This window comes from Sphingobium cupriresistens LL01, assembly GCF_001046645.1.
GTDB classification, from domain to species: Bacteria; Pseudomonadota; Alphaproteobacteria; order Sphingomonadales; family Sphingomonadaceae; genus Sphingobium; species Sphingobium cupriresistens.
Map to the genome: position 1 here is coordinate 231,776 of NZ_KQ130436.1, position 114,945 is coordinate 346,720.

Annotated in this window: 101 protein-coding genes, 1 pseudogene and 2 riboswitches (2 of these 104 only partly in view); of the genes and pseudogenes, 37 read left to right on the forward strand and 65 right to left on the reverse strand. The window is 63.5% G+C overall.

Annotated features, from left to right (window positions below; all coding sequences use genetic code 11):
• The 18 genes from xdhB to V473_RS17740 form a co-directional block, all read right to left on the reverse strand.
• Nucleotides 1-1,900 carry the 5' portion of a xanthine dehydrogenase molybdopterin binding subunit gene (xdhB, locus tag V473_RS17655; protein WP_066608087.1) on the reverse strand. 410 nt of this gene lie to the left of the window's left edge, so 1,900 of the gene's 2,310 nt are visible here — the first part of the coding sequence; its start codon is at nt 1,898-1,900; its stop codon lies beyond the left edge, outside the window.
• On the reverse strand, nt 1,893-3,323 hold the full coding sequence (xdhA, locus tag V473_RS17660; RefSeq protein WP_066608090.1) for a xanthine dehydrogenase small subunit: 1,431 nt from the start codon (nt 3,321-3,323) through the stop codon (nt 1,893-1,895). Before xdhA ends, xdhB begins: the two co-directional genes overlap by 8 nt.
• Before the next feature lies 1 nt (nt 3,324).
• On the reverse strand, nt 3,325-3,654 hold the full coding sequence (gene uraH, locus V473_RS17665; protein ID WP_066608750.1) for a hydroxyisourate hydrolase: 330 nt from the start codon (nt 3,652-3,654) through the stop codon (nt 3,325-3,327).
• Entirely contained in the window at nt 3,651-5,069 is a 1,419-nt protein-coding gene (locus V473_RS17670) for an FAD/NAD(P)-binding protein (RefSeq protein WP_066608094.1), read from the reverse strand. Before V473_RS17670 ends, uraH begins: the two co-directional genes overlap by 4 nt.
• Nucleotides 5,066-5,521: a 2-oxo-4-hydroxy-4-carboxy-5-ureidoimidazoline decarboxylase gene (gene uraD, locus V473_RS17675; RefSeq protein ID WP_066608097.1), complete on the reverse strand. Its 456-nt coding sequence runs from the start codon at nt 5,519-5,521 to the stop codon at nt 5,066-5,068. Before uraD ends, V473_RS17670 begins: the two co-directional genes overlap by 4 nt.
• A complete protein-coding gene (gene hpxZ, locus V473_RS17680) occupies nt 5,518-5,910 on the reverse strand; it encodes an oxalurate catabolism protein HpxZ (RefSeq protein ID WP_066608100.1) in 393 nt (130 codons plus the stop codon). The genes uraD and hpxZ overlap by 4 nt, the downstream gene beginning before the upstream one ends.
• A complete protein-coding gene (puuE, locus tag V473_RS17685) occupies nt 5,907-6,782 on the reverse strand; it encodes an allantoinase PuuE (protein WP_066608103.1) in 876 nt (291 codons plus the stop codon). The genes hpxZ and puuE overlap by 4 nt, the downstream gene beginning before the upstream one ends.
• Nucleotides 6,779-8,029, reverse strand: coding sequence for a pyridoxal-phosphate-dependent aminotransferase family protein (locus V473_RS17690; protein ID WP_066608106.1), 1,251 nt, complete (start codon nt 8,027-8,029; stop codon nt 6,779-6,781). Before V473_RS17690 ends, puuE begins: the two co-directional genes overlap by 4 nt.
• Entirely contained in the window at nt 8,016-9,251 is a 1,236-nt protein-coding gene (locus tag V473_RS17695; RefSeq protein ID WP_066608109.1) for an allantoate amidohydrolase, read from the reverse strand. Before V473_RS17695 ends, V473_RS17690 begins: the two co-directional genes overlap by 14 nt.
• Nucleotides 9,245-10,822: a gamma-glutamyltransferase family protein gene (locus tag V473_RS17700; RefSeq protein WP_066608112.1), complete on the reverse strand. Its 1,578-nt coding sequence runs from the start codon at nt 10,820-10,822 to the stop codon at nt 9,245-9,247. The genes V473_RS17695 and V473_RS17700 overlap by 7 nt, the downstream gene beginning before the upstream one ends.
• The gene (locus tag V473_RS17705) at nt 10,822-11,739 is read right to left on the reverse strand and encodes a 5'-methylthioadenosine/S-adenosylhomocysteine nucleosidase (RefSeq protein WP_082679225.1); all 918 of its coding nucleotides are present in this window, start codon (nt 11,737-11,739) and stop codon (nt 10,822-10,824) included. Before V473_RS17705 ends, V473_RS17700 begins: the two co-directional genes overlap by 1 nt.
• Nucleotides 11,736-13,103 (reverse strand): NCS2 family permease, encoded by a 1,368-nt coding sequence (locus V473_RS17710; RefSeq protein ID WP_066608118.1) that lies wholly within the window; start codon nt 13,101-13,103, stop codon nt 11,736-11,738. Before V473_RS17710 ends, V473_RS17705 begins: the two co-directional genes overlap by 4 nt.
• Nucleotides 13,100-14,440 carry an AtzE family amidohydrolase gene (locus tag V473_RS17715; RefSeq protein ID WP_066608121.1) on the reverse strand — a complete coding sequence of 447 codons (1,341 nt, stop codon included), beginning with the start codon at nt 14,438-14,440 and terminating at the stop codon, nt 13,100-13,102. The genes V473_RS17710 and V473_RS17715 overlap by 4 nt, the downstream gene beginning before the upstream one ends.
• On the reverse strand, nt 14,437-15,591 hold the full coding sequence (locus V473_RS17720) for a bile acid:sodium symporter (protein ID WP_066608123.1): 1,155 nt from the start codon (nt 15,589-15,591) through the stop codon (nt 14,437-14,439). Before V473_RS17720 ends, V473_RS17715 begins: the two co-directional genes overlap by 4 nt.
• A 146-nt stretch (nt 15,592-15,737) precedes the next feature.
• The gene (locus tag V473_RS17725) at nt 15,738-17,948 is read right to left on the reverse strand and encodes an amylo-alpha-1,6-glucosidase (RefSeq protein ID WP_066608125.1); all 2,211 of its coding nucleotides are present in this window, start codon (nt 17,946-17,948) and stop codon (nt 15,738-15,740) included.
• Nucleotides 17,949-17,956: 8 nt separating this feature from the next.
• Complete coding sequence (locus V473_RS17730; RefSeq protein WP_066608127.1) at nt 17,957-19,051, reverse strand: glycosyltransferase family 4 protein; 1,095 nt, start codon at nt 19,049-19,051, stop codon at nt 17,957-17,959.
• A gap of 263 nt (nt 19,052-19,314) precedes the next feature.
• The gene (locus tag V473_RS17735; protein ID WP_066608129.1) at nt 19,315-20,997 is read right to left on the reverse strand and encodes a PQQ-dependent sugar dehydrogenase; all 1,683 of its coding nucleotides are present in this window, start codon (nt 20,995-20,997) and stop codon (nt 19,315-19,317) included.
• 91 nt (nt 20,998-21,088) lie between these two features.
• Nucleotides 21,089-21,817, reverse strand: coding sequence for a FadR/GntR family transcriptional regulator (locus tag V473_RS17740; protein WP_066608751.1), 729 nt, complete (start codon nt 21,815-21,817; stop codon nt 21,089-21,091).
• Between the two features lie 185 nt (nt 21,818-22,002).
• Here V473_RS17740 and V473_RS17745 point away from each other — a divergent pair, with 185 nt between their 5' ends.
• The 6 genes from V473_RS17745 to V473_RS17770 all read left to right on the forward strand — a co-directional run bounded on the left by V473_RS17745 (nt 22,003) and on the right by V473_RS17770 (nt 31,363).
• Nucleotides 22,003-24,687, forward strand: a complete 2,685-nt coding sequence (locus V473_RS17745; protein ID WP_066608132.1) for a TonB-dependent receptor — start codon at nt 22,003-22,005, stop codon at nt 24,685-24,687.
• A 23-nt stretch (nt 24,688-24,710) separates the two neighbouring features.
• The gene (locus tag V473_RS17750; RefSeq protein ID WP_066608135.1) at nt 24,711-26,390 is read left to right on the forward strand and encodes a GH39 family glycosyl hydrolase; all 1,680 of its coding nucleotides are present in this window, start codon (nt 24,711-24,713) and stop codon (nt 26,388-26,390) included.
• Nucleotides 26,391-26,408: 18 nt separating this feature from the next.
• Nucleotides 26,409-27,674: an MFS transporter gene (locus V473_RS17755; RefSeq protein WP_242495948.1), complete on the forward strand. Its 1,266-nt coding sequence runs from the start codon at nt 26,409-26,411 to the stop codon at nt 27,672-27,674.
• Entirely contained in the window at nt 27,671-28,849 is a 1,179-nt protein-coding gene (locus V473_RS17760) for an L-rhamnonate dehydratase (protein ID WP_066608138.1), read from the forward strand. Before V473_RS17755 ends, V473_RS17760 begins: the two co-directional genes overlap by 4 nt.
• On the forward strand, nt 28,846-29,718 hold the full coding sequence (locus tag V473_RS17765) for an NAD(P)-dependent oxidoreductase (RefSeq protein WP_082679195.1): 873 nt from the start codon (nt 28,846-28,848) through the stop codon (nt 29,716-29,718). The genes V473_RS17760 and V473_RS17765 overlap by 4 nt, the downstream gene beginning before the upstream one ends.
• Before the next feature lie 169 nt (nt 29,719-29,887).
• Nucleotides 29,888-31,363 carry an MFS transporter gene (locus V473_RS17770; RefSeq protein WP_066608759.1) on the forward strand — a complete coding sequence of 492 codons (1,476 nt, stop codon included), beginning with the start codon at nt 29,888-29,890 and terminating at the stop codon, nt 31,361-31,363.
• Nucleotides 31,364-31,564: 201 nt separating this feature from the next.
• Here V473_RS17770 and V473_RS17775 read toward each other — a convergent pair whose 3' ends face one another.
• Complete coding sequence (locus V473_RS17775) at nt 31,565-31,915, reverse strand: hypothetical protein (protein ID WP_148648439.1); 351 nt, start codon at nt 31,913-31,915, stop codon at nt 31,565-31,567.
• Nucleotides 31,916-31,948: 33 nt separating this feature from the next.
• Between V473_RS17775 and V473_RS17780 the strand changes: the two genes are divergently transcribed.
• Nucleotides 31,949-32,641, forward strand: coding sequence for a CDP-alcohol phosphatidyltransferase family protein (locus V473_RS17780; RefSeq protein WP_066608140.1), 693 nt, complete (start codon nt 31,949-31,951; stop codon nt 32,639-32,641).
• Between the two features lie 312 nt (nt 32,642-32,953).
• Here V473_RS17780 and V473_RS17785 read toward each other — a convergent pair whose 3' ends face one another.
• Genes V473_RS17785 through V473_RS17795 form a run of 3 tightly spaced genes read right to left on the reverse strand, consistent with a single transcriptional unit; the run spans nt 32,954 to nt 38,611 of the window.
• Nucleotides 32,954-34,321, reverse strand: a complete 1,368-nt coding sequence (locus V473_RS17785; protein ID WP_066608148.1) for an efflux transporter outer membrane subunit — start codon at nt 34,319-34,321, stop codon at nt 32,954-32,956.
• Complete coding sequence (locus tag V473_RS17790) at nt 34,318-37,467, reverse strand: efflux RND transporter permease subunit (RefSeq protein WP_066608151.1); 3,150 nt, start codon at nt 37,465-37,467, stop codon at nt 34,318-34,320. The genes V473_RS17785 and V473_RS17790 overlap by 4 nt, the downstream gene beginning before the upstream one ends.
• Before the next feature lie 10 nt (nt 37,468-37,477).
• A complete protein-coding gene (locus V473_RS17795; protein WP_277986011.1) occupies nt 37,478-38,611 on the reverse strand; it encodes an efflux RND transporter periplasmic adaptor subunit in 1,134 nt (377 codons plus the stop codon).
• A gap of 358 nt (nt 38,612-38,969) precedes the next feature.
• Here V473_RS17795 and V473_RS17800 point away from each other — a divergent pair, with 358 nt between their 5' ends.
• Entirely contained in the window at nt 38,970-39,698 is a 729-nt protein-coding gene (locus V473_RS17800) for a response regulator (protein WP_066608153.1), read from the forward strand.
• Nucleotides 39,695-41,062 carry an ATP-binding protein gene (locus V473_RS17805; protein WP_066608154.1) on the forward strand — a complete coding sequence of 456 codons (1,368 nt, stop codon included), beginning with the start codon at nt 39,695-39,697 and terminating at the stop codon, nt 41,060-41,062. Before V473_RS17800 ends, V473_RS17805 begins: the two co-directional genes overlap by 4 nt.
• Here V473_RS17805 and V473_RS17810 read toward each other — a convergent pair.
• Genes V473_RS17810 through V473_RS17820 form a run of 3 tightly spaced genes read right to left on the reverse strand, consistent with a single transcriptional unit; the run spans nt 41,059 to nt 43,186 of the window.
• Nucleotides 41,059-41,379: a DUF3325 family protein gene (locus tag V473_RS17810; protein ID WP_066608156.1), complete on the reverse strand. Its 321-nt coding sequence runs from the start codon at nt 41,377-41,379 to the stop codon at nt 41,059-41,061. The two genes, V473_RS17805 and V473_RS17810, sit on opposite strands and share 4 nt — an antisense overlap.
• Complete coding sequence (locus V473_RS17815) at nt 41,376-42,884, reverse strand: PepSY-associated TM helix domain-containing protein (protein ID WP_066608162.1); 1,509 nt, start codon at nt 42,882-42,884, stop codon at nt 41,376-41,378. The genes V473_RS17810 and V473_RS17815 overlap by 4 nt, the downstream gene beginning before the upstream one ends.
• Nucleotides 42,881-43,186, reverse strand: a complete 306-nt coding sequence (locus V473_RS17820) for a ketohydroxyglutarate aldolase (protein WP_066608165.1) — start codon at nt 43,184-43,186, stop codon at nt 42,881-42,883. Before V473_RS17820 ends, V473_RS17815 begins: the two co-directional genes overlap by 4 nt.
• A gap of 155 nt (nt 43,187-43,341) precedes the next feature.
• On the opposite strand from V473_RS17820, the gene V473_RS24170 reads away from it, so the two are divergent.
• A complete protein-coding gene (locus tag V473_RS24170) occupies nt 43,342-43,506 on the forward strand; it encodes a hypothetical protein (RefSeq protein ID WP_165363566.1) in 165 nt (54 codons plus the stop codon).
• A gap of 12 nt (nt 43,507-43,518) precedes the next feature.
• Here the strand turns inward: V473_RS24170 and V473_RS17825 are convergent, their stop codons facing one another.
• Together V473_RS17825 and V473_RS17830 are read right to left on the reverse strand one after the other, a co-directional pair.
• Complete coding sequence (locus tag V473_RS17825; RefSeq protein WP_066608168.1) at nt 43,519-44,241, reverse strand: CbtA family protein; 723 nt, start codon at nt 44,239-44,241, stop codon at nt 43,519-43,521.
• A 9-nt stretch (nt 44,242-44,250) separates the two neighbouring features.
• A complete protein-coding gene (locus V473_RS17830) occupies nt 44,251-44,478 on the reverse strand; it encodes a CbtB domain-containing protein (RefSeq protein ID WP_148648440.1) in 228 nt (75 codons plus the stop codon).
• Nucleotides 44,479-44,526: 48 nt separating this feature from the next.
• A riboswitch (adenosylcobalamin (AdoCbl) riboswitch) is annotated at nt 44,527-44,611 on the reverse strand.
• 24 nt (nt 44,612-44,635) lie between these two features.
• Between V473_RS17830 and V473_RS23060 the strand changes: the two genes are divergently transcribed.
• A complete protein-coding gene (locus tag V473_RS23060; RefSeq protein WP_148648441.1) occupies nt 44,636-45,334 on the forward strand; it encodes a histidine phosphatase family protein in 699 nt (232 codons plus the stop codon).
• A riboswitch (cobalamin riboswitch) is annotated at nt 45,296-45,548 on the forward strand. It overlaps the preceding gene by 39 nt.
• A 212-nt stretch (nt 45,549-45,760) precedes the next feature.
• Here V473_RS23060 and V473_RS17840 read toward each other — a convergent pair.
• On the reverse strand, nt 45,761-46,321 hold the full coding sequence (locus V473_RS17840) for a recombinase family protein (protein ID WP_011950653.1): 561 nt from the start codon (nt 46,319-46,321) through the stop codon (nt 45,761-45,763).
• Nucleotides 46,322-46,452: 131 nt separating this feature from the next.
• Here V473_RS17840 and V473_RS17845 point away from each other — a divergent pair, with 131 nt between their 5' ends.
• From V473_RS17845 to cobO, 4 genes and pseudogenes are all read left to right on the forward strand, one after another.
• Nucleotides 46,453-49,467 (forward strand): Tn3 family transposase, encoded by a 3,015-nt coding sequence (locus V473_RS17845; RefSeq protein WP_037555775.1) that lies wholly within the window; start codon nt 46,453-46,455, stop codon nt 49,465-49,467.
• A gap of 56 nt (nt 49,468-49,523) precedes the next feature.
• Nucleotides 49,524-49,739, forward strand: a pseudogene (locus V473_RS17850) (GTP-binding protein); the annotation flags it as partial.
• Nucleotides 49,739-53,458 carry a cobaltochelatase subunit CobN gene (gene cobN / locus V473_RS17855; protein WP_066608181.1) on the forward strand — a complete coding sequence of 1,240 codons (3,720 nt, stop codon included), beginning with the start codon at nt 49,739-49,741 and terminating at the stop codon, nt 53,456-53,458. The pseudogene V473_RS17850 and the gene cobN, both read left to right, overlap by 1 nt.
• Nucleotides 53,459-53,460: 2 nt before the next feature.
• On the forward strand, nt 53,461-54,069 hold the full coding sequence (cobO, locus tag V473_RS17860) for a cob(I)yrinic acid a,c-diamide adenosyltransferase (protein WP_066608184.1): 609 nt from the start codon (nt 53,461-53,463) through the stop codon (nt 54,067-54,069).
• Here cobO and V473_RS17865 read toward each other — a convergent pair.
• Nucleotides 54,066-54,929, reverse strand: coding sequence for an ABC transporter substrate-binding protein (locus tag V473_RS17865; protein ID WP_066608186.1), 864 nt, complete (start codon nt 54,927-54,929; stop codon nt 54,066-54,068). The two genes, cobO and V473_RS17865, sit on opposite strands and share 4 nt — an antisense overlap.
• A 77-nt stretch (nt 54,930-55,006) precedes the next feature.
• Here V473_RS17865 and V473_RS17870 point away from each other — a divergent pair, with 77 nt between their 5' ends.
• Nucleotides 55,007-56,011, forward strand: a complete 1,005-nt coding sequence (locus V473_RS17870) for a FecCD family ABC transporter permease (RefSeq protein WP_066608189.1) — start codon at nt 55,007-55,009, stop codon at nt 56,009-56,011.
• 271 nt (nt 56,012-56,282) lie between these two features.
• On the opposite strand, the gene V473_RS17875 is transcribed toward V473_RS17870, so the two are convergent.
• Nucleotides 56,283-57,368, reverse strand: a complete 1,086-nt coding sequence (locus tag V473_RS17875) for a helix-turn-helix transcriptional regulator (protein ID WP_066608198.1) — start codon at nt 57,366-57,368, stop codon at nt 56,283-56,285.
• Between the two features lie 85 nt (nt 57,369-57,453).
• Between V473_RS17875 and cysD the strand changes: the two genes are divergently transcribed.
• The 3 genes from cysD (at nt 57,454) to V473_RS17890 (ending at nt 61,170) form a co-directional block, all read left to right on the forward strand.
• Nucleotides 57,454-58,365 carry a sulfate adenylyltransferase subunit CysD gene (gene cysD / locus V473_RS17880; RefSeq protein WP_066608201.1) on the forward strand — a complete coding sequence of 304 codons (912 nt, stop codon included), beginning with the start codon at nt 57,454-57,456 and terminating at the stop codon, nt 58,363-58,365.
• Nucleotides 58,366-58,492: 127 nt separating this feature from the next.
• On the forward strand, nt 58,493-60,394 hold the full coding sequence (gene cysN / locus V473_RS17885; protein WP_066608204.1) for a sulfate adenylyltransferase subunit CysN: 1,902 nt from the start codon (nt 58,493-58,495) through the stop codon (nt 60,392-60,394).
• Nucleotides 60,391-61,170 (forward strand): 3'(2'),5'-bisphosphate nucleotidase CysQ, encoded by a 780-nt coding sequence (locus V473_RS17890; RefSeq protein WP_242495949.1) that lies wholly within the window; start codon nt 60,391-60,393, stop codon nt 61,168-61,170. Before cysN ends, V473_RS17890 begins: the two co-directional genes overlap by 4 nt.
• Before the next feature lie 21 nt (nt 61,171-61,191).
• Here V473_RS17890 and V473_RS17895 read toward each other — a convergent pair whose 3' ends face one another.
• On the reverse strand, nt 61,192-62,076 hold the full coding sequence (locus V473_RS17895; RefSeq protein ID WP_066608207.1) for a LysR family transcriptional regulator: 885 nt from the start codon (nt 62,074-62,076) through the stop codon (nt 61,192-61,194).
• A gap of 100 nt (nt 62,077-62,176) precedes the next feature.
• Between V473_RS17895 and V473_RS17900 the strand changes: the two genes are divergently transcribed.
• Together V473_RS17900 and V473_RS17905 are read left to right on the forward strand one after the other, a co-directional pair.
• On the forward strand, nt 62,177-63,676 hold the full coding sequence (locus V473_RS17900) for a CoA-acylating methylmalonate-semialdehyde dehydrogenase (RefSeq protein WP_066608217.1): 1,500 nt from the start codon (nt 62,177-62,179) through the stop codon (nt 63,674-63,676).
• Nucleotides 63,677-64,078: 402 nt separating this feature from the next.
• Nucleotides 64,079-65,977: a bifunctional sugar phosphate isomerase/epimerase/4-hydroxyphenylpyruvate dioxygenase family protein gene (locus V473_RS17905; protein ID WP_066608227.1), complete on the forward strand. Its 1,899-nt coding sequence runs from the start codon at nt 64,079-64,081 to the stop codon at nt 65,975-65,977.
• Nucleotides 65,978-66,028: 51 nt separating this feature from the next.
• Here V473_RS17905 and V473_RS17910 read toward each other — a convergent pair whose 3' ends face one another.
• From V473_RS17910 to V473_RS17945, 8 genes are all read right to left on the reverse strand, one after another.
• Nucleotides 66,029-67,327, reverse strand: a complete 1,299-nt coding sequence (locus tag V473_RS17910; RefSeq protein ID WP_066608229.1) for a carbohydrate porin — start codon at nt 67,325-67,327, stop codon at nt 66,029-66,031.
• Nucleotides 67,324-68,220, reverse strand: coding sequence for a shikimate dehydrogenase (locus tag V473_RS17915; RefSeq protein ID WP_066608232.1), 897 nt, complete (start codon nt 68,218-68,220; stop codon nt 67,324-67,326). The genes V473_RS17910 and V473_RS17915 overlap by 4 nt, the downstream gene beginning before the upstream one ends.
• 25 nt (nt 68,221-68,245) lie before the next feature.
• Nucleotides 68,246-69,610 (reverse strand): MFS transporter, encoded by a 1,365-nt coding sequence (locus tag V473_RS17920; protein WP_066608774.1) that lies wholly within the window; start codon nt 69,608-69,610, stop codon nt 68,246-68,248.
• A gap of 156 nt (nt 69,611-69,766) precedes the next feature.
• On the reverse strand, nt 69,767-70,669 hold the full coding sequence (locus V473_RS17925; protein ID WP_066608235.1) for a LysR substrate-binding domain-containing protein: 903 nt from the start codon (nt 70,667-70,669) through the stop codon (nt 69,767-69,769).
• A gap of 78 nt (nt 70,670-70,747) precedes the next feature.
• Nucleotides 70,748-71,899 (reverse strand): hybrid sensor histidine kinase/response regulator, encoded by a 1,152-nt coding sequence (locus V473_RS17930; RefSeq protein ID WP_066608239.1) that lies wholly within the window; start codon nt 71,897-71,899, stop codon nt 70,748-70,750.
• On the reverse strand, nt 71,896-72,471 hold the full coding sequence (locus tag V473_RS17935; protein WP_066608243.1) for a chemotaxis protein CheB: 576 nt from the start codon (nt 72,469-72,471) through the stop codon (nt 71,896-71,898). The genes V473_RS17930 and V473_RS17935 overlap by 4 nt, the downstream gene beginning before the upstream one ends.
• A complete protein-coding gene (locus V473_RS17940) occupies nt 72,468-73,319 on the reverse strand; it encodes a CheR family methyltransferase (RefSeq protein ID WP_408021517.1) in 852 nt (283 codons plus the stop codon). The genes V473_RS17935 and V473_RS17940 overlap by 4 nt, the downstream gene beginning before the upstream one ends.
• The gene (locus V473_RS17945; protein WP_066608244.1) at nt 73,304-76,750 is read right to left on the reverse strand and encodes a response regulator; all 3,447 of its coding nucleotides are present in this window, start codon (nt 76,748-76,750) and stop codon (nt 73,304-73,306) included. The genes V473_RS17940 and V473_RS17945 overlap by 16 nt, the downstream gene beginning before the upstream one ends.
• A 349-nt stretch (nt 76,751-77,099) precedes the next feature.
• Between V473_RS17945 and V473_RS24445 the strand changes: the two genes are divergently transcribed.
• The 3 genes from V473_RS24445 to V473_RS17960 all read left to right on the forward strand — a co-directional run bounded on the left by V473_RS24445 (nt 77,100) and on the right by V473_RS17960 (nt 78,463).
• On the forward strand, nt 77,100-77,318 hold the full coding sequence (locus V473_RS24445) for a substrate-binding domain-containing protein (RefSeq protein WP_066608247.1): 219 nt from the start codon (nt 77,100-77,102) through the stop codon (nt 77,316-77,318).
• 239 nt (nt 77,319-77,557) lie between these two features.
• On the forward strand, nt 77,558-77,794 hold the full coding sequence (locus V473_RS17955; RefSeq protein ID WP_129925821.1) for a hypothetical protein: 237 nt from the start codon (nt 77,558-77,560) through the stop codon (nt 77,792-77,794).
• A 297-nt stretch (nt 77,795-78,091) separates the two neighbouring features.
• The gene (locus V473_RS17960) at nt 78,092-78,463 is read left to right on the forward strand and encodes a PilZ domain-containing protein (RefSeq protein WP_066608255.1); all 372 of its coding nucleotides are present in this window, start codon (nt 78,092-78,094) and stop codon (nt 78,461-78,463) included.
• Between the two features lie 59 nt (nt 78,464-78,522).
• Here V473_RS17960 and V473_RS17965 read toward each other — a convergent pair whose 3' ends face one another.
• On the reverse strand, nt 78,523-79,359 hold the full coding sequence (locus V473_RS17965; RefSeq protein WP_066608258.1) for a p-hydroxycinnamoyl CoA hydratase/lyase: 837 nt from the start codon (nt 79,357-79,359) through the stop codon (nt 78,523-78,525).
• 84 nt (nt 79,360-79,443) lie between these two features.
• On the opposite strand from V473_RS17965, the gene V473_RS17970 reads away from it, so the two are divergent.
• From V473_RS17970 to V473_RS17985, 6 genes are all read left to right on the forward strand, one after another.
• On the forward strand, nt 79,444-79,872 hold the full coding sequence (locus V473_RS17970) for a MarR family winged helix-turn-helix transcriptional regulator (protein ID WP_066608260.1): 429 nt from the start codon (nt 79,444-79,446) through the stop codon (nt 79,870-79,872).
• A gap of 866 nt (nt 79,873-80,738) precedes the next feature.
• On the forward strand, nt 80,739-80,945 hold the full coding sequence (locus V473_RS17975; protein ID WP_066608262.1) for a cold-shock protein: 207 nt from the start codon (nt 80,739-80,741) through the stop codon (nt 80,943-80,945).
• 74 nt (nt 80,946-81,019) lie between these two features.
• A complete protein-coding gene (locus V473_RS17980) occupies nt 81,020-81,349 on the forward strand; it encodes a DUF6481 family protein (protein WP_066608265.1) in 330 nt (109 codons plus the stop codon).
• Between the two features lie 130 nt (nt 81,350-81,479).
• Nucleotides 81,480-81,620, forward strand: a complete 141-nt coding sequence (locus V473_RS24175; RefSeq protein ID WP_165363663.1) for a hypothetical protein — start codon at nt 81,480-81,482, stop codon at nt 81,618-81,620.
• 59 nt (nt 81,621-81,679) lie between these two features.
• Nucleotides 81,680-81,889, forward strand: coding sequence for a hypothetical protein (locus V473_RS23070; RefSeq protein ID WP_082679199.1), 210 nt, complete (start codon nt 81,680-81,682; stop codon nt 81,887-81,889).
• A gap of 32 nt (nt 81,890-81,921) precedes the next feature.
• Nucleotides 81,922-82,617 carry a spermidine synthase family protein gene (locus V473_RS17985; protein ID WP_244884477.1) on the forward strand — a complete coding sequence of 232 codons (696 nt, stop codon included), beginning with the start codon at nt 81,922-81,924 and terminating at the stop codon, nt 82,615-82,617.
• Between the two features lie 173 nt (nt 82,618-82,790).
• Here the strand turns inward: V473_RS17985 and V473_RS17990 are convergent, their stop codons facing one another.
• The 3 genes from V473_RS17990 to alr are packed head-to-tail and all read right to left on the reverse strand — an operon-like array spanning nt 82,791 to nt 85,535.
• Entirely contained in the window at nt 82,791-83,135 is a 345-nt protein-coding gene (locus tag V473_RS17990; RefSeq protein WP_066608275.1) for a RidA family protein, read from the reverse strand.
• A gap of 16 nt (nt 83,136-83,151) precedes the next feature.
• Nucleotides 83,152-84,408 carry a D-amino acid dehydrogenase gene (locus tag V473_RS17995; protein WP_066608276.1) on the reverse strand — a complete coding sequence of 419 codons (1,257 nt, stop codon included), beginning with the start codon at nt 84,406-84,408 and terminating at the stop codon, nt 83,152-83,154.
• The gene (gene alr, locus V473_RS18000) at nt 84,405-85,535 is read right to left on the reverse strand and encodes an alanine racemase (RefSeq protein WP_066608776.1); all 1,131 of its coding nucleotides are present in this window, start codon (nt 85,533-85,535) and stop codon (nt 84,405-84,407) included. The genes V473_RS17995 and alr overlap by 4 nt, the downstream gene beginning before the upstream one ends.
• A gap of 119 nt (nt 85,536-85,654) precedes the next feature.
• Here alr and V473_RS18005 point away from each other — a divergent pair, with 119 nt between their 5' ends.
• Nucleotides 85,655-86,119 (forward strand): Lrp/AsnC family transcriptional regulator, encoded by a 465-nt coding sequence (locus V473_RS18005; protein ID WP_066608283.1) that lies wholly within the window; start codon nt 85,655-85,657, stop codon nt 86,117-86,119.
• A 616-nt stretch (nt 86,120-86,735) separates the two neighbouring features.
• On the opposite strand, the gene V473_RS18010 is transcribed toward V473_RS18005, so the two are convergent.
• The 4 genes from V473_RS18010 to V473_RS18025 all read right to left on the reverse strand — a co-directional run bounded on the left by V473_RS18010 (nt 86,736) and on the right by V473_RS18025 (nt 89,558).
• Entirely contained in the window at nt 86,736-86,984 is a 249-nt protein-coding gene (locus tag V473_RS18010) for a transposase (protein ID WP_148648442.1), read from the reverse strand.
• Nucleotides 86,985-87,210: 226 nt separating this feature from the next.
• Nucleotides 87,211-87,654, reverse strand: coding sequence for an acyl-CoA thioesterase (locus tag V473_RS18015; protein WP_066608285.1), 444 nt, complete (start codon nt 87,652-87,654; stop codon nt 87,211-87,213).
• Nucleotides 87,655-87,657: 3 nt separating this feature from the next.
• Nucleotides 87,658-88,503, reverse strand: a complete 846-nt coding sequence (locus tag V473_RS18020; RefSeq protein ID WP_066608287.1) for an NAD-dependent epimerase/dehydratase family protein — start codon at nt 88,501-88,503, stop codon at nt 87,658-87,660.
• Nucleotides 88,504-88,505: 2 nt separating this feature from the next.
• Nucleotides 88,506-89,558, reverse strand: coding sequence for an aldo/keto reductase (locus V473_RS18025; RefSeq protein WP_082679200.1), 1,053 nt, complete (start codon nt 89,556-89,558; stop codon nt 88,506-88,508).
• Between the two features lie 83 nt (nt 89,559-89,641).
• Here V473_RS18025 and V473_RS18030 point away from each other — a divergent pair, with 83 nt between their 5' ends.
• Nucleotides 89,642-90,235 (forward strand): TetR/AcrR family transcriptional regulator, encoded by a 594-nt coding sequence (locus V473_RS18030; protein WP_066608289.1) that lies wholly within the window; start codon nt 89,642-89,644, stop codon nt 90,233-90,235.
• A gap of 181 nt (nt 90,236-90,416) precedes the next feature.
• On the opposite strand, the gene V473_RS18035 is transcribed toward V473_RS18030, so the two are convergent.
• Entirely contained in the window at nt 90,417-91,010 is a 594-nt protein-coding gene (locus V473_RS18035) for a recombinase family protein (RefSeq protein ID WP_013039114.1), read from the reverse strand.
• A 139-nt stretch (nt 91,011-91,149) separates the two neighbouring features.
• Between V473_RS18035 and V473_RS18040 the strand changes: the two genes are divergently transcribed.
• Complete coding sequence (locus tag V473_RS18040; RefSeq protein ID WP_011627729.1) at nt 91,150-94,107, forward strand: Tn3 family transposase; 2,958 nt, start codon at nt 91,150-91,152, stop codon at nt 94,105-94,107.
• Nucleotides 94,108-94,157: 50 nt separating this feature from the next.
• On the opposite strand, the gene V473_RS18045 is transcribed toward V473_RS18040, so the two are convergent.
• The 4 genes from V473_RS18045 to V473_RS18060 all read right to left on the reverse strand — a co-directional run bounded on the left by V473_RS18045 (nt 94,158) and on the right by V473_RS18060 (nt 98,095).
• The gene (locus V473_RS18045; protein WP_082679201.1) at nt 94,158-94,910 is read right to left on the reverse strand and encodes a DMT family transporter; all 753 of its coding nucleotides are present in this window, start codon (nt 94,908-94,910) and stop codon (nt 94,158-94,160) included.
• Nucleotides 94,911-94,937: 27 nt separating this feature from the next.
• Nucleotides 94,938-96,149, reverse strand: coding sequence for an acyl-CoA dehydrogenase family protein (locus V473_RS18050; RefSeq protein WP_066608294.1), 1,212 nt, complete (start codon nt 96,147-96,149; stop codon nt 94,938-94,940).
• Nucleotides 96,146-97,243: an acyl-CoA dehydrogenase family protein gene (locus V473_RS18055; protein ID WP_066608296.1), complete on the reverse strand. Its 1,098-nt coding sequence runs from the start codon at nt 97,241-97,243 to the stop codon at nt 96,146-96,148. The genes V473_RS18050 and V473_RS18055 overlap by 4 nt, the downstream gene beginning before the upstream one ends.
• A gap of 63 nt (nt 97,244-97,306) precedes the next feature.
• Complete coding sequence (locus V473_RS18060) at nt 97,307-98,095, reverse strand: NUDIX hydrolase (RefSeq protein WP_082679226.1); 789 nt, start codon at nt 98,093-98,095, stop codon at nt 97,307-97,309.
• A gap of 133 nt (nt 98,096-98,228) precedes the next feature.
• Between V473_RS18060 and V473_RS18065 the strand changes: the two genes are divergently transcribed.
• Entirely contained in the window at nt 98,229-99,236 is a 1,008-nt protein-coding gene (locus tag V473_RS18065; RefSeq protein WP_066608303.1) for a zinc-dependent alcohol dehydrogenase family protein, read from the forward strand.
• 82 nt (nt 99,237-99,318) lie between these two features.
• On the opposite strand, the gene V473_RS18070 is transcribed toward V473_RS18065, so the two are convergent.
• Genes V473_RS18070 through V473_RS18080 form a run of 3 tightly spaced genes read right to left on the reverse strand, consistent with a single transcriptional unit; the run spans nt 99,319 to nt 101,654 of the window.
• Nucleotides 99,319-100,089 (reverse strand): enoyl-CoA hydratase/isomerase family protein, encoded by a 771-nt coding sequence (locus tag V473_RS18070; RefSeq protein WP_169793953.1) that lies wholly within the window; start codon nt 100,087-100,089, stop codon nt 99,319-99,321.
• A 7-nt stretch (nt 100,090-100,096) separates the two neighbouring features.
• Nucleotides 100,097-100,867, reverse strand: a complete 771-nt coding sequence (locus V473_RS18075; protein ID WP_066608307.1) for an SDR family NAD(P)-dependent oxidoreductase — start codon at nt 100,865-100,867, stop codon at nt 100,097-100,099.
• Nucleotides 100,868-100,871: 4 nt separating this feature from the next.
• Nucleotides 100,872-101,654: an enoyl-CoA hydratase-related protein gene (locus V473_RS18080; protein ID WP_066608309.1), complete on the reverse strand. Its 783-nt coding sequence runs from the start codon at nt 101,652-101,654 to the stop codon at nt 100,872-100,874.
• A 296-nt stretch (nt 101,655-101,950) separates the two neighbouring features.
• Here V473_RS18080 and V473_RS18085 point away from each other — a divergent pair, with 296 nt between their 5' ends.
• Entirely contained in the window at nt 101,951-102,331 is a 381-nt protein-coding gene (locus V473_RS18085) for an alpha/beta fold hydrolase (protein ID WP_066608310.1), read from the forward strand.
• Here the strand turns inward: V473_RS18085 and V473_RS18090 are convergent.
• The 7 genes from V473_RS18090 to V473_RS18120 all read right to left on the reverse strand — a co-directional run bounded on the left by V473_RS18090 (nt 102,321) and on the right by V473_RS18120 (nt 110,376).
• Complete coding sequence (locus tag V473_RS18090; protein WP_066608315.1) at nt 102,321-103,106, reverse strand: crotonase/enoyl-CoA hydratase family protein; 786 nt, start codon at nt 103,104-103,106, stop codon at nt 102,321-102,323. The two genes, V473_RS18085 and V473_RS18090, sit on opposite strands and share 11 nt — an antisense overlap.
• Before the next feature lie 15 nt (nt 103,107-103,121).
• The gene (locus V473_RS18095; RefSeq protein WP_066608318.1) at nt 103,122-104,264 is read right to left on the reverse strand and encodes an acyl-CoA dehydrogenase family protein; all 1,143 of its coding nucleotides are present in this window, start codon (nt 104,262-104,264) and stop codon (nt 103,122-103,124) included.
• 30 nt (nt 104,265-104,294) lie between these two features.
• Nucleotides 104,295-105,092: an enoyl-CoA hydratase/isomerase family protein gene (locus V473_RS18100; RefSeq protein WP_066608320.1), complete on the reverse strand. Its 798-nt coding sequence runs from the start codon at nt 105,090-105,092 to the stop codon at nt 104,295-104,297.
• A 1-nt stretch (nt 105,093) separates the two neighbouring features.
• Entirely contained in the window at nt 105,094-106,383 is a 1,290-nt protein-coding gene (locus V473_RS18105) for an FAS1-like dehydratase domain-containing protein (protein WP_066608324.1), read from the reverse strand.
• A 29-nt stretch (nt 106,384-106,412) separates the two neighbouring features.
• Nucleotides 106,413-107,933, reverse strand: a complete 1,521-nt coding sequence (locus V473_RS18110) for a class I adenylate-forming enzyme family protein (RefSeq protein ID WP_066608327.1) — start codon at nt 107,931-107,933, stop codon at nt 106,413-106,415.
• Nucleotides 107,934-108,052: 119 nt separating this feature from the next.
• Nucleotides 108,053-109,255 carry an acyl-CoA dehydrogenase family protein gene (locus tag V473_RS18115; protein WP_066608328.1) on the reverse strand — a complete coding sequence of 401 codons (1,203 nt, stop codon included), beginning with the start codon at nt 109,253-109,255 and terminating at the stop codon, nt 108,053-108,055.
• Nucleotides 109,255-110,376: an acyl-CoA dehydrogenase family protein gene (locus V473_RS18120; protein WP_066608329.1), complete on the reverse strand. Its 1,122-nt coding sequence runs from the start codon at nt 110,374-110,376 to the stop codon at nt 109,255-109,257. The genes V473_RS18115 and V473_RS18120 overlap by 1 nt, the downstream gene beginning before the upstream one ends.
• Before the next feature lie 261 nt (nt 110,377-110,637).
• On the opposite strand from V473_RS18120, the gene V473_RS18125 reads away from it, so the two are divergent.
• Nucleotides 110,638-111,183 (forward strand): hypothetical protein, encoded by a 546-nt coding sequence (locus V473_RS18125; protein ID WP_066608330.1) that lies wholly within the window; start codon nt 110,638-110,640, stop codon nt 111,181-111,183.
• A gap of 342 nt (nt 111,184-111,525) precedes the next feature.
• Here V473_RS18125 and V473_RS18130 read toward each other — a convergent pair whose 3' ends face one another.
• Nucleotides 111,526-112,152 (reverse strand): SDR family oxidoreductase, encoded by a 627-nt coding sequence (locus V473_RS18130; RefSeq protein WP_066608333.1) that lies wholly within the window; start codon nt 112,150-112,152, stop codon nt 111,526-111,528.
• Entirely contained in the window at nt 112,149-113,030 is an 882-nt protein-coding gene (locus tag V473_RS18135) for an SDR family oxidoreductase (protein WP_066608335.1), read from the reverse strand. The genes V473_RS18130 and V473_RS18135 overlap by 4 nt, the downstream gene beginning before the upstream one ends.
• A gap of 245 nt (nt 113,031-113,275) precedes the next feature.
• Between V473_RS18135 and V473_RS18140 the strand changes: the two genes are divergently transcribed.
• Nucleotides 113,276-113,563, forward strand: a complete 288-nt coding sequence (locus tag V473_RS18140) for an MFS transporter (protein WP_066608338.1) — start codon at nt 113,276-113,278, stop codon at nt 113,561-113,563.
• A 16-nt stretch (nt 113,564-113,579) separates the two neighbouring features.
• On the opposite strand, the gene V473_RS18145 is transcribed toward V473_RS18140, so the two are convergent.
• A protein-coding gene (locus V473_RS18145; protein WP_066608340.1) for an AMP-binding protein crosses the window boundary here: on the reverse strand, nt 113,580-114,945 show its 3' portion. It continues 191 nt past the right edge of the window; the window shows 1,366 of its 1,557 coding nt (coding positions 192-1,557); its start codon lies off the right edge, out of view; it ends in the stop codon at nt 113,580-113,582.

The following is a 114,945-nucleotide window of genomic DNA, read 5'->3' on the forward strand; positions in this document are numbered from 1 at the left end:
CCAGCACCCGATGCTCGCCGGTCAGCGTGTCGATCGCGACCTCCGCCACCGCCGCGCCATAGGCGAAATAATAAAAGGGACGGCCCTTATGCGCGGCGCGGTCATAGGCGATGTCGGGCGTGGCGTAATAGCCGGTGGAGGAGAGCGAGATGCGCCCCATATGCGCCTTGCGGCACAGATTGCCGAAACCCAGTCGCTCCGCGCCAATCTGGACGTCGCCGGCCACAAAGCGCACCTCTTCGTCTGCACAACCGAAACTGCGCGCGGCAAATTCGGTTAGCCGGTCGCGGATCGTCATCGCGGCGTTATAAGCTGCCATGCCGTTCAAATCCGCGCCCGATGACGCCGCCGTGGCGGAGGTATTGGGCACCTTGTCGGTCCGCGTCGCGGTGATCCGCACCTGCCCCACCGGCACGGCGAACACGTCGGCCACCACCTGCGCCACCTTGATATAGAGGCCCTGGCCCATCTCTGTGCCGCCATGATTGATCTGGATGCTGCCATCGGCATAGACATGGACCAGGGCGCCCGCCTGATTGAGGTGGGTGGTGGTGAAGCTGATCCCGAACTTGACCGGGGTCAGCGCGATCCCCTTCTTCAGCACCGGATTGCGTGCGTTAAACGCGGCGATCGCTTGCCGCCTTGCATCATAGCGGGCGTCCGCGCGCAGCCGGGCGATCAGTTGCGGCGCGATATTGTCCGTGAGCGGCATGTCATAGGGGGTGACGTCGCGGCCGGGGCCGTAAAGATTGGCGATCCGCACATCCAGCGGGTCGACGCCCAGATGTGCGGCGACATCGTCCATGATCCGCTCGATCGCCAGCATCCCCTGCGGCCCGCCAAAGCCGCGAAAGGCAGTAGCGGAGACTGTGTGGGTTTTCAGCCGCTCCGAAACGATCTCGATTGCGGGTAAATAATAGCAATTGTCGGCATGGAACATCGCACGGTCGTTGATCGCGGGGGAAAGGTCCACCGTCGCGCCGCAGCGCGAGGCAAGCCCAAGCTTGAGCGCGCGTATGCGCCCCTCCGCGTCGAAACCCGCCTCATAATCGACCCGAAAGTCATGGCGCTTGCCGGTCATCACCATGTCGTCGTCGCGGTCGCAGCGGAACTTGGCGGGGCGTCCCGTCTTGTCCGCGACCAGGGCGGCGGCGGCGGCGAAGAGGGCGGCTTGCGTCTCCTTCCCCCCGAACGCGCCGCCCATGCGTCGCACCTCGACCGTCACGTCGGCGGAACGGCGACAGAGCATATGGGCGACCAGATGCTGCACTTCGCTGGGATGCTGGGTGGAGGACAAGAGATGCATCTGCCCATCCTCGCCCGGCGTCGCGATCGCGACCTGCCCCTCCAGATAGAAATGATCCTGCCCGCCCATGTCGAAACCACCGGCCAGAAGATGGGGCGATTGCACCAGCGCTGCGGCGGCGTCGCCGCGCGCCATGCGCTGGGTCGGCTCGATCAGCGACGTAGCGGCACGGGCGTCCGCGATCGTCAGATGCGCGGGCAGCGGTTCGTAAGCGATCTCGCCCAACCGTGCCGCCTGCCGCGCCGCGCGCTGGCTGGTCGCAGCCACCAGGAAGATCGGCTGGCCGATGCAGATGACTTCGCCATCCGCCAGCAGCCGGTCGTCGCCCGCGACCGGGCTGACGTCATTGGCGCCGGGAATGTCGGCGGCGGTATAGACCGCGACCACGCCCGGCGCGGCGCGCACGGCGGTCAGGTCGATGGCCGTGATCCGCGCATGGGCCTCCTTGCTTTGACCGAAAGCCAGATGCAGCATCGCCGCCGGTTCCGGCAGATCGTCGGCATAGCGGGCGAGGCCGCTGACATGCAGCGCCGCGCTGTCATGCGGGTTGGATGGCTTCGCCAGCGCCGCCAAGCTGGGATCGCGCTCAGCCATGCTCCACCTCCAGCGCCAGCAGCGATACCGCCGCGCCCGACTCCCGATGCAACAGCCGCCACAACAGGCTGGCCGCAGCCTTGATCCGATAGGCGGCGCTGCCGCGCACATCGCTGAGCGGATCATAATCCCCACCCAGCGCGGCCACCGCCTCCGCGATCGTCGTCCGTGTCAAAGATTCGCCGGTTAGGGCCGCCTCGCAAGCCGCGGCGCGCCGCGGCGTCGCCGCCATGCCGCCAAAGGCGACCCGCGCCTCAATGATCCGCTCGCCTTCCATCCTTAGCCGGATCGCGCCGCACACCGCCGAAATATCGCTGTCGAACCGACGGGACAATTTGCCGATCAGGATGATGTCGGTCGGCGCGGGACGCGGCACATATATGCTCTCGACAAATTCGAACGGCCGCCGGTCCTGCTGCCCATAGGCCAGGAAATACTGCTCCAGCGCCATCGTGCGCCGTCCCACGGCGCTGCGCAGCGTCAGGCTGGCGCCCAGCGCGATCAGCGCCGGCGGCCCGTCGCCGATCGGCGATCCGTTGGCGATGTTGCCGCCCACGGTTCCCGCATTGCGCACCTGCAATCCGCCGATCCGACGCACCAGTTCGCCAAGGTCGGGGTGCAGCCGGGCGAAGGCGGCATGGGCGTCGGCATAGCGCACCCCCGCGCCGATGGTCAGCCCGTCCGGCCCTTCCGCGATCGTCTGCAATTCCGCAATGTCGCCGATGAAAATCAAAGTCTCCAGCGTTTGCAGCCCCTTCGTCACCCACAGGCCGACATCGGTCGCCCCCGCCACCAGCCGCGCGTCAGGATGGGCGGCCAGCAGCTCGGCCAGCGCTTGGGCGGTGCGGGGGATGAACCAGCGCCGCGCGCCATCGCCGCCCGCGATAGTCTGGTCCGATGCGATGGCCCGCAAAGCCGCAACCATGCCCGCATCCTCGCGCGGCAGCGTCGGCACGCTTTCCGCCGCGTCCAATATCGGCCCATAGCCTGTGCAGCGGCACAGATTGCCCGCCAGCACATCGGCGACCGGCAAGTCATGGCCCCGCGCGCCGATGCAGCGGCCATGCAGCGACATGACGAAGCCGGGCGTGCAGAAACCGCATTGCGAACTGCCGTTCGCCGCCATGCAGGTCTGCAACGGGGTGAGCGCGCTATCGTCACCCAGGCTCTCGACCGTCAGCAGCGCCTTGCCATGCAGCATCGGAAGGAAGAGGATGCAGCTGTTAAGCGCCCGCCACGCGATGCCGTCGCCATCCAGTTCGCCCACCAGCGCGGTGCAGGCGCCGCAATCGCCCTCGGCGCAGCCCTCCTTCGCGCCCGTCCGCCCAAGGCGATAGCGTAGATGATCGAGCAGGGTGGCGGTGGGATCAACCTGCGTGATCTCCACTACGACGCCGTCCAGCAGGAAGCGCACGCCGCTCATCTCAACTGCCCCGATAGGTCGAATAGCCATAGGGCGATACCAGCAACGGCACATGATAATGGCCATCGTCGGAGACACCGAACTGGACAGTTATAACGTCAAGGAAAGGCGGGTCGGACAATATGGTCCCGCGCGCTCGATAATAGGCCGCGACCGCGAATGTCAGCTGATATTGGCCGGGTTCGATCGGCGGCAGGCCGGGACAGCGGCCGTCGGCATTTGTCTTCCCTGCAAACAGCAGCGCGCCCTGCGCCGACAGCAGCCGGATCGCCACGCCTTCGGCCGGGCAGCCATAAGCAGTGTCGAGAACATGGGTGGACAGGCTGGTCATGCCGTCGCCTCCTGACGCGGCCATTGGCCGACAAATTCCGCTTCGTCATAGGCGATCAGGTCGGCGACCAGCGCATCCCCGTCGTCCAGGAACAGCTGGTCGGTGACGCCGCGCACCAGCCGGGGCAGGGCGGTCTGCAACCCGGACAGCGCCGAGGCGGAGAGGCCCAGGCTGACAAGCGCCGAATAGTTGAAGGCGAACAGGCCGTGTAGCGCCGCTGCGCCCGCCTCATCGCGCGGCAGCAGTTGGAAGCCGGGGCCGAGATAGGGATGCGCGTCGATCAGCGCATTGCCCTCGCCCGGCGGCGGGGTGAAGCGATCGGCCCATCGCGCGATATGCGGCGCCAGCCCAGCCAGTTCAGGGCGCAGGCCGGGATCGCTGATCAGGCCGGTCGATAGCACCACGAAATCGAACATCTGTTCGCCCTGCGGCGTACGCACGCAGACCTGTCCATCTTCTTGTCTCACATCCAGCCACGGCGCGCCCAGATGCAGCGCGAAACCGGGCCAGGCCGCCGCGCGATCGAATGTGTCGTTGGTGGGCGGCTGGTTATGGCCCAGGAAACTCGCCATCACCCGATATTTGGTCGCGTCGTCCAGTGCGGGATAGCGGCCGGTGAAGCCGACCCGCTCCATGAAGCGAATGGGGTTGATCCGCGGCAGGTTTTTCCGACGAATGAAGACATGTGCCGCCGCCACGCCCAGGCGCATCGCCGCATGGGCATTGTCGAAGGCCGACGCACCGCCGCCCAATATGCCGATCGACTTGCCCGCCAGCGCGGCATAGTCGATCGGCTCGCTGGTGTGGGCGTAGAGATGGCGGGGCAGGGCGTCGCGGATCATCGCCGGCGTGTGCCATTGCCCGCCGCCCTGGATCCCGGTCGCCAATATGACCTTGCGCGCCAGCAGAGGCGCTTGTCCGTCCAGATGCAGCCGGTGCAGTCCACCTGCCAGCGGCTCGATCAGCGTCAACCGCGTATCGTTGCGCACCGGCAGCGCCAGCACCCGTCGATACCAGCGCAGATAGGCCATCCAGTCGCCGCGCGCGATCTTGTCGACCGCGTCCCAGCCCGCCGCGCCATGCTGCGCCTCCCACCATGCGCGATAGGTCAGCGCAGGCACGCCGAAATCGATCGGGTTCAGCATCTTGGGCGTGCGCAGCGTGATCATCCGCGCATAGCTGTCCCATGGTCCCTCCAGCCCCGCCGGGCTTTCGTCGATGATCAGGATGTTGGACACGCGCTCGCGCAACAGGCCGAAGGCCGCGGCAAGCCCGCTCTGCCCCCCGCCCACGATCACCACGTCATGAACAGGACCATCGGGATGGCCGCGCGGCCGGGTCCAGTCCGCGCCGCCGAAACCGATCAGCGACAGTTGGCGGGCGAGGTCCGCTTCCAGGTCGGGCAGGCCGCTCATGCCGCCATATCCTTCAGGCGCAGGCGGACGATCTCGCCGATCTGGGCGATGGCGGTGGCGATCTCCTCGTCCCGCTCGTGGCGCAGACGCGCTTCCATGGCCGCCAATATACCCGCCTTGTCAGTCAGCCGCACGCAGATGATGAAGGGGAAACCAAAGCGCGCCCGGTAGGCGGCGTTGAGCGCATGGAAGCGCGCATAGTCTTGCGGCGTCAGCCGATCCAGCCCGGCCGACGCCTGTTCCGCCGCCGATGCGTCGGTCAGCGTCCGGTCGATCGCCGCCTTGCCCGCCAGTTCGGGATGCGCGCGAATCAGGGCCAGTTGCTCCTCGCCGCTGGCGCCGCGGACCACCGCCATCAGGTCCGCCCAGCGGTCGCCGGACGACGGGCGCGCGTCGGCCCGCGCCTCGATCCAGGGGCTATGTTCGAACAAGGCTTCTTTGGGGCCGGTCAATGCGTGTTCCCCTCCAGCGAGACGTGCGCCGACACGACTTTCCAGCCATCGGCGAACTTGACCCAGCTTTGCGTCTGGCGGCCGCGCCGGTCGCTATTCTCGCGGAAAAATTCAGCGTCGGCGGTGGCGAAGGCTCCGGTTTCATTGGCGCCATAGACGGTGATCGCGACCTTCCCCAGCTTGCGCTGCGGCGATCCGCCCCGCCCCTTGCGAAATGCCCGTATCTCTTCGATGCCGTACAGCACTTCGCCCACGCCATAGCGGTTGGTGGTCGGCGCATCGTGGAACAGCGCATCCATGGCGGGCACGTCATCCGCCATCAGCGCGCGCTCATATGCGGCGAAGGCGGCGGTGATTTCGGCCAGCAATATGGGATCGTCTATCGTCATGCGGGGTGAAGCTCCATCCAGTGGCGGGCGATATCGATGCGACGGGCGACCCAGGCGTCGCCAGATGCAATGACATGATCGAGGAAGCGGGCCAGCGCGCGCGCGCGGGCGGGGCGTCCGGCGATGCGGCCATGCAGGCCGACCGACATCATCCGCCCGCCTTCCTCCCGCAACTGATCGAACGTGTCGCGCAGATAACGGAAGAACTGCTCGCCCTCGGTAAAGCCGTTATAGGCGACCATCTTCATGTCGTTGGCGTCGAGCGTATAGGGGACGATCAACTGACCCCGATCATAATAGGGCAGGTCGTCGGCATAGCTGTCCGCATCATAGACGAAGCCGCCTTCCTCCCGCACCAGCCGGGCGGTGTTGGGCGATGTGCGACCCTGATACCAGCCCAGCGGGCGGCGGCCGGTCAGGCTGGTGTGCAGCGCGATCGCTTGCGTGATATGGGCGCGTTCGACATCTTCGGGCACAGTTTGATAGTCGATCCATTTCAGGCCGTGGCTGGCGATCTCCCAGTCGGCCGCCAGCATCGCGTCGACCGCGGCCGGGTTCATCGCCATCGCCTTCGCCACGCCAAAGACCGTGACGGGCAGGGCGCGCTGCGTGAAAATCCGGTGCAGCCGCCAGAAACCGGCGCGCGCGCCATATTCATACAGGCTTTCCATTGCCATCGCCCGATCGGCATGGCTTTGCGCGCCCACCATTTCGGACAGGAAGGCTTCGGAGCCCTTGTCGCCATTGAGGACGTTGTTTTCCGCGCCCTCCTCATAATTGACGACGAACTGCACCGCGACCTTCGCGCCACCGGGCCAGCGCGGATCGGGCGGGGACGCGCCATAGCCGATAAGGTCACGGGGCGAGGTCATGCGTCCCACGCCTCCATCGCCACGCGGACGGCTTCGCCAGCGGGCAGCGCAAACCCCTCCTGCCGCAGGCAGGCCTCCAGCGCGCCGAGCGTGATCAGAACCTTATGCTGCATCGCGTTATAGCCCATCGCGCCGATCCGCCAGATCCGGCCCTGGAGCGGACCAAAGGCGGTGCCGATTTCGATCTCGAACGCATTTCGCATCATCGTGCGGACGCGCTCGCCGTCCACGCCCTGCGGGATGAAGACGCCGGTCACATTGGTCATGCGATGCGCGTCGTCGCCAAAGATGGTCAGCCCCATGGCGCGCAGGCCTGCGGTCATCGCGCGCCCGGCGGCTTCATGCCGGGCATAGCGGGCCTCAAGCCCTTCCCCCAACATGATCCGCGCACATTCCCGCGCGGCATAGAGCATCGACGTCGCTTCGGTATGGTGGTTGAGGCGCTTGTCGCTCCAATAATCCATAATCATGGCGAGGTCGAAATAGTTGGAGCCGATGCGCGGGCCTGCGCCGTCGCTGATGTCGTCGCGACGGATGCCCGCCTCGACATGTTTGCGCCCCTGAATCAGCGCTGCCGCCGGATCGGAAATGGTGATCGGCGCCGAGCCGGAAGGTCCGCCCAGGCATTTCTGCAATCCGCCGGTGACGATGTCCGCGCCCCAGCGATCAGCGGCCAGCTCCATGCCGCCGATCGTCGCGGTCGCATCGACATAGAGCAGCGCGCCCGCCGCCGCGCACAGCGCGCCCAGGCCGTCAAGCGGCTGCGCCATGGTGGTGGAGGTGTCGCCATGGATGGTGGCGACGACGCTGGGCTGCACCCGTTCGATCGCGGCGGCGATGGCGTCCATCGGCACGACTTCGCCCCACGGCGCTTCGACCGTTTCGATCCGCGCGCCGATGCGCCCCAATATCTCCGTCAGCAGCAGGCCAAAGCGACCGAAATTGACCACCAGCACAGTGTCGCCCGGCGCGACCAGGCTGACCAGCGCCGCCTCGATTCCGGCGCGGGCGGTGCCGTCGATCAGCATCGTCCACGGGTTCTGCGTGCCGAAGATCGGGCGATAAAGCGCCATGACCTGATTCATGTAACCCGTCATTTCCGGATCAAACTGGCCCAGCAGATCGGCCGACATGGCGCGTAGCACGCGGGGATGGGCGTTGACCGGCCCCGGTCCCATCAACAGCCGCTGGGGCGGGTCGATCTCGCCGAAGAAGCCGGAAGCCAGAAGATCATCAAGCGGCGGCAATGGACTCTCCCAATTTATCTATGAAGCCCAGCATAGCCTGTAACGCGCGTTCCGCATCGGCCGGATCGACATGTTCGGCCGGATGGTGGCTGATCCCATGCCTGCAACGGATGAAGAGCATGGCGGTCGGGCACAGCGCCGCCATCACCATCGCGTCATGACCCGCGCCGGACACGAGGCGGAAGGCAGGCTGTCCCGTCCCCGCGATGGCGGCGTCCATCAGGGTCATCAGCAGGGGATCGCAGGGGCTGGCGGGCAGATCGTGGACCAGCGTCGTCGCCAAATCCAGCCCGCGCCGATCGGCGATGATGGTGATGGCGGCGATCATCGCCTCGGCCGCGCGATCGCGCCGCCCCGCATCGCCCGATCGCACATCCAACGTAAAGCGCACTTCGCCGGGGATGACATTGGGCGCGCCCGGCAGCGCCTCGATCCGCCCCACCGTGGCGACGAGGTCGGAGGCGGCATTGCGCGCTAGTGTCTCGATCGCCAGCATCGCCTCCGCCGCGCCCGCCAGCGCATCGCGGCGCAAGGGCATGGACGTCGTGCCGGCATGGCCAGCCATGCCCCGCAGCGTCAGTTGATAGCGCAGTTGCGCGGCGATGCCGGTGACGGCGCCGAGCGCCAGCCCCTGCGCCTCCAGCACCGGACCCTGTTCGATATGCGCTTCGAGATAGGCGAGGGTGGCGCCGGGCGCGCGCGCGGCGGAGAGATAGGCGCGGACATCGACGCCTGCGTCCGCCAAGGCAACGCCATCGCCATCGCGCAGGTCCAGCGCCTCGGTCGCCAGCGTGCCCGCCACCGCCCGGCTGGTCAGCATGGCGGCGGGAAAGCGCGATCCCTCCTCGTCGCCAAAGGCGATCACCTCGATCGGGAAGGGCAGGCGACGCCCGGCGCGGTGCAGCGCCGCGACCGCCTCCACGCCCAGCATGATGCCCAGCGGCCCGTCATAGCGCCCCGCATCCCTGACACTGTCGATATGGCTGCCGATCAGCAGCGCCGGGGCGGCCGGGTCCAGCCCTTCATAGCGGCCGATCAGGTTGGCGGCGGGGTCGCGCCGCACGGCCATGCCGGCCTCTTCCATCCACCCTGCCAGCGCCGCCTGCGCATGGGCATAGGCCGGTGTGAGATAGCCCCGATACAGGCCGTCCGCCATGTCGCTATAGGGCGCGACGCCCAGCGCATCGCATCGCGCGACGGCTCTCGCTCCGCCGCTCACCATGCCGCCACCGCGCCGTCGCTGCGCGGGTCGGTCGCGCCGTCCAGCCTGCCATCAGGATAGCGCACGATCGCCCCGGCATGGCCCATGGTCGCGGTGATTGGCCCGACTTGTTCGACGTCATGACCGGCCGCGATCAGTTCGGCATACAGCCCGTCGTCAAACCCGTCCTCCAGCTTGAGCGTGGTCGACTGGTCGCCCCAGGTGCGTCCCAGCAGCCAGCGCGGCGCGCTGATCGCCTCCTGCAAATCCATGCCATAGCGCGCATAACGGGTGAACAAGGCCGCCTGCGTCTGCGGCTGGCCTTCGCCGCCCATCGTGCCATAGGCCATGACCCGCCCGTCATCGAAACAGGCGAGCGCGGGATTGAGCGTGTGGAACGGCTTGCGGCCCGGCTTCAGCGCATTCCAGCCGCTTTCCGCCAATCGGAAGCTGCTGCCGCGATTCTGCCAGGTGATGCCGGTGCGCGGCAGCACCAGGCCCGATCCGAACTCGAAATAGGTGGACTGGATGCAGGATACGACCCGCCCATCGCCATCGGCCGCGGCGAACCAGCAAGTGTCGCCCCATTGCGGCGGCGGCGGCCAGGGCAGGGCGCGGGCCGGATCGATCTTCGCCGCCAGCGCGTCCAGCGCGGCGGGATCGTCCAACAGCCCTTGCCAGTGATAATCGTGGAAAGCCGGGTCGCCGACATGGGCGTCGCGGATCAGAAACGCCTGTTTGGTCGCTTCGACCAGCCCATGGACATGGTCGAACCCCTCGGCGCTCCCAGCGCACAGCCGATCGAACAGGGCGAGGATCAGCAGCGAGGCGAAGCCCTGCGTGGGGGGCGCGCTGTTATAGAGGGTCGCGCCGCTGATCCGTGTGTGCAACGGTGTCGATGTAAAGGCGTCGTGCGAGGCCAAATCTGCGGCGGTCAGTGGGCTGCCCAGCGCTTCCAGATCGGCGGCTATGTCAGCGGCCAGTGCCCCTGTGTAGAAGTTGTCCAGACCTTCCGTTGCCAGCCGTTCCAGCGTGTCGGCCAACAGGGGCTGGCGCAGCAGATCGCCTTCGCGCAGCGGACGGCTGTCAGCTTCGAAGACCGTCGCATAGGCGCCGGGCTGGCCGCGCAACTCGTCGCCCTTGGCCGCGGCGATGGCCGCGCCGCCCGCCGTGACGGCGACGCCCGCCCGCGCATGGCCGATCGCATCGCGCAGCAGTCGGGCCAGCGGCAGCGTGCCGCTCTCCAGCGCCGCCGCCCAGCCCGAAATCGTCCCCGCCACCGTGTTCGCCGCCAGCGGCCCGCGCGTCGGTACTGCTTCAAGTCCCGCATAGAGCGGCAGATCCGCCTTGGCCGCCGCGCCGCCGCAGCCATGGATGGCATAAACGCGCCCTTCCGGCTCCCGAATGACCCAAAAGCCATCGCCGCCGATGCCGGTCATGTGGGGATAGACCACCGCCAGCGCCGCCGCCACCGCGACGCAGGCCTCCACCGCATTGCCGCCGTCACGCAACACGCTGAGGCCCGCCGCGCTCGCCAGATGATGCGGCGCGGTCACCATGCCGTGTCGGCCAGATACGGTCGAAAGCGCCATCAGTCGGGCAGCGCCGCGACGAAGGCGCGCACGACATGAGCGCTGTTGACCGACGCCAGAGCCATGAAGGCGACCATCTGATTCTCGCCCGCATCACCTCCGGCCAAATCGGACAGGCTGCGGAACACGATGACCGGCACGCCATTGGCATAGGCGACTTGCGCCACCGCGGCGCTTTCCATGTCCAGCACGCGCGCCTTCCACGCCCTGCTCAGATAGTCGCGAAATTCGGCATTGTCAGCGAAGACGCCCGCCGAAACCCCGATGCCGCCGACCACGATCTTGGGATCATGCGGCAGGCAGGCCGGGGCCGCACCCTCATTCTGGACGCAGCGTTCCAGCTTGACGTCGCCCGCCACCTTCTGCGCCAGTCGCAGCAAGGCGGGATCGACGCCGAAGCTATAATGGCGCTTCACCGGCTCGTTCGCATTGCCGATGCGCACGCCGCGCGGGAACATCATGCCCCAATTGGCGGGCGCGTCCGCATCGACAGCTTCGGGCGTCTTCCAGCCATCGCCAGCTTTGCGCGCGAAGGACACTTCCAGATATTGCGCCCAGTCCTGCGGCACGATGACATCGCCGATCGACAGGCCGGGATCGACCCCGCCCGCTATCCCTGAAAAGACGATCCGCCGCACGGTGAAGCGGTCCAGCACCAGTTGCGTGTTCATCGCGGCGTTCACCATCGACACGCCGCTCTGCATCAGCAGCACCGGCTGGCCCGCCATCCGGCCGGTCAGAAAGGTCATGCCGTTGATCTGGTGCCGCTTGGGCTTGTCGACCGACTTTACCAGCGCATCCCATTCGGGGAGGAAGGCGGTCATGACCACGGTGCGCGGCGTGCTGTCCGCCTTGCGCGCCATGGCCGGGGTGGGGAGGGCGAGCGCCAGCAGCGCGAGGGCAAGGAAACGCATCAGGCTGCTCCCATCCAGACGAAGCGAATGACGAAAAGGCCGGCCAATATGAACAGGAACCAGTCCTTGCGCGTCGCCGTGCCGCGCAGGGCCTTGAGCGCTGCATGGGCGGTGATGCCGAAGGCCAGGCCATTGGCGATCGAGAAGGTGAGCGGGATCATCGCCACGGTGAGGAAGGCGGGGATGGCCGACATCGGGTCTTCCCATTCCACCTCGGTCAGCGGCACCAGCATCAGGCCGCCCACGATGATGAGGGCGGGCGCGGTCGCGGCCAGCGGCACCAGTTGCGCATAGGGGGCGACGAACATGGTGAGAAGGAAGAGGATGCCGGTGACGACCGCCGTCAGCCCGGTGCGCCCGCCCGCCTGCACGCCCGCCGCGCTCTCGACATAGGAGGTGACGGTGCTGGTGCCCGCCATCGACCCGACGATGGTGGCGACCGCGTCGGTCATCAATATGCGGTTGAGGCCGGGGATGCGCCCCGCCGCGTCCATCAGGCCCGCGCGCTTCGTCACCGCGACCAATGTGCCGATATTGTCGAACAGGTCGACGAACAGGAAAACGAACAGGATTTCCAGCAGGCCGAGGCCATGGCTGCCGGTCAGGCCGAACACGCCGGGCAGGTCGAGCTGAAAGGCGGTGCCGGTCAACGCCTCCAGGCTATAGGGTTCGGGCTTGACCGTCACCATGCCGGTCAGCCAGCCGACGATCGTGGTGGCGACGATGCCGATCAGCATCGCGCCGCGCACATTCCAGACACTGAGCGTGCCGATCACCAAAAGCCCCAGCAGCGCCAGCGCGGCGCCGGGGGCTTTCAGGTCGCCCAGCGCCACGAAGGTCGCCGGGTTCGCGCCCACGATCCCGGCATTTTTCAAACCGATAAAGCCGATGAACAGGCCGATGCCCCCCGCCACCGCCGCGAACAAATAGGTGGGGATGACCGCCACGATCAACTGCCGCACGCCGGTCAGCGTCAGGATCAGGAAGGCGACGCCGGACAGGAAGACGCAGCCCAGCGCGATTGGCCATGGTACGCCCATCTGCCCGACCACGGTGAAGGCGAAATAGGCGTTCAACCCCATGCCCGGCGCCAGCGCCAGCGGCACATTGGCGGTCAGGCCCATCAGGATCGAGGCGAAGGCGGCGGCGAAGCAGGTGGCCGCCGCGACCGAGGCGACGGGCATCCCGGTCGACCCCAGAATCGCCGGATTGACCAGCACGATATAGGCCATCGTCAGGAAGGTGGTCACCCCGGCCAGCACCTCCGTTCGCGCCGATGTGCCGCGCTGGCTGAGCGCGAAATAGCGGTCCAGCGCGCCTGTCGGCGCTTCTGGCGGATGGTGATCCGCGACCTGCGATGGCGTCATGCGATGTCCCCCGAATATGGATGTCCCGGCATGGCGACGCCGGTGATGCCCCGTTGCTCCAGCATGGCTGCCAGCCGGAACAAGGTCGGCTCGCCACCCGGCTTGCCGATCAGTTGCAGCCCCAATGGCAGCCGCCCCGGACGATAGAGCGGAATGCTGAACGAAGGGAAGCCCGTGAAACTGATCGGCTGGCTATGGATGCCCAGATCCGCGCGCGCCGGCGTCATCGCCCCGTCGATCAGGATGCGGGGATCGTCGATCGGCGGCGCGGTGCAGGGCGTCGCCGGTGCGATCAGCACGTCATAAGGCGCGATTAAGTCCAGCATGGTGGCGCGGAATCTGGCGCGGAACGCCTGCGCTTCCGCATACAGGCCATCGGGCAACAGCGCGCCGGCGATCAGCCGGTCGCGCACCTGCGGATCGAACGCCATGGCGTCGCGCGCCAGCGCCGCGCGGTGCAGTCGTCCGCCTTCGCTGGCCGTAATCAGAAAGGCGGCGGACCGCGCGCGGGCGATGTCTGGCACGGTAACGACCGGCGCATCCGGCGCAATGGCGTCGATCGCTGCGCTCTGGTCGGGATCGATATTCTCGGCGAAGCGGCCGCCCAACTGGGCGAGGCGGATCGGCGCGCCGTCATCCTGCGCGGATCGGCCGGCCAGTACTTCCCATATCGTCACCATGTCGGCCAGCGACGCGGTGAACGGGCCGATATCGTCGAAACTTTCGGCGAAGGGAAAGACGCCCGTCATCGGCAGGGCGCCATGGGTCGGTTTCAACCCATAAAGGCCGGTCAGGCTGGCCGGCACCCGGATCGACCCATTGGTGTCCGACCCCAGCGAAAAGGGCAACAGCCCGGCCGCGACCACCGCCGCCGACCCGCCCGACGACCCGCCGGCTAAGCGGGTCAGGTCATGCGGATTGCGGGTCGTGCCATGCAGCGCGTTGATCGTTGCAAAGCCATAGGCGAACTCGTCCATGTTGAGGCTGGCCACCAATATGGCGCCGGCCGCCTTCAGGCGACGGATCGCTTCGGCATCCTGCGTGGCTGGCGGCGCATCGGCATAGAGCCGTGATCCGGCGGTGGTGGGCAGGCCGGCGATGTCGAACAGATCCTTCACGCCAAAAGGCACGCCCGCCAGCGGCCCCGGATCGCGACCGGCGGCGACCAGCGCGTCGATCCTCGCCGCATCCCTGCGCGCCGGGCCGGCCATGATGCGGGTGACGGCGCAGAGCGGCGCTGCTTCCTTCGCCAGCGCCGTCAGGCACTGGTCGAGCAACTGCGTGGCGGATTGCTGACCGCTGCGCACGGACTGGGCGATCGCCATGGCTCCCGTCATGGCGCGGCGCCTTCATTCCGGTCCAGCAACAGGCCGGCATGATGATCGAGCAGCGCCATGTTCGCGACCACGCCGGGCATACAGGCGGCTGGGATCGGCAGGCCGATGGCGTCCGCGGCCCGATGAATGTCCGCTTCGCTGCGGGGCAGCGGGGGGGCAGGTGTCGAAATGAGGACAGAAGCCTGCCGCGCGAACCGCCCAGCCAGCGCCGCGCAAATAAGAAGTTGCAACTGGTGGAATATCATCAGCGGCAGGATCAGCAGGCCGACTTGCGCCGGGGGGAACAGCGCCCCGGCCATTGGAACGCCGGACACCAGGCTTTTCTTGGACCCGCAGAACAGCAGCACGATCGCATCCTGGCGCGCCAACCCGGCCAGCCGCGCAACGCCCATATTCACGCTCATGACGATAGCCAGAACGAGCGCGCTGAGGCCCAGCAGCAACATCAGGTCGCCTACGCCGACCTGCGTCCATATGCCGCCGGCGACGGCGGCGCTGAAAGCGGAATAGACCACCAGCAATATCGCGCCCCGGTCAACCGGCATCAAAAGCCCCTTACGCCGGTCGATAAAGCCGCCGATATAGGGGCGCAGAAAATGACCCGCGACGAAGGGGACCAACAGTTGCAGGGCGATATTCTGGACGGAATGGATCGTGGCCGTGCCGCCATGTCCCTCTACATTCAGGGTCAAGGTGACGAGCAGCGGCGTTAGCAGGATGCCGATCAGGTTGGACAGCGACGCGCTGCACAGGGCGGCGGCGACATTGCCGCCCGCCATCGCGGTAAAGGCGATCGACGACTGGACCGTGGAGGGCAACAGGGTCAGATAGAGCAGGCCCGACATGAGGACCGGATCGGCCCAGCCCCGCATCAGCGATGTCATCGCGATGCCGACGGCCGGGAACAACAGATAGGTCGATGCAAAGACCAGCAGATGCAACCGCCAGTTGCCCGCCCCCTGCAGAATCGCCGCGCGCGACAGTTTTGCGCCATGAAGGAAGAACAACAGCGCTATCGCGATATCGGCCAGTATATCGATCCAGCCCGCGGCCTGCCCCCTGGCCGGCCACAGCGACGCTGCGCCGACCGTCGCGACCAGCCACAAGAGAAACGGGTCAATCCGCAGGATAGCAAGGGTCGGGCGCGCCATGCCGGCCTTATGCTCGCCTTGCCCCTACCGATCCAATAGAATGACTTCAACGGATCGTTGCAAAAAACAGAGCGGCCCAGGCGTTGATAGCGCGCGTGCGCATTGCGGCCTGCTATCATTTCTATTCGTCACAATGGGCCTGGTGCTCAGGCGATCGTCACTATCTGCGCTCCGCTGTCATGCGGCATCGGCTTAACGACAACCTGATCGCCCATGCGATCGAATGCGATGTCGACTTTGGCCGCATCGATGCCCAGGCTGCTTATCGTCAGGCTCTGAAGGAAATGCGGCAAAGTAGGCTTGTGAAACGAAATCTGCTTTGCCGACACATCGAAACGCAGCCCCAGGCTGGATTGGATCAGCGCCAGTGGCGCGGCGGCCGACCAGGCCTGCGGGCTGCAGGCGACCGGATAGAAAGTAGGGCCTTGAGAGCGGCGCCGTGGGAAACCGCAGAATAGTTCCGGCAGCCGCATCATATCGACATAGGTCGCGGCGGCGAACAGGCCCTCGAATATTTGCGCTGCCTCGCGCTGATAGCCGTAGCGCGAAAAACCGCTTGCGATCAGCGCATTGTCGTGAGGCCAGATTGAACCGTTATGATAGCTCATGGGATTGTAGCGTTTTTCGGTCGAGGCGATCGTGCGCACCCCCCAACCGGAAAAGGACGCCGGCGCCATAAGGGTGCGGACGACTGCTTCGGCGCGCTCTTCCCGCGCCAGCCCGGTATAAAGGACGTGTCCGGCATTGGATGATCGCACCCGGCATGGCCTCTTGTCTCCATCGAGCGCCAGAACGTAGGTGCCCAGCGCGGCGTCGAAAAAGGCGGCGTCGAACCGATCGCGCAACTGACCTGCGCGATCCCGATAATCCGCCGCGCGAACATCGTCGCCGACCGCACGGAACAGCGCTGCCGCCGCACGCCACGCGCCATAGACATAGGCCTGGACCTCGGCCAGGGCGATCGGGCCGCGCGCAATGCTCCCATCGGCGTGGAAAATGGAATCATGGCTGTCTTTCCAGCCTTGATTTTGCAGGCCCTGATCGGTCAGGCGTCCATATTCGACGAAACCGTCGCCATCGCGGTCCCCATGCAGGTCGATCCAGGCGAGCGCCGCCTCAATATGGGGAAGGATCGTCTTTAGAAAAGCCATGTCGCCGGTGCGCTCGAGATAGGCGCCCGCCAGCATCACGAACAGCGGCGTGGAATCGATGCTGCCATAATAATGGCGGAATGGCACTTCGCCCAATTCGGCCATTTCGCCGTAGCGCACCTCATGCAATATCTTGCCCGGTTCGGCATCGGCCGCCGGATCGAAGCCGGTCGCCTGATGCGCGGCCAGATACCCCAGCACGCCCCGGCTGATCGCAGGGTCCATCCACAAGGTTTCGAGCGCGGTGATGATGGCGTCGCGCCCGAACACGGTGCTGAACCAGGGGATGCCGGCATAGGGATAGGGGCCAAATTCGGTATCGGTGGACAGCATGGAGATGTCTGCGACCGACCGCCGCGCCACTTCGTTGAACAGGTCGTTGGACGAATGCAGGGTCGCCCCGCGCTTACGTGCGGATCGCAACGCCTGCATCGCTTCGCGCAAGGACTTGAGGAATTGCTTGGGCAATCCGTCGCGCACATCGATCTTGCTGCAGGAGATGCGGGTGAACAGGGCGCAACGCGCGCCCGGCGGCACTGTGACATCGAAGCGCGCATGGCTGTCCGTCAATTCGGTTGGCATGGGATCGAAATGCAGGTGGGTCTGTCGTTCCTGATCGTCCCGTCCAAGATAACCGAGCAGGACGTCCGCCGCGCCGACCTGCGCCTCGCGCATCGCCCCGCGCCGCAAGCGGGTCATGCCGCGTATCTCGAACAGGTCGGCGAAGTCGGCGGCAAAGCTCAGGTCGACGCTGATCTGGCGCGTTTCCGTATCAAAATTGCGAAGGGTGATCCGCTCGTACAACGCATCTTTCCAGAGGAAACGGGTGCGGCGCAAATGAATAAGGTCATGCTCCACCGCCACCCGTCCATCGTCACCGAAAAAATCGGGATTGGCGAGGTCGCATGTCAGCATGGCGTTGTCGTCACGCAACGCCGAACTCAACAGGATCGGCCGCATGTCGTTGACAGTGAGATAGAGGTGCGAAAGATGTCGTGTGTCGCGATGATAGAGGCCTTCCGGGCTGCCGGGGCCGGATATCGCGTCACCGCTATGGTCGAACACGGCGAAACTGTCGCCATGTTTGAGCGTGCGCGGCCTGCGTTCATGCAGCGAGGCTGTCGCCGGGATGAAGAATTGAGTTTGCGCCTGAGACAGGGCCTGTCCTCCCGCGATGCCGGGCGTGTCTGGCTGGATCTGCGTCATGGCGTCTCCTATGCGACGATTTGCAATTCGGCGTCTTCGCCCCGCTGCCGGCGCAGTCGGGCGGCGTCCGTCCGCGCGCCGGGCAAATCATGGTATAGCGCGACATAGTCGGTCGCCATGCGCTGCGCCGTGAAGCGTGCGTCAAATGCGCCACGCACCCGGCGGCGGTCGAGATGCGGCAAGGCCGCAATGGCCGCCACAGCCTCATCTTCGCTCTCGACGATGAAGCCGGACACGCCGTGCTCGATCACTTCGGGCACCGATCCGCAGCGGAAAGCGATCACCGGCGTCGCACAGGCCATGGCCTCGATCATCACCAGGCCGAACGGCTCTGGCCAGTCGATGGGAAACAGCAGTGCGCTCGCCTGACCCAGAAACCGCGCCTTTTGCTGCTCATTGATCTCGCCGATATAATGGACATTGGGATAATGTTCGACGAGCGGGGCGATCTCGCTTTCCCAATAAGCGCGATCGACATTGTCGATCTTGGCCGCGATCTTCAGTTGCAGGCCCGATCGCGCCGCGATGCGGATCGCCCGGTCTGGCCGCTTTTCCGGCGATATGCGGCCCAGAAATGCAAGATAATCGTCGCCCGGTCCCAAACGTGGCGCCAGCAGATCGGCAGGCAGGCCGTGATATATGGTGCCGCCCCAATTAACCGGCGGCATGGGCAGTCGTTGATGGTCGGATATCGACACCAGACTATGATCGGGAAAGACGCGGTAAAAGGGCGGCAGGTCTGGCAGGTCGAGCCGACCGTGCAAGGTGGTGACGGTGCGTCCGATAAAGTCCTGAACCATCGGCAGGTGCAGCATGTCGATATGAAAGTGCAGCGCGTCGAATTCGTCGGCGCGGCGGCGGACCTGCTCCAGCATCATCATATGATAGGGAATGGTGTCGGACACGGCCGGATTAAGACGAAGCGCCATGTCGGTGATCGGCACCAGTTCGGCTTGTGTCTGAGAATCGCCGCTGGCGAACAGGGTGACATCATGCCCCTGGCGGACGAGTTCTTCGGTCAGGTAGGAAACGATACGTTCGGTGCCGCCATAGAATTTGGGTGGGACACTTTCGGCCAATGGGGCGATTTGCGCGATCTTCATGCAGGCATTCCTCTCTCACGAGTGGAGCCTCCGTTCCCCGACTTGCGGTAGGCTGTACCGCTACAAGCATTCAGGCACGGACTGGTTTCATGAACAAACGATGTTTCGTCTCCATCCCGGCCGCCAACCATGTCATGAAGATGCGCAATGAGCGCGCATGTGAACGCCTGCGCAATTCGCGCGTCGGTCGGCGCCCTTCAGGGGCGAGCGGAAGCTGGCTGGCATCCATGTCCGCTTTATGGGCTTCAACGATATCGTGGATCCTACTGCGCCAGCGAGACGATATAAGCGGCCATCGCATCGGCCTGATCGTTCGTCAGCGCTGCGCCACCGCCCGGCGGCATTGGCGCCGGGAATTGTTTGGGGCGGGGCACGCCTTTGAGGACGGTCGCGCGAATGTCGGCCACGCCACCATCGCCCCATAACCATTCCCGGTCGATCAGATTCGGACCTACGGGCGTACCTTCGCCTGCGGGACCATGGCATCCGGCGCAAGGCGCGCCGGCAATTTCCCCTGCATAAAGGCGTCGGCCAAGCGCGACCTTTGCGGAGTCGGCGTTCTTGGCCTGTCCGTCGCTCTCGCCTCCACTGACCGACAGCAGTCCACCGTCCGCCGCTTTGGCCGCGATCAGGGACGCAGCCTTGTCGCCGCGATAGCGGACCCGCCAGACACGACCCTGCCTGTCGTCCGATATATAGAGAGAGCCGTCCGGCCCGATGGCGAGGCCGGTCGGCCGATAGTCTGCCTTGCCGCTGGCGCGTTCAGGGCCGGCAAAGCCATCCGCGAACAATATGGGACCGCCTGACGCACGACCTTGCTTCATCGGCTGGAACAGGATGTTGAAGCCCTGTTGCGGCCCCGGCGCGCGATTCCAGGAGCCATGGAAGGCGATGAAGACGCCGTCCCGATAGGCCGTAGGGAACAGCGTCCCGGCATAGAATATCACCGCATTGGGCGCCCAATGAGCGGGAAACGTGGCGACCGGCCCGCGTCGCCCGGCGCAAGGGCCAATCGCCTTTCCGCCATCGCCGCCATATTCGGGGGCCAGCACCAGGCGCTTGGCACGGGGGTCGAAATAGCATTCCGGCCATCCATAGTCGGCGCCCGCCGCGACCTCGATCAGTTCTTCGGCCGGCGATTCCTGCCCCCGGATGGCCGAATAGAGATGACCCCAATTTTCATGCAACTGGTCGCGGCCATGCTGGGTCGCGAACACGCGCCCCTTACCATCCACGGTGAGGCCTACCGCGTTGCGGATGCCCGATGCGAAACGCGCGGCGGGCCCAAAGCGCTGTTCCTTGCCGGCCGCATCGAAACGCCAGATGCCCGCACGCAGCGTCTTTTCGGCACAGGGCGTCTGGCCCGGCGACCCGCTTTGTCGATTATCGATCTGGCAGGCATTGGTGGCGCTCCCGCTGTTGACGAACAGGCTGCCGTCCGCGCGCAGGGCGATGCTGTGGCTGTCATGATCGCCGGTGGCGGGCAATCCGACGACTACCCGCTCGACCGCATTCATGGGCCTGCGGGTGGCGCCGTCCAGCCGATAGCGTAGGATATGATCGCCATCCTCCAGGAACAGTCTGTCGCGGTCGATGGCTATGCCGGTGCCGCCGGTCTGGCCGGGGAAAGGGCGCTCGACATGATCGGCGCGGCCGTCGCCATCGCGGTCCTGCAACAGGATCAGGCCGGATGCGACCTGCCCGTCTTCGCGGTCGGGCGCGCTGTTGGCATAGACGGTTCCGTCCACCCCCACCACCAGGTGGCGCACATGGCCCAGCTTGTCGGCGAAAATCTCGGCACAAAAACCGGGCGGCAGCGTCAGGCCGCCCGACAATTCGGCGCAGCCTGCATCAGCCCGCTCAGGCGCGGCCAAATGATCGGAGCAACCGCCAAGGGCGGCAAGAGCGCATAGGATGGCGACAGGGAAAAGGCTTTTTAGCGTCATGCAAATCCTGTTTCGAAAAGCAGGGGCGATGGCGGTCTGCCGCCGCGTCTCTAAAAGCCATAATCTAGTATGAGAAATAGATCAATATCGCTTACAGCATTCCTGCGTCGGCCGATGCGTTGCGGATCAACGCCAGCATCTTCCGCCGGGCTTCTTCGCCTTCGCCGCGCATGATCGCGTCGAACACGGCGTCATGGTCCGGCATGGGATCGCGCGATTCCTTGCGCTCGTCACGGGCGAAGCGCGTGGTCCAGGCGACCACCGCCGTGACCGAGGTGGCCAAGGTGATGAGCGATTCATTGCGAGTGGCGAGCAGGATCAGGCGATGGAAACTCTGGTCGGCCGCGCGCCCCTCCGCGGTTTGCAGGCCGAAACGCCGCATTTCCTCCAGCGCGTGACCCATGCGCGAAATATCCTGCCCGTCACGGCGCAACGCCGCGAACTCCGCCGCCGCCGGCTCCACGACGATGCGCAACTCAAAGATATCGCGCAGAAATTCCGGCGTCGGCCCGGCCTCGAACATCCAGGCGAGGACATCCAGATCCAGCATGTTCCACCGCAACCTGTCGTTGATGCGTGTGCCGCTCTTGGTTCGGCTATACACCATGCCCTTGGCGGACAGGACGCGGACCGCTTCCCGATAGGCGGTACGCGACACGCCCTGTTCGGCGCTGTACCGCTCCTCGCCCGGCAGAATATCGCCCGGCTGATAGCGCCCGCCGACTATCGCGACGCCCAGATCATGGGCGATCCGGTCATGGACTGCGCGTTGCGCCGGACTTGAGGCGCGGGCCAGGGGATGGTCGTCTGCTTGCATCATGCAGCCTTCGTCAGCCCTATCAACATGGTCGTCAAGTCCGATCCAAGCCAGTCGGATCATTGGTCTGAGGAAAATAGTCAGCTTTTGGGCCTAATTCATTACTCCGTCAATTTATGGCTTGAATTGGTTTCAAACATTCGTAATCTAGTATGAGAAATAAAAAATGACTCGGAGGGGATGATGTCATGAAAAATAGCGTGCAACTGTCCATATCGCTGTTCGCCCTGCTGGCGGCGCAGTCCGCCTTGGCCCAGGCGGGCGAGGACCAGAGCGCCAAGTCGGTGAGCGATGGCGACATCTTCGTGACCGGTATGCGCGCCAGCCTTTCGTCGGCGCAAAATATCAAGCGCAACGCGCAGCAACTGGTCGATTCCGTGGTGGCCGAGGATATCGGCAAGCTGCCAGACAATAATGTGGTGGAAGCGCTCCAGCGCGTGCCAGGCATCCAGGTATCGCCTCGCGCCCGCGGCGAGTCCGCGACCGTGCTGATCCGCGGCCTTCCCGACGTGGTGACGCTGGTCAACGGCCGTAACATCTTCAGCACCACCGGCCGCTCGCTCTCGCTGGCGGACGTGCCCGCCGACCTCGTTGCCGGCGTGGACGTCTACAAATCGCGCTCCGCCGATCAGTTGGAAGGTGGCATCGCCGGCCTCATCAACGTCCGCACCCGCCGCCCCTTCGACTTCAAGGGCTTCGAATTCGCGCTGGCCGGTCGCGAAGTCTATAGCGAGCAGCCCGACAGGATCGATCCTTATGCCAGCGCGCTGATCAGCAACCGCTGGTCGACCGGCATCGGCGAAATCGGCGCGCTGGTCAGCCTGTCCTATCACAAGACCCGCTATCGCGACGAAACCATCTATAGCGGCGGCTATTTCGGCTATAATCTCGACAATAGCCGAGCGCCCTATACCCCCGGCGTTCCGCTCGATCCGCGCGGCGCCAGCCCGACCGATCCCAAGGTTTTCCGCACCGACGTCATCGGCGCTTTCGACCGCATCGGCACGCGCACCCGCCCGGCGATCAACGCCACGCTGCAATGGGCGCCCGACGACCGGCTGACCATCCACGCAGACGGGCTCTTTTACGGCTATCGTGAACGCGGCAACAGCAACCAGAACTTCACCTCGATGAACGGCGCTCTGCTGTCGCCGCTGGTTTTCGTGGGTGATACAAAACTGGTCCAGTCGCTCAGCATCGCCAATGGCCGCGTCGCCAATTTCGGCGGCGCGTACAAGAATAAGGCGGACCGCTGGCAGGGCGCGCTGGGCGCCGACTGGACCAGCGGCGACTGGAAGGCATCGACCGAGTTTTCCTATACCCGGTCGAAGGCGACCGACATCGGCAACAATCTGGACGTGGATTTCATCGCCTCGCGCACCGATGCGGTGTTCAACGACGGATCTGGCGCGCCCCGTTTCACCCTGCCCAATGACGATATGGCCGACCCGTCGCGCTATTATCTCTCGCGCCTGTCCACCACCCGCACGGTCGGCGATGGCAAGGAACTGGCCTGGCGCGGCGACCTGTCCTGGCGCGCGCCCTTCCTCATCTTCTCCGGCCTCGACGCCGGCATCCGTCTCAGCAAGCGCAACGCCAAATCCGACAGCTTCACCCAGACCATCAACTGCTCCGCGACCGGTGCGGTCCAATGCTACAGCATCAAGGCGGCCAGCTTGCCCGGCCTCATGACGGTCACGCCCGGCGACTTTTACACCGGCACGCGGGAATTCGTGCGCCAATGGGCAACGCCCACCACCGATTATCTGCTGAACAACATAGGCTCCTTACGCCAATTGTTCGGCCTTGCGCCGGGCGATCCGGCCTTTCAGGATACCCAACATTTCGACATCGAGGAAAAGAATTACGCCGGCTATGGCCAGGCCAATGTGGAAGTCGGCCGACTGGACGGCCAGATCGGCGTGCGCGTCATCCGCACCGACATCACGTCCAACGCCTTCCTGGTCCTGCGCGGCGCGACATCGCCCGTCACCATCCGCAACAAGAGCACCGACATTCTCCCCAGCCTGGCGCTGCGCTACAAGCTGAAGGATAATCTCTTCCTGCGCTTCGCCGCCAGCAAGACGATCACCCGCCCCAGCTTCGCCCAGCTCAATCCGGCGCTCACCCTGACCCCGCCGGTGCCGGGGCAGCAGCCCTTCGGCCGCGGCTCCAGCGGCAATGCCGACCTGAAGCCGGTGCGGTCGGACAATTACGACCTCTCGCTCGAATGGTATATCGATCGGTCCAGTTCGATCACCGCGACGATCTTCCGCCGCGACGTTAGCGGCTTCATCCAGTCGGTCACCAGCAATTTCGACATCGACTATCTGGGCGCGGACAATGGCGTCTATCAGATCACCCGGCCGGAAAATTCGGGGTCAGGCAAGTTGCAGGGGATAGAGGGCGGCTTTACTTTTTTCCCCAAGGGACTGCCGACCTGGCTGGACGGCATCGGCATCAGCGCAAACGGCACCTATATCGACGGCAAGAACAAGGCGCTCTCGCCGCTGCCGGGCGTCACCGGCTTTATGGACATCCCGTTCCAAAACGTGTCCAAATATTCCGCCACCGGCACCTTCATCTATGAAACGGGCGGCTTTTCCGCCCGCGCCTCCTATGTCTGGCGCGACACCTATAATGCCGGCCTGCACTTCACCGGCGTCAATCCCAATTTCATCACCAACGGCCAGATCAGCAATCTTGACCTGTCCTTCTCCTATGAGATCAATCCCAACTTCACCATCGTCGCCGACGCGACCAATATACTCAAAAATCTCTACCAGACCTCGTTCAAAGACCCCGGCCTCTACCCGCGCGACACCGTTCTCTACACGCGCACTTTCGCGGTCGGGTTCCGGGCGAAGATCTGATGTTCCTATCGAGAGGATGCCATATGACGATTTCCAGGGTGATCGCTTCGCTGTCCATATTGATGGCGCTGCCCCACGCCGCCCAGGCGCAGGAAGCCAGACAGGTCGCGATCAGCGTGGACGCGGCCAAACCGGTGGGCAAACTGCCCCCGATCTGGCGCTTCTTCGGCGCGGACGAACCCAATTATGCGACGATGAAGGACGGCCGCAAGCTGCTCGTCGAACTGGGCGAACTGAAAAAGGGGCAGGTCTATTTCCGCGCCCATAATCTGCTGAGCAGCGGAGATGGCACCGCCGCCTTCAAATGGGGCAGCACTAACGCCTATACGGAGACAACGGACGGCAGGCCGGTCTATAATTGGGGAATCGTCGATGGCATCATCGACGCCTATCTGGAACAGGGCATCCGTCCCTATCTCCAGATCGGCTTCACGCCAGAGGCCATGGCGAACGCGCCGGCCGGCACGCCCTATCGCCATAGCTGGCGTCCGGGCTTCGCCTATAATCTGATCGCCACCGGCTGGACCTATCCGCCAAAGGATTATGAAAAATGGGCGGAGCTGATCCATCAATGGACGCTCCACAATATCGAGCGCTACGGCCGGGCCGAAGTCGAGAAATGGTATTTCGAGGTCTGGAACGAACCCAACAGCCCCTTCTACTGGAGCGCCAGTCCAGAGGAATTCTATAAGCTGCACGACTATGCCATCGCCGCCGTGCGCAAGGCGCTGCCGACGGCACGCGTCGGCGGCCCGGATGTCGCGGGGCCGGGCGGCGCCTTCATGGACGGCTTTCTGAAGCATGTCTCGTCAGGCAAGAACTATGCGACCGGCCGGACCGGCACGCCGACCGACTTCCTGTCCTTCCATGCAAAGGGGCGGCCGACCTTTGTCGATGGCCATGTCCGCATGGGCATCGCCACCCATCTGCGCGAAACCGATGGCGGCTTCACCAAAGTCCTGTCGATCCCCTCGCTTGCCAATAAACCCGTCGTCATCGGCGAAAGCGACCCCGAAGGTTGCGCCGCCTGTCCGGGACCGGCCAACGCCTATCGCAACGGCACCATGTATAGCAGCTACACCGCCGCCAGCTTCGCGCGCATCTGGGAATTGGCCGAAAGGCGGAAGGTCAATCTGGAAGGCGTCGTGTCCTGGTCCTTCGAGTTTGAGGACCAGCCCTGGTTCGCGGGCTATCGCCAGCTTTCCACCAATGGCGTTGACCTGCCAGTGCTCAACGTCTTTCGCCTGTTCGCGCAATTGGGTGAAACAAAACTGACCACGACCAACAATGCCCAGGTGCCGCTGGACGCGCTGATGCAGCATGGCGTGCAGGGGGATGCCGACATCGGCTCCATCGCCACCCGCACCGCCGACGGCAAGATAGCGCTGCTCGTCTGGCACTATCATGACGACGACGTCGCCGGGCCGGACGCGCAGGTCAAGTTCAGCCTGAACGGCATTAAGGGCAAGCCTGCACAGGCGAAGCTGTGGCGGGTCGATGGCGATCATGCCAACGCTTTTACCGCCTGGAAAAAAATGGGGTCGCCCCAATCCCCCGATCAGGACCAGTATAAGCAACTGGAAGCCGCATCGGTTATGCGCGCCGAAACCCTGCCTGTAGCCACAGGCCAGCGCGGCGGCGCCAGCATCGACTTGCGCCTGCCGCGCCAGGGCGTCGCCCTTATCATCCTCGATGGCCAGTAAGGGCAAAAGGTGGCGGCCATGAAGCGAGCGGGGACGCGGTCCTACGCGGGACGCTGGGCGATCGCGGCGATGATTGCCGTCGCCATCGCCATCAGCTATCTCGACCGCCAAACCCTGCCCTGGGCGATCAAATATATCGAGGCCGATATTCCGATCGGCAACCAAACCAAGGCGTTTCTCGATTCCGCCTTCCTCGCCACCTATGGCCTCATGTATCTGGGCGGCGGCTGGCTTCTGGATCGGTGGGGCACCCGGCGCGGCTTTCTGGCGATCATGATCTTCTGGTCGCTCGCCTGCGCCAGCCACGGGTTGGCCAGCGGCATCGCGGCGTTGATGGTCAGCCGACTGCTGCTGGGCGTAGGGGAGGGCGGGGGCTTCCCCGCCGCTACCCGCGCCATCGCCGAATGGTTTCCCGCCGAACGCCGCGCCGCCGCCATGGGCCTCGTCAATGCCGGGACGGCGGCCGGCGCGGTGATGGCCCCGCCGCTGATCGCAGGCATATTGGCCTATGGCGACTGGTTCGGCTTGTCGAGTTGGCGCTGGGTCTTCTTTGTCACCGGCGCTTTCGGGCTGGGCTGGGCGCTCTGGTGGTTCGCGACCTATCGCACGCCGCCGGTCGCGGACAGCGACACGCATGAAGCAGACGGCCCCGCCCCGACCATCGCTATGCTGCTGGCGCGCCGGGAAGTGCGCGGCTTGGTCGCCGCCAAGTTCCTGAGCGACGGCGCCTGGTATTTCTACCTTTTCTGGCTGCCCAAATATCTGTTCGAGGCACATGGCTTCGACCTGAAACAGGCTGCGACGATCGGCTGGATACCCTATGCCGCATCGGGCGTCGGGAGTCTCTGCGGTGGCTGGCTCTCCAGTCGTCTTCTGTCGTCCGGCCGCTCGGTCGATGCCGCGCGCAAGATCGCCCTGGGGCTGAGCGCCGCCTGTATGCCCTGGGTGATGTTCGCGCCCACGACCGGGTCGATCGCCGCGATCATCGCGATCTTCAGTCTCGCCTTTTTTGGGCAGCAAAGCTGGTCCACCCTGGTCATGACCCTGCCGACCGACCTTGCTCCACGCAGCGCGCTCGGCCGTCTCGCCGGCCTGGTCGGCCTTGGCGGCGCGTTCGGCGGCATCGTCATGGGGCAGGCGGCCGGCTGGGCGCTCGACGCCGGGCTTGGCTACACCCTGGTCCTGACCGTCGCCGCGACCCTGCACCTGATCGCCTTCGCGCTGATCTGCATCGCCATTCCCCGCATCGTCCCAATCACCTTCATGCGAAAGGCCGTTCCTTGAAAATCACCGAAATCCGCACCCGCGTCGTCCAGTGGGAAGGCGAGACCGTGCCGTTGCCGCCGCATTTCTGCACGAACCCGATGGATCTTGTCTCGCCGATGCTGTCGCCCGAGACGATGGGCACCTTCACTTTCCATGGCTGGCTGATCGTGGAAATCTTTACGGACGCAGGTCTGGTCGGCATCGGCAACGCCGCGCTCGCGCCGCTCGTGACCAAGCAGATGATCGACCAGTATCTCAGCCCCCTGCTGATTGGCCAGAACCCGTGGGACAGCGAGTTCCTGTGGCAACATATGTATCGCAAGACCATGGCGTTCGGGCGCAAGGGCGTGGCGCTGGTCGCGATCTCCGCGCTCGACATCGCTATCTGGGACTTGATGGGCAAGGCTGCCAAACAGCCGGTTTTCCGCCTGCTGGGCGGGCGCACGAAAGCGAAGATCCCGGTCTATGCCAGCCGCCTCTATTCGATCCCGCTGAATGAGTTGGCGCAGGAAGCCGCCGCCTACAAAGCGCAAGGTTATAAGGCGATGAAGCTGCGCTTCGGCTGGGGGCCGATCGACGGGGCCGCGGGCATGGCGCGCAACGTGGAATTGATCCGCACCGTGCGCGAAACCGTGGGCGACGACATCGACATCATGGCGGACGCCTATATGGGCTGGAGCCTGGACTATGCCAAACGCATGATGCGCCTGATCGAACCCTTCAACCTGCGCTGGCTGGAGGAGGCGATCATCCCCGACGACATTAACGGCTATCATGAGCTGCGCCGCTTCGGCACGACGCCGATCGCGGCGGGCGAACATGAGTTCACCAGCTACGGCTTCCGCCAGATGATCGAGGCCAAGGCGCTCGACTATTTCCAGTTCGACACCAACCGCGTGGGCGGCATCACCGCCGCCCGCAAGATCCAGGCGCTGGCTGAGGCCTATTCCATCCCCGTCGTTCCCCATGCCGGGCAGATGCACAATTATCATGTCGTGATGGCCAGCCTGAACAGCCCCATCGCCGAATATTTCCCGATGGTCGATGTGGAGGTCGGCAACGAACTCTTCTGGTATATTTTCAAAGGCGAACCGCAGGCGGTGGACGGCTATATCGATCTGGACGACACTCTCCCCGGTCTGGGCCTCGAAATCGACGAGGCCGCCCTCTCGCGCTTCAAGGTGATCGGATGATGAACAGGAAAGTCGCCGTTCTGGGACTGGGCATTATGGGGTCCGGCATGGCGCGGCGATTGATCGCCGCCGGATTCGAGGTGGCGGTGTGGAATCGTAGCCGCGAAAAGGCGGAGGCACTGGGCGCGGCCGGCGCGCGGATCGCCGAAACGCCGGCAAACGCGGCCAGCGGCGCATCGATCGTCGTCGCGATGCTGGCCAATGATGATGTATCGCGGACTGTCTGGACCGGCGACGACGGCGCCCTTGCCGTCATGGATCGGGACGCGATCGCGATCGAATCCAGCACCCTGACCAGCGATTGGGTATTGGAACTGACGCGGGACGCCGTCGCGCATGGCGTGCGCTTCATCGAGGCTCCGGTCACGGGCAGCCGGGACCAGGCAGCGCAGGGCATACTTCGTTTCCTTGTCGGCGGCGACGCCGATGCGATCGACGCCGCACGCCCTGCCTTCGACGCCATGGGCAGCGCACTCGTCCATCTCGGTCCGGTGGGCAGCGCCGCGACGGTCAAGCTCGCCAACAATTATCTGTGCGGCGTGCAGGCCGCCAGCCTGGCCGAAGCCATCGCCCTGTTCGAAAGGCGCGGCCTCGACATGGAGCAGGCGATGTCGATCCTGTTCGACGGCGCGCCCGCCAGCCCGATGGTGAAGGGGGTGGGTCGCCGGATGCTTGATCGAGATTATGCGCCGCATTTTCTGGTGCCATTGATGGCCAAGGATCTGGGCTATGCCGCCCAGGCCCTGGCCGATGCCGGCATCCCCTCCGCCATAGCCCAGGCAGCGCGACAACGCTTCGCGGAAGCCGATGCGGCCGGCGAGGGGGAACGCGACATAGCGGCGATCGTGGAGCAGCTGCGAAAAGCGTGAAAATCGAGGGCGAGAGAGGCGGACGCCCCAACGCTTTACGGTGTTCTGAAAATGCTGAATTCGAATGAATTCGTATGCGCAGCTTGCTCGTCGCCCGTCGCCATGCAAGCGGTGATGGTTGATGCAGGCAAGCGGCGGCAGGCCGCGTCCGCGACGGGAGGGGACAGGCATGAACAAGCCGAAACAGGGCTTTGCCGGATTGTGGAATATCAGTTTCGGTTTTTTCGGCATCCAGATCGGCTTCGCGCTGCAAAACGCCAATATGAGCCGGGTCTTCCAGTCGCTTGGCTCCAGCATCGACGACCTATCGGCCTTATGGGTCGCCGCGCCGCTGACCGGCCTGCTGGTCCAGCCGATCGTCGGGCATCTTTCCGATCGCACCTGGCTGGGGCGGCTCGGCCGTCGCCGCCCTTATTTCCTGGCAGGCGCGATCCTCTCCACGGTGGCGTTGCTGGGGATGCCGCAAAGCGACGGGCTGCTGATGGCCGCATTGCTGCTGTGGATGCTCGACGCCAGCCTCAATATCTCGATGGAGCCGTTCCGCGCCTTTGTCGGCGATATGCTGGGCAAGGATCAGCATATAATAGGCTATGCGGTGCAGACCGCGTTCATCGGTGCGGGCGCGGTGGTGGGATCGCTCTTTCCCTATGTCCTAGACCATCTGGGCGTCGCCAACGTCGCGGCGGCGGGGCAGGTGCCCGATACGGTGCGCTACAGTTTTTGGGCAGGCGGCGCTGCGTTGCTGGCCGCGGTGCTCTGGACCGTGATGACGACGCGCGAATATGCGCCGGACCAGATCCGCGCCTTCGCCGACGCTGACGAAGCCGCCGCCACGGCGCCCGATCTGGCAGGCCGCGCCATCGGTCCCTGCGTCATCTGGATTGGCGCGGGAGTCTTCGTCGCGCTGCTGGTCGCCCTCTGGGCAATGGAAAAGGAAGTCTATTTGCTCGCCGCGCTGTTGGCCGGCTACGGCCTCGCCAGCCTGGTCGCCATTCTGCTGGCCCGCGCTGGACGCGGCGCACATATGCTGGCGCATATCGTCGGCGATATCGGCGCTATGCCTCCGATCATGCGACGACTGGCGGTGATCCAGTTCTTCAGTTGGTCGGCGCTCTTCATCATGTGGATTCACACCACGCCGGTCGTCGCCCAATATATGTTCGGATCGGCCAATCCCGCCAGCGCCGCCTATCAGGCTGGCGGCAACTGGGTAGGGGTGCTCTTCTCGGTGTATAATGGCGTGGCCGCAGTCGCCGCCCTGACGCTTCTGCCCTGGGTGGCGGCGCGGATCGGCAAGGCGCGGACCCATGCGCTGTGCCTGGTTGCGGGCGCGGCAGGCTTCGCCAGTTTCCTGATCGTGCGTGATCCCAACCTGCTGCTGCTCAGCGAAGCCGGGATCGGCATCGCCTGGGCCTCGATCCTCGCCATGCCTTATGCCATGCTCGCCTCGACCCTGCCGCAGGCCAAGCTCGGCGTCTATATGGGCGTGTTCAATATCTTCGTCGTGCTGCCGCAATTGCTGGTGGCGACGGCGATGGGATCGATCATGAAGACATTCTTCCCTGGCGACCCCATCTGGACCATGGCCTTCGCCGCGGCCACGCTGCTGCTGGCGGCGTTGGCGACCTTGCGAATCAGGGCGTGAGCCGATGCAGCGATTCGCGCTTCGCATGAAGACCGATATCAGCAGAATTCAGGCCGCTATCGATGCCTAATTCCGCTACGGAAAGCGTTGCACTCTGCCACGGATGCAATCTTTGCAATTGCGAAATAATCGTTCGCACTTGCGAAAGATTACCAGTTGGTACATCAGGAACGGGCCTTTCAGGCATCCTCTCCTAAAACTTTACGGGCTGGTCTTCGGATCGGCCCTTTTTTTGTCTTCGTCGGATCGCGCGTCGTCCAGCCCCTGCGGCACTGTCCAGGCGATGCCCTCATCCAGATAGGCTTCCAGTTCACGCCAATGCCGGTCCCATCCCGGTCCCCGACGGGCGGGGGGCACTTCCTGCTCCACCATCAAGCGCGCGCGTCGGATCGGATTGGACGGCCGCTGCTCCATCCTTAGCACGATATCGCGCACATCCTGGGGACCGTCCTTGCTCATATGCTCCTCCCCCAGGCTTCCCGCCCGGTCGCTCGCCTTTGCCCCGGAAGCCAAGGAACAGGCAATGACCTTGTCGGTGCGACGCAACAACATTGTCTATTCGTCATCCTTCCGTCATAAAGCGCCATGTCATTGCCTTCTGGCCCGTCGGCCCCACCCATCGCCCGTATCCAGCAAAATGTGCTCGCCGTGGCGGAACGTCGCCTTCTCAATTGGCTCTGCGCCCATATGCCGCGCTGGGTCACGCCCGACATGCTCACCGCGCTGGGCATGGTGGGCGCGTTCGCCATTTTCGCGGGCTATGCCGCCAGCAATTGGGGCGTCGATTGGCTATGGCTGGCGATCGCGGGCTATGCGCTGCAATGGTTCGGCGACTCCCTGGACGGCAGCCTGGCGCGGTTCCGCCATATCGAACGGCCATCCTACGGCTATTTCATCGACCATAGTTGTGATGGCCTGGCGACCTTGCTGATCCTGGCGGGCATGGGGGCCAGCCCCTATATCCGCATGGATGTCGCGCTGGTCGCGCTGGCGGGCTATCTGCTGCTGTCGATCCACGCCTATCTGTCGGCGCGAGTCTTGGGCGAATTCAAACTATCCTATCTTGCCGCCGGACCCACCGAATTGCGGCTGTTGCTGATCGGTCTGACGATCGCGATGATGCTGTTGGGCTACGCCCCTGGCTGGTTCGGCGCGGTGTCGGGATTTGACCTTTTCGTCGGCATAATCGGCGCCATCTTGGTGCTGCTGTTCATCGGCCAGACGCTAACCACCGCTAAGCGTTTGTCGTCGTCGGAACAGCCCGGCAAAATGCGCTGAGAGCATCGTGTAGAAAAGCGGGAATCGGATTTTGGCTTGAAATCATGCGAAAACAAAAACTATAGCAGGCGCCGCCTTTCACGCAGCCTGCCATAATTTGCTCGCGTCAAGGACGGCGCCGCATATTGTCCCGCGCGCCACAGCGCGAGATCAATTGGTTGAGGCGCACTTCATCCTGCGCGCCAGACGCAAATAATTGGCAAAGCCAATCCAGACACCGTGCCAATAGCAGCATGGTTCCTCTCCCTTATTATCCGCGCATCATAGCAGATTCGCGCCATGGGAGAAGAGGGGGAGCGATAATATGGTTGCTTACTGATCAGCGCCAATTGCGCGGTAGAGCATCACTCTGTTGCTCACTAGCGCAAGGTTCGTGACGATAGCCGATTGCCGCGCGCTATAGAGCGCGCGCTGGCTGGTCAGCGCGGTCAGGAACGTGTCGATACCCGACCGATAACGCTGGTCCGCCAGATCATAGGCGCGTTGGCTGGCCGCCACCAATCGCCGCTGCGCCGCCTGCTGCGCATCGATCGTCCCCTCGCGTGCGAGTGCGTCTGCGACTTCGCGGAAGGCGGTCTGCACCGCCTTTTCATATTGTGCGACATAAAGGTCGCGTTGCGCCTTGCTATAGTCCAGGTTCCCGCGGTTCGCACCGCCGAAGATCGGCAGGCTGGCGGATGGGCTGACCGACCAGGCGAAGCCGTTGCCGGTGAAGAGCGAGGACAGGGCCGAACTGGCCACGCCGATCGCCGACGTAAGGCTGATCGTCGGGAACATGGCCGCGCGCGCCGCACCGATATCGGCATTGGCGGCCTTGAGCTGATGTTCCGCCTGCAGCACGTCGGGCCGCTGGAGCAGCACGTCCGACGACAGGCCCGCCGGCGCCTTCGCCACGCCCGCGATCAGGCTGTCGAGCGAGGCGGGTAGCAAGGCCTCCTCCACCGGCGTCCCCACCAGCAGGTCGAGCGCGTTGCGATCCTGCGCGACTTGGGTGACGTTGGCGGCGACGTCCGACGCCGCCTGCTCGACCGTGGTTTCGGCTTGATGGACATCGAGCTTGCCGATCAGGCCGGCGCCATTGAGCTGGCGGGTGATGTCCAGCGTACGCTGGGCGCTCGCCTGGGTCTGGCGCGAAACCGCCAGCAGTTCCTGGTCAGCGGCCAGCGTCGCATAGGCGGTCGCGGTCTCAGCAATCAAGGTGATCCGGGTCGCCCGCGCGCCTTCCTCCGTCGCCAGATAGGTTTCGAGCGCCGACTGGGTCAGGTTGCGGACGCGGCCGAACAGGTCGATCTCGAACGCGCTGAAGCCGATGTCGGCGCTGTAACTATTCTGCCGATTGTCATTCTGGCGGACGAAGCTGGCGCCGGCGTCGGCGGTGATGGTGGGCAATTGGGCGGCGCGTTGCACCCTATATTGCGCGCGCGCCGACTGGATGTTGGCGATCGCGGCGCGCAGGTCGCGATTATTGGCCAGCGCTCGCGCGATCACGCTACGCAGCTTCGTGTCGCCGACCAGTTCGGTCCAGGCCAGGCCAACCTTTTGTCCGGCCTGCCCAGGCGCATAGGCTTCCCCGTTGGGCAAGGTGGCGGGCACTGGCGCTGTCGGTCGCACATAGGTCGGCGCCATGTTGCATCCGGCCAGCGTCAGCAGCGATACCGCCGACAGTGAAAGGCGGATCATGCCGGAACTCCTGCGTCTGGCGCCGGGGCTGGCGGCGCGGCGTTCTTTTTACCGCTGAAAAGGCCCGCAATCGTGACGAAGAACAGCGGCACGTAGAAGATGGCCAGCGCCGTCGCCGTCGTCATGCCGCCAACGACCGCCGTACCGATCGCAACACGGCTCTGTGCGCCTGCGCCCGTTGCGATCGCCAACGGGATGACGCCGGCGATGAAGGCAAGGCTGGTCATCAGGATCGGGCGGAAGCGCAGCCGCGCCGCTTCCAGCGCGGCGGACAGCGCGTCCTTGCCCTGTTTGTGCGCCAGTTCGGCGAACTCGACGATCAGGATCGCATTCTTCGCGGCCAGACCCATCGTGGTGAGCAAACCAACCTGGAAGAAGATATTATTCTCCAGCCCGCGCGCCCACACCGCGATCACCGCGCCGACAAGGCCGAGCGGGATCACCAGCAGCACCGCCAGCGGGATCGACCAGCTTTCATAGAGAGCGGCAAGGCACAGGAACACGACCAGCACCGACAGGCCGTAGAGCAACGGCGCCTGACCGCCGGACAGTTGCTCCTGATAGGACAGGCCGCTCCATGCGTAGCTGGTGCCGGTCGGCAGTTGCTTCTGCAATTCGACTATCCGGTCCATCGCTTCGCCCGAACTGGCGCCCGCGCCGGCCTGGCCCTGGATTTCGAAAGAGGACAGACCGTTGAAACGCGCCATCGTGCTAGGCCCCATCGTCCAATGCGTGGTCGCAAAGGCGGAGAAGGGCACCATTTCGCCGGTGCTGCTCGACCGTACCATCCAATTGTCGATATCGGTCGGCAACGCGCGATAGGCCGCATCAGCCTGCATATAGACGCGCTTCACTCGGCCGCGATCGACGAAATCGTTGATATAGGTGCTGCCCCAGGCGGAACTGAGGACATCGTCGACATCGCTCTGCGTCAGGCCCAGCACCGCCAGCTTCTCATTGTCGATATCGACTTTGAGCTGGGGCGTATCCTCCAGCGATGCGGCGCGCACGCCGGCCAGCACCGGATCTTTGGACGCTGCGTCGATCAACTGGTTGCGCAGTTCCAGAAAGCGCGCGCGGCTGAGGCCGCCATTGTTCAGCAGTTCGAAGGTGAAGCCGTTCGATTGGCCGAGGCCCCGGATAGAGGGCGGCGTCATGCCCAGTATCTTGGCGTCGCGGATCGCCGCGAGTTGCTTGGTCGCGCGTCCGGCAATCGTCCCCGCCGTGTTTGCGATACCCTTACGCTCGTTCCATGGCGCCAGGTTGATGAAGCCCTGGCCGACATTCTCGCCCTGGCCCTGGAAGCTGAATCCAGTCATGATGAAGGCGAAGGCGACATTGTCCTTCTCGTCGTTCAGGAAATAATTCTGCACCTGGTCGATCACCGCATTGGTCCGGCTCGATTTGGCGCCGGCGGGCAGCGTGACCTGCACCATCACCTGCCCTTGATCCTCGACCGGCAGGAAGCTGGACGGCAGCCGCACGAAGATGAGAACCAGCAGCGCCAGCACCACGACATACAGGCCCCAGAACAGCTTGCGCCGATTCAACATCTGCTGCGTGCGGCGGACATAGCCGCCGGTCAGCCTCTCAAACCAGCGGTTGAACTTGCCGGCCCAACCTTCGTTGCGATGGTCCTCGCTCGCGGACTTGAGGAGGGTCGCGCACAGCGCCGGCGACAGAATCAACGCGACCACCACCGACAGTAGCATCGATGACACGATGGTTATGGAAAACTGGCGGTAGATGACGCCGGTCGATCCGCCGAAAAAGGCCATGGGCAGCAACACTGCCGACAGCACCAAAGCGATGCCGACCAGCGCGCTGCCGATCTCCTCCATCGACTTGATCGTCGCCTCGCGCGGGGAAAGCCCTTCCTCCTCCATGATGCGCTCGACATTTTCGACCACGACGATCGCGTCGTCGACCAGCAGGCCGATGGACAACACCATACCGAAGAGGGTCAGCGTGTTGATGGAATAGCCGAACAAGGCGAGAATGCCGAAGGTGCCGAGCAGCACCACTGGCACCGCGACGGCGGGGATCAGCGTCGCGCGCCAGCTTTGCAGGAAGACGAACATCACCACCACGACCAGCGCGACCGCTTCAAGCAACGTCTTGATGACTTCTTCGACCGACAGCTGGATAAAGGGCGTGGTGTCGCGCGGAAATACGACTTTATATCCATGCGGCAGGCTGCTCGACAGTTCGGCGACCTTCGCCTTGACCAGTTCGGCGGTCTTGAGCGCGTCGGCGCCCGGCGCCAGTTGCAGCGCAACGCCGGACGCGGGATGGCCGTTGAGCCGCGCGGCCGTGGTATAGCTTTCATTACCCAGTTCGACTCGCGCCACGTCGGACAGATGGACGATCGATCCGTCGGTCTGGGTCTTGACGATGATGTTGCGGAATTGTTCGGGCGTCTGCAACCGCGCGCGCGCCGTCACGGTGGCGTTGATCTGCTGCCCGGCGGGCGCCGGGTCGGCGCCGATCTGGCCCGCCGACACTTCGACATTCTGCGCCGCAATCGCGCTCTGTACGTCGGACGGCATCAGCTTTACCGCGGCAAGCTTGTAGGGGTCCAGCCACACCCGCATCGCATATTGCGACCCGAAGACCTGGGTGGCGCCGATGCCATCGATACGCGCGATCGGGTCCTGGAAATTATTGACCAGATAATCGGCGATGTCCGCCTGCGTCGCTATGTCCGTCTCGTCATACAGGCCGACCAGCATCAGGAAGTCGGTCTGCTGTTTGGTGACGGACAGGCCCTGCTGCTGCACGGCGTTGGGCAGGCGACTGAGCGCCTGCTGCACCCGATTCTGCACCTGCACCTGCGCGGTGTCGGGATCGGTGCCCTTCTGGAAAGTCACGGTGATCCGCGCCTGTCCGGTGGCGGTCGAGGAGGAGGAAAAATACATCAGCCCGTCAATGCCGGTCAGTTGCTGCTCCAGCACCTGGGTAACACTGGTTTCCACGGTTTCGGCCGATGCGCCGGGATAGGTGGCGCTGATGCCGACGCCAGGCGGGGCGATGTCGGGATATTGGGCGATGGGGAGCGACAGCATCGCGCCCAGGCCCGCCAGCATGATGCCGATGGCGATGACCCAGGCGAAAATCGGCCGTTCGATGAAATAGCGGCTGAGCAAGGGCCGGCTCCTATTGCGCTGTCTTGATGGCGACAGGCTTGACGACGTCGTCGGCCTTCACCTTGTCGGTGCCCTCGACGATCAGGCGGTCGCCGGCCTTGAGACCCGCGGTGATCAGCCATTTGTCGCCGATCGCCTGAGCGGCGGTGACGATACGGCGTTCGACCTTGTTCGCCTTGTTCACGACCAGCGCCGTGGCGTTGCCCTTGGGATCGCGGTTGATGCCCTGTTGCGGCGCCAGAATCGCGCCGGGCACCACCGATTGCGGCGCGATCACGCGGACGAACATGCCGGGCATCAGCAGCCCGTCAGGATTGGGAAAGCGCGCGCGCAACGTCACCGTGCCGCTGTTGACGTCGACGATCGGCTCGGCGAATTCGATCCGGCCTTCCTGGGGATAGTCGGCGCCATCTTCCAGTTTCAGCCGGATGGTCGCGCTGGCCGCCAGCGTCTTGCCCGCCGCCAGCGACCGGCGCAACGCCAGGATCTGCGAGCTGGACTGGGTGACGTCGACATAGATGGGGTCGAGTTGCTGGATCGTGGTCAACGGGTCGGTCTGGCTGGTCGTCACCAGCGCGCCGGGCGTGAACAGGGTACGGCCGATGCGCCCGCTGATCGGCGCCCGGACCAATGTGAAGTCCAGATTGACGCTGCTGGTCTGCAGGCTGGCGCGCGCCTGCTGCACCGCGGCGCTCGCCTGGCGCGCGGTCGCGATCACATCGTCGCGGTCCTGCGCGCTCACCGCTTCGGTGTCGCCCAGGCTGCGATAGCGCTGCGCCTTGGCCTGCGCGGCTGCGGCGGTCGCCTGCGCACTGGCCAGACTGGCCTGCGCCTCGTCGCGCGACGCGCGATAGAGGCGGGCGTCGATCTGGTAGAGCGGCTGGCCGGCGCTGACCATCGATCCTTCGGTGAACAGCCGCTTCTGGATCAGTCCCGCCACCTGCGGCCGCACTTCCGACATCATGGTCGATACGGTGCGGCCGGGCAGTTCGCTGGACACGGTGGCGTCCTGCGTGCTCAGCGTGACCACGCCCACTTCCACCGGCCCCTTTTGCGGCGGCTTTTGCTGTCCACATGCCGCAAGCGACAGGCCAAGAGCGATTGGCGCGACCCGAAGGCTGCGCAAGGTGGCGGAAAGGAGCATGGTGTGGCGCTTATCCTTGAAACTGTGCCGCACAGGCCCCTGCGATGCCCGCCGATGCACGAATAAGACCGGACCGGGCGCACGAGGGGGAGGGGGGAGGGGCGTGCGCGACCGATTCGGGCCGTGCACCGGGTTTCCAGCCAGGATGGCGGGTATAGGCATCGCAAGGACTCCGTTGGCGTCGGCAGGGGAGCCGACCTGGCCCTCTTCGCGGCTTTGCCCGTCTCATGGTAGAGTGACTGTTTTTCGAAATGCGGCGATGCGTTGCATGACCGCGCATGTTCGTATCGCTTTGTATCGGCCTGTATCGGCCAACAAGAAGCGCAGACTTTTAATGCGCCGCGCGCTAGGACGGGCCATGGCCGATGCTGCATCCTTCCCTCCCGCCACAGTGCTGGTGGCCGATGACGACGCGGATATCCGCGACCTGATCGTCGGCCAGTTGCGGCAGGAAAATTACCGCCTGCTGGCCGCCGCCAATCTGGCCGACCTGCGTCAGACATTGCGGGACGAGGCGGTCGATCTGATCGTGCTCGACCTCAACCTGCCCGATGGCGACGGACTGTCGCTGTGCCGTGAATTGCGGGCGGAGGGATCGGACGTGCAGATCATCATGGTGACGGCGCGCGGTAGCGCGATCGACCGGGTGCTGGGGCTGGAACTGGGCGCGGACGATTATCTGACCAAACCGTTCGAGCCGCGCGAACTGCTGGTGCGCATCCGCAACTTGCTGCGCCGCGCGCGCAACGGGCCGGCCGCGCGCACCGGTGCGATGCGCTACGCGCATATCGGTCCCTGGCGCGTCGATCTGGTGCAACGCCGTCTGGTCGCGCCCGACGATCGGCTGGTGATGCTGTCGTCGGCCGAATTTCGACTGCTCAGCCGTTTCATTGACGAACCCAATGTCGTGCTGGACCGGGAGACATTGCTGCCCGAACGCCGCGCCACCGCCGCCTTCGATCGCTCGATCGACCTTCAGATCAGTCGTCTGCGGCACAAGCTGTCGAGCCTGCCGGGCGGCGAGGATCTGATCCTGACGGTACGTGGCGAAGGCTATGTCCTGGCCTGTTCAGTCGATCATTCATGATCCGCGGGATCGCCGGCCGCGCCCGCGCCTTCTTCCGGTCGATGGCGGGGCAGATTTTCCTGATCCTGACGCTCGGCATGTCGGTCGCCGCGATTGTCGCGCTGCTGGTGGCGGAACAGACGCGCCGCCACGATTTCGAACGGGTGCGCCGCCAGCGCGTTCTTGCCAGCGCCATCGACGTCGCCGATCGTTTCCGCCGCGACCCCCGGCGCATCGAAAAGATGATGGCGACGCACAGCATCATCGGCGCGGCGCCTGCGCCCGAAGGCATCAGTCTGAACGACCCGGACGCCGATCTCCAATCGCTTCTGCGCGCGCGCCTTGGTCCGCAATCGCAGCCCGAAGCGGGACAGGTGCCGGTCGGCCTTTGCTTCCCCGACCGCTACAGGTCGAAAGAACTGGTCGCCGGGCTGATCGACGCGCCACGCCCGGACTGTTGGGTGGTGCGCTATACCGATGGAACCGGCCAGCGCCGGGCGATCGCGCTCAGCTTCCCGCGCATCGCCAAACCGCCCAGCACCATCTTCAATCCGCTTTACCTGATCGTCATCGTCGCGGCCTCGGCGGGTCTGGGCATCCTCGTCGCCCGCATCGTGGCTACGCCGTTGCGGCGGCTGGAACAGGCGGCGGAGGCCTTTTCCGTGTCGCTCGACCCGGAGGAAATTCCCGAACGCGGGCCGGAGGAGGTGCGCGCCGCCCTGTCCACTTTCAACCTGATGCAGCGTCGCGCGCGGGCGGGCTTTGCCGAACGGACGCAATTGCTCGCCGCGATCAGCCATGATCTCCAGACGCCGCTGACCCGCTTGCGGCTACGCCTGGAACTGGTCGAAAATGAGGAATTGCGCGCGCGCCTGCTCCAGGATCATCAGGCGATGCAGACGCTGGTGCGCGAGGGGTTGGACCTCGCCAGCAGTATCGAGGCGCGCGAGGAATGGTCGGCGCTCGACATCGATTCGCTGCTGACCAGCATGGCGGAGGATGCCGAGGAACTGGGCGCGCCCGTCCGGTTCCTCAGCGGGTGCGGCGGCACGGTGCGGGTAAAGCCCAATGCGCTGACCCGCTGTATCGCCAATCTGATCGACAATGCCGTGCGCTATGGTGGCAGCGCAGAGATTAGCTGCGCGCGATCGGGCGGCAGGCTGATGATCCATGTGCGCGATCATGGCCCCGGCATCCCGGTCGACCAGCTCGACCAGATGTTCGAACCCTTCACCCGCGGCGCCAGCAGCCAGCCGGGCGGGCGTCATGGCACCGGCATCGGCCTGACCATCTGCCGCTCGCTGGCGATGAGTTTCGAAGCATCGGTGCGCCTGCGCAATGCCGATGATGGCGGCCTGATCGCCACCATCGACATCAAGGCCTAAACCAGCAATCCGGCAACCAACATGACGGCCGCAACCGGCACGCCCGCCCGCGCCACCGCCGGACGGTAGGTCATGCCCAGCACCACCACGCCGCCCAGCAGCGGCAACAGCCCGATCCAGGCGATCAGCGCCATGCCGACATCGGCCCACAACATCAGGCTGAGCAGCGACAGGCCCAGCAGCGTCCACCCGGCCAATTCCAGATGACCGACAAAGGGACGCCGCTGCCATGTAGTGAGCAGAACCGGCCGATGTCGCTGCATCCGCCCCGCCAGCGCGAACAAAGCAAGGTAAAGCAGACCGATGGTGAGCGTCATGCCGGCGCCATCCGGCGGCGAACCGGGGTCGGCGCGCTGCGGCGGCGCAATTGCTTCCAGACCAGCAGGCCCAGCGCGACCGCAGTCGCGGTCAGCAGCATATTGCCCGACAGGATCATCACATCCCCCGCCCAGATCGGTCCCAGCGCAGCGGCGAGCGCGCATAGCAGCGCCAGCAGTCCCAGCAGGAGTGGCCAGCCCAGCGCAGGTGGCAGGACCAGCCCCAGCAGCAGCGCCGCGCCCGCGCTCCACAGCGCGACTGCAACCTCCTGCTGCGCGCGTTCCGCCAGGCCCAGCGGCAACAGCCGATTGGCGATCAGGAAGGCCGCCATGCCGATCGGCACGCCCACAAGGGCACCGACGTTCAACCGCTCCAGCAGCCGGTTGCCGATCGACAAGGGCGCGCGTTCCCGTCGCTTGACGATCCACAAGACCATGCCGCTCGCGATCGCCAAGGTCAGCATGGCGCCGCCCAGAAAATAGAGCCAGCGCGTTAGCAGCGGGGCAAAATGGGCCATGTGCAGGCCGTAGATGGTCTGATAGGCGCGCACGCCCGCCCGCTTTTCCGTCCAGGCTTTCAGCACCTTGCCGGTCGCGCCGTCGAAGCTGATCTCTGCGGGCAGAGTGCCGATCGCGCCCACCTCGACCGGATAGATGGTCACCACCGCGGCGGCATCGCCGGGGTTGAAGATATAGACCCGATCCACCGGCACACCGCCAAAATAGCGCTGCGCCTGCGCCAGCATCGGCCCGACCGGGGCCAGCGGCGCCTTGGTCCCGCTCGCTTCCCGGCTGACCGTGCCGGGGGTCAGGTCACTGTAAAGCGTCGCCACATCCGCGCCATAGCCGGCCGCAATCCCCCAGGGCATGTTGAGCGACGCCAGCGTCAGCAGCCCGGTAAAGGTGATCATGATATGAAAGGGCAGGGAGAGCACGCCCAGCGCATTATGCCCGTCCAGCCATGATCTTTGGCCCTTGCCGGGGCGGAAGGTGAAGATGTCCTTGAAAAAGCGCTTATGCGCGATGATGCCCGTGATGATCGCCACCAGCATCAGCATCGCCGCCAGCGACGCCAGCAACCGTCCCCAGGGATAGGGCAGTTCCAGCTCGAAATGCAGGCGGTAGAAAAATTCCCCGCCCAGCGTGTCGCGCGCCACCGGCGCGCCGCTCACCGGATCGAGCGCCCGGCTCATATAGGCGCCGCCGCTGTCATAATTGGCATTGACCACGTTCGACCGGCCGTCGGGTGCGGACAGATACCAGCCTGCCGATCCGGTCGTATTGGTCGACAGCCACTCGGTCGCGGCCGTGATCGCGCGGACCGGATCGGCCTGTCCGCTGATTTCCGGGCGCATCCAGCGGCTGATCTCCGGCTTGAACACGGCCAGCGTCCCGGCCAGGCAGATGATGAAGAGGATGTGGCCAAGTAGCAGCCCGGTCCAGCCATGCAGCCAGGCCATGGCCTGCCGCGCTCCATCGCGCACCATGGCGCTCGTCCCGCTCATGCCGGTTGCCCTGCGATCCAGGCCACGCCGCCCAGCGCCAACGCCGCCAGCACCACGCCCGCGACCGCGCGCCACGGCCCCCGCGCCAGAAAGGCCCAGATGGAGACGCCAGGCGCGATCAGATAGGCGATCATGGTGGCAAAGGTCACCGCCTCCACCCGAGCCATCGGCAGGGTGCGCGCCAGCGCTGCGGCGCCCAAGGCCGCCACGCCATAGGCGCCGACCGTCCCGGCGATGGTGCGCAAAGCGACATTGGCGCGGTATCGCCAGCGGCTCGCCCGATAATGGATGGGCGGGGCCATCGGAACACTCCTCGTCAAAACGATGACCGGATTATCCGACGCGCATCATGCAAGTCAATCGCATTAGCAGCTTACGCGCATAATTTTCCACAACGCAAAGGCGTCCCCGGCGCCCCGCCCAATTTGGGCCTGCGCGACCAGATTTTCGCGCTTCGATGCGCGATGCCGTCCAGCGTCAGCGTCTCCGCCAGCGATCCTCGATCATGCGCCGCGCCGTCAGCAACCTTTCGCTGTCGGCGCGCGACAGCAGCGCATCCTGCCCGATCGGCACGATCGACCGCCATTGCGACAGCATGATCGTGCAGATGCTGGCGACATAGATATTCCCAGAGCTATGGGCGCGCCATCACCCGTTCCGCCGCCAGGCCAAAGACGATTCCGATTGTCGCCCACAACAGCAATTGGGTCGCGATCGAGGCCAAACGGAAGTTCCACAGCAGGGTCGCCGGGAAATCAGCCGGCACTTCATCGACGCTGGGCAGCAGATACTGGCCCAGCACGACCATCGCGCCATAGGCTCCCACCGCAATCAACGTCGCATCGATGCCCGGACGGGATAGGGCCAGCACGCTTCTGATCTTGGCAGCGATCACCGCCCCGCCCACCGACAAGGCGATCATTGCGAAATAGGCGGCGGTGCGAAGACCCACCGTTTCATGCTTGCCCACGGCCGGCGGCGTCTGCGGATATTTGATTCCCGGCACGATGACCACCAGGAAGATGGCGATTCCGCTGAGCAACAGAGCGAAGCTGCGTGGACCGAAGCGGCCAAAGCGTCCATAACCATAGGCGAATATGAGCGCGAAAATCCCGCCGACCGCCGCGCCGTAGAGCGCCAGCGCGGTCAGCAGACCCGCGCCCTTCTGCGTCGCCCGGCTTACCAGTTCCGCTTGCTCCCCATCCGAAGGCATGTCCATATGATGCACTACATGTGCGCTCTCATAGTCAATGGCGAGATCGATCTGCGGCTCCGCGATCGCGCGTGCGAACATCGTCGCGACGAGGGCCGCCAGAATGCCGGCCAGCATTCCGCGCCACAACAGACTCTTGGTCATCGCCTGGGATCAGTGGCAGGGAAAGCCGAGAAGATGGCGGCCGTCATGCACATATTCATGCACATACATGCCGTCGAACAAGGCGACGGCGCCCTGTTCGGTGCTGACGAAATAAAGGAAAATAAGCGCAATCAGTGTGCCGAACACGGCCCATGGTGCGATGTCCTCGATCGGGATGGCGGAACCGCCCTGGACGGGAATGAAATGGTCGTCGAACAGTGCGGCAGTCGTTGACATAACCCAGACTCCTATAAGGGATTGCGCGTCCCGCGAGAGATTGTTCGTTCAGGAAGAAGGTCTGGCTCTCGACCTTGTACGTCGATAACAGTGGCGCGACCGCGCCGGAATCTCACCGGCTTCTTCTTCCTGATGCCCGCGCTGTTTAGGGTGCGCGATGGCGCGACGTCAACATGTCTTGGAGGTTCCGCTGTCCACATCCCTCCTTCTCCTATGCGCGGCGTCCACGCCGTCCAGCCGGGTCGGCGGCTTCCCGGCGCTGGACGAGGGCCTGGACGCACGCGGCGCGCATGATGCCGCCGCCTGCCGCCTGCCGCCGGGTTTCGACAACCATGTCCTTTGCAGCCCGTCCCGCGCCGCCGCGCAGACTGCCCAGGCGATGGGGCTGGACGCCTCGGTCGAGGTCGCGCTGGTGGACATGGATGCCGGGCGCTGGTCGGGCCGGTCGTTTGCCGACCTTTTCGCCGCCGAACCGGCCGCCCTGTCCGACTGGATCGCCGATCCGACGCAGGGCACCGCGGATGGTGAGACCATGGAAGCGGTGCGACAGCGAGTTGGCGGCTGGCTGGACGGAATCGCGCAGTCGCCCGGATGCATCTGCGCCATCAGCCATGCTATGACGATCCGCGCCGCGCTGGCGCACGCGCTCGGCTTTCCGCTCGTGACGACGCCTGCCATCGACATTGCGCCGCTATCGACCGTTCGCCTGTCCTTCAACCGCATCTGGCGGCTTCAGGCGATCGCACCGCACTCAGGGCTTGCGGACGGCCCCGGCAGCCGGTATCGCCGACCGCATCCGGGGAGCCGCAAGCCCCCTTCGATGACTGATCGCGCCGGTTCCCCGCAAGGGGATTAAAATGGGAAGGCGGTGCGGGTGGCAGTCCCTCGACAAGGGCGCTCATCCAAATCCGCAGCTGTCCCTGCAACTGTAAGCGGCGAGCGCGATGCACATCGCTCCCTTTCCAGGGGAGCAGCCACTGGGCCGGACGCTAAATCCTGCGAGGCCTGGGAAGGCGTGCATCAAGCAATGACCCGCGAGCCAGGAGACCTGCCGGCGTCTGGTCGCTCTTGCTTTGGTCCAGGGGATGGCCGGGGCACGGTGAACGCCGTCTGAGCGACGAACCCATGTGGCTGGGGCCGCATCGGTGCGCGCTGACGGGCTCCATGCGCCTGCTCGTCGCCGTGCATCGGCCGTTCGTTCGCGTCCGGCACGCCCCCGCCGAGATATCGCTCAGGTGCAGCGGGGGTAGAGGGTCGTGCGGCTGAGCGGAACAGGAAAGTGTCATAAGGCACTGTTTGGCTCGATACAGCGATAGATGGTGGCCGGGTGAACGTTGAAGGTCCTTGCGACGGCGCTAATGGACTTACCCTCGAGAACGAGTTGGCGAGCGAGCTCCGCCTGATCTGGGCGCATTTTCTTTGGGCGTCCGAAGCTCACACCGCGCGCCATCGCCGCCTTTCGCCCCTCCTCGGTTCGGCTCAATATGAGAGTCCGCTCGAACTGGGCGATCCCAGCGAATACGGTCATGATCATCACGCCAGACGGGGACGTGGTATCGGCCCAAGGTTCATCAAGCGATTGTAATCCTGCCTGCTTTTCCTTGATGCGTTCCGCGATGTGCAGGAGTTCGATGGTGGATCGCGCCAAACGATCGAGGCGGGCGACGACGAGAACATCGTCTTTGCGCAGGTGACCCATCAGCTTTTCAAGCTCGGGCCGGCCACGAGCGGCCCCCGATATTTTCTCTTCGAACATCATTTCACAGCCCGCCTCCGAGAGCCGACCGCGCTGGATTTCCAAGTTCTGATCCTCGGTGGAAACGCGCGCGTAGCCGAGCTTCATGCGACTGCTCCAGATATTGTGCGAAAGTTACTGCAAAACAATTTTGTTTCGCACATATGTTTTGCGAAGAAATTCGCCTTGTTTATCGGCATGGGCCGTCCCCTTCGCAAAAGTTGAAAGTTTCGCACGGTATGCCCACCCGTCACCTCACTGACGCCCAGCGTCAGGGCTTTGCCCGCTTTGATGGCGAACCGTCGGCCGATCAACTCGCGCGATATTTCCATCTGGACCAAACTGATCGCGACCTCATTGGAACTCTGCGCGGCGACCACAATCGGCTCGGCTTTGCCGTGATGCTGACGAGCGCCCGGTTTCTGGGCGCATTTCCAGTCTCGCCCGCCGAGATCCCAGCGTCGGTCCTGGCGGCCGTGATCGAACAACTCGCTCTTGAACCCGGCACGGACGTGGACGCCTATTTTGCGGGAAGCCGACGCATCCGGCACCTCGCGCTCATCCGGACGCACTGCGGCTTCACGGACTTTGGCGACAACGCGGTGGCACGTTTCCGGCTGACCCGATGGCTCTACGCCCTTTGCTGGAGCGGCGACGATCGGCCCGGCCCCCTGATTGATCGAGCTGCGGCCTGGCTGATCGCCAACAAGGTGCTGCTGCCGGGCGTCACGGTCGTCGAGCGCCTGGTTGGCAGGATCCGCGATCGTGCGCGGACCAGGCTTTGGCGCCATCTGGTCGCCAGCTTGAGCGATGACCAGCGCGTGCGCATCGCCGCGCTGTTTGACGATGGCGACACATCCACGTTCGCCGCCCTGGACGCGCTCCGGACCGTTCCCTCCAAGCGCATGCCGACCGAACTCTTCCGACACCTTGATCGGCTCGATGCGGTCCGGGCGTTCAATCTGCGGCCGGCGCCACCGCGGGGCGTTCCCGCCACAACCCTTGAGCGGCTCGCGCGGGTAGCGCGCGTCGGCAAGCCCTCGGCCATCGCCGCCCTTCAGGAGCCTCGTCGAACCGCGACCGTAGCCGCGCTCTTCCATACGCTCGAAGCGGCGGCCCAGGACGACGCCGCCGAGCTGGCCGAGGCTCTGCTCGCCGACTTGGTGAAAGGGGCTGAAGCCGCCGACAAACAGGCCCGCCTGCGCAGTCTGCGCGATCTCGATGGCGCCGCGATGCTGCTCCACGCAATGGGTCTGTTGGTTTTGACCGACGACGCCCTGCCCCTCAATGAATGGCGAGATGTGCTCTTCGAGCGGTTGCCCCGTCCCGACATCGAGGCCGCCATGTCCAAGGTGGAGGCGATCGCCAAGCCCGCGGAGACCAAGCCCTATGATCAACTGCGAACAAAATGGCGGAGCGCCCGGCGATTGTTCTTTGAAATCGCTACCCGCATCGAGACCGACGCTGCCCCAGGTGGCAAAAACGTCAAGGCCGCGATCAGCTACCTCAAGGGCGTGGACGACTGGTCCTCTCTCGTCAAGATGCGCGGCGCACCGATCGCTGCGGTCTCGAAGGCGTGGAGGCAACATGTCCTGGATGACGATGGCAGGATGCGCGACCCGAAGGCCTATGTCTTCGCGATCATCGATGCGTGGCGTCTGGCGATCAAGCGTCGCGATGTGTTCGCCAAGCCCGGCATCCGATACGGGGATCCCCGGCGCGGGATGCTCGAGGGCGAGTCCTGGCACAATTCCAGGTTGATGGTAGCACGCGCCCTGGGCCGATCTCTGGAAGCCGACATTGAGATTGACGGTCTCTCCCGCCTTCTCGACGAGGCATATCGACATGTCGTTGCGCGCGCCGGCGACAATCCGGACCTGCGTTTTGAGACGGTCGCCGACAAGATGGGGATTGTGGTCACGCCCCTCGACAAGCTTGATGAACCCGAGAGCCTTCGAGCACTTCGCGCCGCCGTCCAAACGCGCATGCCGAAGGCCGGAATGCCCGACATCTTTCTTGAAGTCATGGCGCGAACCGGATTTGCCAAGTCCTTTACGCATCTGAGCGAGCGTCAGGCCACCGTCGAGCACTTCGAGATAAGCCTGTGCGCGACCCTGGTCGGCGGCGCCTGCAACATCGGTCTTGAGCCGATCGTGCGCCCGGAATTTGCGGCTCTGCGTCGCGACCGTCTTTCTTGGGTCGGTCAGAATTTCATTCGGCCCGAGACCATCGCCGCGGCCAACGCCGCGATCGTTTCCGCTCACAGTCGTCTGGATATCGTCCAACATTGGGGCGCAGGCGAGGTGGCCAGCGCCGACGGCATGCGTTTTGTCGCTCCGTCGAGCGCCATACACGCCGGGCCCAACCCCAAATATTACGGCCAGGAGCGCGGCGTCACTTGGTACAACATGATTTCCAATCAGTTCAGCGGTCTGACCGGAGCGGTCATCCCCGGCACGTTGCGCGACAGCCTGGTCGTCCTGGCTCTCCTGCTGGAGCAGGAAACCGAGCTCGATCCTCTGGAGATCATGACCGACACCGCCGCCTATTCCGACGCCATTTTCGGTCTGTTCTGGCTCTTGGGCTACCGGTTCAGCCCCCGTCTGGCGGACATCGGCGACGCCAAACTCTGGCGTATCGACCGCCAGGCGAGCTATGGGCCGTTCGATCAGACCGCCTGGGGCAGGGTTAAAATCAATCTGATCCGGGAAAACTGGTCCGACCTTATCCGCTTGGCCGGATCGCTCAAGCTCGGCCACCTCAAGGCCGCAGGCGTCATGCGAATGCTGCAGGTCAAAGACCGCCCAACAACGCTGGCCAAGGCCCTGTCTGAACTCGGCCGCATCATCAAGACGCTGCATATCCTGCGATACATCGATGACCGGCCGTTCCGGCGACGAATATTGTTTCAGCTCAACCGGCAGGAATTGCGCCACAAGCTCGGTCGGCGCGTCCATCACGGCGATCGGGGCGAAATCAGAAGCCCTCTGCGTCAGGGCCAAGAGGAGCAGCTTGGGGTCCTCGGTCTGGCCCTCAACTCCATCGTCCACTGGAACGCTGTCTACATGCAGGAAACCGTGCGCCAACTCAGCGAGGCCGGGACGCCGCCGCTGCCCGCCGATATCGCTCGGCTCTCGCCGATATCTTGGCGTCACATCAATTTCCTCGGCCGCTACGACTTCTCCGTGCCTGACGCCGTCGCAAACGGCGGCCTCAGACCGCTACGCCAACCTAATTCCGAATGGGACTTTTGAAAGGAAATAATGCCCCTTACGACACTTTCCTGTTCCGCTCAGCCGCACGACCCTTGATCGAGGCGCATGATGTCCTGCGCATCAAGGGCATGGTCGCCATCGCCGGTCGCCCGGCGCGCCTGGTGGTCCAGGCGGTCGGTCCCCGCATCCAGCATTATTTCGACCGCGCCTGGAAAGCGGAGGAGTCGCGCCTGTCACAACTGGTGGTGATCGGGCAGAAGGGGCTGAATCAGGCCGCCATCGACAGCGCCCTTCGCGCGGCCTTCGCCTGATGCATTTGCTGGCCGCTACGCCGGGAACCGTTTCCAACGGCGACGAGGCGATCGACCTCGATCAATCGCCGGGCGAGATCGTGTTCCTGACCGTGGCGGACAGCGAGCTGGCCTGTTTCGCCCAGGCGGCGGCCCTGCTGGGTGAGGATGCGCCGTCGATCCGGCTGGCCAACCTGCTGCAGCTCAAACATCCCTATTCGGTCGATCTCTACGTCGAAAAGGTGATCGCCCATGCGCGTTTCGTGTGCGTCGTACTGCTGGGGGGCAAGAGCTATTGGCCCTATGGCGTCGATGAAATCGCGCGGGTTGCGCGGGAAAAGGGCATCGCCTTTGCAGCGATCGCCGATGGCCGGGAACCCGACCCGTCGTTGGACGCCGCCGCGACGCTGCCGAAGGCGATCAGCGAGCGGCTCCGTGACTATCTGCGGCAGGGCGGCGTCGCCAATGCGGTCAGCTTCCTGCGCCATGCCGCGCGGCTGATCGGTGCGGATGTAGGCGTGCCGGACGATCCCGTGCCGATCGCGGACGCCGGCTTCTATCTGGCCGGCATGAAGCGGCCGACGTTGGATGATGTGCGGACAGGATGGCGCGCGGGACAGCCCGTCGCGCTCCTCTGCTTCTATCGCGCGCTAATGATCGCCGGCACGCTCGATGCCGTCGAAGCGCTGGTCGCCGCGCTGAAGGGACGCGGGCTGAACGTCGTCGCCGTCCATGTGCGGGCGCTGCGCGAACCCTTCGCGATCGACTGGCTGCACGGGCTGATCGGCGCGATCCGGCCCGATATCATCCTGAACGCCACGTCCTTCGCCGCCTCCTCGCCCGGCGACAGGCGAACGCCGGCCGTCCTCGAAGCAGCGGATTGTCCGATCCTGCAGACCGTGTTCGCAGGCGTCGAGCAGGCCAACTGGGCCGACAGTCCGCGCGGCCTTGGTCCTCGCGACCTGGCGATGAACGTCGCTCTGCCGGAAATAGACGGGCGCCTGTTCACCCGCGCCGTCGCCTTCAAGGCGGCCGAGCGTTTCGATGCCCGGACCCAATGCGGCATTGTGGCGCCGCGCGTCTCGCCCGATCGCGTTGCCTTCGTCGCCGATCTTGCCGCCAATTGGGCGGCATTGCGGCGAACGCCCGCCTCGGATCGGCGCGTTGCGCTCATTCTCGCCAACTATCCCAATCGCGACGGTCGGCTAGGCAATGGCGTCGGCCTCGACACGCCCGCCAGCGCGGCCGCTATTCTCTCTACCCTGGGTGAAGCGGGCTATCATGTCGGCGATGCTCCTGTTGACGGCGCGGGACTGATGGCGATCCTGCTGGGCGGCGTCACCAACGCCCGTGCGTCGCTGGATCGCCTGCCGGAAATCCGCCTGCCGATCGGCGATTACCGCCTGCGGTTCGACGCGCTGCCAGCAGCGGTGCGCGAGGCGGTGATGGCGCGATGGGGCGTCCCTGTGGACGATCCTTTCGTGCGTGACGGCGCCTTTCATCTGCCCGCCCATCGCTTCGGCCATATCGTCGTCGCGGTCCAGCCGGCGCGCGGTTACAATATCGATCCCAAGACCAGCTATCACGACCCGGCTTTGATCCCGCCCCACGCCTATCTGGCCTTCCACTTCTGGCTGAACCATGATTTCGGCGCGCAGGCGGTCATCCATGTCGGCAAGCATGGCAATCTGGAATGGCTGCCGGGCAAGGCGCTGGCCCTGTCCGACAGCTGTTTCCCGGAAATCTGCGCGGGGCCGGTGCCGCAACTCTATCCTTTCATCGTCAACGATCCGGGCGAGGGGACGCAGGCGAAGCGGCGCATCGGCGCGGCGATCATCGATCATCTCACCCCGCCGCTGACGCGCGCGGAAAGCTATGGCCCGTTGAAGGCGCTCGAAGCGCTGGTCGATGAATATTATCTCGCAGCCGGCATGGACCCGCGCCGCATCCAGCATCTGAAAGCCGAAATTCTCGATCTCGCCCGGTCGCAAGGACTGGACGCTGATGCCGGGGCCGTCGGGGATGGCGACGACGCGCTCGCGGCTCTCGACAATTATTTGTGCGAATTGAAGGAGATGCAGATACGCGATGGGCTGCACATCTTCACCCGGTCGCCGACTGGCCGATTGCGCACCGACCTGCTCATCGCTCTGTCGCGCACCCCGCGCGGCTATGACGACGCGGGCCAGGCATCCTTGCTCCGCGCTATGGCCGACGATTTGGACCTTGGCTTCGATCCGCTCGATTGCCGGATGGGCGACGGCTGGACCGGCCCCCGACCGGCCGTGCTGGCAGCGGTGAGCGATGCGCCCTGGCGCAGCCATGGCGACACGATCGAACGGCTCGAACTGCTGGCCGTCGCGCTGGTCGAGGGTGCGACAGCGCCCGGCCCGGCGTCGCAGACCGTTATGCGTTCGCTGCTGGGCGATCTCGCCAGCCGCGTGGACCGTTGCGGCCCCGCCGAAAAGGCTGCGCTGCTGGCTGGCCTGGACGGGCGTTTCCTGCTGCCCGGCCCCTCCGGCGCGCCCACGCGCGGGCGCCCCGACGTGCTGCCGACCGGCCGCAACTTCTATTCGGTCGACACCCGGTCCGTGCCAACCGCCACCGCTTGGGAGCTTGGCCGCCGCTCCGCTCAACTAATGGTGGACGATTATCTCCAGCGCGAGGGCGAATATCCAAGGGCCATGGCGTTGTCCGCGTGGGGTACGGCCAATATGCGCACTGGCGGGGACGACATCGCCCAGGCGTTGGCGCTGATGGGCGTGCGACCGCGCTGGGACTGGACGTCGGGCCGCGTGATCGGTTTTGAGGTGATGAAGATCGCCGAACTCAACCGCCCGCGCGTCGATGTCACCTTCCGCGTCTCCGGCTTCTTCCGCGATGCTTTCCCCGAACAGATCGACCTGCTCGATTCCGCCGCGCGCGCCGTGATGGCGCTGGACGAGCCGGACGAGGACAATCCCGCCGCCGCCCGCCATCGCCGTGAGACGGCGCAACTGATCGACGCCGGCCATGACGCGAAGGCGGCCGCCCTGCGCGCGGGCTTTCGCGTGTTCGGATCGAAGCCGGGTGCCTATGGCGCGGGCCTTCAGGCGATGATCGACGAGAAAATCTGGCACGACCGCGCCGATCTCGCCAACGTCTATCTCGACTGGGGCGGCTATGCCTATGGGGCAGGGGTGGAGGGCGACGCCGCGCGCGACCTGTTCGCCACGCGCCTGGCGCAAGCCGACGCCGTCGTTCAGAACCAGGACAATCGCGAGCATGACCTGCTCGACAGCGACGATTATTACCAGTTCGAGGGCGGCGTCGCGTCCGCCGTCGAGCATCTGTCGGGCAAGCGGCCGCGCGCTTATCATAACGACCATAGCCGCCCCGAACGCCCTGTCGTTCGCACGCTGGAGGACGAGATCGGCCGGGTGGTCCGCGCCCGCGTCACCAATCCCAAATGGATCGCGGGCGTGATGCGCCACGGGTACAAGGGCGCGTTCGAGATCGCCGCGTCGGTCGACTATCTGTTCGCCTTCGCCGCCACGACCCATGCCGTGCGCGATCATCATTTCGACGCAGTCCATGCCGCCTTCATCGAGGATGAAGCCGTGCGTGCCTTCCTGGCGGAGGCCAATCCGGCCGCGCTGCGCGAAACTGCGGCGCGCCTGGCCGAAGCGCTGGAGCGCGGCATGTGGAAACCCAGATCGAACAGCGCGGGCCTGTTGCTCGCCCAGCTTGCAGGAGGATGACGATGGCCGAACGGACCGACGAACAACATGCGCAGAAGATGAAGAAGAAGCAGGCCGCGCACGACCGGATCGTGGCGGGCAAGACGGTCGAAAAGGGCCTGCTGATCGTCCACACCGGCAAGGGGAAGGGCAAGACGACTGCGGCGTTGGGCATGGTGGTGCGCGCCATCGGCCATGGCAGGAAGGTCGGCGTGGTCCAGTTCGTGAAGGGGGCGATGGAAACGGGCGAGAAGGCCGTGTTCGATCGTTTCCCAGATCAGGTCGAATTCATGGCCATGGGCGACGGCTTCACCTGGGATACGCAAAATCGGGCGCAAGACATTGCTTCGGCGCGCAAAGCCTGGGATCAGGTCAAGCGCATGATCGCCGACCCGGCCTATCATCTGGTGCTGGCCGACGAACTCAATATCGTCCTGCGCTACGATTATCTCCCCCTCGACGAGGTGCTGGCGGTTCTTAAGGCCAAGCCGGAGATGAAGCATGTCATCGTCACCGGCCGCAACGCGCCCGAAGCGCTGGTCGAAGCCGCGGATCTGGCGACGGAGATGACGCTGGTGAAGCACCCGTTCCGCGAACAGGGCGTCAAGGCGCAGCCCGGCATCGAATTTTAGGGGCGATGGTCGATCTGGTTCACCAGGCTGCGGGCGGCATCGACATAGGCCGGGCCGCCACAGACGGTCCATGCCTGGGGCAGGCGCAGCCGCTTGATGTCTTTCAACAGCGGATGCCGCAGCATCTCCGTGCCCTGATCCACCACCCGTTCGGAACCGCTTTCGATCAGCAAATAGTCCGGCTGGGCAACCATCAACTCTTCGAGGGTGAGTTGCGACAGGACCGGCTTGCCGAGCTTTCCGGCCAGGTTGACCAGACCCGCGCGGGTCATCAGGTCGTCGATCAGCGTGCCCGTTCCGGTCAGGAAACCGCGCCGCTGATAGTAAGCGGCGATGCCGGCCGGGCGCGGCCGAGCGATGGCGGCAAGATCCCGGTCCATCCGGGCGATCAGCGCCTCGCCGCGATCGACATGGCCAATGGCCTTGGCGACGGCGCGGATTTGCGTGACGATGCCGGCATAACTACCAGCCGGTTTGAGATCGAGGGTGTGATAATGCGCGCCCGACAGCGCCGCCATCATGCCGGTGCGGCGGGCCGGCGCGCCTATCACCAGATCGGGATCGATCGCCAGCACCTCCTCCGCCGACCCCCTCAATATGGGCAGGCCGCGCGTCTGCGCCGCCGCTGCGGACATGGCCGCATTGTTCGCATTCCGGGTCAGGCCGGCAATCTGCGTCCGATCGGCCAGCGCAAGCAGATATTGGTCGGCGCACAGGTTCAACGACACGATCCGCCGCGGCGGGGCGCTGCGGCCGGTCTGCGATGCGGGCGCCGAACCAGCCAGGAGGCCGCCCGCAACCCATGCGAACAGGCGCGCCGTCAGCCGGGCGGATGGCCATTTCGTCAGTCTGCATAACATGCCCACCCCATGACCCACACGACCCCGGTACACAAGCGTGACGGGGACCACCGATCCAATGCGAGGTGCCATTTCCCATGTCCTACCCATCAGACGCACGGCGGCGCACCTTATTGCTCATCCTTCTGGTCGTGACGATCCTGGCGGGCGTCGCCTCTCTGGGGGTGGGATCGGCCGCCATCGATCCGGCGCGGTTGCTGGCGGCGGCGACCGGCCATGGCGACCCAATCGCAACGGCCATCCTGTTCACGCTGCGACTGCCGCGCGTCCTGCTCGGCCTGGCGGTGGGCGGCATGTTGGGCCTGGCCGGCGCTGCGTTACAGGGCTATCTGCGCAACCCGCTGGCGGAACCGTCGGTATTGGGGGCATCCAGCGCCGCGGCGCTGGGAGCCGTCAGCGCGCTGTATTTCGGGCTGTCCGAGCGCCATATCCTATTCCTGCCGGTGCTGGCGATCGCGGCCGGGCTTCTCGCGCTGTTGCTGCTCTTTGCGCTGGCGGGACGCGCCGAAAGCCCGCTCAGCCTCATTCTCGCCGGCATCGCGATCTCCGCCTTGGCGAGCGCCGGCATCAGCCTGGCCCTCAACCTGTCCGAAAACCCCTTTGCCGCCATGGAGATCACCGCCTGGCTGCTAGGATCGATCGAAAACAGGTCGATCGAACATGTCTGGATCGCCTTGCCCTGTATCGGATGCGGCGCGGCGCTTCTCCTGCTCGACGCGCGCGCTCTCGATGCCCTGACGCTGGGGGAGGAAGGCGCGCAGGCGCTGGGCGTCACCCTGCGGCGGACGCGGCTGCGGCTACTGCTGGGGATCGGCATCGGCGTCGGCGGCGCGGTGGCGGTCGCCGGCTCGATCGGCTTCGTCGGGTTGATCGTTCCGCATCTGGTGCGTCCGCTGACGGATCGCAGCCCCTCGTCGATCCTGCTGCCCTCGCTGCTGGCCGGCGCGGCGCTACTGACGCTGGCTGACATCGCGGTGCGGCTGATCCCGACCTATAACGAACTAAAGCTCGGCGTCATCACCGCGTTCCTGGGCGTTCCTGTCTTCCTGCTACATCTGCTGCGGGAGCGGCGGCTATGGTGATGCCACCGGCCGCATATGCCGACCGAGTCCGTCCGACGGTCTATCCCGCTTCCATCAGAATAGCGGGTTGTCGTCACGCTTATGGGCGATTTGCAGGCGAATCATTTTATTCGTCTATATTCAAAAGGATATTCGTATATCTTCTCATAGATTTATATGGGTCGGGTCAAGCGGCGCTCATGTCAATATATACGATAATATATCTTATGTTAAATTTGATAAATTTATGCGATCGCGTGATACTGTCCAACTCGCTGTCCCATCGGCGCGATCAGGCGATCGCCAAGACGCTGCTCAGGATGATCCGCACCAGTTCGGCCTGGCCCCGCGCCCCCATTTTGGCGTAGATTTTCTTTGAATAGTTGCGCGCCGTCTCAACCGTCAGATGGAGATTGGCAGCGGCCTGCGCGATGGGAATCCCCTGGCCCATTTCCCAGGCGAGTCGCGCCTCGCTGGGCAATAGCCCGAACAGGTCGACCAACTGCTCGCATCGGTCCGCCTGCGACGATCGGTCGCCGCTCAGATAGACGATGGCCACCGGCGTCCCGCCCGCCGCCACCGACTGTCCGCGAAATGGCGCGACCAGCATGTCCATCCACGGATCGCGGCTCAGATTGATCGCGCGCGGCCGCGCCTCCGCATCCTGCGCGAACATCTTGACCAGCGCCGTTAATTCGCGGTCCAGCCCCGGCGATGTCGGGGTCAGCCGGTCATAGCGCCCGCGCCGCAGGATAGTGTTGCGCTGGAACAGCTGTTCGACATGGGGCGTCATGTCCAGGATGCGGCATTGGGGATCCAGCGTCAGCCAGCCGAAATTCAGCCGCCCAAAGGCTTCTGACGTCAGGGTCGATCGCAACTTCTCCCGCTCCAGCGCCACAAAGCCGCGCAATGCCGTGCGCAGATGCGGGGCGAGCGCGGTCAGCAACGCCGTGGCCGATGACGATATGCGCGTGCTCGCGCAGCTCAGCCAGGCATCCACCCCGCTGCTCTCCGTCACCCGCACGGATCTTATGTCATCCACGCCCATGCCATGCAGGAAATCGCTCCGATAGGATTGCAACGCGGCATTGTCCGGCGGGATCAGTTCGGCGAGCGAATAAACCCGCCCTTCCCGCATGTTGCGATGAGCCAGCGGATCGTGCACATATTTCTCGGCGAACAGCCGGCCCAGATGTGGCGGCGCCGCAGGGCCGGCATATAGCTCGACAATATTCTTCTCATCGATCGGACGAAAGGCCAGGCTGACATAGCGGACCTGCATCCGGCTGCGCAGCCGGTCGAGAAAATCGTGCCAAAGCGGCTGCTGGAACATGCCCTCGCTCAGGCTGACCAGCAGGCCGGAATCATCCAATCGCATGAGCTGGTCATATACCCTCCCATTTGGGAGGTCCAATGATAGTTGCTTTCTGCCAAGGTCGCTCGCAAGAAGATTGCGAGGATCCATGGCGGACGTGAAGACCCTGACTCATCTGGAGCGGCTCGAAGCCGAAAGCATCCATATCCTGCGGGAGGTGGTGGCTGAGGCCGAAAAGCCGGTAATGCTTTATTCCGTCGGCAAGGACTCGGCGGTGATGCTGCATCTGGCGCGCAAGGCTTTCTATCCCTCGCCGCCGCCCTTCCCGCTCCTGCATGTCGACACGACCTGGAAATTCCAGGAAATGTACAAGCTGCGCGACCGGATGGCGCAGGAAAGCGGCATGGAATTGCTGGTCTATCATAATCAGGAAGCGATGGACCGGGGGATCAACCCGTTCGACCATGGCGCGCTGCATACCGACATGTGGAAGACGGAAGGGTTGAAGCAGGCGCTCAACCTCCATGGCTTCGACGCGGCGTTCGGCGGCGCGCGGCGCGACGAAGAAAAGAGCCGGGCGAAGGAGCGCATCTTCTCCTTCCGCACCGCGTCCCATGGCTGGGACCCCAAGAATCAGCGGCCGGAATTGTGGAACCTCTACAACGCCCGCAAGCACAAGGGCGAAAGCATCCGCGTCTTCCCGATCAGCAACTGGACCGAGCTGGATATCTGGCAATATATCCATTTGAACAATGTGCCGATCGTGCCGCTCTATTTCGCGGACATCCGCCCGACGGTGGAGCGGGACGGCATGTTGCTGATGGTCGATGACGATCGTTTCCCCCTGATGCCGGGCGAAACGCCGGTCATGCGCTCGATCCGCTTCCGCACGCTGGGCTGCTATCCGCTGACCGGCGCGGTCGAAAGCACCGCCAAGACGCTTCCGCAAGTGATCCAGGAAACGCTTCTGACGACCACGTCGGAACGGCAGGGCCGCGCTATCGACAAGGATGCGGGCGGCGCCGGCATGGAGAAGAAGAAGCAGGAAGGGTATTTTTGACGCGCCACGGAATGCGCAGCATTCCGAAGCGTCAACCCCGGCTAAGGCCGGGGTATTGTGCCACCGGGCACCGCCTTCGCCCAGATCATAGCGATCCCAGCTTTCGCTGGGATGACGGGATGAACATATGACCGACCCCATCTACAAGACCGACGCCCTCATCGCTGAAGATATCGATCAATATCTCAAGGTCCATGAGCATAAGACGATGCTGCGCTTCATTACCTGCGGGTCGGTGGATGACGGCAAATCGACGCTGATCGGCCGGCTGCTCTACGACAGCAAGATGATCTTCGAGGATCAACTCGAAGCGCTTCAGGCCGACAGCAAGAAGGTCGGCACCCAGGGGCAGGAGATCGACTTCGCCCTCCTCGTCGATGGCCTCGCCGCCGAGCGCGAACAGGGCATCACCATCGACGTCGCCTATCGTTTCTTCGCCACCGAAAAGCGCAAGTTCATCGTCGCCGACACCCCCGGCCACGAACAATATACCCGCAACATGGTGACCGGCGCATCGACCGCGGACCTTGCGGTCATCCTGATCGACGCACGCAAGGGCATCCTGACGCAAACCCGGCGCCACAGCTATCTCGCTCACCTGATCGGCATCCGCAACATCGTGCTGGCGGTCAACAAGATGGACCTGGTCGGCTATGATCAGGCCGTGTTCGACGGCATCGTCAAGGATTATGCCGCGTTCGCCCGCTCGATCGGCATCACCGCCTTCACGCCGATGCCGATTTCCGGGTTCAAGGGCGACAATATCACCGGCCTCAGCCCCAATACGCCCTGGTATAGAGGCCCGGCGCTGATCGAGCATCTGGAGACGGTCGATGTCAACAGCGCGGCCGACGCTGACAAGCCGTTCCGCATGGCGGTCCAGTGGGTCAACCGCCCCAATCTGGATTTTCGCGGCTTTTCCGGCCAGATCGCGACCGGATCGGTACGCCCCGGCGACGCCATCCGCGTGCTGCCCTCCGGCAAGACCAGCACCATCACCCGCATCGTAACCCTCAATGGCGATCTCGAAGAAGCTGTCGCCGGCCAGTCGGTCACGCTCTGCTTCGCCGATGAGGTCGATTGCTCCCGCGGCGACGTGATCGCGGCGTCCGACAGCCCGCCCCAGGTCGCCGACCAGTTCGAAGCGACGATCGTGTGGATGGCGGATGAGGAAATGCTGCCGGGCCGCTCCTACTGGCTCAAAATCGGCGCCCAAACGGTCACCGCCACAGTGCAACAGCCCAAATATCAGGTCAACGTCAACACGATGGAGCAACTGGCGGCCAAGACGCTGGAGTTGAACGCCATCGGCGTCGCGAACCTGTCGACCGATCGGCAGGTCGTGTTCGAACCCTATGCCGACAACCGGACGCTGGGCGGTTTCATCCTGATCGACAAGATCACCAACGCCACGGTGGCCGCGGGGATGCTGCACTTCAGCCTACGCCGCGCCCAGAATGTCCATTGGCAGGCGACCGACGTCAGCCGCGATTTTCATGCGGGCCTCAAGAATCAGAAGCCAGCCGTGCTCTGGTTCACCGGGCTTTCAGGCGCAGGCAAATCGACCATCGCCAATCTGGTCGAAAAGCGGCTGGCGCGGATGAACCGCCATACCTTCCTGCTGGACGGCGACAATGTCCGCCATGGCCTGAACAAGGATCTGGGCTTCACCGACGCCGACCGGGTGGAAAATATCCGCCGCGTGGGCGAGGTCGCCAAGCTGATGACCGATGCGGGCCTGATCGTCATCACCGCCTTCATCTCCCCCTTCCGGGCCGAACGCGACATGGTGCGGCAGATGATGCAGCCGGGCGAGTTCATCGAGGTGCATATCGACACCTCGCTGGCCGATGCCGAAGCGCGCGACGTCAAGGGCCTCTACAAGAAGGCGCGAGCGGGCCAGCTCAAGAATTTCACCGGCATCGACAGCCCCTATGAAGCGCCCGAAGATCCGGAGATCCGGATCGACACGGCGGACATGACTGCGGAGGAAGCGGCCGAGGCGATCGTCGCGCGGCTGATCCCATGAGCACCGCCCCCAATAGTGCGATGTCGGACGCCAAGCTGGCCGCCTATCTCGCCGAGATAGCGGGACGGCTGCTGCTCGACGTCCGGGCGTCCGGCCTGTTCAGCCCCAAGGCGCTGGGCAAGGCCGGGGACCAGACCGCCAACCAGTTCCTCTGCCACGCCCTGCGCGAACAGCGGCCCGACGACGGGCTGTTGTCCGAAGAGGAAAAGGATAATGAAGATCGCCTGGCCAAAAGCCGGGTGTGGATCGTCGATCCGGTCGATGGCACCCGCGAATATGGCGAGGAGCGAGCCGACTGGGCGGTGCATGTGGGTATGGCGATCGACGGCCAGCCGGTGATCGGCGCGGTTGCGCTGCCGGGGCTGGATGGCGGTATGGTGCTGAGGTCCGACGAACCCGTCCCTTTGCCCCTCGCGCCGGACCGGCTGCGCATGGTTGTCAGCCGCACCCGTCCGGCGGCCGAAGCGATCGAAGTGGCCGCACATCTCGGCGCGGAACTGGTGCCGATGGGATCGGCGGGGGCCAAGGCGATGGCGATCATCCTGGGTCAGGCCGACATCTACCTGCACAGCGGCGGCCAATATGAATGGGACAGCATGGCCCCGGTCGCGGTCGCGCGCGCCCATGGCCTCCATTGTTCGCGCATTGACGGCGCGCCGCTCGTCTACAACCAGGCTGACGTATATCTGCCCGACCTGCTGATCTGTCGGCCCGAACATGCCGAAACGGTGTTGGGGCATGTCGCCCGTTTCAAACAGGATGCGATCAAAAGCTGAAAGTTGCAGGTGATGGCGCGATCAGAGCTGATCGCGCAGGGTCCGCATCACCTCGTCCAGGAAATCGACCACCGCCCGGACACGCGGCAATCCCTCCAGGTCGGCGTGCATCACCAGCCAGTAGCTGCGCCGCGCCGCCATCTCCACCGGCAGGATTTGGATCAGCCGATCGTCCTGCGCCGACGCGAAGACATGGAGCATGCCCAGCCCCATGCCGGCCGCGACCGCTGCATGTTGGGCCGCGCTCGAACTGGCGCGAAAGCGGATTTGCGCGCCGGGCAGCAATTCGTCGAGCGCGATCATTTCGGGAAATCCGGCCAGATCGTCGATATAGGATACAAAGCCGTGTCGGGCGAGGTCGGCGCGACTTTCCGGCATTCCCTCTCGCTCCAGATAGTCGCGCGAACCGTAGAGAGCGAGGCGATAATCCACCAATTTGCGCGTCACCAGCCGTCCCTTGGGCGGCGGATTGAGCATCACCGCAATGTCCGCCTCCCGCTTGGAGAGACTCGCCGCGCGGCTTTCCGACGCCAGTTCCAGCGTCAGCCGGGGGTGGCGCGCGCGTAACGTCGCGACATGGGGTGCCACCAGATGCGCGGCGCAGGCTTCGGGCGTCGCCAGCCGCACTATGCCTTCGACATCGCGGTCGCGCCCCTCTACGCTGCTGATCGCCGCCAGCAACTCGCTCTCGATCCGTTCGGCATGGCCGACCAGCGCGAAGGCGGCGGGCGTGGGCATCACCCCGCGAGGCGATCGATCAAACAACCGCGCGCCCAGCGTGCGCTCCATATTGGTCATGCGCCGGGCGACCGTGCTATGGTCCACGCCGATACGGCGCGCGGCGGCCAACATATTGCCTTCGCGCATCACCGCCAGGAACAGGCGCAGTTCGTCGGAATTAAGCATAGGCAAATCTGCACAACCATTGTGTTAATGGGCTTGTATATCTGCAAAGCCGGTGGGTCTATAGCGCTGTCATTGCATCGTCTGGAGAGGATCAAAAATCATGCGTTCCATCAGCCATTTCATTCACGGGGAAAGCGTGTCCTTCCCCGGCGCGCGCCTCTCGGACGTGTTGGACCCGTCCACCGGCGCGGTGCAGGCGCAGGTCGGCCTGGCTACGCCATCGCAGCTGCAAAAGGCGATGGATTCCGCGCTGTCGGCGCAACCGGACTGGGCTGCAACCAATCCGCAGCGCCGCGCCCGCGTAATGTTTCGCTTCAAAGAGCTGATCGAGGCTAATCTGGACGATATGGCGCGGATGCTGTCATCCGAACATGGCAAAGTTATCGCCGACGCCAGAGGCGATATTCAGCGTGGGCTGGAAGTGGTGGAGTTCGCCTGCGGCATCCCGCATCTGCTGAAGGGCGATTATACCGAAGGCGCCGGGCCCGGCATCGACGTCTATTCGATCCGTCAGCCCCTGGGTATCGTCGCGGGCATCACTCCATTCAACTTTCCTGCCATGATTCCGCTGTGGATGAGCGCGATGGCGATCGCCTGCGGCAATGCGTTCATCCTCAAGCCATCCGAGCGCGATCCGTCGGTGCCGGTCCGACTGGCTGAACTGGCTCTGGAGGCGGGCCTGCCCGCGGGCATCCTGAACGTCGTCCATGGCGACAAGGAAATCGTCGACGCCATCCTCGACCACCCCGACATAAAGGCGGTCAGCTTCGTCGGGTCGTCCGACATCGCCAATTATGTCTATCAGCGCGCCGCCGCCAACGGCAAGCGCGCCCAGTGCATGGGTGGCGCGAAAAACCATGGCATCATCCTGCCCGATGCGGACATGGACCAGGCGGTCGCCGACATCGTTGGCGCGGCCTATGGTTCGGCGGGCGAGCGCTGCATGGCGCTGCCGGTCGTGACCCCGGTGGGCGAAGCGACGGCTGAAATCTTCCGCACCAAGCTGATTGCTGCGATCGAGACGCTGCGCCCTGGCATCCCCAGCGATCCCGACGCGCAATATGGCCCGCTTGTCACTGGCCAGCATAAGGCGCGGGTGGAGAGCTACATCCAGATGGCGGCCGATGAAGGCGCGGAAATCGTGGTGGATGGCCGCGGCTTCCAGCTCCAGGGTTATGAGGACGGTTTTTACCTCGCGCCCACGCTGATCGACCGGGTCACGCCGCAGATGAAGAGCTATCAGGACGAGATTTTCGGCCCGGTGCTCCAGATCCTGCGCGCCGAGACGTTCGAGGAAGCGCTGAGCTATCCGAGCAAGCATCAATATGGGAACGGCGTCGCCATCTTTACCCGCAACGGCGATTATGCCCGCAAATTCGCGGCGCAGGTCGAAGTCGGCATGGTCGGTATCAACGTGCCTATCCCGGTGCCGGTCGCCTATCACAGCTTTGGCGGCTGGAAGCGTTCAGGCTTTGGCGATCTCGACCAATATGGCGAGGACGGCGTGCGATTCTACACCCGCAACAAGAAGATCACCCAGCGCTGGCCGACCGGCGGCGCAGTTGTGGACCAGAGCTTCGTAATTCCGACGATGAAGTAAACTGCGCGGGGGGATGGTCGCTTCGGCCGCGATCATCCCCCTTTGGACCACGGCCGGGGCTTCGATCAACCCGCCTTCTGGCGCCACGATATTACCAGATATCCCAGCCTGTTACTGTCGACATCGTCGGCCTGATCGGCATGATCCGACTCATCGCGCAGCCCTGCGTCAAAGAGTTGATTATGTTGCCCTCTTTATCGTACGTTCGTTCATGCTGGCCGGGCTGCTCTCTACGTCCGCCATCGTCATGGCTGCGCCACCCGACATCGCCCGCGTCAGCGCTGACATCAAGACGCTCTCCAGTGATCCTCTGCTATAACCATAAGCTATGCCCCGGTCATTTCGGCCCGATTGCCGATGTCGACCGAGGCCACGACTATGACGGCTTGATAAGGAGCCGCCATGTCCCCCACCCTGCCCCAGAACGCCATCGCCACCGTGTCGCTACGCGGCACATTGGAGGAAAAGCTGAAGGCGGCGGCCGTCGCCGGTTTCGCCGGGGTCGAGATTTTCGAGAATGACCTGATCGGCTCCGCCCTCGCCCCGTATGAGGTCCGCGCGATGCTGGACGATCTGGGCCTGGCCTGTATGCTCTACCAGCCGTTTCGCGATTTCGAGGGGATGCCGGGCGACCTGCGCCGCCGCGCCTTCGACCGGGCGAAGGCCAAGTTCGACCTGATGGATGAACTGGGCGCCGATCGCATCCTTATCTGCTCCAGTTGCCACCCCGCGGCGCTGGGCGAGCGGGAGCGCATCGTCGATGATTTCCGCGAACTGGGCGATATCGCGCAGCAAAGGGGCATCATCCTGGGCTATGAAGCGCTCGCCTGGGGCCGGCATGTCAACGACCATCGCGACGCCTGGGCCATCGTGGAGGCGGTCGACCATCCCCATGTGGGCATCATCCTCGACAGCTTCCATTCCTTGTCGCGCAATATTCCAAACGATAGCATCCGCGCCATAACTGGCGACAAGATCGCCTTCGTCCAATTGGCCGACGCGCCGTTGCTGGACATGGACCTGCTCTACTGGAGCCGCCATTTCCGTAACCTGCCGGGTCAGGGCGGGCTGGATGTCGAAGGCTTCGTGGCGGAAATATTGCGCACCGGATATGACGGGCCATTGAGCCTGGAAATCTTCAACGACCGGTTCCGCTCCAATGCCGCGCGGCTGGTCGCCGAAGATGGCTGCCGGTCGCTCGACTATGTGCGTGACGCGGCGAAGCGACTGATCGATCAACCCACCGATATGCCAGCGCCACAACCCGTGTTGAGCGCCGAATTCGTCGAATTCACCGCAGATGGTCGCGATGCCGCGCGCCTGGGCAGCAATTTCGCGACGCTGGGCTTCACGCTGGTCGGCGAGCATCGCCACAAGAAGGTGACACGCTGGCGGCAGGGCGGCGTCAATCTGGTCATCAATGCGGAGCCCAAGGGTTTCGCCAGCGCCTATCGCGCGGCGCAGGGCACGGCGATTTGCGCGATCGGCGTGCGGGTGAAGGACAAGGCCGCAGTGCTGGCTCGCGCCGCAGCGCTGGGCATCAAGGCCTATAGCCCCGAAGGCCGGCCCGGTCGCCTCGCCATGCCGGCGCTGCGCGGGGTGGGCGGCAGCCTAGTCTATCTGATCGACGCGGACGAGGTCGAGGGATTGTGGGCGCGCGAATTTCACGCGACGGATGGCGATGCGGGGGTGGTCGGTGCTGACGCCCGCAGCATCGATCATCTCGCTGCCGTCGTCCATAATGACGAATTTCTGTCGTGGCAGCTCTACTGGCGCGCCCTGTTCGGGCTGGAAGCGCGGGCGGCGCAAGATGTGATTGACCCTTCGGGCCTCGTCCACAGCCAGGCGCTGCAATCGGCGGACGGCGCGTTCCGGGTCACGATCAATGCGACGGACGCGCGTGAGACATTGTCCGCCCGCTTTCTGGACCATGGCATTGGCGGCGGCTATCAGCATGTCGCATTGATCACCGATGATATCTTCGCGACGGCGCAGGCGCTGCGCGACGAAGGCGCGGCGATGCTGGATATACCCGTCAACTATCATGCCGATCTGGCCGCCCGCTTCGATCTGGACGATGCGATGATCGCCCGCATGGCCGACCTTGGCATCCTCTATGACGAGGATAGCGACGGCGCGGGCTTCTGGCAGCTTTATAGCCGCGCGTTCGACAAATTGTTCTTCTTCGAATTCGTCCAGCGCGCCAATGGTTATGCCGGTTATGGCGCGCCCAATGCCGGAGTGCGGCTGGCGGCGCAGAACCGGTTCAGGCCAGAAGCGACGCCGACGGCAACGCTGTAAATCAGCCCCTCTTTCCGTGCGTCGGAGCAAAGGGAGATCGGGCTTGATCCGTCAGAAGATGAACTTGATGGTCGCGCCCGCCACCAGCGCGTCCGGATAAAGGTTCGTTGCGCCGACGCGGTGGATATATTGGAGGTTGGGACGCAGCAGCAATTGCCGGATCGCCTGCCACCCATAGAAAATCTCGCCGCTGACCTCATGGGTCTGCACCGCGACATTCTGGCCCAGTGCGACTTGGTCACGCTGCCGATCCGTGATCCGAGGATTGACCCTGGCATAGACAAGCCCCAGCCCGAAATTATCCTTGGGCCGGCTGTCCCACAAACCGCGCGCGACGAAGCCGCCGCTGACGAAAATGGGCACCCGCGCCGTGTGGCGATCCGACAGGGTGGCCGTGCCGAACAGGCTGAGGCCGCGATCGCCCGGCCCGAAGCGGACCACCATCTTTTCCGCCATCGCCCAGGCGCTCCACCGTTCCTGCCGCATGGCCGGGGCGAGGCTGGACAGAATATAGGAATCTCCGTTCATATCATCGCGCACGTCGGCGCGGTCGGTCGTGTCCACCAGCGCGCCGACGCGGACCAGGCCCGGCAGCCCGCCAACCGCCTGCCCCGTCTTCCAGCCCAGTTCTACCGGGAGCACGAAACTGTCGAAACGCGGCGCCAGCTTCCAGCCTGCCCCGGTCTGGGCGCGGAAAGCGTTCACTTCGAACCCCGCGACCGTCACGGTCAGGTTCGGCGCAATCTCCTGCCGGACGCGCAGGCCCCAGCGCGGGATCGGGAAGCCCGAAAAGCCGCTGTTATAAAATAGCGTGGTCGGGCGCGGGCAGAAGGCGAAATTCTGGAACTGGCAGCCGCTGGGCAAGGTCGCGAAATCGTCGCCAGTATGATAGAGACCGAATTTGAGCGCGGTCTTGCCGCCATTGAGCTTCTGCTCATAGCTGAGTTCAGCCGGGCGTAAATCCTGCCCGCCACCGAATAATTCCTGCACCTCGAACAGGTTGCCAAGGCGCGTCGCGGTCAGATCCTCCCCCTTGCGGTGGATGATCGTCGCGATGATCTTGCCGCCATCCAGGCCGAACGCCTTGCCGGTGTCAATCGCGGCGGAGGCGAGCAATTGCTGGGTGTAGGCCGCGCCGCCGTCGCGCCCGCCCGTGATGGACGCGGCGCTTTCGGACACGTAGGAGAAGGTCAGCTCGACGCCCTTGTCCTTCAACCGCGCGCGCCAGCCGGGTTTGTCGGCCGGCGGCGACGGCGCCGGAGTCTGAGGACCGGCGGACGGCCCCTGCAATTGCCGCGCGGCGACAACCGGCGCGGCGATGACGATGGCGGGCGGACTGTCGGCGATCATGCGGCGGCCTTTCGATCGCTGAAGCTGTCGAAGGCACGCAGCATCCGCGCGGCATCAGGTTCAACGCCAGTGAACAGCGAAAAGGCGTGGGCGGCCTGCATCACAGCCATGCCGCCGCCATTCAGCGTCGCGCAGCCTTTGGCCGCAGCCGCCTGGAGCAATTGGGTTTCCAGCGGGAAATAGATGATGTCCGACACCCATTGATCGGGCGTCAGCAAGGCGGGGTCGAAAGGCAGGCCCGGATGGCTGAGCATCCCGATCGGCGAACATTGCACGACGCCATCTGCGCCGCGGATGGCGTCTGCAGCCGACAGCGCCGCCTTCACCTGGGCTTGCGTGAACAGCGTGCCCAGCCGATCGGCAAGCGCGCTCGCCCGTTCCGGCGCGGGGTCCATGATCGTCATGCTCTGCGCGCCGAGGTCGAGATGGGCATAGCCGATCGCCGCCGCCGCGCCGCCCGCGCCGATCAGCGCGACATGGGCCCGCGGCCGATCGCCAAGGCCCGCCAGAAAATGCGCGCGATAGCCAGACCAGTCCGTATTGTCGCCATGGCGCTTGCCATCGCGGAACAGGATGGTGTTGACCGCACCCAAGGCTCTCGCCGCGTCGGACAGGCTGTCGACCAACGGCATCACCGCCTGCTTGAAGGGATGGGTCACGTTGATCCCGTCAAAACCCATGCCGACCAGCATGTCGAGCAGGCCCGGCAGGCCGTCCGCGTCATAGCCCATCACTTCCCCGTCGAGGATGCGATACACCATCGGCAGGCCCAGCGCGCGGGCTTCGCCTTCGTGCATCTCCGGGCTGCGCGACCCTGCGATGCCGCTGCCGATCAGGCCACAGAGGATGGGCGCGCGGGATGAGCCCGCATCGGCGGGGGAAGCGAAGGACATGGCAATGATCCTTGGATGAAGCGGTTCAGGCGGCTTTGGGCAGGCGGATCAGCGAGACGCAAATCCCCGCCAGCACCACCGGCACCGCAAAGATGCCGAAGATGACCGGCAGCGAGACTTTGGCGGCGAGCAGGACGCCGCCCAGCATCGGGCCGATCACCGCCCCAATCCGGCCGACGCCCATGGCCCAACCGATACCAGTGCCGCGCGCTTCGGGCGGATAGAGGCTGGCGGCGAGCGGATAGCAGCCGTTGAAGCCGCCCTGCACGAACACACCGATCAGGAAGGCGGTGCCGAGCGTCGCGGCCAGCGGCATGGCGACCGACCCGAAGACCGTTAGCGCCACGGCCGCCAGCGCCATATAGACCAAGATCAGGCGGCGTAGGTCGAAATGCATGGCGACCAGGCCGATCGAGGATGTGCCGATGAAAGCGCCGATATTGTAGATCGCGCCGGCATAGATGGCGTCCTTCGCGGGCAGGCCAGCCTCGACCGCCAGCTTGGGAATCCAGCTGATGACGAAATAGAGCGTCATGAAGCTGAAGGTGATCGCCAGCCACAACAGGATGGTGCTGCGCGCGCGCCCTTCGGTCAGCAGGCCACGCACGCCGGCGTGGCGGGTTTCGCTGACATCCTGCGGCGGCAGCGCATCGAGTTGCGGCTGGCCGATCGAGGCGAGCAGCCGGTTGGCCTTTTGCAACGCCCCCTTGGGCTGGCGGCTGAGCAGGAAGGCGATCGATTCGGGCAGCACCAGCCAGACGATCGGGATGGCGATGGCGCACAGGGCGGCGGCGGCGAGCAGCATCGCCTGCCAGCCATGTTCCGACAAATGGCTGGCGACGACAAAGCCGGTGAGCGTCGCCCCGACGGGATAGCCCGCCTGGAGGAAGCCGACCGCGAAGGTGCGATGCTTCGTCGGCGCATATTCGGCGGTCAGCGCCGCCATGCTGGCCAGCACCGTGCCGATGCCGATGCCGACGATGAAGCGGCTGGCGATCAGTTCGCCGATCGAGGTGGCAATGCCGGACGAGAACATCGCGGCGGCCATCATGACCAGCGAGGCGAGGATCAGCTTGCGGCGGCCAAAGCGATCCGCCAGCGGCGCGATGAGCAGGCCGCCCGCGGCCATGCCGGCTAGGCCCGCGCTGAAGACCACGCCCAGGCTTTCAGGGCTGACCTGCCAATCGCTCGACAGGGCCGGCGCGATATAGGACAGGATCAGCACGTCCATGCCGTCCAGCATATTGAGGATGAAGCAGGTCGCAACGACCAGTATCTGACGCGCAGTCCAGACGCTGTCCGACGCCAATGCCGATATGGGCGTGGCGGGATTGTCCACGGTCACATAGGGCCGGACAGATACGGTGCCGCTGGCGGAATAGCTGGCCATCGAAGAAACGCCTTTCATCCTCTCGCGGGGCGAACCATGCCCCATAGCTCGAACCAACCCGGTGCCGTATCTGGTTCTATTCTGCGGGTCTGGCCACCATGTTGCGATTGACCCTTGCTTTCCAGAGCCTCAAACACGGTCGTCCATGCTATTATGTTATGGCTTTGGGCGGGGAACGCTCAACAATATGGTGCGGGCGATCTCTTCGAACGTCTCGCCGATGATCGCGCGCGGCGATTCCAGATTGCGGTTGATATAGACCGGCAGCGTTCCAGGATCGTCAAACTCCAGGAAGCGCACCGTTTCGGCATGAGCCTGCATCGCGGTGAAGCTGTCCACCAAGGCCACGCCCATGCCGTTGGCGACGAAGGCCACCGCTGTTTCGGCGAAGCGGATATAAGTCTCCACGTCCAGCGCCTGCCCCGCCCGCGCGAACATGTCGGCGATAATGCGGCCGTGCGGCGTGTCCGGGCGGAAGGATTGCAGCTGTTCGCCGGCGATGTCGGCGACGCTGATCCGCGTGCGGTCGGCTAGTCGGTGGCTGGTGGGCACCGCGCACACCATCCGCCCCGCGCCGATCCGGCTCGACAGGATGTTGGGGTGGTCGATCGGGAAGACGCTCAGTGCATAGTCGCCCCGCTGCAACGCCAGATAATCCGACGCCTGCTCGACCGACAATATGTCGAACTGAATGGTGAGGCCGGGATAGTTGGCGGTCAGCCGGGCCAGCATCCTGGGCACCACGGAATGGCCGAGCGAGGGCGACGCGCCGACGCGAAAGGTCCGGTCCTCGCCCTTGGCCAGCCGCTTGATGACATGGTTGAGGTCTTCGAAGCCCTTATAGACATGCTCGATTTCCTGAAACAGCACCCGCGCTTCATGGGTCGGCACCAATCGGCCGCGCGTCCGGTCGAACAGCCGGAAATGCAGCTTGTCCTCCATATGGCCAAGCATACGGCTGAGGCCCGGCTGCGACGTGCCGAGCATCTGCGCGGCGGCGCTAACCGTCTTGGCGATCATGATGGCGCGGAATATTTCGATCTGGCGCAGGGTGAGCATGGTGCCTCCCTAGCATCGTCTGCCCGCGACAGCCACGGCGGCCGTGCGCCGGATTCAGTCCATGGTTCAGGCCATGGTTCAGGCCACCAGCGCCTCAACCGTCGGCAGCCGTACTTGGAAGATGCTGCCCTCGCCGGGGATGCTGTGCTTGAGCGACAGCGCGCCGCCGTGCAGCGCCACCAGTTGCCGGACCAGCGCCAGCCCGATGCCAAGGCCATCCTGCGCATCGCCCGCCGGGCGATTCACCTGCGCGAACAGGTCGAAAATCCGGGCCTGCATGTCCGGCGCGATGCCGATGCCGGTATCGGCCACCTCTATCTCCGCCCAGCCATCCACGACGCGCACGGTCAGGCGCACTTCACCACCAGGCGGCGTATATTTGGCGGCATTGTTGAGCAGGTTGCTGGCGATCTGGACGATGCGGGCATAATCGGCGTCGATCCAGATCGGATCGTCGGCGATGTCGATGACCAGCCGGTGTTGCGCCGCCTCGATCGTCGGCTGGCAGGTTTCCACGGCGAAGGCGAGGGCGTCCTGTAGCAGGATATGCTGCGTCTTGAGCGAAATCTTGCCCTGGTCGATGCGGGCGATGTCGAGGATATCTTCGATCAAGCGGGACAGATGATGGACATGCCGGCCCATCCGCCCCCGAACGTCGCGCGCGGCGTCCGTGCCTTCGCGCTTTTCCAACAGGTGCAGGCCCGCACCCAGCGCGGCGATCGGGTTGCGCAATTCATGTCCCAGTATCGCCAGAAATTCATTTTTGCGCCGATCGGCCACCTGCAATGCCGCAGCGAGCGACGCCAGTTCGTCACGCTGCGCGATGATCTGCCGACGCTGATCGTATAGGTCGAAGAAGATCGCGGCCTTCGACCGCAAGATATCGGCTTCGATCGGCTTCTGGATGAAGTCAACCGCCCCTGCCCCATAGCCGCGGAAACGGCGCTGAAGATCGGCGCTGCCCGCGGTCACGAAGATGATCGGCACATGGCGGGTACGGTCGTTGCCCCGCATATATTCGGCCAGTTCGAATCCGTCCATGCCGGGCATCTGAACGTCGAGCAAGGCGAGGGCGACCTCGTGGACCAGCAGCAGTTCCAACGCTTCCTCCCCTGACCGGGCCTTTAGGCATATCAGTCCGTCGCGCTGCAAAAGTGCTTCAAGCGCCAGCAGATTTTCCTCAAGGTCGTCGACCAGCAGGCAATAAAGGGGGTGCGTGTCGCTCGTCATGTCGTCGCCAGTGTCAGAAGATAGAAAATCATGTCGTCCAGGGTCATGGCGCTTGCCGACGGGCAGGCCGCGAGCGCCGCCGCCGGCATGGTCGCCACCTGCGCTTCGGCCGGTTCCTGCGCGATGGCGAAGCCGCCGGCATCGGCCACGGCCGCCAGGCCTGCCGCGCCGTCATGATTGGCGCCGGTGAGGACGATTCCAGCAAGCGCAGGACCATAGGCGTCCGCCGCGCTTTGCAGCAGCACGTCGATCGCCGGGCGGCTGTGGTTCACCGGCTCGTCCCAGGACAAGGCAAGCGAGCGGTCGGCCTCCACCAGCAGATGATAGTCCGAAGGCGCGAAATAGATCGTTCCCGCCGCGATCGGTTCCTTGTCCTCCGCTTCCCGGACCGGCAGCGGGCATTTGGACTGGAACAGAGCGACCAGCGCATTGCTCCGATCAGGCGGCACATGGACGACGATCAGCACCGGCAGCGGAAAATCGGCGGGCAGCGCGGGCAAGATCCGCAGCAATGCCTGAACGGCGCCAGCCGACGCGCCGATCGCGATCGCCTGGATCGGCTGCGCGTTCATGGCTCCCGTCTCTGGTAGATTTTTTCTTCCCGCACGAAATCCGCGAAAGACGGCGCGTGGCTGGAAAAGCGCAGGCTCTCCTTCGACCCCAAGCCCAGAAAGCCTTTTCGCGTTAGCGAGTCGCGAAACAGGCCGAGCGCCCGGTCCTGCAAATCGCGATCGAAATAGATGAGGACGTTGCGGCACGAAATGAGATGCATTTCGGCAAAGACCGCGTCGGTCACCAGACTATGATCGGAAAAGACGACCTGCGACCGCAGGCCCTTGTCGAACACCGCGCGACCATAATCCGCGGTATAATAATCCGACAGCGACGAGCGGGAGCCCGACTGCTGATGATTTTCGGTGAATTTGCGAATCTGATCGAGCGGATAGACGCCTGCTTCCGCAGCCTGGAGCGCGTCGGGATTGATGTCGGTCGCATAGAAGAGCGTGCGCTGGTCCAGCCCCTCTTCGCGGAACAGGATGGACAGCGAATAAAGTTCTTCGCCATTGCTGCACCCCGCTACCCACACCTTGAGCGAGGGATAGGTCCGCAAATGCGGGATCACCTTTTCCCGCAAGGCGCGGAAATAACTGGGATCGCGAAACATCTCGCTGACCTGCACAGTCAGATAGTTGAGCAGGCGCGGCAACGTCGCGGGATCGTGCAGCAGATGATCCTGCATGGCGGAAAAGCTGGCGAAGCCCAATTGCCCGCGCGCCTGAACCAGGCGGCGCTTGATCGACGCGCGCGCATAATGGCGAAAGTCATAATGATAGCGTTGGTACAGCGCCTCCAGCAGCAGCTGGATTTCGATATCCTCGACGCCGGCCTGCATCTGGCCCTGCATTATCGCGGCATCCATACGCGCACCAGCGAGAGCAGTTTATCAACGTCGATAGGCTTGGCCATATAGTCGTTAGCGCCCGCCTCCAGGCAGCGCTGCTGATCGTCGGGCATCGCCTTGGCGGTCAGCATCAGGATCGGCAGCGCCGCCCAACGGGGATCGCTGCGCAATACGCGGGTGGCGGTCAGTCCATCCATCACCGGCATCATCACGTCCATGAGGACCAGATCGATGCCCTTTACAGGATCGTCCACAGACGCCGCCAGCGCATCGATCGCCTCCTGCCCGTTGCGCGCAATCTGGACCGCCGCGCCGCGCGGTTCCAGCACGCTGGTCAGCGAATAGACGTTGCGCACGTCATCCTCGACGATGAGGATTCGGCGCCCTTCCAACGCGGCATCGCGATTGCGGGCCTTCTGGATCATCTTGCGCTGTTCGGGCGGCAGTTCCGATACGATCTGGTGCAGGAACAGCGACACCTCGTCCAGCAGCCTTTCGGGCGACTTGGCGCCCTTGATGATAATCGAGCTGGAATAGCGGCGCAGGCGCTGCTCGTCGTCGGGCGACAGGTCGTGGCCGGTATAGACGATGACCGGCGGGAAGCCATGATCCCCCTCCTCGCTCAGCGTCTCCAGCAGAGCAAATCCCGACGTATCCGGCAGGCTCAGGTCCAGCACCATGCAGTCGAACGTGTGCTGGCGCAGCTGTTCCAGACATTCCGCCGCGGTGCCCACGCCGACCGTTTCCACGTCGTCGGTCAACAGCAGCCGCGCAACGGCGTCACGCTGGACCGGATCATCCTCGACAATAAGGACGCGGCGGACCCGCGTCGCCAGCTTGGCGTGCAGATTTTCCAGCACTTGCGCCAGTTGTTCGCGCTTCACCGGCTTCACCAGATACCCGACCGCACCGAGTGACAGCGCGGCCTGGCTATGGTCGGACGCAGACACGACATGGATGGGAATATGGCGCGTCGCATCATCATGCTTGAGCCGGTCGAGCACGGTCAGCCCGGACTGGTCGGGCAGGCCGAGATCCAGCACGACGGCGCTCGGCTTATATTCCCGCGCCAGCTTCACAGCCTCCTCCGCGGTGCCGGCAATGATGCACTGAAAGCCCAGGTCGCGCGACAATTCGCATACGATCGATGCGAACACCTCGTCATCCTCGATGATCAGGAGCAGGCGGCGCCCTTCGGCGATCGAAGCGCGGTCGTCCTCCACGATCCATTTGGGCTGGTTCGGCGCGCTTCTGGCGGGCGCGGATGCCGCAGGCGCAACCGGCGCGGGTTCGACGCGGGCGGGCGGCGCGGCGGGGGGACGGGACGCAACCGTGGCCGGATCGTAAATAAGCGGCACGATGAGGGTGAAGCTGCTGCCTTCGCCAGGCTTGCTGTCCAGGCTGATGCTGCCGCCAAGCAGACGGGCGAGCTGCCGCGAGATGGAGAGGCCAAGGCCAGTGCCGCCATAACGCCGACTGATCGTGCTGTCGGCCTGATGAAACGCCTCGAAAATATGCCCCTGTTGTTCTTTCGACATGCCGATGCCGGTGTCGGTGACGGCAAGCGCGATCCGATTCCCCTCCACCGGGGACAGGGTCAGGCGCACGCGGCCCTGCTCGGTGAATTTGAAGGCGTTGGACAAAAGGTTCTTGAGGATCTGCTCGATACGCATCCGGTCGGTTTCGATCGCGCGCGGGCAATCGGCCGCTACCTCTATTTCGAAAGCCAGATTACGCGTTTCGGCGACAGGCTGGAACAGCTGGCGCAAATCGCCGACCAGCCGCTGCAATGGCACGGTTTCGGGCTGGACCTGAATATGCCCCGCCTCGATCTTCGACAGGTCGAGAATGTCATTGATGAGCGTAAGGAGATCATTGCCCGACGCTTCGATCGTGCGGGCGAATTTGACCTGATCGTGCGACAGATTGCCATCGGGATTGTCGCCCAACAACTTGGACAGGATCAACAGCGAGTTGAGCGGCGTGCGCAATTCATGCGACATATTGGCCAGGAAATCGGACTTATACTGACTCGCCTGCTCCAGCTCGCGCGCCTTTAACTGCAATGTGCCGGTCGCGCGTTCCAGTTCGTCGCGCTGGTTCTCCAGCGTCTGGGCCTGTTCCTCCAACTGGCTGTTGGTCTGCTCAAGCTCGACCTGCTGCTGTTCCAGCCGGACCTGCGATTCCTTGAGCGCTCGCCCCTGTTCTTCGAGTTCCTCGTTGGAAACGCGCAATTCCTCACTTTGCGCCTGCAACTCGCCCGACTGGCGCTGGGTTTCCTCCAGCGCATCCTGCAATCGCGCGCGAAAGCGGGCAGAGCGCAGGGCGATGCCGATCGCCGGTGACGCATGGTCGAGGAGTTCGAGGACAGCCGGGCTGACCGGCTGGAAAAAGCCCAGTTCCAGCACGGCGTTGACGACCTCGTCCGCCTTGGCCGGGATGATGACAAGATGGCGTGGTCGGTCCCTGCCCAGCGCCGATCCGATGGTCAGATAGCCGTCGGGAACATCCTCTAGCACAAGCGGGGCGCCTTCCGCAGCAACCTGCCCCAGCAGCCCGTCCTTGACCAAAAAGCCGGACGGCATATCCGCGTCGGTCGGCACGCCAAGCGTAGCCACGCGCTGAAAACGCCCTCCTTCGCCTTTGAACAGCGCGCCGCCCTGAAAGCCGAGATAGCGGGCCAGGAAGACAAGGATCGCCTCGCCCAATTCCTCAACCGATTTCTCACCGCCCATCGCCTTGGCCAGGCCTAATTGGCCAGCCTGCAACCATTGCTGGCGCGCGCGGGCGCGGTTGCTGATGCGCATGAGGATGAAGATGACGAGAGTCAGTCCCGCGCCGATCAGGCTGGTTAAGATGCTGGTGGTGATGGCCGTGCGCGACGCGGTCGCCATGTCGTCCATGCGAATCTGGCGCAGCCGCAACTCTTCCTGCGCCATGCCGTTCAATTGCGCCCGGATCGCATCCATTGCCACTTTGCCGCGATCGGTCGCCACCACAGCCAGCGCCGCCGCGACCCCCTGGGTCCGGCGCAGATGGACGGTTTCACGCAATTCCGCTAGTTTGGCGTCGACATGCCGCTTCAGCGCAGCGACATTCGCCTGCTGCGTCGGATTGTCGCGGGTCAGCGTGGCGACAGCCTGCATCCGCGCGGTCAGATTCTTCACCGCGCTGTCATAGGGTTCCAAATAGGCCTGGGCGCCGGTCAACAGATAGCCACGCTGTCCGGTTTCCGCATCCTGCGTCGTTGAAAGTAGATCGTCGAGCGAGACAAGCACGCTGTGGGTATGGCGGATCGCCTCGTCGCTTTGGCGAAGGCTCTGGATGTTGCGATAGGCGATCGCACCGCTGACGAGGAAAAAGGCGAGACCAACGGCCAGTCCCAATGCTGCCCAGATCGATGCGCGCGACAGCGGGCTTGCCGCGAAAGCTGTTTTTCCAATTGCCATGGCCGTTTCGCGTAAAGGGGTCTCAGCCATCCGCCAAGCGATTGTTTTACAGGATCGGCCGGGATTGCATACTCACCCGACCCAAAGCTGATCTGTATCAATATGCGGCAGCCCAAGCCGTGTAATGGCCCTGAAAATTGCCGCAAGACTCTCGTGATGATGCGCGGATATAGTTGCTCGTCAGCGTATCCGGAGCCGGCGCGACTTGCTCTTTATGATCGAAGCGAGTGAGTAGGAAGGGGGCCGCCCGATCGATCACGGAAGTTGCCGGGCACATCGCCGGCGCAGACGGCTCATCCACCAACATGCAGCGTGAACAGGCGTTTTTGCCTATCTTGCCGAACAGGGCGTGACGGCGCCGGTTCGCGCGGCGGGCGACTATCGGATCGAGGCCGCCACCGCGGCGACCCGACGGTTGCTGGCTGGCAAGGATCGGCCCGACGCGATCTTCTGCGCCAATGACCGCATGGCGATCGCCGCCATCAATGTCGCGCGACATGAGTGCGGATGGGATGTCGGTTGGCAAATCTCGATCGTTGGCTATGACGATGTGCCGATGGCGGCATAGCCTGCCTGTTCCCTGGCCACCTATGCCCAACCCGCCCAGCGCATGGTTGATGAAGTGCTGCGCCTGATACGCATATTGCGCGAAGACCCCGCCAGGCATGAAGATGTCGTGATCGAAGGGGGGGCTAATAGTGCGGGGCAGCAGTAGGGCGGTACGCGTGCGGTAAGACGCCGATCGGATTCCGTTTGGAAGGGAACCTGCCAATTAGGGCGCGGGTTATGTTTCAAAAGGAGAAGGCCATGTATGAGACTGGAAGCAAAGAGGAAAGCGTCACCCATGTGACGACGACCGAAGCACGCGGTGGATCGCGCACGCGGGCCACCCGCAATATCCTCACAATCAGCCTGCTGCTGATCGTCATTATATTGGCCGTTGCACTGGGCTTTGGTTTTTTCGAAACGGGTCAGTCAGGGGCCGACAATGTAAACACCGAAAATGCGGCGCAGCAAAGCGCTGGTCCATCCCCCGGCGGTTGATGGCCGACTGTTCCTAATTATGCCAGGCAAATATTCTGATTGTCTGAGCGAAAGCCATCGCGAAGTTCAGTGTATTCCGATTGGCCTCACTTATTTGTCCGCTCGACCGACAGCCCGCATCGCAGAATGCGCGTAGAGAAATTTCTATCATAAAATCAATCGTTAAACTGAATTAGTCTATGTGCCTCGTTAACGATTTCTTCATCAATATCGACAAGATTCAGCGACATTCGACCGATTTATCGAATATGCCCGCGCCGAAAAGCTCGACGCTTCCGCTTCTAAAGGAATGTCGCGATGACAGTCGAAAAATTACCTATCCAATTTGACCGTCGACAGCACCCGCGTTTCGTAACGGCTTTCGAAGCCGAACTGGTCGAAGGTGATGAAGTCCGCATGGTGATCGTCGGCGATATCTCCGCGGGGGGATGCCTATTGGAAGAGGGGCGCGGCTTCAATGTCGGTAGTCGGGTACAGCTTCGCGCCAAAGGGCTGGACATAGCATCGCGCGTCAGTTGGGTGCGCGATGACCTGTGCGGAGTCCGCTTCATGCAGATGGTCGATCCCCTGAAAGTGATTCAGGATAATATGACGACCGTTCCCAGCCTGACGGAGTTGATTGCGAAATTTTCGCAGGACCGCGCCGATGGAGCCAGATTGTCGCGTTGATCCGTGATGCCACATAGAAGCGGACCGACTTAAACCGATCCGCTTGATAACAGTCCCGGTCAACCTTTCGACTTATCCAGATCATAGCTGCCCAAACCAGGCTTGAACGACTTCTCGTCGATGAACTGTCGGGTTGCTTCCTTGCGGCCTTCATTGTCGAAAAAGCCGGCCGCCTCCTGCGCACGCACCAGATAATCTTCAGCATTATCATAGGTCATCTCGCGCACGCGGCGGATGGCCCATTTCGTGCCACGCAGAGCTTCGGCATTCTTGCCCAGCAGCACATTTGCGATTTCCGTCACCCGCGCCTCAAGGCGATCGGTCGGCACCGCTTCGTTGACAAGACCCCATTCCGCCGCCTGCGTCCCGGTCAGGTTTTCCCCCATCATGGCGTGGTACATCGACCGACGGAACCCCGTGAGTTCGGTGATGATCTTGCTCGCGCCGCCACCGGGCAGGATTCCCCAGTTGATTTCCGACAAGCCGAATTGTGCGTCCTCCGCCGCGACAGCCAGATCGCACGCGAAGAGCGGGCCATAGGCTCCGCCAAAGCACCAACCGTTGATCATCGCGATCGTCGGCTTCTGATACCAGCGCAGTCGTTCCCACCAGCCATAAGCCTCGCGCTGGGCCTTACGCGTCGCGTGCAGACCCTGATGTTCATTCTCACGGAAATATTCCTTCAGATCCATGCCGGCCGACCAGGACGTGCCTTCGCCCGTCAGCACCAGCACGCCGACATCCTCCCGAAATTCCAGCTCCTCCAATATGCGCATCATTTGCCGATTGAGCTTGGGACTCATGCAGTTTCGCTTTTCAGGGCGGTTGAACCAGACGGTAGCGATGCGGTTTTCGACTTTGAAGCCGACGGTGTCTTCTTCTCCACGATCAGACATGGCATTCCTTCCCGGATGGACTAAAACTTGCTATGTCAAATAGCATTATATGATTGCTATTGACAATAGCATAATGGAGATTCGATGCGTGATCCGCTTTCCCATCTGCCCGGCTATGCCTTGCGTCGCGCCGCCCATGTCATAATGGTCGATCTCTCCACCCGATTGCAGGCGGTCGATCTGAAATTGTCCGAGGCATCCGTTCTGCTGCTGATCGATGGACGGGATGATATCACCTCGAGCGAGATCGGGCGCATACTCGACATTCAGCGTGCGAACATGGTCCCGCTGCTCAACCGGCTGGATGCGCAAAAGCTGATCCAGCGTCGGCCGCTGGATCGCAAGTCGATGGCGATCACGCTCACTGAGGAGGGAAAGAAACGCCTTGTGCGAACCAAGGCCATCACCCAGGCGTTTGAGACGGACCTCTTGGCGCGCATTCCCCAGGAGCATCGGGATCATTTCGTCCCGGCGCTCAATGCTCTTTGGATGGCGGATAGTTCGACCGCATAAGAGGAAATCGAATATTGGCGCCGCCCGGAAACTATCTGCCATCCGTTCCTTCTGATCAAGTGCAGACTGATCAAGTGCAGATAGCGGCCTGCAACTTCGCGGCCTTTTGGATCGCCCCCAGATCCCCATGCATTGGCAATCATACGAGGGGTTGCGATACTCGGTATCCGCAGGAATATTCCGATGGCCGCCAGGGTTAGGCGGCAGTGGCGTTAGACCCCGGCCTTGTGAAGGAAGCCGAATTTACCGACAGCGACCACCCAATGGCAATCTGATTCGCGTCGCAGGCCGCATCACCAAGCTCAAGGGCTCGACTGGCATCGGCCCGGCGAATGAGCGGCGGCCGGGTCGCAAGCTTGGCTATACCGCCGTCAGTAGGACGACCGACGAGGGACGTGACGTTGCGCTCTATGTTTCCCCGCCTGCCTCCCCTGACACTCTCCGGCGCCATTAAGGCCGGCACGCGCTATACGATGGTGGGCCGTCTTCAAAGCGCCGGAGACAAGGCGAATAATCAGCCTTCGTCCATGTGGCTGTTCAGCTACGATCCGCTTTGACGACGCCGTTGCAGGTGGCAGCGGCGGTCCCTAGAAATGAGGTCAGGCGTCGCAAGCCGTACGATCCTACATGACCATATCTCCCATCCATAGCGCTTCGCCTCAGGTCCACCTGTCAGGGCGCAGCAGCCATGCGCGGGGTTCGATTTTGAAATCGCAGCGACTTGTGCTAAAGCCACTTTGCTGAACGTCGCGTTTTGACGGATATCGGGCCGCTTCGGCTCTCCTTTGTCCCCATATTTGCCTCTAAAAGCCGGGATGCGCGAATTGTCGCGTATGCCCGTAGACCTGTGACAAGGAGACTTCGTTATGATCACCGGAACCGTCAAATTCTTCAATGCCGACAAGGGCTATGGCTTCATCGCTCCCGAAACGGGCGGCGACGATGCGTTCGTGCATATTTCTGCCGTCGAGCGCGCCGGCCTGCGCACGCTCGATAAGGACCAGCGCGTCACCTACGAGCTGGAAAAGGATCAGCGCGGCAAGATGTCGGCAATCAACCTCCAGGCAGCCTGACAAGGGCTTGGCCGGGCGGCTCGGCCGCCCGGCCCCTTTCGGGCTGCATTTAACACAACAGGATATTTCTCTGCATGAAAAGATATAAGGAACCTCAGTTTCAGGAGCGCATCGCTGCGGCCGCGCGCGCCCGAACGGCGGTTCTCGAACAATTGCGCGACAAGCCCCCGGTCGATGAAGCCGCAGCGGCCGAACGCGCCGAACGGCGTCTAGCAAAGGAAGCGGCGGCACGCGAAAAGCGTCAGAACGCCCTTTTGGCGGCTAAAGAAGAGAAGGCCGCCAAAAAAGCGCTGGCCCTCGAAGCCGCAGCGGCAAGCGCCGCACGCCAGAAGCCGGTATTGACCGAAGCCGAACGTAAAGCTGCGCGCGACGCGCGCTATCTCGCCCGGAAGAACCGGGCCTGATCTTGAATAGGCAGGGCGCAGTTCCACCATCAGCGACAGTCCGGGGACAATCTCCCAACGACACGCTCATTGGATGGGTCAAACGCCATCGCCTGCAAACAAAACGCGGCACAAGCCGCGAGGATTTTATATGAATATCATTTCCGAAACCCGTAGCCGCCCGGCCTTCCGCCTGCCCTATGGCAGGTCGGTCAGACGACCCGCCACGCCCGCCGCAGCAACATTGTCGAGTTGCGAATTGAAGCAGATCGTCGCGGCCGTTCTGGGCTGACCAATCGCAGGCTCGCAAACATATCCATTGCGGGCTTCCCAATATTATAAGGAACACCGATGAGCCGAGAAAAAATCCGCCCCTTTTTGATCACTAAGGATGAGGAAGGGAATTTTCGGCTCACGGTTCGCGAAACCCGTTATAATTCGCAGGGTTATCCGCTCGTAACATCTCAGTTACAAGATGAAGTGTTCAAATCGGCAGCAGCCGTGCGCAACTTTGCGCGAGATACGTTCAAGGCTCAACCTGGACAATATGCCACGCAATAAAGGCGCATGAAGCCAATAAAGGGGCATGTTTTTTGGCCATAACTGCTGAAGTTGCAACAGTGCCGGTTGAACTGATCGACACGGCCGATCTTCCTGATGGCGGGACATTGCGCCTGTTGCGCCGGGGCGACGATTATTCGATCCGCTTCCGCGACACGGAGTTGATGGGCAACCAAGTCCGTCAGTCCGAAGAGGCGCTGGCCGTCTTGACATGCGAGCGGCTGACGCAGAGCGACAGCCGCATCCTCATCGGCGGGTTGGGCATGGGCTTCACGCTGGGCGCTGCGCTCAAATCCCTTCCCACAACCGCCGCGGTTACGGTGTCCGAGCTACTCCCCGCGATCGTAGAATGGGCGAAAGGACCGCTGGCCCACCTGTTCCATGATTATTTGACCGACGACAGGGTGTGCCTGACAATGGGCGACGTCCATGACGCCATCGTCAAGGAGACGGTCGGCTATGACGCGATCCTGCTGGATGTCGATAATGGTCCCGATGGGTTGATCCACATTGCCAATGAGCGCCTCTATTGCAATTGGGGGCTGCGCGCAGCACACGCGGCCCTGCGGCCAAAGGGGATACTCGCTATATGGTCGGCTTATCCAGACGATGATTTCGTCGATCGACTTGAACGCGCCCGTTTCCATGTCGAAGAGGTTGACGTGCCGGTCGTGATCGATGGAGAAGCCGCCACCCATATTATCTGGTTTGCAACCCGGAACCAATGACGATCAAGGTGCAGCCATCAAGGCAGACATGCTGACGTTCAACGAAGCGGCTCCAAATGCGCGTCCGTCGCAGGATGCGATCAACAAAATTCATCACCGCCAGTTCAGGTGTTCAGCGTGCCAAGCCGGCGCTGAAGATTTCGCCTGCATACACTTATCCACCGGCATAACGATCACGCGCGCGCGGCGGTGATGATGATTTCGACCTTATAGTCGGCGGTCGCCAGCCTGGCTTCGCCGGTGGCGCGGGCCGGGGCGTCGACGTCGGCGATCCAGGCGTCCCAAACGCTGTTCATTTCGGTGAAATCGGTCATGTCGGCCAGCCAGATGGTCGCACGCAAGATATGCGCCTTGCTGCTGCCGGCGAGGGCCAGCAGGCGGTCGATCTCGTCCAGCGCGAACTGGGTCTGGGCGGTCACGCTGTCGCCTTCCCCGACCTGGCCAGCCAGATAGACGGTGTCGCCATGGATGACCGCTTCGCTCATGCGCGGGCCGGTTTCGATGCGGGTGATGGTCATGCTATGTCTCCTTGCCTCAGTGCCGGTAGCGCGAGAGCGCCAGGTCGGCGGTTTCGATGTCCGGCCTGGCCCCGCTGATGATGTCGGCGATCACCCGACCTGATCCGCAGGCCATGGTCCAGCCCAGCGTGCCGTGGCCGGTGTTGAGGAACAGATTGTCGATCGTCGTCGCACCCACCACCGGGGTCGAGTCCGGCGTCATCGGCCGCAGTCCGCTCCAGAATGTCGCGCGTGAGAGGTCGCCAGCGCCGGGGAACAGCGTATTGACACTATGGTCCAGCGTGTCGCGGCGCGCCTGCGGCAGATCGTTGGTATAGCCCGACAGTTCGGCCATGCCGCCCACGCGGATGCGGTCGCCCAGCCGGGTGATCGCCACCTTGTAGCTTTCGTCGAGCAGGGTCGACACCGGTGCGGCGTCCGGCTGCACGATCGGCACGGTGATCGAATAGCCCTTCACTGGATAGACCGGCAGGCGCAGGCCGAGCGGCGCGACCAGCAAGGGCGAGAAGCTGCCCATCGCGACCAGATAAGCGTCGCCGCTGACCATGCCATGATCGGTGACGACATGGCGGATGCGGCCGGCGCCCGTCGCCAGCGCCTGAATATTGCGGCCCAGCAGGAATTGCACGCCCCGCGCCCTGGCCATGTCCGCCAGCGCATTGGTGAATTTGAAGCAATCGCCGGTTTCGTCATTGGGCAGGCGCAGCCCGCCGACGATCGGCGACCCGCTGGCCGCCAGCCCCGGTTCGGCGGCCAGGCAACCGGCGCGGTCCAGCACTTCGAACGGGACGTTGTCGGCGCGCAGCACCTCGATATCCTTGGCGATGCCGTCGAGTTGCTTTTGTTCCCGAAATAGCTGGAGCGTGCCTCGGCTGCGTTCGTCATAGGCGATGCCGGTTTCCGCGCGCAGCGCGATCAGCCGGTCGCGGCTATATTCCGCCAGCCGGACCATGCGCCCCTTGTTGATGCGATAATCCCGCGCGTTGCAGTTGCCGAGCATCGCGACAATCCAACGCAGCATCGCCATGTCCACATTGGGCCGCAGGATCAGCGGCGCATGGCGCATGAACAGCCAGCGCAGCGCCTTGGCCGGGATGCCGGGCGCCGCCCAGGGCGAGGCGTAACCGGGGGAAATCTCGCCCGCATTGGCGAAGCTGGTTTCCTGCGCCACGCCGGCCTGGCGATCGACGACGACCACCTCATGCCCCGCCTGCGCCAGATACCAGGCGGATGTGACGCCGATCACGCCGCCACCCAATATGACGATCTTCATGCCTTGCCGCTCCTCTGGTCAGCAGCGGCGGACGGCGCGGGCAGGTAGCTGCGCGCGTAGCGGTGGCCGAGCCGGGTCAATATCTCGTAGCTGATCGTGCCCGCCTGCGCGGCGACTGCATCGATCGTCTGGTGCGGCCCGATCAGTTCCACCGGTGCGCCGGAATAGAGCAAATAATCGGCGATGTCGGTCACGTCGATCGCCATGCTATCCATCGACACCCGCCCGACGATCGGTGCGCGGACGCCGCCGATATAGGCGCTGCCGCGACCGCTGAGATGACGGGGCCAGCCGTCGGCATAACCGACCGAAATGGTCGCGATGTGCGACGGACGATCGCAACGGTGGGTCAGGCCATAGCCGACGCCCGCACCCGCCGGCACGGTGCGCAGTTGAAGGATATGGGCGTCGAGCGCGATGACGGCCCGCATCGGATTGGGATCGCCATGCGGCGCGCCGCCATAGAGCGCGATGCCGGCGCGGACCAGATCGCCATGCCGCACGCCCGTCGCCATCGCCCCGCCCGAATTGTCGAGCGACCGCGGTACGCCGGGAAACTGGTCGGCGATCGCGTCGAACCTGTGCCGCTGATCTCGATTGAAGGCGTCGTCCGGCTGATCGGCGCAGGCAAGATGGCTCATGATCAGTTGCAGGTCGATGCCGTCCAGCAAGTGCGGCTGATCGCGCAGGATCGCCAGTTCGCCCGGCGTCAGGCCGAGGCGCGACATGCCGGTATCGACCTGGATAACGCCGGGCAGCCTGCGTACCAGTGTCCGGGCGGTGTGCGCCCAGCCATCGATCTGCGCCAGCGAATTGAGCACCGGCACGGCACCGAGCGCGGCACAGGCAGCTTCGGCGCCGGGCGGCAATCCATTGAGGACATAAAGCGGAACATCCGCCGGCAGATGCGGCTTCAACGCCGCCGCCTCGCACAGATGCGCCACGAAGAAGTGGCGGCACCCCGCCCGCAGCAGGGCATGCGACACCGGAACCGCGCCCAGGCCATAAGCGTCCGCCTTCACCACGCCGGCCACGCTGGCGGGCGCGACCTGACGCACAATCAATGCATAATTGGCCACCAAAGCGCCCAGATCGATGCGCAGGGTCGCCGCCGTCCCACCGTCCATGCCATATCCTTTCGACGAGACCATAGTAGATCACGTTTCTTCGAATATCCATTTTATATGCAGGACATTATTCGAACATTTTGGCATGAAGTAATGAATCTTCCGTTGGATTCGAACGAATGACCGCCACCCTGGATAATAGCGATCGCGCCATATTGCGCTTGTTGAAACTCGACGCCCGACGTTCCAATGCGGACATCGCCGCAAAGGTTGGCCTGTCTCCGTCCGCCTGCCACCGGCGCATCAAACAGTTGGAGGCCGGTGGTTATATTCGCGGCTATACGCTCGTCGCTGGCGGGCGCGACGAAACCGCCATGGTCAATGTGCTGGTCCAGGTGACGCTGGACCGGCAGACCGACGATTTTCTCGCCCGGTTCGAACATGCGGTACGGCAATGTCCCGAAATCCGCGAATGTTTCCTGATGACCGGGGCGGTCGATTATTGGTTGCGGGTGGAGGCGGACAGCGTCGACGCCTATGAGCGCATCCACGGCGAAATCCTGTCGCGGATGCCCGGCGTGACGCGGATCAACTCCAGCATCGCCATGCGCGACGCACTGCGACCACGACGCGCCAAGAAATAATGTTGCGGCGACCTGTGAGGTCATCTGAAAGCTTCGAACATAGTACCACTCGTTGCCCCACTGCGCATCCGGCATGACATAACCCCGGCCGGGTTTCAGCCATTTAGGTTCGATCTTGACCGTGAAGTCGCGTGCGGGCCGCGCCTGGGTCCGGCCGCTCTCGATTGGTTGGCCGTCCGGCTTTTACGCGAAATACCGGCTGACCGGGATTTTCGATCCATAGGGCCACCTCAGCGCGCGCGGTCAGATCACCGCTGGCGACACCATCATTGAAGCGGACAATGATCTTTTCGGCCGGGTTGGCGGCCACCGGGGACCAGGCGGCGGCGCCGATCAGACCCAGCGCAGAGCGACGATCACGGCTCGTTTCGCACCGCCAAAGGGCAAGCTCGCCGAAATGCCGTAAAAACCCGGTTCGCCAAAGATGAAGGTCGGCATTCCGAGCGGGTCGCCTGTATTGCCGTGATCCTTGATATATTATTTGTGGATTTTGGTCGTGAACCCGCCGCGCGAGCGGCCGGGGGCTTGACCACTTTGCTGCCTTTTGCGTCCGCTGCCGACACAGGGGCGCACACGGTCGTAGAATCGAACATCTGCATCCGATGCGCTGACGGACTCATCGAAGCCAGCGTGTCGAAAAGGGGGCGAACATGTCGGCCTTGCTCAACCGGTCGAACCGCGTCCACACGCTGTTCCAGTGGCCGTAATCCTTGGGAAGCGACCGCCAACGCACATTCTCCACTGTGAAGAAATGCAGTGCCTCCAGAAAGCGCCGGTCGTCCGCCTTGCGTCCCCGGCGCGGCAAGCACGCCCGGAATAGCAGCAGCGCGTGCTCCCACTCTTCCTCATCCATCCGTGTCGACAACCATTCCGACCTCCCTGATAGTCGGAAGCCTATGAATCAGAACGGATTCATTTTAGGAATTGGAAATTTTCCATACCGACAAATTCGTCCATATTGCCTAGGCTAATGATCTCGGTGCCGGACTTGCCTACAATGGAACATGACGCTGGCCAATGGAATCCGGAACCGGGAAGCGGCGCTCCGTTGTTCCAGCGAGTGACCGCCACATCGGACTGGCCTACACCCGTCAACCGATCGACAACCCCTCCATTCGCGCCTTTTCGTCATCCGTCAAAGCTTTCGGGCGCCCGTCGATAGCCTTTACCATCACGGCCTCGCCAAGCGCAAAGCAGACGTCATGCTGAAAGGCGGCCTGGGCAATGATATAGGAACTGCCGCCAATTCGCGTGAGTCCGGTCGCGATCTCGACTGTTCCGGGATAATGGGCCTGTTTGATGAAATCGATCGTGACGGTTGCGAACAGGAGTTGCAGCCCGCCGGGAGGATCGATCATGCAGTCCTCCCCAAATACCGTCATGTTGAGGTCGGCGCGCCCTTCCTCCAGATAGCGACCGGTCGCGCCGTTGTTGAGATGGCGAAAAGCATCCATGTCCGAATAAAGGATACGGGTGGTAAAGCGCATCGGATAACGGTCGCGAAGCAGGCGCGCGGGATCATCCTTCAGGCCCATGGCTTATCTTCCCCGCCAGTTGTAGTTTGGATGGTAGCCGATCAGTTCACCTGCTCGCGCCGAGGACAGGAAGGAGACATTGCCGTCAAATCCGTCCCTAATCGGCGTATCAGGGAAATAGCGCGCAGCCAGCTCGCCGCTTGGCACGCTCACCACGGAATTCGCCGCCGCGATGATCATCCGCTGATGACCTGACAATGGGGCCTCCACCGCCAGTCGGCACGCCTCACCGCAGTCGCGCGCGTCGACATAGGCCCAAAGATTGAGCTTTCGTGCCTCCGGCCGCGCTTCGATCGCGTCGCGCGCGGCATAATCCGCTGCATCGAATACATTGGAAAAGCGCAGCGACGCGATCGCCATCGCTGGATGCCAGCGCACGAATTGATCGGCCATCGTCTCGCCCAGATGTTTGGACAGAGAATAAGACCAGTTGGGAAGGTCGGGGGCATCTTCGTCCAGCGGCAGATAGGCGGGCGGCGTGGTGAAGGGCAGGCCCAGTACCGTTTCGCTTGACGCCCATATCACGCGATGAATGTCCAGACGGGCGCAGGCGGAAAAGACATTATAGGTCGAGAGCGTATTGACCTGGAATATATCTGCGTCGCTGGCGAGGCCTGGCATGGGGATGCCCGCCAGATGCACGATCGCGTCTGGCTTTGCCATGGTATCGACGCCGGAAAAAGCGCCCATCACCTGCCCGAAGTCGGCGCAATCGACCTTGACCGTGCGAACCCCGTCGATGGTTCCGCCTTTGAGGTCGAGGCCAACAACCCTGTGGCCTGCCGCCTTGAGCGCCCGCACGGCTTCGCGACCGATCTTCCCCGCGCTGCCTGTTACCATTACTTGCATGGTCAATTACCTCCCTTCTCAACAGCCGAAGGCGACGTCAGCCGCCCCCGGAAGGCGCCAGAAAAAGCCAGCCCGACGACGACATGCGGGACATAGGGAGCCTCCAGCGCTTTGATCTCCGCGTCGTCAAGGACCAGATCCAACGCCGCAATGGCGTCGTTCAGATGCTCCGCCCTGGATGCGCCGATGATCGGCGCGGTAATGCCGGGCTTCGCCAGCAACCAGGCGAGCGCGACCTGGGCCGGGGCGACTCCCCGGTTTCGGGCCAGTGCCAGCACCGCGTCCACCACCTGCCGATCCTGCTCCTCGGTCTTACCGAAAAGATGTTGCGCGAACTGGTCGGTTTGCGACCGCGTCGTGGCGGCCTCCCACGGGCGGGTCAACTTGCCGCGCGCAAGCGGGCTCCAGGGGATGACGCCAACCCCCTGGTCGATGCACAGCGGGATCATCTCCCTTTCCTCCTCGCGATAGAGCAGGTTGACCTCCGGCTGCATCGACACGAACCGGGTCCACCCATGCGACTGCGCGACATGCTGCGCCTTGGCAAATTGCCACGCCCACATCGACGATGCGCCGATATAACGGGCCTTGCCGGCCTTTACGATGTCGTGCAACGCCTCCATCGTTTCTTCGATCGGTGTATCGTCGTCCCAGCGATGAATCTGGTACAAGTCGATATAGTCAGTGCCCAATCGGCGCAGGCTGTCATCCACCGCCTGAAACAAGGCCTTGCGGCTCAGCCCACCGGCATTGGGCGCATTGCGCCAGGGGATATAGGCCTTGGTCGCGATCACCACTTCATCACGGCGGGCCATCGCCTTCAACGCCCGGCCGACATATTCTTCCGACGTCCCTGCTGAATAGCCATTGGCGGTATCGAAGAAATTGATCCCTGCCTCCAATGCGGCGCGGAAAAAGGGGCGGCTCGCATCCTCATCCAGCGTCCAGGCATGATCCGTGCTGGCAACGCCGTCTCCCGTTGCGCCATAGGTCATGCAGCCGAGGCAAAGGCGGGAAACCTTGAGCCCGGTATTGCCGAGATTGATATAGCGCATGGCATTCCTCTCAACCGAATCCGTTAATGGAATAACTAGACCATATTCTTGTATCTGGTCTAGTCTTTGTATATTCAGTCACCATGAATGCAGCGCCCCGCCCCGCCACTATCCTGCGGCTCGACCAGATTGTTGAAGCGACGCGCATCCTTTTCGTGCGACACGGCTATCGGCGCACGTCGATGGACGATATTGCGCGCGAAGCGGGCGTCGCCAAGGCTACGCTCTACCTGCATTTCAGCGGCAAGGTGGCGATCTTCGCGATGATGCTCGATCGCTGCCAGGCCGAAGTGGAGAGCCGCGCCGTCGCGGCGGAAACCAGTGATGCGCCCTTGCCGCAACGCTTGCGCGCCTTGCTCTACGCCTATTTTGGCGTGGCGCTGGAATGGTTCGGCGACGCCGAACATCTGGGCGAACTCAAGGCTTTTGTGGCGGCGCATCCCGACCACTTCACCCATGGAGGACCGCGCCCCCGTGCGCGCATCCAGGCGATGCTGGACCGGGCAGAAGCCGCAGGGGATATCGCCTTTGCCGGCAAGGGCGTCTCTACCGCCCAAGTCGCGAGCGTTCTCATCCATGCTGCCCGTGGCGCCAAGCAGGGGAAAGCGCCTACGGCCGAAACATTCCGCCGTCGGATCGGCTACGCAGTCGCATTGGCTCTGGCCGCTGGGGGCTGACCGCCTAGAGGTCGCGCACGATTAGCCATTTGGGCAGCGTGCGGCTGGGCCGGACAGCGATGATCAAGACGCCGCCCACTGCGAGCAACGCACCGACAATTAGGCGCCATCCAATCGGATCCCCGGTGATGAAAGCACCAAAGATAATGGGGTGACTGCACGAAAGTGACTTATCTGCACGCTAAGAGCGAACGGACCGGGAACGCTGGGACTTTGTGTTCTTCTCCGTGGCTTCGAGGGCTTTGTAGAGGGCGGTTTTGCCGATCTTGAGGCGCGCGGCGGCCTCGCGAACTGTGAGGCCGGAAGCGATATGTTCGCGCGCCTTGCGGAGCTTGTCAGGTGTGACCACTGGCCGCCGCCCACCGGGGCGACCTCGCTCGCGAGCGGCCTTGAGGCCTGCATGGGTGCGCTCCCGGATCAGATCGCGCTCAAACTGGGCAAGCGAGCCGAAGATGTTGAACACCAGCATCCCGCCCGAAGTGGTGGTGTCGATGTTCTCGGTGAGCGAGCGGAACCCGATACCTCGCGTCGCTAGCTCGCCGACCTTCTCAATCAGATGGCTCATCGAGCGCCCAAGACGGTCGAGTTTCCAAACCACCAGCGTGTCGCCGCTGCGCAGATAGGCGAGCGCCTCGGCCAGGCCGGGCCGATCGGCTTTTGCACCAGATGCGTGATCGTCGAATATCCGGTCGCACCCGGCCGCGTTCAGCGCGTCGAGCTGGAGTGAGAGCTTCTGGTCTGCCGTCGAGACGCGCGCATAGCCGATCAACGCCACATGCAGCCCAATCCTGTCCGTTTTCCCATCATTATCTGATCTTGTCCGAATCGCCGTTATAGGTCCAGAGTTAACGGACATATTCCTGCTGGCCGCCAGAGGACCGTCTGACGGACAAGGACGCGGAAGGAGATAGTGCTTGGCGAGACGGCGACTGGTGAGCGCGGAAATCTGGGCAGGGCATTATGGCGCGCCGCTCGATGAGCGCGAGATTGCGCGGCACTATACGCTGACCGGTGACGACCTGGAAATTGTCGGCCGCCGTCGCGGCGATGCCACCCGGCTCGGCTACGCGATGCTCCTACTCTATATGAGATGGCCTGGCCGTGCGCTGGAAGCGGGTGAAGTCCCGCCCGCTCCTGTGCTCGCCTATGTGGCGCAGCAACTCGGCGTCGCGCCCGAAGCCTTCGCGGACTATGCCCATCGGGACCAGACCCGTCGCGAACATCTCGTTGAAATCCGACGATCGCACGGGTTCAGGATTTTCGACCGCAAGGCTTTCCACGAAGTTGTCGCATTCTCGATCCCGATCGCACAGACCATCGTCCACCCCGGCCAGATGGCGGGGGTCATCGTTGACGAACTTCGGCGCCGGCAGATCCTCCTGCCTTCTTCATCGGTTCTCGAAGCGGTACTCCGGCGTGCTCGCCAGCAGGCCGAACAGCTTACCTATGAAGTGCTCACGAACGGCCTGCGGCCCGATACGCTGCAGGGGCTGGACGATCTGCTGGCCCGACGAACAGGGCAAGCCGCGACATGGCTATCCTGGCTGCGCAATGCACCACAGTCGCCGGCAGCGCGCAACATCCTACGCCTGATCGAACGGCTCACTCATATCCGCGCGCTGGATCTCGATCGCGCCCGTGCCGACATGATCCCGGCTTTGACTTTTGACAGGCTGGCGGACGAAGGCAGCCGGATCACACCCCAGCACCTTGGCGAACTCAATGCCCTGCGCCGCCATGCGACGCTGGCGGCGCAGGGCATCCGTCTTGAGGAAAGCCTGACCGATGCCACCCTGACGATGTTCGACAAGCTGTTGGGCAGCATGTCGCGTCGCGCCGAGAACCGGACCCGTGACAAAGCCCTCAAGACGGTGCGCGAGTTGCAAGGCCATCTCCGGACGCTCACAGGGTCTTGCCGCATTCTCATCGAAGCGCGCACCAACGGTGTGGACTCTCTGGCGCAGATCGAGGCGCTGGATTGGCAGCGCTTCGCCGTGGCGGTCGCGCGGGCCGAAGTACTCGGGCGACCGGAAACCGTCGATCGCACCGCTGAATTGATCGAGCGGCATCGCACGGTGAAGCTCTTTGCCGGTGCCTTTCTCAACACCTTCGAATTTCGCGGCGCCGGTGCGGTGCAGGGACTCCTGTCGGCGCTTACCATCATCGCGGAGCTATACCGGACCGGCAAACGGCGCTTGCCTGATCGCGTGCCGCTGCGCTTTGTGCCCTCCGCATGGCGGCCGTTCGTCCTGCGGGACGGCATCGTCGATCGCGCCGCCTATGAACTATGCGCCTTGTCCCAGCTACGGGAGCGGTTGCGAGCGGGAGACATATGGGTCTCGGGAAGCCGCCAGTTCCGCGATTTCGATAGCTACCTCATCCCGCCGGCCACCTTCGACGCGCTTCGCGAGAAGGGGCCGTTGCCGCTCGCCATCGAAACGGACTTCGATCGTCATATCGAGGAAAGGCGCGCCAGGCTCGACACGGCGATCGAACAGGTGACGGTCCTCGCCCGACAGGGCGAGCTGCCCCAGGTCAGGCTTGACGAAAGCGGCCTTATCATCTCGCCGCTGAAAGCGGCAACGCCACCCGCCACCGAGATTGCCCGTCGCGCTGCCTATGACCGACTGCCGCGCGTGAAGATCACCGATCTCCTGCTTGAGGTCGATGCCTGGACCGGGTTCAGCGAATGCTTCATCCATCGGCGTTCGGGCCGGGAGGCCGACGACCGCAATGCGCTGCTCACCGTCATCCTTGCCGATGGCATCAATCTCGGCCTCACACGCATGGCGGAAACCTGCCGAGGCGCAAGCCTGCGCCAGCTCGCCCATCTCCACGACTGGCACATCAGCGAGGCCGCCTATGGTGAAGCGCTGGGAAGGCTGATCGACGCCCATCGCGCCATGCCGCTCGCCGCGCTGTGGGGAGACGGCACCACCTCGTCGAGCGACGGACAGCAATTCCATGCCGGGGGCCGTGGCGCCGCAATCGGCGACATCAACGCGCGCAGCGGCAACGAACCGGGCGTTGCCTTCTACACCCATGTCTCGGATCGATATGACCCCTTCGCGACCCGGGTAATCGCGGCGACCGCCGGCGAAGCTCCCTATGTGCTGGATGGCTTGCTGTATCAGCAGACCGGCCTGACAATCGAGGAGCACTACACCGATACAGGCGGTGCATCGGACCATGTGTTCGGCCTTATGCCCTTCTTCGGCTACCGCTTCGCGCCGCGCCTGCGCGACATCAAGCAGCGTCGTTTGCACCTCCTTCCCGGCCAGGAAGCCGGCCCCTTGCTTGCCGGCATGACGGCCGAACCGATCGCATTGGGTCATGTCGCGGCGCATTGGGATGAACTGCTGCGGTTCGCCACATCGATACGCACCGGCACCGCCACCGCTTCGGCGATGCTTCGCCGCCTGTCCGCCTATCCGCGACAGAACGGACTGGCCCTCGCGATGCGCGAGCTGGGCCGCCTCGAACGCTCGATCTTCATGCTCGACTGGCTGCGCGACATTGATCTGCGCCGGCGTACCCAGGCGGGCCTCAACAAGGGCGAGGCCCGCAACGCGCTCGCACGCGCGCTCTTCTTCAACCAGCTCGGCGAATTGCGTGATCGGCGGTTCGAGAACCAGACCTATCGCGCCTCCGGCCTCAACCTGCTCGTCGCCGCCATCATCCTGTGGAACACCCGCTATCTCGAAGTGGCGCTGGCTGATATCGGCACGCCCGACGAAATCGCACGTCACGTCGCGCCATTGGGCTGGGAACATATCTCGCTCACCGGCGACTATAGCTGGAATGTTGAAGATCGGCCCGATCCGGATGTCCTGCGGCCACTGCGCGCCATCAGTTCGTTGCTCGCCGCGTAACGTTCACCATACGTTCGCGCTTAGCGTGCGGATGCGTCACTTTCGTGTAGTCACCCCATAATGGTCAGGATCGGCGTCATCAGCGTCAATGGCGCGATCATATTGGCATCATAGCGCTGGAGCAGGCCATAATAGGTTGTGTGCGCGATGACGGACACCACTACGGCGGAAAAGAGCAGCGCAGCGATGAAATGCCAGCCCGCAGCGTCCATCGCGGTCCATTGCCCGTTCTCCAGCAACAGGCTGATCGGCATCAGGATGATGCTGCTCGATACGCCACCCCATGCCTGGAGGCGGATCGGTTCCGTCGGCAATTGCTTCAGCATGACCGAGCCAAGCGACCCCGCCAACGCGCAAAGCCCCACAAATATGAGGCCGATGGAGCCGTGCAGACCCACGGGATCAAACAGCACGACCAGCACCCCGGCCAGGGTCAGCAACATACCGATAAAGCGCCTTATCCCTACCTTTTCGCCCAACAGCAGTACCGCAAAGAGGATCGTCAGCGGCGTTTGCGACAGAACGACCACAGCGGCTGACGATGGCGTGGCGGTCTGCAATCCGATGAACATCAGCGCAAAGCCTCCGCCGCCGACGCACAACGTGACGACGCACACCCGCCATATTTGTGCAGGCACTGGGAACAGATAGCGATATAGCAACGCCCCAACCACCAATGTCCGCGCCGCCGCATAGAAAAGCGGCGGCACGGCCATGTCGCTGACGACCAGCTTGCTGACGATCGTATTCAACGCCCAGGCTATGCAAATCGCTAGGAAAATCAGAAAGTCCCGTAGCGGCATGCATACTCCATGACAATGATGCGACAGTCAGCGTGGAATGTCGTTGAAGGCGACACCTTTGTCCGGCCGGTGATCCTGCGGCAAGCCCAATATCCTTTCGGCGATGGTGTTGAGTAGCATTTCATCCGCTCCACCTGCAATTCGCCCTGTCGGCGCGGTCATCCAGCTTTTCGACCAGCTTTCCTTGCGCGTCTTTTCATCATCATAGCGCATACCCTCTACACCCTTGAGGTCCATGGCAAATTCACTGAGCTTCTGGCGCGTGCGGACGGACACGAGTTTATGCACCGATCCTTCCGGTCCCGGCTGCATCCCGGCGGCAAGGCTGAGCAGGGCGCGCCGATGAATGGCGGCCAGCGCCGATTGCGCGGCATAGGTGCGCGCGATACGTTCGCGCACACGGCCATCCTCGATCGCGGGCTTGCCGCCGATGCGGATGGCCATGGCTTCTTCGACGAAAAGGTCAATCGGCGGCCCGAAGCCTGCCGGATCGGTCGCCTGATAGCGTTCGATCATCAGCGTTTCCATCGCCACGCCAAAGCCGCCACCAACCGGGCCAAGGCGCTGGCTGTCCGTTATACGAACATCGTCGAAGAACACCTCATTCACTTCGGAACGGCCTTCGGCCAGTTTGACGGGCCGAACCGTTACTCCCGGCGCCTTCATATCGACCCAGAAATAGGTAAGCCCGCGATGCTTGGCGACGCCAGGGTCGTTTCGCGCGACGATTACCCCATAATCGGCATATTGCGCCCAGGTGGTCCACAGCTTCTGGCCGTTGATGATCCAGTCGCCCGTGTCTTCTTCCCGGTCCGCGCGGGTGCGCAGCCCGGCCAGATCCGACCCCACAGCCGGTTCGGAAAATAGCTGGCACCAGATTTCCTCGCCCTTGAGCGCCCTAGTAGCGCGTTCGCTTGCCCAATCGTTGTTCACATAACGCAACATGATCGGCACGGGCATACCCAAGCTAACGCCGAAATAATCATTGGGGAAACTGTGCTTCATCTCCTCCTGCTCGAACGCCAGCTTTTCGAGCGCTCCCAGCCCTTGACCGCCATGTTCCCTGGGCCAGCTGATCGCGGCATAGCCTGCCGCGAATTTTTCCGCCTGCCAGCGACGACCCAGCGCCAGATCGTCCGCTTCGGACAGGCCGCGCCGTGCCGCGCGTCCAAATTGCGCCGCCTTGGTCGCCAGCCATGCCGTCGCCCTGGCGCGATAGGATTCCAGATCGCTGTTCATGCGGCCTCTCCCACCAGATAATCCACCAGCGCATCCTCCCAAAAAAGCGACGGGCCATTTTCGATCGCCAGCGTGCGCGCGCGGCGTTGATGCAAATGAAGATCGGCCTCCCATGTCACGCCGATGCCACCATGGACTTGCGTCGCGTCACGCGACACGGTGTCATAGGCTTCGGTTGCCGAAAGGCGCGCGGCCGCCGCGTTGCGACCGAAATCGACCTGGCCTTCGGTGGCTGCGGCCTGGATGGCGTTGGCGCGGGCCAGTTCCACCAGCACATAGTCCTCCGCAATGCGGTGCTTGACCGACTGGAATCCGCCGATGACCTGGCCGAAGGCACGCCGTTCCATCGCATAGTCGCGCGCCTTGCCCAGCATCGCTTCTGCGCCGCCCACCTGTTCATGTGCGGTGACCACGGCCTGTAATTCCAGCACGCTGCGGGCCGCAGCCAATGCATCCTCGTCAACCAGGATGGTTGCTGCCACTTCGTCAAAGTGCAGGTCGGCCGTACAGCGGCTATTGTCGAACGTATCGACCAATTGCCGCGTCACGCCGCCTGTCTCCAGTTCCACCAGCACCAGAACAGGGCCATGATCGCCCGATGCAAGCAGGATCGCGATGTCGGCGCTGCCGCCAGCCGACACCGCAGGCTTCATACCCGTCAGGCGGCCATCGGCAAGGCGCAACGCCGGCCGGGATGGAAGCATGTCGGCCCCTTCCGCAAAGGCCACCGCGCCGATCGTGTCACCGCTGGCCAATAGCGGCAACCATCGCGCTTTCAAACGATCTGACCCGTAGCGCAGGATCGACTGCGCCACACCATATCCAGTGCCCAGAAACGGTGCGCCGGCAGCAACCCGCCCGATCGCTTCGGCGATCAGGCCCATTTCGACCAGCCCAAAGCCGATGCCGCCAAATTCCTCCGGGATCGCGACGGCGGTCCAGCCCTGTTCCCTGCAGATGTTCCAGAAGACCGCGTCGTGCTGTCCCGTCGTTTCCAGCAATATCTTTAGCGTTTCGCTGCGCGTGTGATCGGCCAGAATCCTGATGGCCTCCCCGCCGATCGCCTGTTGCGCATCGTCATATAAAATCGACATGGATCGCCTCTCACTCCACTAGTGGCGCAACGGCTTACCTGCGCGCGCCTGATATATTGCCGCTCAGTCCCCGGCCGGCTGCCCTGCGGCGTGGCCAGTCATTTCCGCACGGGGGTGAAAATTCTCCGTCTCGCCATAACCCGCTTCGTGGGGGATCAGGACGGCCATGCCACCTTCGCGCCGCTCCACCCGTGGCAGCACGGTAAAGACAGACCGTGCGCGCGCCGCCGCCAAAGCTGCGTCGACCGTGTCGGATTCGGCCAGCCGCCGCAGGTTCATGCGCGTAGGAAAAAGAATCGACCGCTCGCCCGCACTGGCGCGCGCCAGGATCGCGTCCGGCGACGCCCATTCCAGCGCGACCGCTTCCCCGCCATCGCACTTCGCTTCCTGTCCATCGGGTGCCGCGGCCAGAAAGAAATGGGTGTCGAACCTTTTGAGTCCGTTGACCGGGGTGATCCAATGGCCGAATTTGACCAGATCATCCAGCCACAATGTACCACCGCTTTCCGCGACCACGGCACGAAAATCATCGCGTGCCGTACTGACGCAGGGCACCGGCCTGCCATCGGCATCGCGCGCCAGCAAAATCGCGGTTTCTTCGAATGTTTCGCGAAACGCAGCGATCCGCAGCGCGCGTTCGCCACTATCCAGCGCTTCCCCGCCCGTCACCAGATCCAGCCAGTCGTCCGCCCGGTCGCTTTCATCCACGGTGCCGCCGGGAAAGACGAGCGCCGACGAGAAAGTCTGTTCGGGATGGCGGCGGACCATAAGCACCTCAAAAGGCGCATCGCGAACCAGCAATATGGTGGCCGCCGGTCGCGCTATCGCTATGTCTCTGGGTCCATCTGCCATATCATCCTCACCTCCGCCATTGGCGATCCGCAACAAGGTTCACTTATTTGCCTATGTGTGGGACAGGATATGTGGAAGGACAAGCTTTCTTTGCCGACATTGGATATGGAACGGCAATTTCAGGAGAAAATCTATGCACGCGATCCAGATCGACAACCCCGCCACGCTGAATAGCCTGCGTCTGGTCGACATGCCCGATGCGCCACGTCCCGGCCCTGGCGAAATTCAGGTGCGGTTGCGGGCAAGTTCGCTCAACTATCATGATTATGCCGTCGTGACCGGCGCAATCCCGGCACAGGGCGGTCGCATCCCCCTGTCGGACGGCGCGGGCGAGATCATGGCGCTGGGCGAAGGGGTGACGCAATTCGCCATCGGCGATCTGGTGGTTTCCACCTTTTTCCCCGATTGGCTCGATGGTGGCCCGCAGGATGGTGGCTTTACCAATGTGCCGGGCGACGGCATCGACGGTTATGCACGCGAAATCGTGACCGTGCCTGCACATTGGTTCACCCATGCGCCACGCGGATATGATGCGATGGAAGCGGCGACGCTTACCTGCGCGGGGCTTACCGCCTGGCGTGCGCTGGTGGTGGAAGGGGGCATCAAGGCGGGCGAATATGTGCTCGTTCAGGGTACGGGCGGTGTTTCGATCTTTGCTTTGCAGTTTGCCAAGGCGATGGGCGCGCGCGTAATCGCGACATCATCGTCCGATGCGAAGCTGGAACGTCTGAGGACGATGGGTGCCGATCATCTCATCAACTATCGTGCGGACGCAAAATGGGGATCGACGGCCAAGAAACTGACCGACGGACGCGGTGTCGACCATGTGGTAGAGATTGGCGGCGCGGGTACGCTGCCCCAATCGCTGTCCGCCATTCGGATGGGCGGTCATATTTCGATGATCGGCGTGCTTACGGGGGTGCAGGGGCCAGTGCCCACGGCACTGGTGATGGGTAGGCAGGCGCGGGTGATCGGTGTGACGGTGGGCAGTCGTAGGCACCAGATCGACATGATCGCCGCCATCGACGCCACCGGCATCCGCCCCGTGGTCGAGGAGCGTTTCCCCCTAGCCGAGCTTTCCAGCGCCTTTCGCCATCAGGAAAGCGGCCGGCATTTCGGCAAGATCGGCATTGAAATCTGATCGGGCATCGGGGCGGCGCCAATGAGCCTGTCGGCGTTCGTCCCGCGGCATGTTCAAAGCAAGCGGCGCCCCGACCCGGTCGCTATGGCCGCATCGTTCGCTTGACGATCGCCTCCACGGCGGCGCGATGCGCCGGGCTGCTGCGCAACATCTGGAAACTTTCGCGTTCGCGCGTCGCGCTAGAAGCAAAATCATGGTCGGCGGCAAAATCCAGATTGTCCTTGATCCCGGCAGCCGCAAACGGAGGAATGGACGCCAGCATTCGCGCCCGCCGGGCGGCCTCTGCCGCCAGATCAACATCGGCAACGACGCTGTCCACCAAACCGATCGCGCAGGCGGCCTGCGCATCGAGCGTCCCACCAAAAGCGACGGTTCGCGCCCGCGCCTGTCCCAGCGTGCGGACCAGCAGCCAGTTGATGCCCAGATCGCCCGCCAGTCCGATCGCACCATAGGCGTAGGCGAATTTCGCGCAGGGCGACGCGATCCGCAGATCGCAGGCAAGAGCGAGAGCAAATCCCCCTCCCGCCGCAGGACCATTCACCGCAGCCAGAGTGGGGATCGGCATGGTGCGCAACAAGTCGACGGTCGCCACGGCGGCCTCCAGCGACGCGCGTTCCACCGCGACATCGCGGCTCGACAGACTGTCGACCAGCGCCTGCAAATTGCCCCCGGCACTGAACATGCTGCCCGCGCCGGTCAGGATCAGCGCTCGTATGCGCGCATCCGCCTTCGTCGCTTCCAGTGCGGCGGCAAGTTCGCCAAGCAGATCCGTGCCGATCGCGTTATGCCCGCCAGGCCGGTCGATCGTCAGCGTCCGCACATTGTCCGTGTCGTTGATGTGGATGATAGCCATGGAACCGCTACATGACCGCATAGCCACCATCGACGGCGATGGCCGTACCGGTGACGAAATCGGATGCGCGCGAACACAGATAGACGGCGGTGCCGGCGAGATCGTCCGGTTCGCCCCAGCGGCGCGCGGGCGTGCGCGCGACAATCGCTTCGTCGAAACCGGGCGCCCTGGCCTTGGCATCGGCGACCATATCGGTAACCAGCCAGCCCGGCAGGATGGCGTTGACCTGAATATTGTCTCGCGCCCAGGCGATCGCGAGCGATTTGGCGAGTTGCACCACCGCGCCTTTGCTGGCGGCGTAGTTGGCGGCCCCGGCGGCCCCGAAAATCGACGTCATAGACCCCAGCATGACGATCTTGCCTCCGCCTGCAGCCTTAAGGTGCGGGTGCACGGCCTGCGCACTGAAAAAACTGCCCGACAGATTGATGTCGAGCGTGCGACGCCACATCGCTTCGTCCATCGTTTCGGGCCGCGCGCCTTCGCCGATTCCAGCATTGGCGACCAATATGTCGATGCGTCCAAGGCGATCTGCGACCGCCTGCGCCATGGCGAAACAGGATGCGCGGTCCGCCACGTCGGTTTCGACAAAGATCGCCTTTGCGCCCTTCTCTTCCAGCGCGGCCAGAGCGGCCTCAGCCTTGTCGGCGCGGCGGGCGGCGATGGCGATGGCAGCGCCAGCCTGCGCCAGCCCCATGGCCATGCCCAGTCCCAGCCCGCCATTACCGCCGGTGACGATTGCGACCTTGTCCGACAGGTCAAAAAACGAAGCAGCCGCCATCGTCCTACCGTCCCTTGAACTGCGCAGGACGCTTGTCGCGGAATGCCGCGACGCCCTCGCTGAAATCATCGGTCCGCCCAGCTTCGCGCTGCGCAACACGCTCGTTCGACAAGGCCGTTTCGAAGGAGACGTCCAGCGCGGCCCAGGCCACGCGCTTGATGATGCCAAGCGAACGGGGGCCGCGCGCCAGTTCCTTTGCCAGGTCCAGTGCCCGATCATCGACTTCGTCGTCGGCCACTACGCGGTTTATCATGCCCCATTCCAGGGCCTGTGACGCCTTCAGCTTGGGGCCGAGCAGCATCATTTCCATTGCACGCGGACGGCCGATCGCCTTGACCAGCAGGTAGGAGGAGCCGCCATCGGGGGCCAGCCCGACCTTGCTGAATGCCTGGAAAAAGATCGCGTTTTCACCCGCGACGATCATGTCGCCCGCGAGCGCAATGCCGCAGCCGACCCCCGCGGCCGGCCCCTTGACCGCCGTGACGACCGGAATTTCAGCGGCCCGCATCTGATAGATGATCGGGTTGAAAATGCCGTCGAGATTGCCGCCCATGTCCCGATTGGGATCGGTCAGATCGATGCCCCCATCCGCCAGATTGGCGCCCGAACAGAAACCCCGCCCCACCGATCCGACGAGCATGGCGCGCGCGTCCTTTGCGGCGCGCGATACCGCGTCCAGCAATTCCTCGCCCATTTTCATAGTCATCGCATTGAGCGTCTGGGGCTGGTTCATCTTGATGACGGCCACATCATCTACAATGTCGTACAGGATAGTTTCGTAGGCCATGCTTTGTTTCGCTCTCCAGTTCAGCCTTGCCGTTTGCGGGAAGCGGGCGCTCCTTCGCCCTGTGCAAAGCTGGTTTGACACACAACGCCATTTGACTATGAACCAAGTTTACTAGGTTGTATAGCATCAGATACTCATGGCGCACGGCGGCCATGGTGATGCCGGGCAGAATGGAGGCTTTTCCCATGTCGTGTGACGCAATTCTGGACGATTAGCTGGCGCTGCAATGGGCATATTCACCGCAGACGTTCCAAGTCGAAGTGGAAGGCGCACGGATTGCCTGTCGCGGATGGAATATGGACTCGACATCGCTGCCAAGCCTGGTGCTGGTGCATGGATTTCGGGCACATGCGCGATGGTGGGACCATGCGCGTCATGCCGCGTCGGAAACCGACGCCGGATGGAGCTGGAAATTCGATTTTGCAGCCGCCGCCTCGTTCAACGACGAACATTATCGCAACGACCTGTGCGGGTTGCAGGTGCCGACGGACATCATCTACGGCGCACAGAGCGATGTGATGACGGCCGAGCGAGTCGCCCTTGCGCTCATGATCGCGCCCCATGCCGGGACGCCCGTCGCCATTCCCGCCTGCAACCATCATGTCATGATCGAACAGCCATTGGCGCTGATCGCCGCATTGTGCGGCCTGCTGGCCAATAGCCCGCCTAGTCCCTAAAGACCGCCGCGCGTTTGTTTCGACCCGCATCGACCGCCTCCGCATGATGGTCGGACGCCAGCAGCACTTCCTGTTCTCGCGATTCAGCGAGCAGCATGTCCGCCTGAGTTGTTTCCCAGGGAAGGTTGAGCAATCGCTTGGCCGCGCGCATGGCATCGGGGCTTGAAGCGGCAATCTCATTCGCCATCGCTATCGCTTCGGCATGGGGATCGGCGGCGAGATGCGTGACCAGCCCGATCTTTTCCGCCTCCGCGCCCTTGTAGCGGCGACCGGTGAATATGATTTCACGCAGATGGTCCTGCCGAACCAGCCCGCGCAGAAGCGCCATCCCAGCGACGTCGGGCACCAGGCCCCAGCGCATCTCCATGACAGAAATGTCCGTGTCCGGCGCGCAGAAGCGGATGTCCGCGCCTAACATGATCTGACACCCGGCACCCAGAGCATATCCATGCACTGCGGCGATCACCGGCACCGGCAACGTGCGCCAGCCCCATGCCGCCTGCTGGAACAGATTGGCGATGCCATGGGTGCGTGGCATCAGGTTACGCAGCGCAGGGGCGTGGGCCAGACTGTCGAGATCGACGCCGACGCTGAACGCCCGCCCCTCCCCCGACAGGACGACACAACGAATATCGCGCCGCGCCCCGATCTGGGCAATGATCGCGGCGACTGCGTGAAACTGCGCCTCGTCCAAGGCGTTCAGCTTGTCAGGCCGGTTGAAGCGGACGTCCGCCACACCGTCCGTCACCGTCATGACGACGCGCTGCTTCGACATAGCGTTCCCCCGCTATTAAAGGGAGCGGCTCACCACTTCCTTCATGATTTCATTGGTGCCGCCAAAGATGCGCGTCACGCGCGCGTCACGCCACAGGCGGGCCACCATATATTCGTTCATGTAACCCGCGCCGCCATGCAGTTGCAGCGCCATGTCGATCACGCGGCCCTGCATGTCGGTATGCCACTGCTTTGCGGCAGAGGCTTCCGCGGTCGTGAGCGCGCCGACCAGATGCCGCTTGATCGCCCAGTCGAGATGCGCCCAGCCGACCTGCAACTGGCTTTTCATGTCGGCCAGCGTGAATTTGGTGTTCTGGAACTGGAACACCGCCTGGCCGAACGCCTGCCTTTCCTTGGTGAAGCTGACCGCTTCGTCGAACGCGCGCTGGGCCGCCGCCTGGGCGGACACGGCGATGGAGAGGCGTTCCTGCGGCAGCTGGCTCATCAGATAGATGAAGCCCTGCCCTTCCTGACCCAGGCAATTGGTGATGGGAACGCGCACATCTTCGAAAAACAGTTCCGACGTGTCCGCCGAATGTTGGCCAATCTTGTCGAGATTGCGACCGCGCTTGAAACCGGCGACATCGGCGTCAACCAGGATCAGCGAGACGCCCTTTGCCCCCAATTCAGGCGCGGTCTTGGCCGCGACGATGACGACATCGGCATTCTGGCCGTTCGTGATATAGGTTTTCGATCCGTTGATGACATAATGATTGCCATCCTTCTTCGCGGTCGTGCGGATGCCCTGAAGGTCCGACCCGGTGCCCGGCTCCGTCATCGCGATTGCAGTGATACATTCGCCGCTGACCATTTTGGGCAGATATTTCTCGTGCTGCTCTGGCGAGCCATAGACTTCTATATATTCAGCGGTGATGTCATTTTGCAGCGTGATGCCCGCTGACGATCCGGCATAGGCCAGTTCTTCGGCGATGACGACGTTGAAGCCGAAGTCCAGCCCAAGGCCGCCATGCTCCTCCTTCACCGTCGGGCACAACATACCAGCGTCGCCGCAAGCGCGCCAGAAATCACGGCTCACAATGCCTTCATCCTCGAACTTGTCGAGATTGGGGATCAGTTCCTTGGCAAAGACCTGACGCACGGTGTCGCGAAACATCGCATGATCGTCGTTGAAGGCGAAACGGGCGGCAGTGTCGAGCATGATGATCTCCAGATCGAAAGTCGGGCGCTGTCAACGCCCCAGATATTGTGGCGCGCGCTTTTCGACAAAGGCGGTCATCGCTTCCAGATGGTCCTCTGTACCGGCAAGCATAACCTGTTGCCGATCCTCGATCGCAAAGGCGGATTCGATCGAGGGCGCGTCGATATTCATGTTGAGCGCCTGTTTCGTCAGGGCCAGGCCATAGGGCGAATTGGCAAGCATTTCATCGGCCAAAGCCAGGCCGGTGTCGAGCAGCCTTTCCGGCGCGACCACATCGCTGAGCAAACCTAGCCGCAAGGCGCGGTCGGCGTGAATGAAGCGGCCAGTCAGCAGCAGTTCCGCCGCCAGGCTGGCGCCGACGAGGCGTGGCAGAAAATAGCTGGAACCGATGTCCGCGCCGCCAAGGCCGATCTTGATATAGGCCGCGTTCATCCGCAGGTCAGGGGTGCCAATGCGCACGTCTGCGGCAAGCATCAACGAAAATCCGCCGCCGCAGGCCGATCCATGCCCCAGCGCGATGAAAGGTTGCGGCGCAAGTCGGATCGCCTTGAGCAAGTCGCCCAACTGCGTCTGTCCCCGCCAACTCCGCTGAAAGCGCGTTTCGTTGGTTTCGACGCGGTTTTCCTTGATGTCGAGACCGGCGCAAAAGGCCCGCCCTGCGCCGCGCAAGATGACCACACGCACGTCGCTCCGATTTTTGAGCGCATACACATAATCGCCCAGTTCGGCGACCATCTGTTCGGAAAGGGCGTTGAGCGCATCGGGCCGGTCGAGCGTGACTATCTCGACCGGGCCGCGGGCTTCGACCTGGATGGTCTGAAAGGTCATTTCATCCCTTCCTGGATAGTTCCCAGTGGCGCTGCATCATCTTGGCCGCTTCTTCGGCCAGGTCGCGCGGCACTTGTGGATACATGGCAATGCCGCCCTTTTTGGGAAGCGCGATGGTGGCTGTGGCCCGCACCGTTTCATCGCCGCGCTGGTTGGTGAATATGACCTTCACATCGACAAGATTCTGGCCGCCATCCTCACGCTTACCGGTCACTTCGCCGGTGATCGTCTGGACGTCGCCCATATAGTTGAACTTGCGGATTTCGTCATGGACATGGGTAATGATGCCATCGTCGCCGGCCCAGTCATTGAGATAATGCCACAGATAGCTTTCGCGCATGACGCCATAGTCATAGGCCATAGGGTTGCCGATCGCCTGCGCCCAGACCGGGTCCCAGTGCAGACGTTGCGCCACGTCGGGCACGCCATATTCGTTCTTCACGTAGAAGGCCGGGATGCGCTTGCGGTTCTTGTGCGCCAGGCGACCGACCGTGGGCGCATAGGGGACAAAGCCATAGCCCCCGGCATGATAGACGATGACGTCCGTCACCGTGAGCGGCCCCTTGGCCATCTTGCCCAGGCTATCGCCGACCTGCACGTCATCGAAATGGCGCGTTTCCGCGCCGCGCACCATCTCGGCCGCATAAACTTCATCGACCTTGGCAATGTCCTCGTCGGTATAGGTCGCCGGTTCCAGGGCGCTATATTTGCCCTTTTTCGCGGCGGTCTTGCGTTCGGTCAGCACGCGCAGAATGCGGTAGACGGCGACCACCTCGCCGCGCTGGTTGATCTTCACATCCTTGCGCACCGTGATGACGGAGCGGCCGGAAAATTCGGACGTCTTCACTTCCGACGTTTCGTCGCCATTATAGCTGTAGATGGTGTCGCCTGGGAATACCGGGCGATACCAGTCCCATGTCGATCCCGACACGAACACATGGACGCCCTTCCACAGGCTTTTGCGCAGCGCCTTGATGTCGTCGCCGGGTGCATCGCCCAACATCGGGGCGTTGATCTGGCCCACCATCATGCCAGGCGCGATCACGCTGCCCCAGCGTGTGCCGCGGGCATATTCGGGGTCGCAGAACAGCGGATTGTCGTCACCCGTGCCATGGGCGAAATTGCGGATATTGTCGGTGGTCGCGGTCTGGATATATTCGCGCGTCTTGGCCGCCTGCATATAGCCCAGCAGCTTTTCCTGCCGTTCGATGTCATTGTCGGTGATCGCATAATCGACCGCCTTCTTCCATTCGTCGCTTTGCTTGATGTCGTCGGGTGATTTGGTCGCCATGTCAGTCTCTTTCCCAATATTCAGATGGTTCAGGCCGCGTCGGCGGCGTCGGACTTAAAGAGGTCGCGCACCTGCGGCAGCGCGGGTTTCATCGACGGGGTGCGCGGCACATCATCGACGATCAGGAATTTCACCGGCACTTGATATGGCATCAGATGCTCCCGGCCATATTCCTTGAGTTCCGTTTCGGACGGCGTGACAGCGCCTTCCTTAAGCATGATCGCCGTCATCGGGACCGCGCCCAGACGACGATCCTCGATCCCCACCGTCACCGCTTCGCGGATCGCGGGATGCAATTCGTAGGTCTTGTTGATGTCGTCGGGGTGCACCTTGAACCCGCCGCGAATGATGGCGAGATCAGCCCGTCCCTTGATGAACAAAAAGCCGTCCGCATCGATGATCGCCCGGTCGGTAGTGCGCAGCCAGACGTCGCCGAGGCCGAATTGCGCGGCCTTCATCTCCAGCACGCCTTCATCGCCGACCGGCTTCTCATCGCCCGTTTCAGCATCGACAACCCGCCCTTTCACGCCGGGTTGGAAACGGCCGACGCTGCCGGGCTTGGCTTGCCAGAACTGATGAAAATCCTTGAGCGCCCATCCGGCCACGGCGCCGGAAAATTCGGTAGCGCCGTAATTTTGCAGCACAGGCAGGTTATAGCGCTCCATAAACTCCCTGGTGACTTCAAAATCGAGCGGAGCCGCGCCCGTGCGGATCGCGACCAGGCTGGCCAGATCCTCCTTGGGGATATTGGCGTCGAGGATCATGCGCAGGCCGGCGGGGACCGCGCCCGCAACCTTGGGCTTGTGGCGCTTGATCGCATCGTGCCAACTGGCGACCGAGAATTTTTCCAGCAGGCAAGCCTTGCGGCCGCCCGCGATACAGGTCAGCGCGCCCCACAGCCCGCCGATATGGGTCATCGGGTTGGACAGGATGGTGATACCGGGCCGCAGGATCGCTGCTTCGCCAGGCTTGCGATCCTTTTCGTAGCTGAGCGCACCTTCGAAACTCTGGTCGAAAGCGGCGCGCTGGAGCGGAACCCGCTTGGGCTTGCCGGTTGTACCGCTGGTCAGCATTTCGACGATGATGCCCGGCTCGGTCACCTTCACAGTGTCGCCAAAATGTTCATAGCCGGGACGGAAATATGCGCCATCCAATATACCGGGCAGTTCGATGACGGCCGTTCCGGCGGCCTTGAGCACTTCCAATATGCCCGGACGGTCGAGATCCGCCTGCTCCGCGATGACGACGGGGAGGTCCAGCCCGTCCAGATCCTTGATTAGCCGGTCGTCGGGTAGCAGCGGATTGATCGACACCATGGTCATGCCGTCGGCCACTGCCGTGAGCACGGCGGCGAAGGGCGACGGACGGTTCTTCACCATCACACCCACGCGCGCGTCCTGACCCAGACCCAGGGTGGCAAGCAACGACCGGATCGCACTGATGGTATCGCCCAACTCCCGCCAGCTATACCATCTGCCCTGATAATCGATGACGTCCGCTGACGGGTCTATCGTCAACACGCCATTGAGAAGGTCGGAAAAAACGGACATTGCAAACCCCCGGAATATCCCGGCGGAATCACATCTAGATGATGTCCGCCATCTTATGTAACTAGGTTATAGATATAACTCCGACAGTGCAAGTCGAGAGAAGGATCACGTCTCAGGCGCTAAAGCTGATCGAAAGGCACGTTCTTGTCGGCGCGCATCTCACCCGGCATTCCCAGGACTCGTTCGGAAATCTGATTGCGCAGCACCTCGTCCGCGCCGCCTGCGACGCGCAACGCGGTCGACCAGATATAGTCACCTTGGATTCGCGCGGTTTCACCGCCCTCTTCCGCGACCAGCCCTGACAGGCCACGCATTTCGAGAGCGAGGCCGGACGTCTTTTGATAGCGATTCGTATAGGCAAGTTTCACCATAGAGGCGAGGGCGCCCGGATTTTCGCCACGCGAAACCATCGTACGCAGTCGCGCCTGGAAATAGCGTTCGGCCTGCTCTTCCGCATAGGCAGAGGCCAGCGCGCCGCGGATCGCTGAGGAATCAAGCGCGCTGCCCCCCTTTCGCGGCGTGTCCATCGCATATTGGATCAATGCGCCTATGCCCCCACCTTTGCCTTCACTACCCTGATTGAGACGTTCACCCATCAGCACGGTCATTGCGCAGGCCCAACCTTCGCCTTCCGCGCCGATGCGGCAGGATTCAGGGATGCGGACGTCGGTCAGGAAAGTTTCGTTGAAGTCGCTGGCGCCCGATATCTGACGGATCGGCCGGACATCGATACCGGGCGTTTTCATATCCAAGACAAAGAAGGTCAAACCCTTATGCTTGGGCAGGGTCGGATCGGTGCGAACGATCAATATTCCCCAGTCCGAATGATGCGCCCAACTCGACCAGACCTTCTGGCCGTTGACGATATAGTCCGCTCCATCCTTGATCGCGCGGGTTCGCACGGCAGCGAGGTCAGACCCGGCCGAAGGCTCCGAAAAGAGCTGGCACCAGGTCATTTCACCCCGCAAAGTGGGGCCGGCGAACTTCTCGATCTGTTCCGGCGTACCATGCTTGAAGATCACCGGCAGCGCCATGCCCAGGCCAATGCCGATATAGGCCTCCTTGGCTAGGCGATATTTGCTTTCCTCTTCGCCGAACACGGTGGCTTCAGCGATGGTCGCACCACGGCCGCCATATTGCTGAGGCAACAGGATACCAGCGTAACCTCCTTCGGATAGACGCTTTTGCCAAGCCTTGCCCAGAGCTACCTCTTCGGCTTCCGATATGCCTTCGGGCACTTCGAAAGCTGGCGCATTGGCCGCGAGCCAATCACGGACCTCCTTGCGGAAGCTGGCTTCTTCGGGCGTATCATTGAAATCCATTATACCGTCTCCGCCTTGAACTGCGATCCGGGAAGATGCCTGATGAGCCGGTCCGCCCAAGGCTCTCTCCCGCCCAGGCTGAGCGCCAGCGTCCGCTCGCGTCGATAATAGAAATGGCAATTGGCCTCGAACGTGTAGCCGATGCCGCCATGGACCTGAATATTCTCCCGCGCCGCATTTTCGAATGCATCGATCGCCGTCAATCGGGCCGAGGCGGCGGCAACAGGCAACGCTTCAGGATCGTTAAGCGCCGCCCATGCGCCGAAATAAGCGTTCGACCGCGCCAGCTCGACACCGACGGCGATGTCGGCCAATTTGTGTTTGATTGCCTGATAACTGGACAGTGGCCGTCCAAAAATCTGGCGCTCCATCGCATAGTCGCGCGCCATGAACAGGCAGGCATCAGCGCCGCCGACGGCCTCGAACGCGGCCTGAACTGCGGCACGATCGAACAGTTGATCGAGGACGCGCTCCGCCGGCAGCGCCTCCAGCAGTTCAGCAGAAATGGCATCGAACTGAAGCGTATAATGGGCGCGCAGTTCATCAAAACTATCGAGGCGTGTCCGTGTGACGCCCGGCTGAGCAAGGTCGACCAACGCCAGAACGGGCTTGCCCGCCGACTTGGCGAGAACGACCGCCAACGTGGCCACGCCGCCATCGGCCACGGGCGTTTTCGTGCCCGACAATGCGCCGTCTTCCACCCGCGCCTTGATCGCGTCGCCGGTCCAGCCTGCCGGACCTTCGGCGTAAGCGAATACGCCAATCGCCTCACCGCTGACGAGCTTGGGTAGCCAATAGCTTTTCTGCGCGTCCGAGCCCGCCATGTTGATGGCGTCTACGACCAGGACAATGGAGGAAAAAAAGGGGAGCGCCGTGTTAGCCCGGCCCAGTTCTTCGCTGATGACCCCCAGATCAAGTTCAGTCATGCCCAGGCCGCCAAATTCTTCCGGTACAGTCACGCCAAGAAAGCCCATATCGGCGATTTCGCGCCATAAAGGCTCGTCCCACTCCGCCTTCGCGTCGATCAGTTCGCGTAGCCGGTCGGATGATGACCGCTCGCCAAGCAACCCCCGCGCCTGCTCCGCGAGCATTTTTTGTTCGTCGGACAGGTCGAAGTTCATCGTCGCTCCTTGCGTGCGTTATCGCTGCTCAATCCACCTCTCCAACTAAGGTAACTATGTCAAGCGCGCAATGCCAATCTCGCCTCATCCCAGCCCCTTTGAAGCCCCAGACTGGCATTTACTGAACTTGCTTAGGAAAAGTCGCGTCAAAACGACAGCCCGCCAGTTGCTTACAACCCTGTTGACCGAGACGTGCAACTAAGCAAACTAGCTGCAAACTCCAAAACTGATATGTGGTCAGTTATGAGAGAGAAGAATACCATGAAATCCTACATCACTGTCCGGACCAATGCGCTCAGGCAGCAATCCGCGTTTGTTCGAAGGCCTTACCTTTTCGGGCACGGCGGCGCTGTCCAACGGGAAATATCTGGAATTTGCCGACGCCGGCGGCGACCGCCACGACGAGATGTTCCAAATGTTCCTGAATGGACGTTCAGCATCGCGGGTGACTACGGAAAGTCTATCGGGTCCAGCACCGTCCGCGCGCATCTCGATTATGCCTGGCAGGACGATACCGCCCTCTATGCTTACCGTACTCTCCAGACTGGCGATGCCCTGACCGACAACATCACGAACGCCGTCGCCAAAGCGCTGACCCGTCCGGCGGGCGGCGAATTGAACGGCCGCGCTGGCGTGTCCTTCGCCGACGAAACCATCGAGGTTGCCCTCTTTGGCCGCAACATCCTCAATCGCCGAGTCGATATCGCCGGCCTGCTGTTCGGCGCACCGTTGTTCGCAGCGATGGGCAAGCGTAACGACCCGGCTACCTATGGCGTCGCTGCGACGTTCAAGTTCGGCGGTTTCTGAACCAGGCTGCCAGCAGGTCCCCATTGACGCGCCGGCGGCCAATTACGTTAAAGTGACAAAGACACCGCATAGCGCGATTGGAAATGTCACCTTAAGTCGCCTTTTACGCTATGGTCCGGGGCTTCTTGCGGGGCGACGAACCATCGATAGGATATGAATAGACCCTTTCATCCGGCAATATGAAGCAGATGAAATCCAACTTTGGAAGCATTTTTTACAATAGCGTCCGGCATGAGCATTCAGGGCGACAGCGTCATGAGCAAATCCACGCAGAGACCGAATTTGGTCGGTCCTCCGCATCCGCGCGTTGGGCATTCGCCGGACGGCAAGGGCGCCCTCCCGTCAGGATGGCAGTTCATCGATGCCCATCACCATACCGCTGATATAGGCGCCATGATCGCTGAGGATATAGCCGGCCAGATGACCCAGCGACGCGCGCGCGGCCTCCGTCGCCTGGGCGAACCCGTCTACGACATGGCTGGCGATCGCATTGGTCCTGATGCCATCGCGGCCCCATTCCACCGCCAGCGACTTGACCAGATTGTCGAGCGCGCCATGGGCGCTTAGTTGTGCCGTACGGCCCCCCGTAATGCGGGGCGACGGCAGCAGGAACAGGATGGCGCCGCGATCATGCGCCGCGATACGGCTGCGCGCAAAAGCGGACGCATAGAGAAAGCGCCCGTCAATGTCAGCCGAAAAGCCTTTCCGCCAGACGTCGAGCGATACCGTTTCCGCGTTCCCGACACCCAGCGGCGCGCCACCATGGACGAGTAGATCGACAGGTTGCCCCTGTTGCGATTGCGCGTCCGCAAAGGCGGCGGCGATGATGTCGGCATCGACGGAAGGTGGCGTAATCCGGGTGATCCTGGCGCCAAGCGCCGCCAGCGCGGTCGCGACATGATCAGCGGCGTCGCCGACCCCTGCGACCATGGCATGGCGCCCGTTGAGCAAAGTGGGCAATGTCGTCATGGCGCTACTCCCCAAATGGATTCGCGTTCGCGTGGCGGCACGAAGGCGGGGCTCATCAACTGACGACGCAACCGGTCGCCGCCGTCGATGACCAAAGTTTCGCCCGTCACCCCGGATGCGTAATGTGAACAGAGAAAAGCAGAAACCCAGCCAAATTCGCGGATGCGACCGACCCGGCCCAACGGGAACATGGCGCCAAGGCGTGCGATGGCTTCCGCGTCATCCGCCGCATTGGAGCGTTCGTGCGGGAAGAAGCCCGCCGCCACGCAATTGACGCGGATGGCATGAGGCTTCCAGTCGGCGGCATGGCCGACGGTCATGGTGACGATCGCCGCCTTGGCGGCGGCCGAATGGGCGTCACCGGGAAAACCCGACCAGACATATTGCGCCGAATTGTTGACGATCGCCCCGCCACCGCCCGCCGCGATGCGACGGCGGGCAAATTCGGCCGAGACGAAGAAGGTGCCGTCGATCGCGATGCGGGTGATCGAGCGCCATTGGCCCGGCGACATGGCTTCGGCCAGCACCGGATAATTGCCACCGGCATTGTTGGCGAGCAGCGTAACCGGCCCCAATTCCCGTTCGGCCATGTCGAAGGCGGATGCGATCGCTTCGGGATTGCGCACGTCGCCCTGGATGCCCAGCGCGACGATGCCCAGATCGGTCAAGGTCGCCACGCCCTTTTCGAGCGTTTCGGCGGTCCGGCCCAGCAGCGCGACCTTTGCCCCGCCCTGCCCGAATGCGGTCGCCATCGCCAATCCCATGCCGGACCCGCCGCCAGTCACGACGACGGTCTGGCCAGCGAAGCAATCGGGCGTAAAGGGCGGCGATTCAAACGGCGGCGGTTCCACCACGATATGATTTACGGGAATGTTCACGCTGTCCGCCTCCTCATATTTATACCATCATCGCTAACTAGGTATGATATCACTATCTCAGCGATGCCGGTTTCGCTATAGCAATAAAAAGATGACATATCGCCAGCTATTTCGGGTGCATCGCACGAGAGAAGCCGGATGAGAAATGGATCGACAGCAGCGATCGTCGGAGCGCTGTGGGTTGCAGAGATCGCCGGATCGTTTGAAACCGCGATGATCTATGCCGCGCGACGCGCTGACCGACGATGCAGTTCGTGGTCGGTCCGACCATATTGGCCGGGGCGATGCGGCCAGAACGCACCAGCGAGGCGGCCGGCATGATGACAATGATGCGCCAGGCCTTTCTGGGCGTCGGCGCGCAGATGGTGTCGGTGCTGCTGGCGACCAGTACGGTCGGGGCGCCGGGCGGCGGGGCGAGTTACCCCACCACCGGCGCCTTTTTCCTGACCATGGGGGTGATCGTGTCGCTGTGCATCATCGCGATCCTGCTGGCCTTCGCCCTGCGCCGCAACGCCGGGGTCGCGGCGGATTGACGCAGGATGGAGCGGATCACCCCACGCTGGGATAACCGCCGCCGCCAAAGGCCGCATCCACCGCCGCGCGATCGACAAAGCCATGGGCATTGCGCGGCAGCGTGGCGACGAAGTCGATGATCTTGGGCTTTTTGTAGGACGCCATGCGATCGCGACAATGGTCGATCAGCGCCGTGGCGTCGACCGCTACGCCGTCCCTGGCGATGACGACCGCCTTGACGTTCTGATCCCATTTGGGATCGGGCACGCCGATGACACACACGTCGGCAACGGCGGGATGCTGGCGCAGGCACGCCTCCACCTCGGCAGGATAGACGTTTTCGATACCGGTCTTTATCATCGTCGTCTTGGGACCGACGAAGACAAGGCTGCCATCCTCCAGCCGTTTGCCAAGGTCATTGGTGCGGTGCCAGCCATTGACGACGCGGCGGGCATTTTCCTCCGGCCGGTTCCAGTAGCCGCACATGACGATCGGGCCGCGCGCAAAGATTTCGCCGGTCTGGCCGCGTGGCACCTCATTGCCGTCCTCGTCGCCGATTTTGAACGCGACGAAGGGCACCGCGCGCCCGGCACCCTGCCCGCCCATCCACAATACCGACGTCAGGCCGCCAATTTCGGTCTGGCCATAGCCGCCCATTTTTTGAATCGCCGGCGCGTCGACCGGCATGACCATGGGAATTTTCCAGTCCGACATCTGGTTGTCGGCGAACAGGCTGGTCACGTCATAGGCACCATCCTTGTTCACTTCGCGCATCTGCACGACGGTGGGCTGGGGGACGAAGGCGTGGGTCAGCCGTTCCGCCTCTATCATGCGCAGCAGGTTTTCAGCCTCGACACGGGGGACGAAAGCATTGCGCCCGCCCGCCAGGAAGGTGCCCAGCGTGCCCATGAGAACGCCGATATGGAACATCGGGCCGGACACGAGATAGCCCGAATGTTCGTCGATCTTTTGCGACTGGAGCGCGAGCCAGGCCATGATGAGGAGCGATTCATGGCTGAGCAGCGCCGCGCCGGGCCGCCCGGAAAAGGCCGCGGTGTAGATGGCGAGCAGCGGCGTGCCGGTGTCGACCGGGGCAAATTCGCTTTCGGGATCGGCAGCGGCGAGCAGCGCTTCATAGCTGTCCTCCCCATCGCAACCGTCATGGCAGATCCAGTGACTGTCAGGTTTCCAACCGCCCCGCGCCTCACGATTGCCTGCGCCGATCTCCTCATGCTGCCAGAAGGTGACCTTGGGATCGAAATCGTCCAGCATCGCCGCGATTTCGGGCACGGACGCGCGCCAGTTGGCCGGGCAGAAGATGGCGCCGACACGGGCGGAGGCCAGCAATGCCTCCATCACGCGCATACTATTCTGACCCAGCCACAGGACGCGGTCGCCATGG

Excerpts from the sequence above, each read along its gene's own strand:
- V473_RS17810 (WP_066608156.1), bottom strand. The coding sequence starts at position 41,379 with ATGACGCTCACCATCGGTCTGCTTTACCTTGCTTTGTTCGCGCTGGCG.
- V473_RS24175 (WP_165363663.1), top strand. The coding sequence starts at position 81,480 with ATGAATATCATTTCCGAAACCCGTAGCCGCCCGGCCTTCCGCCTGCCC.
- V473_RS17965 (WP_066608258.1), bottom strand. The coding sequence starts at position 79,359 with ATGTCTGATCGTGGAGAAGAAGACACCGTCGGCTTCAAAGTCGAAAAC.
- V473_RS17695 (WP_066608109.1), bottom strand. The coding sequence starts at position 9,251 with ATGGTGAGCGGCGGAGCGAGAGCCGTCGCGCGATGCGATGCGCTGGGC.
- cobN (WP_066608181.1), top strand. The coding sequence starts at position 49,739 with ATGCATTTGCTGGCCGCTACGCCGGGAACCGTTTCCAACGGCGACGAG.
- V473_RS17830 (WP_148648440.1), bottom strand. The coding sequence starts at position 44,478 with ATGTCAACGACTGCCGCACTGTTCGACGACCATTTCATTCCCGTCCAG.
- V473_RS17715 (WP_066608121.1), bottom strand. The coding sequence starts at position 14,440 with ATGACGGGAGCCATGGCGATCGCCCAGTCCGTGCGCAGCGGTCAGCAA.
- V473_RS17930 (WP_066608239.1), bottom strand. The coding sequence starts at position 71,899 with ATGACGAGCGACACGCACCCCCTTTATTGCCTGCTGGTCGACGACCTT.
- hpxZ (WP_066608100.1), bottom strand. The coding sequence starts at position 5,910 with ATGACGATAGACGATCCCATATTGCTGGCCGAAATCACCGCCGCCTTC.
- V473_RS18095 (WP_066608318.1), bottom strand. The coding sequence starts at position 104,264 with ATGCTCGACACTGCCGCCCGTTTCGCCTTCAACGACGATCATGCGATG.
- V473_RS17825 (WP_066608168.1), bottom strand. The coding sequence starts at position 44,241 with ATGACCAAGAGTCTGTTGTGGCGCGGAATGCTGGCCGGCATTCTGGCG.
- V473_RS17990 (WP_066608275.1), bottom strand. The coding sequence starts at position 83,135 with ATGACCATCACCCGCATCGAAACCGGCCCGCGCATGAGCGAAGCGGTC.
- V473_RS17700 (WP_066608112.1), bottom strand. The coding sequence starts at position 10,822 with ATGGCGCTTTCGACCGTATCTGGCCGACACGGCATGGTGACCGCGCCG.
- V473_RS23060 (WP_148648441.1), top strand. The coding sequence starts at position 44,636 with ATGGCGCGACGTCAACATGTCTTGGAGGTTCCGCTGTCCACATCCCTC.
- V473_RS17770 (WP_066608759.1), top strand. The coding sequence starts at position 29,888 with ATGAACAAGCCGAAACAGGGCTTTGCCGGATTGTGGAATATCAGTTTC.
- V473_RS18115 (WP_066608328.1), bottom strand. The coding sequence starts at position 109,255 with ATGGATTTCAATGATACGCCCGAAGAAGCCAGCTTCCGCAAGGAGGTC.
- V473_RS17975 (WP_066608262.1), top strand. The coding sequence starts at position 80,739 with ATGATCACCGGAACCGTCAAATTCTTCAATGCCGACAAGGGCTATGGC.
- V473_RS17845 (WP_037555775.1), top strand. The coding sequence starts at position 46,453 with ATGCCCACCCGTCACCTCACTGACGCCCAGCGTCAGGGCTTTGCCCGC.
- cysN (WP_066608204.1), top strand. The coding sequence starts at position 58,493 with ATGACCGACCCCATCTACAAGACCGACGCCCTCATCGCTGAAGATATC.
- V473_RS17820 (WP_066608165.1), bottom strand. The coding sequence starts at position 43,186 with ATGGCCCCGCCCATCCATTATCGGGCGAGCCGCTGGCGATACCGCGCC.
- V473_RS18105 (WP_066608324.1), bottom strand. The coding sequence starts at position 106,383 with ATGGCGACCAAATCACCCGACGACATCAAGCAAAGCGACGAATGGAAG.
- V473_RS17895 (WP_066608207.1), bottom strand. The coding sequence starts at position 62,076 with ATGCTTAATTCCGACGAACTGCGCCTGTTCCTGGCGGTGATGCGCGAA.
- V473_RS17840 (WP_011950653.1), bottom strand. The coding sequence starts at position 46,321 with ATGAAGCTCGGCTACGCGCGCGTTTCCACCGAGGATCAGAACTTGGAA.
- V473_RS17920 (WP_066608774.1), bottom strand. The coding sequence starts at position 69,610 with ATGGCCAGCTATTCCGCCAGCGGCACCGTATCTGTCCGGCCCTATGTG.
- V473_RS17800 (WP_066608153.1), top strand. The coding sequence starts at position 38,970 with ATGGCCGATGCTGCATCCTTCCCTCCCGCCACAGTGCTGGTGGCCGAT.
- V473_RS17910 (WP_066608229.1), bottom strand. The coding sequence starts at position 67,327 with ATGATCGCCGACAGTCCGCCCGCCATCGTCATCGCCGCGCCGGTTGTC.
- V473_RS17710 (WP_066608118.1), bottom strand. The coding sequence starts at position 13,103 with ATGACGCCATCGCAGGTCGCGGATCACCATCCGCCAGAAGCGCCGACA.
- V473_RS17870 (WP_066608189.1), top strand. The coding sequence starts at position 55,007 with ATGTCCTACCCATCAGACGCACGGCGGCGCACCTTATTGCTCATCCTT.
- V473_RS17725 (WP_066608125.1), bottom strand. The coding sequence starts at position 17,948 with ATGACGCAGATCCAGCCAGACACGCCCGGCATCGCGGGAGGACAGGCC.
- V473_RS17750 (WP_066608135.1), top strand. The coding sequence starts at position 24,711 with ATGACGATTTCCAGGGTGATCGCTTCGCTGTCCATATTGATGGCGCTG.
- V473_RS18055 (WP_066608296.1), bottom strand. The coding sequence starts at position 97,243 with ATGTCGATTTTATATGACGATGCGCAACAGGCGATCGGCGGGGAGGCC.
- V473_RS17955 (WP_129925821.1), top strand. The coding sequence starts at position 77,558 with ATGTATGAGACTGGAAGCAAAGAGGAAAGCGTCACCCATGTGACGACG.
- V473_RS18100 (WP_066608320.1), bottom strand. The coding sequence starts at position 105,092 with ATGACCTTTCAGACCATCCAGGTCGAAGCCCGCGGCCCGGTCGAGATA.
- V473_RS17730 (WP_066608127.1), bottom strand. The coding sequence starts at position 19,051 with ATGAAGATCGCGCAAATCGCCCCATTGGCCGAAAGTGTCCCACCCAAA.
- V473_RS17970 (WP_066608260.1), top strand. The coding sequence starts at position 79,444 with ATGCGTGATCCGCTTTCCCATCTGCCCGGCTATGCCTTGCGTCGCGCC.
- V473_RS17935 (WP_066608243.1), bottom strand. The coding sequence starts at position 72,471 with ATGAACGCGCAGCCGATCCAGGCGATCGCGATCGGCGCGTCGGCTGGC.
- V473_RS17905 (WP_066608227.1), top strand. The coding sequence starts at position 64,079 with ATGTCCCCCACCCTGCCCCAGAACGCCATCGCCACCGTGTCGCTACGC.
- V473_RS17900 (WP_066608217.1), top strand. The coding sequence starts at position 62,177 with ATGCGTTCCATCAGCCATTTCATTCACGGGGAAAGCGTGTCCTTCCCC.
- V473_RS17945 (WP_066608244.1), bottom strand. The coding sequence starts at position 76,750 with ATGGCAATTGGAAAAACAGCTTTCGCGGCAAGCCCGCTGTCGCGCGCA.
- V473_RS18075 (WP_066608307.1), bottom strand. The coding sequence starts at position 100,867 with ATGGCGGCTGCTTCGTTTTTTGACCTGTCGGACAAGGTCGCAATCGTC.
- V473_RS17755 (WP_242495948.1), top strand. The coding sequence starts at position 26,409 with ATGAAGCGAGCGGGGACGCGGTCCTACGCGGGACGCTGGGCGATCGCG.
- V473_RS17815 (WP_066608162.1), bottom strand. The coding sequence starts at position 42,884 with ATGAGCGGGACGAGCGCCATGGTGCGCGATGGAGCGCGGCAGGCCATG.
- V473_RS18050 (WP_066608294.1), bottom strand. The coding sequence starts at position 96,149 with ATGAACAGCGATCTGGAATCCTATCGCGCCAGGGCGACGGCATGGCTG.
- V473_RS18005 (WP_066608283.1), top strand. The coding sequence starts at position 85,655 with ATGACCGCCACCCTGGATAATAGCGATCGCGCCATATTGCGCTTGTTG.
- V473_RS18015 (WP_066608285.1), bottom strand. The coding sequence starts at position 87,654 with ATGGGCCTGAAGGATGATCCCGCGCGCCTGCTTCGCGACCGTTATCCG.
- V473_RS18060 (WP_082679226.1), bottom strand. The coding sequence starts at position 98,095 with ATGGCAGATGGACCCAGAGACATAGCGATAGCGCGACCGGCGGCCACC.
- alr (WP_066608776.1), bottom strand. The coding sequence starts at position 85,535 with ATGGACGGTGGGACGGCGGCGACCCTGCGCATCGATCTGGGCGCTTTG.
- V473_RS17890 (WP_242495949.1), top strand. The coding sequence starts at position 60,391 with ATGAGCACCGCCCCCAATAGTGCGATGTCGGACGCCAAGCTGGCCGCC.
- V473_RS18070 (WP_169793953.1), bottom strand. The coding sequence starts at position 100,089 with ATGGCTATCATCCACATCAACGACACGGACAATGTGCGGACGCTGACG.
- V473_RS17795 (WP_277986011.1), bottom strand. The coding sequence starts at position 38,611 with ATGCTCCTTTCCGCCACCTTGCGCAGCCTTCGGGTCGCGCCAATCGCT.
- V473_RS17995 (WP_066608276.1), bottom strand. The coding sequence starts at position 84,408 with ATGAAGATCGTCATATTGGGTGGCGGCGTGATCGGCGTCACATCCGCC.
- V473_RS17740 (WP_066608751.1), bottom strand. The coding sequence starts at position 21,817 with ATGATGCAAGCAGACGACCATCCCCTGGCCCGCGCCTCAAGTCCGGCG.
- V473_RS17915 (WP_066608232.1), bottom strand. The coding sequence starts at position 68,220 with ATGTCCTTCGCTTCCCCCGCCGATGCGGGCTCATCCCGCGCGCCCATC.
- puuE (WP_066608103.1), bottom strand. The coding sequence starts at position 6,782 with ATGACCTCGCCCCGTGACCTTATCGGCTATGGCGCGTCCCCGCCCGAT.
- V473_RS18020 (WP_066608287.1), bottom strand. The coding sequence starts at position 88,503 with ATGCAAGTAATGGTAACAGGCAGCGCGGGGAAGATCGGTCGCGAAGCC.
- cysD (WP_066608201.1), top strand. The coding sequence starts at position 57,454 with ATGGCGGACGTGAAGACCCTGACTCATCTGGAGCGGCTCGAAGCCGAA.
- V473_RS17765 (WP_082679195.1), top strand. The coding sequence starts at position 28,846 with ATGATGAACAGGAAAGTCGCCGTTCTGGGACTGGGCATTATGGGGTCC.
- V473_RS17745 (WP_066608132.1), top strand. The coding sequence starts at position 22,003 with ATGAAAAATAGCGTGCAACTGTCCATATCGCTGTTCGCCCTGCTGGCG.
- xdhA (WP_066608090.1), bottom strand. The coding sequence starts at position 3,323 with ATGAGCGGCGTGCGCTTCCTGCTGGACGGCGTCGTAGTGGAGATCACG.
- V473_RS17875 (WP_066608198.1), bottom strand. The coding sequence starts at position 57,368 with ATGCGATTGGATGATTCCGGCCTGCTGGTCAGCCTGAGCGAGGGCATG.
- V473_RS17785 (WP_066608148.1), bottom strand. The coding sequence starts at position 34,321 with ATGATCCGCCTTTCACTGTCGGCGGTATCGCTGCTGACGCTGGCCGGA.
- V473_RS18065 (WP_066608303.1), top strand. The coding sequence starts at position 98,229 with ATGCACGCGATCCAGATCGACAACCCCGCCACGCTGAATAGCCTGCGT.
- V473_RS24170 (WP_165363566.1), top strand. The coding sequence starts at position 43,342 with ATGCGCGATGCCGTCCAGCGTCAGCGTCTCCGCCAGCGATCCTCGATC.
- uraH (WP_066608750.1), bottom strand. The coding sequence starts at position 3,654 with ATGACCAGCCTGTCCACCCATGTTCTCGACACTGCTTATGGCTGCCCG.
- V473_RS17735 (WP_066608129.1), bottom strand. The coding sequence starts at position 20,997 with ATGACGCTAAAAAGCCTTTTCCCTGTCGCCATCCTATGCGCTCTTGCC.
- V473_RS17925 (WP_066608235.1), bottom strand. The coding sequence starts at position 70,669 with ATGCTCACCCTGCGCCAGATCGAAATATTCCGCGCCATCATGATCGCC.
- V473_RS17805 (WP_066608154.1), top strand. The coding sequence starts at position 39,695 with ATGATCCGCGGGATCGCCGGCCGCGCCCGCGCCTTCTTCCGGTCGATG.
- V473_RS17775 (WP_148648439.1), bottom strand. The coding sequence starts at position 31,915 with ATGTTGTTGCGTCGCACCGACAAGGTCATTGCCTGTTCCTTGGCTTCC.
- V473_RS17720 (WP_066608123.1), bottom strand. The coding sequence starts at position 15,591 with ATGGCGCGCCCGACCCTTGCTATCCTGCGGATTGACCCGTTTCTCTTG.
- V473_RS17865 (WP_066608186.1), bottom strand. The coding sequence starts at position 54,929 with ATGTTATGCAGACTGACGAAATGGCCATCCGCCCGGCTGACGGCGCGC.
- V473_RS18090 (WP_066608315.1), bottom strand. The coding sequence starts at position 103,106 with ATGTCGAAGCAGCGCGTCGTCATGACGGTGACGGACGGTGTGGCGGAC.
- V473_RS17940 (WP_408021517.1), bottom strand. The coding sequence starts at position 73,319 with ATGGATGCCGCGATAATGCAGGGCCAGATGCAGGCCGGCGTCGAGGAT.
- V473_RS17960 (WP_066608255.1), top strand. The coding sequence starts at position 78,092 with ATGACAGTCGAAAAATTACCTATCCAATTTGACCGTCGACAGCACCCG.
- V473_RS18025 (WP_082679200.1), bottom strand. The coding sequence starts at position 89,558 with ATGCGCTATATCAATCTCGGCAATACCGGGCTCAAGGTTTCCCGCCTT.
- V473_RS18125 (WP_066608330.1), top strand. The coding sequence starts at position 110,638 with ATGAAATCCTACATCACTGTCCGGACCAATGCGCTCAGGCAGCAATCC.
- cobO (WP_066608184.1), top strand. The coding sequence starts at position 53,461 with ATGGCCGAACGGACCGACGAACAACATGCGCAGAAGATGAAGAAGAAG.
- V473_RS17670 (WP_066608094.1), bottom strand. The coding sequence starts at position 5,069 with ATGAGCGGCCTGCCCGACCTGGAAGCGGACCTCGCCCGCCAACTGTCG.
- V473_RS18110 (WP_066608327.1), bottom strand. The coding sequence starts at position 107,933 with ATGTCCGTTTTTTCCGACCTTCTCAATGGCGTGTTGACGATAGACCCG.
- V473_RS17780 (WP_066608140.1), top strand. The coding sequence starts at position 31,949 with ATGTCATTGCCTTCTGGCCCGTCGGCCCCACCCATCGCCCGTATCCAG.
- V473_RS18130 (WP_066608333.1), bottom strand. The coding sequence starts at position 112,152 with ATGACGACATTGCCCACTTTGCTCAACGGGCGCCATGCCATGGTCGCA.
- V473_RS18140 (WP_066608338.1), top strand. The coding sequence starts at position 113,276 with ATGCAGTTCGTGGTCGGTCCGACCATATTGGCCGGGGCGATGCGGCCA.
- V473_RS23070 (WP_082679199.1), top strand. The coding sequence starts at position 81,680 with ATGAGCCGAGAAAAAATCCGCCCCTTTTTGATCACTAAGGATGAGGAA.
- V473_RS18085 (WP_066608310.1), top strand. The coding sequence starts at position 101,951 with ATGGACTCGACATCGCTGCCAAGCCTGGTGCTGGTGCATGGATTTCGG.
- V473_RS18080 (WP_066608309.1), bottom strand. The coding sequence starts at position 101,654 with ATGGCCTACGAAACTATCCTGTACGACATTGTAGATGATGTGGCCGTC.
- V473_RS17980 (WP_066608265.1), top strand. The coding sequence starts at position 81,020 with ATGAAAAGATATAAGGAACCTCAGTTTCAGGAGCGCATCGCTGCGGCC.
- V473_RS18045 (WP_082679201.1), bottom strand. The coding sequence starts at position 94,910 with ATGCCGCTACGGGACTTTCTGATTTTCCTAGCGATTTGCATAGCCTGG.
- V473_RS18120 (WP_066608329.1), bottom strand. The coding sequence starts at position 110,376 with ATGAACTTCGACCTGTCCGACGAACAAAAAATGCTCGCGGAGCAGGCG.
- V473_RS18030 (WP_066608289.1), top strand. The coding sequence starts at position 89,642 with ATGAATGCAGCGCCCCGCCCCGCCACTATCCTGCGGCTCGACCAGATT.